The following is a 113,467-nucleotide window of genomic DNA, read 5'->3' on the forward strand; positions in this document are numbered from 1 at the left end:
TGGCCAAATCAGGCCTGGTTCAGAATGGTTCAGGCTGGGTCAGCAGCACGCAGATCACGGGGTTGGATCAGCGATTCGGCACGCAATACCTCGTTGAGGGTTTCAGCGTCCATCAGGCCACGCTTGAGAACCACATCACGAATGTTGGTACCGGTCTGGAAGGCTTCGGCGGCAACCGAGGTAGCCGCTTTGTAACCGATGAACGGATTCAAGGCAGTCACCAGCGAAATGGAACGCTCGATATTGCTCTCCAGGCATTCACGGTTGGCCGTGATCCCCACCACGCAGAACTGAGTCAACGTGTCGCATGCATTGCTCAACAAAGCCATGCTACGCAACAGGGAATGAATAATCACGGGCTCAAACGCGTTCAACTGCAGTTGACCTGCTTCGGCGGCCATGGTCACGGTCATGTCAGCACCGATCACTTCAAAGGCAACCTGGTTGACCACTTCTGGAATCACCGGATTGACCTTGCCAGGCATGATGGACGAGCCAGCTTGCACGGCAGGCAGACAAATTTCACCCATACCGGCACGAGGACCGCTCGAGAGCAGACGCAAGTCATTGGACAGCTTGGACAGTTTGACGGCAGCGCGCTTCAACACGCCCGACAGGTGCAGGAAACCACCGCAATCCTGCGTTGCTTCGATCAGGTCCGCCGATACGCGCAACGGCACACCGGACAGCTCAGACAAGGCAGCCACCGCCAGCTCGGCGTAATCAGGGTGGGCCGTAATACCCGTGCCAATGGCGGTACCGCCCAGATTCACGTCACACATCAGTTTGCGCGATTCCTTCAGGCGCACGATGTCTTCGTTAATCATGGTGGCAAACGCGTTGAACTCCTGACCCAGGGTCATGGGCACTGCATCTTGCAGCTGGGTGCGACCAATCTTCATGTACGAGGAGAATTCCTCGGACTTTTTCAGGAACGCATCACGCAAACGCTCCATGGAGGCAAACAAGGGGTCCAGCGAACGGTAGGCCGCCAGATGCAGCGCCGTCGGGTAAACGTCGTTGGTGCTTTGGGCCATGTTCACATCTTCATTGGGGTGAAGATACTGGTATTCGCCCCGTTTGTGACCCATATGCTCCAAGGCCAGATTACAAATAACCTCGTTGGCATTCATATTGGTCGAGGTACCGGCGCCACCTTGAATCATGTCTACCACGAAATGCTCGTGACATTTACCCGTTTGAACGGCTTGACATGCCGCCACGATGGCATCGTGCTTGTCCTGCTCCAACAAACCCAGTTTGAAATTGGCCTGCGCAGCGGCCTGCTTGACCAGCGCCAGAGCATTAATCAGTTCCGGGTAAGTTGAAATAGGCGTACCGGTAATGTGGAAATTCTCCTTGGCACGCAAGGTATGAACACCATAATAGACTTCATCGGGGACTTGTCGGTCTCCCAGCAAATCATGTTCGATACGGAACTGACTCATAATTCCTTCGTTTCCTTAATAACGATAGCAAGACTTTTCTGACACGCCTCATACTCGATCCCGGACTACAAACGGAACAAAGCCCTGCCATTTCTTGCGAACTTGGCAGGGGCTCGGGGACATGCTGGCAAATACCGCCAATAAGCTTTGGATAATGCTTGCATCCAAATCTGGAAAGCAAAGGCCCGTAAAAAACGGGCCTCTATTGCAATCCGCCACGCGGGGTGAATGATCCAACCGCCTTTTTTGAAGGCATCGTCGAGCTCGGGAAGCGCTGGGAACATTGTAAACGCCGAGCGCACGCGTGTACGCCGTTTTACGGTTTTTCTTGGATTGAGCTGCCTTATCGGACGAACCCACGGTTGAAAACACGCTTAATTTAGCCGTGTATGTCTGGCATAGCTCGCTCATCCTGCCTGCAACCTGCTAAGGGTTCCGACGTGATGAACGTTGCGCGCTTGCATCATTTTGGGGCCTAAATGTCATAAGACTCCCAGGCACAGAAGGCATCAGATCGTCGTGACAGACCGATAGGAAGTTCACACACCTTGCAGTTTGAGAAAAAAAGGAAGGCGAAAGAGTATACCCAGGCTTTAACGCTATTCCATAAAAATATGGCTGCCTATACTGAAAAAAACTGGTCTTATTTTACTAAATGAAAATTCCTGATCAATAAAAGATGTTTAAATCAGACAAAATGGAATTAAAAAATAAGATCAATTTCCACATTAAAAGCAGCGGCTCAGTAATAAAAGAAAGCAAACCCTTTTTTATTGGGTTTTGTTGATTCTTTCTAAATAACTACTGCTCTTTGCCGCGCCCTCCTTAACGGCACAGCACTATGAAATTACTCGATCTGAAATATCAAACCATCCTGAGCGAATCACAGCGCCGGGCTCATCCTAAAACCGAGGATATCGAACTGTGTTTGCGCGTTCTGTCGCTGGCCTCCAGCATTAATCGCGCCTCCAGCACTGTTTTGAACGAGTTCGGCCTATCCGAAGGACGTCTGGTCCTGTTGTTTTTGCTTAGCCGCCAGCCGTCGGGGCTGAGCCCGGCTCTGTTGGCAGAGCAGGCCGGTGTCACCCGGGCCACCATTACCGGGCTGCTTGACGGACTGGAACAGCAGCAGTTGCTGGTGCGACAAAACAATACCTCAGACCGCCGTGTGCTCACTGTTAAACTCACCGAAGCCGGACACGAATTGTGCGAACACCTGTTGCCCTATTACATCGACTGGCTCTCGGATGCCCTCAGTCATGTGCCACAGGATATGCGCCAACGCTTGTCCAGTTTGTTATCCAAAGCCTTGCAAGGCAATGAAACGCCGGAAGTCAAAGTTGAAAAGACTCACTCGCACCCCCTGCCCGGTACCCTGCAACGCAGTTATATGGCTTAAGACACCAGACCGTCTTGCCCTTGGGGCGACTGTGCTGTCGCCCCTCTCCCATCAAGGGTGGCGCCAGTATGGCTGCCACCCTTTGTTTTCCCCCCTGCCAGGCTAACTCTATGGATACCGCCGTTATTGAAGCCATGAAAAAATGGCCCAATGTCCCCGCTGTCAGCGGCTATCTTTCCCTGGATCAATCCGGCCACTGGCGTCATCATCGGGCCGGTGATGCCAACCGGTATCCCGAGCAGCCCGGTGAGCGCATCACTCATCCAGGGCTGCTGGCTTTTTTCAATCGCAACTACCAGAGCGATGAGCAAGGCCGCTGGTTTATTCAGAATGGCCCTCAACGAGTCTACGTTCGGCTGGACGCTGCCCCCCTGATCGTGTCTCTGGCCCAGGACCTGCTTCATTTACAAGACCATACGGGCAGACAAGTCGACACCATCCAGGCCTGGTATCTCAGTGCCCAGGGCACACTCTATCTGCGCACGCCTGCCGGTCCCGCCTTGCTGTCAGGCCGTGATATTGCCGCCTTGCTGGACCAACTGCGCTCAGCCGATCAGGGACTGGACAGCCTGGATCTGGGGCAGCCCTGCCACTACGAAGGCTGGACATTGCCCGCCTATCCCGATGCCTGTCCGTTGACGGTGTGGTCTTCCTGCGTGTCACCGGCCCGGGAATTGGCGTATATTGTTTTGCCAGAGCCCGATCCAACTTGAACCGCCCTCACAGAATCTGCATGACCCAGCCATCCGCCTCTTTTTATTTTCCCGCCCCTCGTACACAAAACTTTTGCACTCAATGTGGCAGCAAGCTGACACGCATGGTGCCGCCAGACGATAACCGCATGCGCGACGTCTGCGAAAACTGTGGGGCCGTTCACTATCAGAACCCTCGCAATGTGGTCGGTATCGTTCCTATGTGGAAAGACGATCAGGTCTTGCTGTGCCGTCGAGCCATCGAGCCACGCTACAACACCTGGACGCTGCCGGCCGGCTTTATGGAGCTGGGCGAGACCCTGGTGCAGGGCGCCTTGCGTGAAATGGGCGAAGAAGCGGGCGCACAGGTCGAACCCGGCCCGCTTTTTACCGTCATCAGCGTGCCCTATGCAGAACAGGTGCATGTGTACTATCTGGCCAAAGTCACTAGCGATGTGCTGGACCCCGGCCCGGAATCCCTGGAAGCGCGCTTTTTTCACCTGGACGAAATTCCGTGGGACCAGCTGGCTTTCCGTACGGTCAGCGCCACGCTGGAACGCTACGTTCAGGACCACAAAGCCGGCCGCTTCCAAATCCACGAGTTTGATATCGCCCCCCGCGACCACGAGTAATCATGGCGCTGACATGGGTCACTGCAGAACAAGCCCTGCCTAACCCGGAACATGCCAGCCCTGACGGGCTGGTGGCTGCGGGCCTGGATTTGAGCGTCCCGCGTTTGCTGCAGGCCTATGGTCAAGGCATGTTCCCCTGGTACAGCCCGGGCGACCCGGTACTGTGGTGGTCTCCGGACCCGCGCATGGTGCTGGAGGTCGACAAGTTCAAGGTTTCCCGGTCCCTGGGCAAGAAATTGCGTCAGACTCATCGACAGCAGGATCTGGCCCAAGCTCGCATCCGCGTCACCTGCGATTTGGCCTTTGAGCAAGTAATTGGCCAATGTGCAGCCCTGCGCAGCATCACCGGAACCTGGATCAGCCCGGACATTCAAAAGGTCTATACCGAGCTGCACCACGAAGGCTATGCACACAGCATAGAAACCTGGGTGGACGGCAAGCTCGCTGGCGGTTTGTACGGTGTCAGTCTGGGGCGCTTCTTTTTTGGCGAATCCATGTTTGCCTTGCAAACCGATGCCAGCAAGATCGCCCTGGCTCATCTGGTGGAGTTTCTGAGGTTTGCCGGCGTGCCGTACATAGACTGCCAGCAAGAAACCTCCCACCTGGCCAGTTTGGGCGCGGCCCCCATTCCCCGCAAGGCCTTCCTGCAAAAGCTGGCTTGGGCCACAAGCCAACCCGGCCCCGCCTGGCCACGCGGGCCCCTGCCACTAGGCCTGCCCCCAACTTGCTAGGTGGGCGCGAGCATCCCATAATGGCTCTATCACGCTTGGCAGAGTCGCATGAATTATCCCAAAGCACCCAGTCCCCAAACGCTGCAATTCTATTCCACGGCCAGTTATCGTTGCAGCTACCTACCTGAGCAACAGGCACGCTCTCTGGTTGCCGCTCCCGCCCATCTGATCAACGATGCGGTGTACTCCAGGCTGGTCCAGCAAGGGTTTCGGCGCAGCGGCACCTTTACCTACCGTCCTTATTGCGACCAATGTCGCGCCTGTCTGCCCTTGCGCTGCGATACCCAGAACTTCAAACCGGACCGCGCCCAGCGCCGCGCTAAAAAACGCCACAGTACGCTGATCGTGCAGGATTTGCCTTTGCATTGGAACGCAGAACACTACGCGCTGTACCGCCGTTACCAGGCCAGTCGTCACCCCGGCGCGGGCATGGATCACGATGACCAGTCACAATATGCCCAGTTTTTGCTGGCCAGCCACGTCACTTCGCGCCTGCTGGAGTTTCGCGAGCCTGACGGCACCTTGAAAATTGTGGCAGTGATTGACGTGCTGCAAGACGGACTATCTGCCGTCTACACCTTTTTCGATCCCGATGACACCGGCAGTCTGGGCACCTATGCCGTACTGTGGCAACTGGACTATTGTCGTCAGCAATCGCTGCCCTGGCTCTATTTAGGCTACTGGATCGAAGAAAGCCGTAAAATGGCTTATAAAACCCGCTTTCGCCCCTACCAGCTCCTGATGAAAGGTCGTTGGGAATGGCTGGCTTAATGTCCTCTTTTATCGATCCCCATGTCTGCCTTATTCAGCCTTTATCCCTTGGCTCGTCGGGTGCTGTTCAGTCTGGATGCTGAACGCGCGCACGAACTGACTCTGAAATCTCTGCATTGCGCCCACCAAACCCCGCTTTTGGGAAATTTGCTCAAAGACCTGCCCAGCAAACCCCTGGAGTTAATGGGTTTGACGTTGCGCAATCCCGTGGGACTGGCCGCTGGCCTGGATAAGAACGGCGCCCATATCGATGCTTTGGGAGCACTGGGTTTCGGTTTTGTGGAAGTGGGTACGGTGACCCCGAAGCCGCAGCCCGGCAACCCCAAACCCCGTCTTTTTCGCTTGCCTGAGGCCCATAGCCTCATCAACCGGTTCGGCTTTAACAACCACGGGCTGGATACGTTTATCGACAATGTGCGTAAAAGTCAGTTTCGCTCCCAAGGAGGCATTCTCGGGCTGAATATTGGCAAGAATGCCACCACCCCTATTGAGCAGGCTGACCAGGACTATCTGACCTGCCTGCGCGCGGTCTATCCGCACGCAGACTATGTCACTGTCAATATTTCCTCGCCCAACACCCAGAACCTGCGCGCGCTACAGGCACAGGACGAATTGGCTCGCCTCTTGGGCGCCCTGCAAGCCTTGCGCGGTGAACTGGCCCAACAGTACCAGCGCTACGTGCCAATTGTGGTGAAAATCGCTCCTGATCTGGATCAGTCGCAAATCGACGCTATTGCCGAGACGGTTCCTTCGCAAGGCCTGGACGGCATCATCGCCACCAATACCACCCTGTCACGCGATGCAGTTAAAGGCTTGCAGCATAGTCAGGAACAAGGTGGCTTGTCCGGCCCTCCAGTCCATGAATTATCCTTGAACGTCATTCGTCGTCTGCGCGAACAGCTAGGCCCCGACTTCCCGATTATTGGTGTGGGCGGGATTGAGTCTGGTCGTCAGGCGCAGGAAAAAATTCAGGCGGGTGCACAAGCCGTGCAGCTTTATACCGGCTTGATTTACAAAGGCCCTGCGCTGATTTCCGAGTGTATTCGCGCGCTGTAACACACCTGTTGCCCGCTTGACGCGGGCAGTAGCATCCTCTTTAGCAACAAGCGCACAGATTGCCCAGCATGCAATAAAAAAGCCAGCTCAATGAGCTGGCTTTTTCTTTGGCACCTGATCAAATCAGGCAAGCAAAGATTTACTTCTTGCTGGTAGCAGCGGTAGCAGCAGCGGCAGCAGCCTCAACCGTTTTGTTGCCAGCTTCCGTCACTTGAGCAGCCGCTTTCAGGCTGGCATTGGTCGCTGCCTGAATGTTGCTTTCAGCAGCATCAGCCGCCTGGCGGGCCGCTTTCACCACGGTTTCAGCAGCATTGGTCGCTGTGGCAAACGAAGACTTCAACAACGCAACAGCGCTTTCGGTGCCAGTAGGAGCATTCTTGGCCAGTTGATCGATCGCATCAGCGGCGTGCTGTTGACCTTGCGCCAACTGGGCTTCCGCAATGCGCGACAGATTCAATTGCAGGTCGGAGAAGATGTCGTAAACGCTTTTGCCGTATTCCAGAGCCTGAGCCGCGCTGGGTTTGGCCACGTTCTGCGACAAAGCCACCACGTCTTGCACATCTTTAGCGTTGATAGCCTGCTGGGATTGACCAGCCGCTTGCTCCAGCGAGCTGCGCAGCAGATTAAGGTTCAAACCAACCAGCTTCTCAAAGCCCTGCAACAACTGACCTTGAGCGGCGAACAGGTTGTTCAACGTCGCTTGTTGAGCTTGCAGTACATTTTGGGGAATAGCACTCATGATGTTTTCCTTGGAGATACGTGGCCTGGGTCAAGCCAGCGTGAAATTAGTGACTGTGTTACTAGACAGGGGTCTGAAGAAGGCCCGGCCCACTCGCAACTACGCAAGGCAAACCTTCTATGTTGCACCGCAACAATTCCACTTTAAGCGCTATCCAAAACAAAGTCAACGGGATTTGCTGCAATGCAACAAATGCCGTTGACTATGTACTCAACGCAGGCAAAACCGCCTGAAAACAAGGGTCTAGCGCTGTTTGTCGTAACCCAGGGTTTCAGAGATTTTGGCAGCAGTATTGAGTAAAACCGGTATCCAGTCGTCATGCAGACGTTCAGCCGGAGCAGACAAGGAAAGGCCCGCCAACAGCTTGCCCGTGTCGTCATACACCCCCGCCGCGATGCAGCGCACACCCATCTCCAGCTCCTCGTTATCACGGGCATAACCCAGACGACGAACCTGGGCCAGCTCACGTTCCAACAGATCAAGTTGGGTAATGCTGTTCCGAGTCGCGCCAGCCAGCCCGGTGCGCATCACGTAAGCCCGCACCTGTCGGGGCTCCCAGGAGGCCAAAAAGAGCTTGCCAGTCGAGGTCAAATGCAAAGGCGCGTGCCCACCAATGGCGCGCACCACCTGCATGCCCGAACTCTCGCTCCAGGATCGCTCCACATACACAATTTCATCCCCTTGCTGCAAGGAGAGATTCACCGTTTGCCCAGTGTACTTGTGCAGTTCACGCATCGGTCCCAAAGAGGCGGCGCGTACGTTCAGACGCCCCTTGACCAGAGAACCCAATTCCAGCAGACGCATGCCCAGACGGTACAAACCGCTGTCCACGCGCTCGACATAACGACCGACGACCAGATCATTGAGAATGCGGTGCGTCGTAGAGGTATGCAGGCCAGTTGCCGCCGCCAGATTCTTCAAGGCCACTGGCTCGGACTGCTTGGCCAGTTCGTCCAGGAGAATCATGGCGCGTTCCAGAACCTGGATCGACATCTGACCCCCGTTACTTGACGACGCGCTAGAAGGCGTAAAGGAATTTGTTGTCATTATTGGCAGAATTATGATGCAACGCAACAAATTCCATAATATGAAATGCGCGCGTGCTTGGCAAGCGCTATTTTAGCGCAGGGCTCAAGCTCCCACCCAAGTCAAGCACCTGTTGCCGCAGGTAGGCCAGGGCCTCGGCGGATGGTTCCGCCTCCCCCTTGACGCCCAGCTCAATGTGCGGCTGTCCGCCTGCCTCCCCCACACTGGGCAGGCTGAAGGCTTTGACTCCTGGCCAATGAAGCTCGACATGTTCCATAGCCGGTGTAATCCGCGACTCTGGCAAATTGAATGCCAGGAAGGAATGCTCCACCCGATGAGCTTGATGATGCAGGTCGCGGTACCGGGTATCCAGCGTCCACTCCATCATGGGCCAGGCCATCACGGGAAAGCCGGGCATGAACGTGTGATTGCGAATAAAAAATCCAGGGATCTTGTTATAGGTGTTGGGAACAATTTCAGCACCTTCAGGAAACACCCCCATTTGCAGGCGCTGCTGGTTTTCCGGCAAAGACATATCAGCACTGCCCAAGCCATTGCGTTCATTTTCAGCACAACGCTCCGCAATCAGGGCCGCAGCCTCTGGGTGCAGCGTCAACTCCACGCCCAACGCCTTGGCAGCAGCCTGTCGAGTCTGGTCATCGGGCGTGGCACCAATCCCGCCACAGCAAAACACGATATCCGGTGTTGCAAAACTACGTTCCAAGGTTGCGGCAATGGTGTCCAGATCATCGGGAATGATCTGTGCGCCCCCCAGTTGCAATCCTCTGGCTCCCAGCAGTTCAATCAGTTTTGAAAAATGTTTATCGTAGCGACGTCCCGACAGGATTTCGTCACCGATGATAATCAAACGAATAATGGCTTGATCGTTAGTTGTCATGGTCAATAAGTGGATGAGTGGTCGCAACTGCTTCTTGCTGACGCAGGCGACGTAGGTTTTCCAAAGAGAAATGCGCAAATACCAGCGCCGAGAACACGGGTAAAACCAGCCAGGCCGGCGGAATCAGGTTCAACAAGGCAAAAATCAGACCAATCAGCCAATATTGACTGCTCAGACGGGACCAAAGATATTTGCGTTCCTGCACATTGGCATGTTCCACCAGCGCGTCCACCCGCAATATCCGTGTGAGTGCAAAAACCCACCACAACACCGGCAAAATCAGCGCAAAAGGAGGAAAAATCCATAAAGGCAAGGTCAGGAGCCACCCCACTACAAACAGGGTCCCCACCCACACCGCGTTCCAAACACTGTAGACCGTGGCATTGTGTCCCTGTTTGATGACATCGGGATAATCTTTCTGCTGCAAATGCCCCAGAACCAGGGGCATGACCAGCACTGCCGCAAGGACCAGCCCCAGCACCCCTGCCAGGGGCAGCAAAATCCCAATCGCCAGCAACGGTACCAGATACACTTTCAGTGAAAACAAGCCGAGGCCCACCAGCCACTGATCGACGGACTCAAAGGCATTCCAGCCGCCGAGCAGCTCCAGCAACCAGGTCTGGATAGGAGTCCATAACAGCCAGCTCAGTAAAATCAGCCCCACGAACATGATCAGAAAGGGCATAAGCAGGGCCATCAGCATGCGTGGCTGAAATTGCGACACCAACGATCGCTTGAAGGCGGTGGAAATGCTGGCCCATCCGCCAGCAGGGCCCGAGCGCGAGGGGGCGGACGATGAAAAGGACATATGGCTCCTGCTAAGCAAATTCAATTACCCGAGTATCATAGACACAGTCACTTCTTTTTGTCTGTATGAAATTATGGCCTTGTTCAACGCCCAACATGATCTGCCCGCCCTGGCGGCCCACCTGCACGCCCAACCCGATGCCCTGTTGATTGCCTGTTTCTGTGCCCAATGGTGTAAGACCTGTCAACAGTATCAGCCCGCCTTTGAAGCCTTGGCTGCGCAGTTTCCCCAGGCCTGTCTGGTCTGGATCGATATCGAAGAGCAACCCGATCTGTTGGGCGATGAAGATATCGAGGACTTCCCCACCATACAGATCCAAAATAAAAATGGGACCGTTTTTTACGGTCCCATGTTGCCTCATATTGAGCATCTGGAGCGTCTGGTGCAAAGCATTTCAGAACGCAGCCCGGTCCTGAATGCCGGGCCTGGAGATTTGCGCGCCTTAGTAGCGGCCGCCGCCTAGCAAAACCCCCACCGAACGCTTGCGCGTGGTGTTGGAGGGCGTTGTCACCGCAGGCTTGGGGGCCGCCGCGCTGGAAGGCTCGTAGGGTTTCAGGAAAAAATCGTCTATGGGTGGCGTGTTCGACTGGTACGAACGACGTTCGCCACGCTCGTGACGGCTGGAACCCGAACGAGACGAGGACGGCGCCGAGGGCAAATCCAGCTTCAGGCGGGGAACCGGGTTCCCGATGAGTTTTTCAATTTCTTGCAGCAAATGCTCTTCGTCCGGCGCCATCAAGGCAATGGCCTCCCCGGACGCCCCCGCACGACCGGTACGGCCAATACGGTGCACATAATCTTCGGCGTTGTATGGCAGATCCACGTTGATCACGCAAGGCATGCCAGCCACATCCAGACCTCGTGCCGCCACATCGGTGGCTACCAGCACGTCCACAGTCCCGCTCTTGAACGCATCGAGTACTTTCATGCGTTCCAGCTGACTCTTGTTGCCGTGAATGGACTCGGCCTTGATACCTTCACGCTCCAGATAGCGGGCCAATTGCCCAGCGCCAATCTTGGTATTGGAGAAAACAATCGTCTGAGTCAGCTTCTTGGTCTTGACCAGATGCACCACGGCACGACGCTTGTCCTCAGCCGACATGGGGTACACCACCTGCGTGACCGTAGAGGCGGTTGCATTGCGTGCGGCCACTTCAATTTCGACAGGATCGTTCAGGAAAGTGCGTGCCAGCTTGCGGATTTCCTTGCTGAAAGTGGCCGAAAACAGCAGGCCCTGACGATTTTTGGGCAGCAAGGAAACAATACGGTCCAGATCAGGCAAAAAGCCCATATCCAGCATGCGGTCTGCCTCGTCCAGCACCAGAATGCTGACCTGGCTTAAATTGATGGTGCGCTGATCAATGTGATCGAGTAAACGGCCCGGGGTGGCAATAACAATTTCCACACCCCGCCGCAGCGCTTCTTTTTGCGGTCCGATATCCACGCCGCCAAACACCACCGTCGAGCGCAGCGGAACCGACTTGCTGTAGAGCGCAATGCTCTCAGCCACCTGATCGGCCAGCTCGCGAGTGGGCGTCAATACCAAGGCCCGCACCGGGTGACGGGCAGGCGACGCGCTGGTCGTGGCATGTGCCATCAGACGATTCAGGATAGGCAAGGAAAAAGCGGCCGTCTTACCTGTACCCGTCTGGGCTGCCCCCATGACATCACGGCCGGCCAGCACCACGGGAATGGCCTCAGCCTGAATAGGCGTAGGCTTGGAATACCCCGCTCCGGTAACGGCGCTTAATATTCCTGGGTGCAGACCGAAATCAGCAAACGTAAGGTCATTGGAGGTCGAAGGAGTTTTATCTGTCATGTACGCAAAAAGTCGGCTTGCCACGAGTGGCAAGCATTTGTAACAATCCTATTTTAACTTATGCCCGCCTGCCTCAACAGCAGTGACGAACAGGTAAGTACTCGCGTCAGGATTTTAGGGCATCAAGGCACGTATCAGCCAGAACGCCACCATCCCGGCCACGATTACCCAAACAGCGTTACGGGTACGGATAAATACCAGCACAGCTACCAGGCTGGCCAGAGCTTTAATATCCAATCGGGGGGTGTCGCCGTAAGCCCAAGGCAAAAGTTCCGGGATGATGATTGCTGCCAGAGCAGCCACCGGAGCAAAGCGCAAGGCGCGCCGCATACGTTCGGTCAGGGGCAGCAGATCACCAAACATAAAATAGCCTGAGCGGGTGAGCAAGCTGCACAACACCAACAGGGCGATTGCACCCAAAACGTACCAATCATACTGCCAATCGCTCATCACCGTGCATCCCTATGCCGTTGCAGTTGTTCTGCCGCCACGCCCGCCAGCACGCCACCCAGCACCGCAGCGACCAGTCCTAAACGCAAGGGCAGCACCTGTCCGACCCACGCAATCACGCTGGCGGTTATCAGACAGGCCCACATGGCGCGGTTGTTGACCAGCGGAATCAACAGCGCCAGCAAAGCCAGAATGGCCGCAAACTCCAGCGACCAGGAAGGCGGCACATAGGCACTGAGCACAATGCCAGACAAGGAGGCAATCTGCCAACTTAGCCAGCCAGGCAAAATAATGCCCAGGTAATACCAGAGATGCTCACGCGAGCCGCGCTCTTTGGCATCTCCATACTTGGACATGAACAACACAAACACCATATCGCTGGTGATATAGCCCAGGCCCAGGCGTTTTTTCCAGCTCAGATGACGAAAAAAGGGCTGCAGGGCCGCGCCAAAAATAATGAAGCGAATATTGACGATGAAACCGGCGGTAAAAATCAGCCACAAGGGCGCGTGAGACTCAATCAGGGGCAAGGCAGTGAGCTGGGCCGAGCCGGCATACACAAACAGCGTCATCAAGGTGGCTTCAACACCACTTAACCCCGACTTGACCATGGCCACGCCCGTTACAAACCCCCACACCACCGTGGCAATCAGGGCAGGAATAAAGTCGATAAAACCGGCGCGCATATGCACACGATCCTGTGCACGGGGCAACAAGGCCGATAATCTTGTGATGGCTGACACGCCGTCTCCTGAGATGTGCTGCCCGCAAGCGCTGAACAGCGGTGACAGCTTTACTTATGATTGGCCTTATTCTAGAAGCAAAACTCGGGCACGAACATCTTGCGCAGTCGATAAGGTCAAGAAAAAACAGGCCGTGTCTTGCTACAATCGCAACTCTAGGCACGTAATGTTCGGCACCGCCGCTACGTGTACGGTATGTTTACCCTTGTCATTGTTTATCAGGAACCCTATGAGCGCCGCTATCGAACCTAAAAAAGCAGATCACGAACTGATTATGGTCGGAGCCGACGATCTGCCCGTGCACTGCCCCCGTCCTGGCAGCCCACTGTGGAACATGCACCCTCGCGTGTATATCGATATCAGCAAAACCGGTGAGGCCGCCTGCCCTTACTGTGGTGCCCGCTACCGCCTGAAAGAAGGCGAGAAAGTTCACGGTCATTAATTTCTGAAACTGGCTTCGTTGGACCCTACTGCTTCCCCCTCTGGCAATGCGATGGAACCGGGCTTGGCGCCCGGAGTAGACGCGCAACCCTGGCGTCACGCCGATCCGGTCGCCCGCCTGGATTCCAGCGCCTGTCCCCTGCCGGCCTGGCTGCCTGGCGGACACCTGCAAACCATCCATGGGGCTTTTTTCGCCCGCCATCACCACATCGCCTTTGTTCGTCAAAGAATCGACACACCGGATGGTGACTTCCTGGATCTGGACTGGACCGGGCCCGGTCTGTTTGCCGACAAATTGGCTAGCGGCGCCACAGCTCAACCTGACGCCCACTTGTCGCGCACTGCCGCCCGACGCTGGATGCAAGACCAGGACTGGAACAGCTTGCCGGCGACGGCCGACACGCATGCCCTGGTCCTGTTTCACGGACTGGAAGGCAGCAGTCGCAGCCATTACATTCAGGCGATTGCGCAATATTTCCGCGCTCGCGGCTGGATTGTCGTGGTGGCCCATTTCCGGGGTTGCTCCGGCTTTCCCAATCGCATGGCACGCGCCTACTATTCGGGTGACTCAGAAGAGGTCAGCTTTATTCTGAATACGGTGCGCACGCATCTACCCCATGTGCGCTGGCATGCGGCCGGCACCTCACTGGGTGGCAATGCCATGCTCAAATACCTGGGCGAAGCGGGCGACGAGGTTTCCTGGCTGCAGGCCTGTGCGTCCATTTCGGTTCCGCTGGATCTGGTCGCCTGCGGTCGCTATCTGTCCGAGTCCCGCATGGGGCGCTGGTTCTACTCGCCCTATTTCCTCAAAAGCATGCGCAGCAAACTGCAGGACAAAGCCCATCGATTCCCCGGCATGGTCGATACCGCACGTCTGAATCAAGCGCGTACCTTGCGGGACTTTGACGATATTTATACGGCGCCGATGCATGGTTTCAGCCACGCCCTGGATTATTGGACACGCGCCTCCAGCAAACCCTTGCTGCGCCACATCAAAGTGCCCACACTGGTCCTGAATGCCCTGAACGACCCATTCGTGCCACAAGTCAGCCTGCCCACCATTCAGGATTGCTCGGACGCCATCTTGCTGCACCAGCCCGCACAAGGCGGGCATGTGGGTTTCATCACAGGGAGTATTCCCGGCAATATGGGGTGGTTGCCCGCACGCCTGGCCCGCTTCTTTGAAACCAATAGCTGATACCGACTGAGCTCACCGGCAAGCGGCGCATTGCTCAAGAGCGGAACCGCTCCAGCAAGACGCGCTCGCTTTCCACCCGTTCGCGTAATTGACGAATCTGGGTATCCAGCTCGGACTGCTGATAAAAATCCTGCGTCAAATTACGCGCCTGCTGCAGTTGTTCCACCGCGGTAGGCAAGGCCCCGACCAGTTGATAATACTCAGCCATGGCGCGCCGGGCTTTTACGCCATCCCCGAGGCGATCGTAAGTCTGGGCCAGCAACTGGTGCAGTTGCGGCTCATCGGGCCATTGCTTGATGCGCTCCAGCAAAAATGCCTGGGCCTGATCATTTTGACCCAACTGCTGCAGAACCTGTACATAGGCCAACGCCACTCCTTGGCTCTTGGGCCAACGCTGCCATGCCTGCTTGGCCAGATTCAGCGCGCCTTGTATGTCCCGATCGGCAATCGCAATGCGAATATCCAGGGTATCCAACTCGGGAGCCTGATACTTGCCCTGCGCTCGGGCCTGTGCCAAATGCGCACGCGCCTGCTCATAATCCTGACGTCCTTGCGCAATATAGGCCAGACCGTACTGGGCTGCCGAACGCTCCACCTCGCTTTGTGACTGATTCGTACTTTGCAGCGCCTGCTCCAATGCTCTCAGGGACTGCCCTCCTCCAGCCTGCAGCACCATCAGCTTGGCCCGGATATACCAGAATGAGGGCGTGTCCTGATACTGTTTGGCCGGCAAGCCCCGCACGCGGTTGCTGATATCCGACTCGCGTTGCTGAGACATGGGGTGCGTACTGGCGTATTCATTGGCAGTGGCCCGCTCGTTCAGGCGCGAGGCGGCAGCCAGGCGCTGAAACATCTGCACCATGCCTTGGGGCTCGTAGCCGGCCTTGAGCAGCATTTCAAAACCCAGCCGGTCGGCCTCCTGCTCAGCCTGACGCGAAAAACCCAGCTGACGATCCACCGCCGCCGCCTGACCAAACGCGGCTGCCCCCATCGCCAGATCGCCACTACCGGCCAAGGCGCCCAGCAAGGCGCCGGCCAGAGCGGCAATCAGCAAATGGTTGCTCTGTGCGCTTTGCGTAATGCCACGCGCCACGTGTCGCTGCGCTACGTGGGCGATTTCGTGAGCCAGCACCGAGGCCAGCTCGGACTCGGACTTCGACGCCGTAAACAACCCGCTATGAATGCCAATGTATCCCCCCGGCAATGCGAAAGCATTAATACTGCTATCGCGCAGGGCAAACACCGTGACGGGTTGTGCCATGGCGGGGCCATACTGGGCCAGCTTGCGACCCATGTCAGTCAGATACTGGTTGATGTCCGGGTCCGACACGTATTCAGGCGAACGCCTGCCCTGCTCCATGATGGCATTGCCCAAGGTACGCTCCAAAGCCGGCGACAGCTCGGCCCCCGAAGCCGCTCCCATGGAGGGAATCCCCACAGGCTGAGCCTGTACCGGCAGCACCGGACCGAAAGCCAGCGACAGGGCCAGACACAAAGACAAGGTGGAACGAGCAGGTCTAAACGACATGGATACTCCCGACAAAATCAATTGGCCCTGACCATCATAGCGCTGCCCCGCTTGCGCGATTCTGGCAAACGGTGACGCGTCGACAAACGCATCAACGTGCCTAAGGCATACAACAGGCCAAATACTTCCACCAAACCAGCCAGCACCCACATAATCAGGCCACCCATAACCTGATCCGCCAGGGCGTCCATACCTGGAATGGCACGACCACAGAGATCAAAAATCGGATAAAGGTCGTATTCGGTGAACGTGATGACGGCGCCCACAATCATTTGCGGCACCATCGTAATGACCGGCGAAAGTATACGCCCGCCCACCGACAAGCGGGCTGGAGGCGAAGGGCGACGATCCAGAATGAGGTTCCAGTACAGGATCCCGCTGATAACCACAGACCAGTTCATCAGACGGTACAGACGCCAGTCCAACATGGAGTAAAACTGCACCGTGGGCAGCATCCAGATCAGAACCAGAAAAACGAACAGGAAGGCAACCAGAATCGGGTTGGTCAAGATAGCCTGAACGCCTCGCCCAACAGGACGGCGCAGCCATTGCGCCAAGGCTCGACGCCCGCTCAGGGGCAGACCGGCACGCAAGGTTTGGCCGGGATAAGCCCCCATCAGGAACAAGGGACCCAGATGATGAAGAATCAAATGTTGGGCCCGATGGATGAAGAACATGCGCTCAGCGTAATAATCCAGGCGCGTGTGCAAAGAAAGGTAGAGAAGAATCAGGCCAATCCAAAAGAAGGACTGGCGCAAAAGATTGGGGCGGTGCACTTGCCGCCCCCGGACGTACAGAATAATGACCAGCAGAAAGGTCAATAGCAGAACAGGAGAGAACTCCCAGGGTGTCAGCCAGTCGAGCAAGGACATAGCAGCGCCATCCGCAAATCCAGTTGCGGTTTAGTTTATAGCAATACGCTCGCGCCCTGCCCACTTCACATTCAACACACCGGGATAATCCCGAATCAGCCGTGCGCGCTGCATCAGCTCGGCACGCAACTCGGGTGGGCAGGTCAACGTCACGCAGGCCGTATCATGCGTGTCGGAATGGTCAACCTGCACATTGGCCACACGGATACCCGCCGTATTCAGGTCTGAATAGATACGACGCCGAATCTGAGCCAGATCGCCACGTGGGCAGACAACCGTCAGGCGAGAGACGGACAAAGGAGCACGGGCACGCAGGGCAGAAGCCTGGATGCCGGCACGGCGCAAAAAGAGATCAAAAATACGCATACATTCCCCCTATTGCACATGAGCGTTGCAACACATCAGGATTCGAAAAAGCCAAGGGCTTTCCAGAGAATGAAATGGCGGGGAATTGAGGGCAGCAGAACAGCTGCCTGAGATACCACGCCCTGAAATTACCAGGACGCGGCAAGCTGTGAAGGAATCAGCGGGCCTGAACGCGCCTGGACATGGTTAGGTCGAACATAGATCGACTAGCACTGTCGCCGGGGTCGGGATTCACCACACAGCTCCTATAAAACGAAAGAACTTGCATTGTAACGTGCCCCTGCTTCCTTCACAAGGGAAGACCTGTGAAAAACCTTTACTTTACAAGGCACTTGATGTGTTTAATACACAGACAGATCCAGCCAGCCCAGGTGGCGGTACACCGCCATGATGATGTGTACCAGCCAGTACAGGCTAATGTTCACAAACGCGACGCTTGCGATAACGGCGGTCAAGACAGAAGGCCAGCCATGTTGATTATGCCGCTCGCTTTGCGGGTTGTAGAGAGCATCAAATTTTTTCGGATTGCGCAGGGCCAAGACCACCGCTTCGATTATCCCGGCGCTGACCGGCAAAATCAGCATGTTCGGGAACACATCGTCCAGCCCCTGCTTCCATGCCACCGTGCCCCCTATGGCCAATGCCGTCACCATCAAAGGGATATACCAGTAGCGACGACCCAGATACCAGCCATGCGCGCCGATCGCCCCCAACAGCAAGGACAGGCAGGCGGCGGTAAGCTGATGACGAAATGGTTTGGTCTGTTCCAATGACAAAGTCGGGTGGGGCATGCGGGGCATCCAGTCCGGGCTTGTGTTGTCAGCCATTGCTCACAGCTGTCACGGGCCTGACGGCAAATTGACAGCCACCTTCCCGTACAATACCCGAATTACTTCCTTGCCGTCATGAGGTTCCCATGAATGCCACTGACTACGACATCGCCATTTGTGGCGCCGGTCCCGTAGGCGCAGCTTTGGCGCTAATGCTGGCTGCCCAGCACCCAAATCCGTCACGTATCGCCGTTCTGGGGAAAAACTTCGACCTGGCCAGCACCGAACATGCACAGGGCGACCCGCGCACCCTGGCTCTCAATCACGGCAGCCGCCGCCTGATTGTGAACCAGCTCCAGGCCTGGCCGGAGCGCGCGGCCCTGATGCGCACCGTGCATGTTTCCCAGAAAGGACGACTGGGCCGCTGCCTGATTCAGGCTGACGAGCTGGGGGTGCCTGATCTGGGCGCCGTCGTCCATTACGACGATTTGCTCTGGGCCTTGCACGCTCGACTGCGAGACAGCGGCGTGACCCTGTTGCCCGCGCAGCAGGCGCAGACCCACAGCGCCCCCGGACAGATTCTGGTCGATCACGATAGCGGGCAGGCCACTGCCTTACTGGCCGTGCAATGCGATGGCGTCCGCCCCAAAGGGGTGCGCCGCGACTATGGTCAGCACGCCTTGCTGACCACCGTGCGCGCCAGTCAGCCTCAAAGCGGCTGGGCTTATGAACGCTTTACGGAAAATGGTCCCTTTGCAGCCCTGCCCCATCCTGATGCGCCGGATCTGTACGCAATCGTCTGGTGCAACAGCCCTGAGCGCAGCCAGTCCCTGGCCGAACTACCTGTTGAGCAGTTCCAGACCGCCATGCTGCACGCCTTTGGCGAGCGTTTGGGACAGCTGGAGCTGGTATCGAAACGCCACATTTTCCCCCTCGCCTTTCATGCCGGCCCCAGCCGCCTGTCCGAACGTCTGCTGGCCGTAGGCAATGCGGCCCAGACCCTTCATCCGGTGGCCGGCCAAGGCCTGAACCTGGGCTTGCGCGATGTCGCGCAATTGTCACAGTGCCTGGCGGCCTGGCAAGCAGATTGTCGGCAAAACCCAGACCCATTTCTGGCTCGTTACGCGCGCCTGCGTCGCCCTGATCGCTGGCTGACGGCGGCCATCACGGACACGCTGCCACGCTTGTTTGCGACCAGAAACCCATTGATCCAGCATGCCTGTGGTCTGGGGCTATTGGCCATGGACACCCTGCCTTTTGCCCGTCAGCCATTTGCCCGGCAACTTCTGCAAGGGATGCGCGCGTAAGCACACTGGCTGCCAAGGCCCCGAATCGGGGCTAACCCTTTTTTCTTCTTGCAAGTCCTTGCGCACGAACCGGTGTCGCAGGGTTAAAATCTTTCCCATGCGTATCGGCCCCTGGACCCTTCCCAACCCTATTTTCATTGCACCCATGGCGGGAGTCACAGATAGACCTTATCGTCGTCTGTGCAAGACCTTGGGCGCAGGCTATGCCGTCTCGGAAATGGCTGCCAGCAACAAGCGTTTGTGGGACAGCGTGAAAACATCACGGCGCCTCAATCACGAGGGCGAGGCCGATCCGGTGGCAGTACAGATTGCCGGTTCCGACCCCGAGATGATGGCCGAGGCAGCGGTGTTCAATATCCGCAAAGGCGCCCGCATCATTGATATCAATATGGGGTGTCCGGCCAAAAAAGTGTGCAATGTCGCCTCCGGTTCCGCCCTGCTGCGCGATGAGCCGCGCATCATCCAGATCCTTGAGCATGTTGTCAAGGCATGTACTCCCTACCAGGTTCCGGTTACACTCAAGACCCGCACCGGCTGGGATGCGCAATCGCGCAATGCTGTTCGTATTGCCCGCTTGGCCGAGGATATCGGCATCGCTGCTTTGACCTTGCATGGCCGCACCCGCTGCGACTTCTACCAGGGCCATGCCGAATACGACACCATACGCGAAGTCAAAAACAGTCTCTCTATTCCGGTCATCGCCAATGGGGATATCGATAGTCCCGAAAAGGCAAAATTCGTACTAGAGTACACCGGAGCGGATGCCGTCATGATAGGCCGAGCCGCGCAAGGACGCCCCTGGATTTTCCGGGAAATCCTGCATTATCTCGAGCATGGCGAACATCGCGCTGCCCCCACCTTTGGCGAGCTGCGCGATTGCATGATCGAACACCTGCAAGACCATTACGCTTTCTACGGGCAGCACACTGGAGTACGTACTGCCCGCAAGCACATAGGCTGGTATCTGTCGGACATGCCTGACGCCCGACACTGGCTGGATCAGATTAATCGTATCGAAAACTGTGCAGATCAATTAGAAGCCATTATTCAATGGTTTCAAGAATGCGACCTGGACCAGCCCTACCTGCAATAAAAGTCAGCCATGTGGCTCTTTTGTATTTAAGTACTTCGTATACCTTCAGAAAAAAATGTCAACGACCAACCCACTAGAACAGTCCGTACGTGAACGCCTCGAGCGCTATTTCGCCGATCTGGGCGAATCCGAGCCACGCGATCTGTTGTCGATGGTCATCTCGTGCGTGGAACGGCCTGTGCTGCAAGTTGCCCTGGAAAAATCCGCAGGCAATCAGTCCAAGGCCGCGGAAATGCTGGGCATCACGCGCAGTACCTTGCGCAAGAAGCTCAGTGCCCACAACCTGCAACCCTGATTCCTAACTCTCACGTCTCACCTTCCATGAAAATCCAGACAGCTCTTCTTTCTGTCTCCGACAAAACCGGTATTGTCGAGTTCGCCCAAGCACTTGCCCAACGTGGCGTGCGTCTCCTTTCCACAGGCGGCACGGCCAAGTTGCTGGCCCAGGCTGGCTTGACCGTCACCGAAGTGGCCCAGCACACTGGTTCGCCAGAAATTCTGGATGGCCGTGTCAAAACACTGCACCCAAAAATTCACGGTGGTCTGCTGGCTCGTCGCGACAGCGCCGAACACTTGAAGACGCTGGAAGAACACGACATTGACCGTATCGATCTGCTGGTCGTCAATCTTTACCCGTTCCGTGAAACCATCGCCAAGCCCGGCTGCACCTTCGCCGACGCGGTGGAAAACATTGATATTGGCGGCCCTGCCATGCTGCGTGCAGCAGCCAAAAATCACGGCACCCCCGAAGGCGGCGCCTGTGTCGTGATTGACCCTGTTGATTACGAACGCGTGCTGGCGGATATGGACGGCCCTGCCGGTCACCCTTCTTACGGCCTGCGTCTGGAACTGGCGGCCAAAGTGTATGCTCACACGGCCGCTTACGACGGCGCGATTGCCGCTTACCTGAGCAGCCTGGCTCAAGCCGAGCCCGCCCAGGACAGCGCCCCCGAAGTGAACACATGGCCCAATGTGCTGACTATTCAGCTCAAACAGGAACAGACCCTGCGTTACGGCGAAAACCCGCACCAAAGCGCTGCCTTTTACACAGACGGCACCATTGGCGACGGTCTGCTGGGCCGCTACAAGCAATTGCAGGGTAAAGAGCTGTCTTACAACAATATTGCAGACGCCGATGCAGCTTGGGAGTGTGTGCGCAGCTTTGATGCCGGCGCTTGCGTCATCGTCAAGCACGCCAACCCTTGCGGCGTGGCGCTGGGCGAAACTGCCCAAGAGTCTTACCGCAAAGCCTTCCAAACCGACCCAACTTCGGCCTTTGGCGGCATTATTGCCTTTAACCGCGAAGTGGACGAAGCCGCTGCCCAAGCGATCAGCAGCCAGTTTGTAGAAGTGCTGCTGGCACCTTCCTACACACAAGGCGCCTTGAACGTATTTGCTGCCAAAAAGAACGTACGCGTACTCAGCATTCAGCCTGGTCAGGCGCACAACGCCTTTGACGTGAAGCGTGTCGGCGGCGGCTGGTTGGTGCAAACACCTGACACGTTCCGCGACAACACCGAAGGCTTCAAGGTTGTGACGCAAGTTCAACCTACGGCTCAGCAAATGCAAGACATGCTGTTTGCCTGGAACGTGGCCAAGTACGTGAAATCGAACGCTATCGTGTTCTGCGGTCAGGGCATGACGCTGGGCGTGGGCGCAGGCCAGATGAGCCGTGTGGACTCCGCCCGCATCGCGTCCATCAAGGCTGAAAACGCTGGCTTGACCCTGCAGGGTTCAGCCGTCGCATCCGACGCCTTCTTCCCCTTCCGCGATGGTCTGGATGTGGTTGCCGAAGCGGGCGCCACCTGCGTGATTCAACCCGGCGGCAGCGTGCGTGATGACGAAGTCATCGCCGCCGCCAACGAGCGTGGTATTGCCATGGTCCTGACCGGCACACGCCACTTCCGTCACTAATATGCGAATCCTGGGCATAGACCCTGGCTTGCGTCGCACTGGTTTCGGAGTGATCGACGCCCAGGGGCCCAGCTTGCGCTATGTGGCCAGCGGGACCATTGTGGTCCCGCCTGATCTGCCTCTGGCAGAGCGGCTAAAGCTGATTCTGACTCACATCACGGAAGTGATTGAGCAAAGCAAGCCCGATACCTCTGCGATCGAAAAAGTCTTTGTCAACAGCAACCCGGCCTCTACCCTTTTGCTGGGGCAAGCTCGGGGTGCCGCCTTGTGTGCGCTGGCTGTAGGTGGACTGGATGTGCATGAGTACACCGCTTTGCAGATCAAGAAAACCGTCACCGGCAGCGGTCATGCTGCCAAAGAACAAATCCAGCTGATGGTACAGCGGCTCCTGCAGCTGAACGGCCTGCCTGCGCCGGACTCGGCCGATGCCCTGGCCTGCGCCATCAGCCATGCTCATCACAGCAGTGTGGTGGGCGGCCTGCAAAAAAGCGGAGCCATCACCACCGGGCCGCGCCGCCGCATTCGTGCTGGCCGGATCTTGGGTTAACTGTCCATAAGGAATGTCATGATAGGTCGCATCCGGGGTACCTTGATCGAAAAACAACCGCCCACCATCTGTGTGGATGTGGGTGGGGTTGGTTATGAAATCGATGTGCCCATGAGTACGCTCTACCAAATGCCGGAACTGGGCGCACAGGTCAATCTGTTCACCCATCTGGCCATTCGTGAAGATGCTCACGTGCTGTTTGGCTTTTCCAGCCTGAACGAGCGCAGCACGTTCAAGGCACTGATCAAAGTCACCGGCATCGGTGCCCGCACGGCCCTGTCCTTGCTCTCGGGCATGAGTGCTGAAGAGCTGGCCGATGCTATTACACGCCAGGAGACTTCCCGTCTGGTGAAGATCCCCGGTATAGGTAAAAAAACTGCCGAGCGTCTGTTACTGGAGTTGCGCGGCAAGCTGGGTGCGGACCTGGGTTCCAGCGGTACAGTCAGCGCAGTGCCCAACAGCCGGGATGACGTATTGCATGCTCTGGAAGCTTTGGGTTATTCCAGCAAGGAGGCCAGTATTGCTGTCAAAGCCTTGCCGGATGATATTGATGTGTCGGAAGGGATCAAGCAGGCACTGAAGTCGCTGTCACGCGCTTGATACCACACTGCCATGTATAAAAAAACCGGGCTGTTCATAGGAACGGCCCGGTTTCTTTGTCTATACAGGGGGCAACTTATCCATCATGACGCTTATTGATGAGATGAGGTAAGGGCTAACTGCCCTATTGGCTTACTGTGGTCTGCTCGTTTGCTCGTTTGCTCGTTTGCTCGTTTGCTCGTTTGCTCGTTTGCTCGTTTGCTCGTTTGCAACTCCAGTTTGACCCGCTTTTTGAAACATGGGCAAGATCAATGCCTGCGTCTGCAACCCATTTAACGCATCAAGCAAGCAGACGCCCCAGGGCGGACACATCCACATTACCGCCACTGATCAGTACGCCCACCTTGCGGCCTTGCAAATCTCCCTGCCGCATTACCGCCGCGGCCCCCAAACAGCCTGTAGGCTCCACCACCATCTTCATGCGTTCCGCAAAAAAACGCATGGCCTGAACCAGCTCGGTATCAGGCACCGTCAAAATATCCGTCACCATGCTGCGAATCAACTCAAATGTCATCGGTGCCAACGCTTGGGTCAGTGCCCCATCCGCAATCGATGCAGGCGGCGCAATCTTGACGATCTCCCCACTGCGCAGGGACTGCTGGGCATCATCTCCTGCCTGCGGCTCCACCCCAAAGACTTCACAAGCCGGAGCCATGGCCTTGAGCGCCAGCAAGCAGCCCGACAGCAAGCCGCCGCCTCCTAAGGGCGCGTAGAACTGTTGCAAGTCCGGCACGTCCTGCAACAGCTCCAATGCGGCCGTCCCCTGCCCCGCGATGACATCGGGATGTGCAAAGGGGGGAATCAGGGTCAACCCCTCACGATCCACCAACTCTTGTGCAATCTGGGCACGATCCTGGGTCAGGCGGTCATACTCGATCACTTTGGCACCATAGCCGCGCGTCGCAGCCAGTTTGGCAGCCGGAGCATCCGAATTCATGATGATGGTGGCCGGTATGCCCAAAAGCTTGGCCGACAAGGCGACCGCCTGCGCATGATTGCCAGAGGAAAAAGCCACGACACCTGCTTTTTTCTGCTGCTCGTTCAACTGCGCCAGCGCATTGAAGCCACCGCGAAACTTGAAAGCACCAATACGCTGAAAGTTCTCGCACTTGAAGTAGACTTCGCCATTCAGGCGCTCGTTCAAGGTGGCAGAAGTCAAGACTGGTGTACGGTGTGCCACAGGCGCCAAGCGTTCAGCGGCGGCTACAACATCAGCAAAAACAGGTAATTCCAGGGACATGGCTAAAATCTCGTTTGAAAACTCCAGTCCACATTATGGAGGATGCCTCGCAACGTGGCCTAGCCCTGAGTGCTTAAAACCGGGTTCCGGCACAAGGTGTGAAGCATGAGAGGTCTACGGCCGCTCATCCCACGCTGGTGACGGTACTCAAGCGGCTTGCGCTTGGTGTACCATACTGTATATTCAATCAGCGTAGTCATCATGGCCATTCATTCCGATTCGCTCTCCAGCCTGCCTTCTGAACAGCGCATCATCACGCCCAAGCCCCTGTCGCCCAACGAAGAGTCCATCGAACGCGCCTTGCGACCCAAGATGCTGGAGGACTATGTCGGGCAAGCCCGGGCCCGCGAACAGCTGGAAATCTTTATCGCGGCTGCTCGCCAGCGCCAGGAAGCGCTAGACCACGTCTTGCTGTTTGGCCCTCCCGGTTTAGGTAAAACCACCCTGGCTCACATCATTGCCCATGAAATGGGGGTGAACCTGCGCCAGACTTCCGGTCCCGTGCTGGAGCGTCCAGGTGATCTGGCCGCCTTGCTGACAAATCTGGAACCCAACGACGTTCTCTTTATTGACGAGATCCATCGCTTGTCCCCCGTCGTGGAGGAAATTCTGTATCCAGCGCTGGAAGACTTTCAAATTGATATCCTGATTGGCGAAGGCCCGGCCGCCCGCAGCGTCAAACTGGATTTGCAGCCCTTTACCCTGGTCGGCGCGACCACTCGCGCCGGCATGTTGACCAATCCCTTGCGCGACCGCTTTGGCATTGTGTCTCGCCTGGAGTTCTATGACGTCAAAGACCTGACGCATATCGTGGCGCGCAGTGCGGGGCTGCTTAATGTCAGCACAACCGATGAAGGCACTTACGAAATTGCCCGCCGTTCACGCGGCACACCACGTATCGCCAACCGGCTCTTGCGCCGGGTGCGCGACTACGCCGAAGTCAAAACCGGCGGCATCATCCATACCGAGTGTGCACAAGCCGCCCTGTCCATGCTGGAAGTGGACCCGCAAGGTCTGGATTTGATGGACAGAAAACTGCTGGAAGCCATCGTGCATAAATTCGATGGTGGCCCAGTGGGCGTAGACAGTCTGGCCGCTGCCATTGGTGAAGAGCGCGACACCATCGAAGATGTGATCGAACCGTATCTGATCCAGCACGGTTTTTTGCAACGCACCCCCAGGGGCCGTATTGCTACCCTGAACACCTGGCGTCACTTGGGGCTAACGCCTCCACGCAACACACAGGGTCAGGATCTGTTCGACGCAGAATAAGTACTTAATCCCGGCGAGCCCAGGGACGAAACACCAATAGCAAGGTAATCGCAATCGACACGGCGGCAGCCAGCAACAAGGCTGTCAGCCAGTGCAGATGCGTGAAAGTCAGCGCCAGCGTGGTGCAAAACCCCGCCAGGCTACCTGTCCCCCACAACGCTGAACGCAAGGTCGCTACCAGGCTTGCCGCACCCAAGGTTTGATGAATGGTCACCGCCACCACGGTGTAGCCAATGGGGAAGGCCATAATCAGCCCTGACAAGCTCGGTCCCAGCAGGGAGCTGCTGGTGGTCACGATAGCGACCAAAAGTCCAGCCAAAGCCCCTCTGAATATCAGCAAGCCCCAGCCCGCCTTCGCTTTGCTGCTTCCTTTCATGCCGGCCAGACGGCGCGAAACGCGCAAGCTGAACGCAGTCACAACAATAAACAAAGCCAGGCCCAGCAAGGGCTGCACAGGCATAAAGGACAGGAGCAAGGCTGCCACCGCCCAACCTGCCACTGCACACAATAAGGTGCGCCAGGGCGACAGGGTGGGAGCACAAAGAATGATGAGCAGCAAGAACAGCTGAGTCGCGCTTAGCGAATACACGGCATAGGTTGCCGCCTGTTGCACATAATCGGCAGGAAACTGCTGGGACAGAAAATAAAAGCCGGGGCCCAATACCATGGGCAAGCCCGCCAGCGCACCACCAATCAAGGGCCCAAATACCCCGACTGACCACGAAACCAGAACAACAACCAAAGCAGTGGCGGCCATGCGAACAGCCAAGGCAGACCACGCTGTATCAAGAAAAGCAGTTTCCACGGAGCTATCTTGCAGTGAAAGCAGATATCAGGAGCTGCCCGACTCAGCGCTATCAAAGACACTGAAATCGGACGGCTTCTTTCACCCTTAGCTCACCACACTCCAGTCCAGAGCCTGGCCGGCAGCCAGAGGAATCAACGGCTCACCCGCCATTTCCACGGTCTCGGGAATGGTGAACTGGCTACGTTGCAACGTCATGGTTCCTTCATTGACCGGCAAACCGTAAAAAGCAGGGCCATTCAAGCTGGCAAAGGCTTCCAGGCGGTCCAGACGACCGGCCTTATCAAAAGCCGAAGCGTACAGCTCCATAGCGTGCAGAGCGGTATAACAGCCCGCACAGCCACAGCTTTGTTCTTTGCGGCTACGCGAATGCGGCGCACTGTCTGTGCCCAGGAAGAAACGATTGCTATCGCTGGTGGCGGCATCTACCAAAGCCTGACGGTGCTTCTCGCGCTTCAAGACGGGCAGACAATACCAATGCGGCTGCAGGCCACCCTGGAACAGGGCATTACGGTTATAGAGCAAGTGGTGGGCGGTGATGGTTGCGGCAACCGGGCCTTCGGCCTGGCTCACGTAAGCGGCGCCCTCTGCCGTGGTCAAGTGCTCAAACACCACTTTCAGCTCGGGGAAAGCCTTGCGCATGGGAATCATCACACGCTCGATGAACACGGCCTCGCGGTCGAACAAGTCGATGCTGGGGTCCGTGACCTCACCGTGCATCAGCAACGGCATGCCCGATTCCTGCATCTGGGCCAGCACCTTGGAACAGTTCTTCAGCAAATCTGTCACGCCTGCATCGGAGTTTGTGGTGGCGCCGGCTGGATACAGCTTCACGCCATGCACAAACCCACTTTCCTTGGCGCGAACGATTTCCTCAGGCTGAGTATTGTCCGTCAGGTACAAAGTCATCAAAGGTTCAAACTTGCCGACATACTCGGTTTTGGCCAATGCGCTCAGAATACGCTCGCGATAGGCCAGTGCCTGTGCAGTGGCTGTAACGGGCGGGGTCAGGTTGGGCATAACGATGGCCCGGTCAAATTGTGCCGCCGTATGGCCCAAGACCGATTCCAGCACAGCGCCATCACGCAGGTGCAAATGCCAATCATCAGGACGACGAATGACCAGGGTATCCACAGTAGGGCTCATATCTTTACTCAATCTCAAACAAAGAACCCGCGCTTTGACGCGTTATGCAAGCGACGGGCATCACCATTGCCTTCCAGCAGGCCGAATCCATCATTATGCTACAGCTACCCGTGCCGCGCATGACAGACACGGCAATCCTGAGCCTGGCCGCAGCCTGTCCTGCCCTTGCCCGTAAACACGGGAAAATCTGCTTACAGACCTGCAAAGCGCAGGCTCACAAAGGGCTTGGACGTACAGGGAGTATCACGGTATGCTGACAGACAAGTCGTGCCCTAGCGCATAACCCGCCCCTTCAACTCGTTTCTCAGGAGTTCCGTTCATGGCCAGCACTGAAAAAAAGCCTGCTACCCGCAAACCCAATGCAGCCTTCATGAAACCACTCACTCCTAGCCCAACACTGGCTGCGGTGATTGGCTCCGACGCGCTACCGCGTACTGAAGTTACGAAGAAAATCTGGGAATACATCAAGAAGCACGATCTCCAAGACCCCAAGAACCGTCGCAACATCAATGCCGACGCCAAACTGCGTCCCTTGTTCGGCAAGGATCAGGTCTCCATGTTTGAACTGACCAAGCTGGTTAGCGCTCACCTGAAATAAGCAAAGGGTGCCCAGGCACCTCTGGCACTATCGGGCCGCGCCGCTGAGCTTTCAGCCGCGGCCCTTTTTCATCCTGCGGCATCCGGCCTTCTGTTTTACCGTCTTCATGTCGATTTCACTGCCTACCCCAACCATCCAAACGCCCCATGTACTGTGCTGGCTGCGTCGTGATTTGCGCCTGCAGGATCACGCTGCCTTGCACCACGCCTTACAAAGCGGACTGCCCGTTGCCTGTGTCTTTGTCTTTGACAGCACCATCCTGGACTCCTTGCCGGCCGATGACGTGCGCGTCGCGTTCATTCTCGACAGTCTGCAATCCCTCCAGGAGCAACTGCGCCAACATGGCAGCGAGCTGATTACCGTTCACGGCGACCCGGTACAGCAAATTCCCTTGCTGGCAAACCATCTGAATGCACAGACTGTTTATGCCAATGAGGACTACGAGCCGGCCGCCTTGACACGGGATCACGCAGTCAGCCAGTCCCTTGCCGCTCAAGGCCGAGTGCTAAAGCTGTTCAAAGACCAGGTAATCTTTGCACGCGATGAGATTCTGACACAGCAAAAGCAGCCTTATACCGTATTCACTCCCTACAAGCGCAACTGGCTGGCGCGTATTCAGCCAAGCGATATACAGGCGTATGACTGCTCACAGGGGCAATGGGCACCACTTCCCGCTCAGGCACTTCCGTGCTTGAAGGAGCTGGGTTTTCACGAAGAAGCTCGCACCAAACTACTCAGCCCTGCGGGCTGGCAAGGCGCACAGACCCTGCTGCAGCAGTTCGAACCAAGAATTCACGCCTATCACGAACGCCGAGACTTCCCAGCCAAACGGGGTGTCTCTTACCTGGCTCCGCACCTGCGCTTCGGCACACTGTCCATCCGTCAGGCAGTAGCACTGGCTTGGCCCAGCGACTCCGAAGGCGCAGCTACCTGGCTGAGCGAGTTGATCTGGCGCGAGTTCTACCAACAATTCCTGTGGCATCACCCCGAAACCGCACAAGAAAGTTTCAAGCCAGCTTATAAGAACCTTCCTTTTCCTAACCGCGACGACTGGTTCCAGGCTTGGAAGGACGGACAAACCGGCTACCCGATTGTTGATGCCGCCATGCGCCAATTGAATCAGTCAGGCTATATGCATAACCGCCTGCGCATGATCAGTGCGTCCTTTCTGGTGAAAGACCTGTTGATAGACTGGCGCTGGGGAGAACAGTATTTTGCCCAAAAACTGCTTGATTACGATATGGCTTCCAACGTGGGGGGCTGGCAATGGGCCGCTTCTACCGGCTGTGATGCCCAACCGTACTTCCGCATCTTTAATCCCATCACCCAATCGCGTAAATTTGACCCAGAGGGACAGTTCATACGACGCTATGTTCCTGAATTGGCGTCCTTGGATAAACAGGCGATTCACGCACCTTGGCAAGCCAAACAACTTCCCTTGGCATTTCGCCTGGGCCAACATTACCCGGCCCCGATTGTGGATCACGACACACAACGGCAACTTGCTTTGGCGCTATTCAAGCAGGCAGGAGAGCAAGAAGCAGCGGATTAAATACGTTTAAGGATAGGTATGTCAAACAGCTCCAGACCATCACCGCCAGCCAGCACCGCTGTAGTGCTGCAAAATTTGCAAGCCGCCCACCCCCAGGCCCAAGTGGCCGTCCTGGATTTCGCAAGCGACCATGCGGAAATAAGCCTGGCTCATAAAGGCGTGCCTGTTCACACCGAGCATTTTCCAGAACTGAGTGGCACCCAGTTGCTCTCCCACTGTTTTACCAACTCTCACTCCCGTGAGGCTCAGTTGGAACATGGTATTGAGCTTGTGGAAGACGCGATCATGCCAGCCAGTCTGGACCTGCGTCAATTCATGGTGTTTGCGACGGGAGAGTACGCCGAAGATCTGGGCGTCTGGCTTAATGAAGCTCAAGGCAGCGAACAGCACATCTTGAGTCGCGACATGATTGATGATCTGTTCACGCTGTATGCCGCCGCCAGCCAAGGAGCCATCAGCCTGAAGATGGTGAATGCAGGCTCCTTGGAAAATATCCATGAGCTGATCAATAATCAGAATCTTGGAATCTATCTTCTGCTACTGCGCGAGTGCATGCACCATATGCATATCGAGCAGGTTCACCTGTTGGCACCCTGATACCGGCTCAGCAGACAAAAGCCTGTCGGACCTGCCTCTCCACACGGGTCAAGCACGCACCAACACCCGCCTACACGTACAAAAAAAGGTGCTCATCAGAGCACCTTTTTTACTTTTCACCCGATCAGGGGCAAATCCTTGGAAAGGATGGTGTCACTTTAATAGTCGTGACCTAAAGCCTGCCCACCCGCCAAGGCTAACCAGCCTTTGATCAGACGGTGAATAATCCAGACCAGAGCCACCAAGGCGGTAACCCAACCGATAAAGATGGATGTCAGCAAGGCGCTCAAAACCATCCACAACAGGCCCCACCAGAACGTCTTGATAAGCCAGTCCAGATGACTGGCATAGATCGTGCCCGATGCGTCACCACGCTTGACGTAGGCCAGAATTACAGCTGCCACAGCCGCTGCACCGAAGATACCTGCACTAATCATAGCCAGAGAAAACAAGCCATAGCAGATGTGCGTGATCTTGCGCAGCGACAAGCCTGGTTCGAGCTCGGGGCTAATGGGCTGAGTCATTCGGTTCTCCTGAAACAAGCATTATCGATAACTATACCGAACTATTTTACCCATACTTTGGCGATTAACCGTATGACAGTGGCTGAGCTACCACCATGACCTTTGCAGAAGCAAACAATCGGCAGTAAACCTGACCGTACCTATATGCTCAAGCAGCATGCCCAAGCGGTGCATATCAGCTTGTTGATGCCCCAAGCTCCAACTTCCAACTGCATCAGGATGTTACTTGTACGATTGTTGATGTGGGTGGGGTGAGCGCAGGGAGGAGCGTACTCAGGGCGGTGGGCCTAGTTAGGGGCGGTCAGCGCGAGCAAGAGGCAGACCCAGGGGAGACGCCTTCGCCCTTGAGGCTTAAGGACACCCGTCGCCTCTGAGGAGTGCCGCGATCACCCGGCAGATAGACAACGGCTTGATGCGAGAGGGTGAGGTTCAGCAAGCCGCTAAGGCTGAACCCGCCCCTCGTAGGGCTGCCATCGTGCAGGTAGCACCCGCAGAGGACTAAACATCAACCCTCAAGCCCAGGAAGCATACGCAATGACCGACCCCCTCGGCTTAGGCCAAGAGACGTAGTCTGCAACAAGAAGGGATAGGCAGTGCCCAGAACGGGTTTGGGGAGGGGGTGGGGTACGCCTGAAGTCGTAGCTCAGGGGCCAGACGATCAGCATCGTTCAGGTGTGTCCGTCGCCGATGCGGTGGCGACCCATAAAACAAAACCCCCGCAAGGGATACTTGCGGGGGTTTTGAGCAATAAGAGCTTGACGATGACCTACTTTCACAGACGTCCGTCCACTATCATCGGCGCAAAGGCGTTTCACAGTCCTGTTCGGGATGGGAAGGTGTGGGACCACCTTGCTATGGTCGTCAAGCGTAACTGGTTGCCAGGCCGTCTTTAGGGGACGTCCCAGCCAATTGGAAGAAGCACACTGCCAGCGATCAGTACGGATCAGCTAGCAGCGGTTACGAAGGTGTCGAGCGCGGGTTGCGCTGCACTTCAATATTACGTTCTGTGGTCAACAACTTAACTCACTACAACCTCAAGGGTTATAGGATCAAGCCACACGGGCAATTAGTACTGGTTAGCTACATGCATTACTGCACTTCCACACCCAGCCTATCAACGTCCTGGTCTCGGACGACCCTACAGGGGGGTCAAGCCCCCGGGATACCTAATCTTCAGACGAGTTTCCCGCTTAGATGCCTTCAGCGGTTATCTCTTCCGTACGTAGCTACTCGGCAATGCCATTGGCATGACAACCGATACACCAGTGGTACGTCCACTCCGGTCCTCTCGTACTAGGAGCAGGCTCCGTCAAGTATCCAACGCCCACGGCAGATAGGGACCAAACTGTCTCACGACGTTTTAAACCCAGCTCACGTACCTCTTTAAATGGCGAACAGCCATACCCTTGGGACCGGCTACAGCCCCAGGATGAGATGAGCCGACATCGAGGTGCCAAACACCGCCGTCGATATGAACTCTTGGGCGGTATCAGCCTGTTATCCCCAGAGTACCTTTTATCCGTTGAGCGATGGCCCTTCCATACAGAACCACCGGATCACTATGTCCTACTTTCGTACCTGTTCGACTTGTCAGTCTCACAGTCAAGCACGCTTATGCCATTGCACTATCAAGACGATTTCCGACCGTCTCTAGCGTACCTTCGAACTCCTCCGTTACACTTTAGGAGGAGACCGCCCCAGTCAAACTGCCCACCATGCACGGTCCCCGATCCCGATAAGGGACCTAGGTTAGAACCGCAAACAGACCAGGGTGGTATTTCAAGGATGACTCCACGCGATCTGGCGACCACGCTTCAACGTCTCCCACCTATCCTACACAGGCCGGTTCACAATCCAATGCAAAGCTACAGTAAAGGTTCATGGGGTCTTTCCGTCTAGCCGCGGGGAGATTGCATCATCACAACCATGTCAACTTCGCTGAGTCTCAGGAGGAGACAGTGTGGCCATCGTTACGCCATTCGTGCAGGTCGGAACTTACCCGACAAGGAATTTCGCTACCTTAGGACCGTTATAGTTACGGCCGCCGTTTACCGGGGCTTCGATCAAGAGCTTGCACCCCATCACTTAACCTTCCGGCACCGGGCAGGCGTCACACCCTATACGTCCACTTTCGTGTTTGCAGAGTGCTGTGTTTTTAGTAAACAGTCGCAGCCACCGATTCACTGCGGCCTCTTCATGCTTTGTGCGCAGGCACATCACACTAATGAGGCATACCTTCTCCCGAAGTTACGGTATTAATTTGCCGAGTTCCTTCTCCTGAGTTCTCTCAAGCGCCTTGGAATATTCATCCCGTCCACCTGTGTCGGTTTGCGGTACGGTCTCGTAGAGCTGAAGCTTAGAGGCTTTTCTTGGAACTGCTTCCAGTTAGTTTAGAGCCGAAGCTCTATCCAGTCACACCCTTGAATTACGCACCCGGATTTGCCTAAGTGCCTTCTATGATGCGCCAACGGGGACATCCAACACCCCGATAACATTCTGCAATCCGTCCCCCCATCGCACTCTACGACGGTGCGGGAATATTAACCCGCTTCCCATCAGCTACGCATCTCTGCCTCGCCTTAGGGGCCGACTCACCCTGCGCCGATGAACGTTGCGCAGGAAACCTTGGACTTACGGCGAGGGGGCTTTTCACCCCCTTTATCGCTACTCATGTCAGCATTCTCACTTCCGATACCTCCAGCATTCCTCACGGAACACCTTCACAGGCTTACGGAACGCTCTCCTACCATGTGTACTAAAAGTACACATCCGCAGCTTCGGTCTATGGCTTAGCCCCGTTACATCTTCCGCGCAGGACGACTCGATCAGTGAGCTATTACGCTTTCTTTAAAGGATGGCTGCTTCTAAGCCAACCTCCTGACTGTCTATGCCTTCCCACTTCGTTTCCCACTTAGCCATAGTTAGGGACCTTAGCTGGCGGTCTGGGTTGTTTCCCTCTTGAGTCCGGACGTTAGCACCCGGTGCTCTGTCTCCCGTACTGTACTTGCCGGTATTCGGAGTTTGCCATGGGTTGGTAAGTCGCTGTGACCCCCTAGCCATAACAGTGCTCTACCCCCGGCAGTAATATACGAGGCACTACCTAAATAGTTTTCGGAGAGAACCAGCTATCTCCAGGCTTGTTTAGCCTTTCACTCCGATCCACAGCTCATCCCCTAATTTTTCAACATTAGTGGGTTCGGTCCTCCAGCACGTGTTACCGTGCCTTCAACCTGGCCATGGATAGATCGCCTGGTTTCGGGTCTACACCCAGCGACTGAATCGCCCTATTCGGACTCGCTTTCGCTACGCCTCCCCTATTCGGTTAAGCTTGCCACTGAATGTAAGTCGCTGACCCATTATACAAAAGGTACGCAGTCACACCACGAGGGTGCTCCTACTGTTTGTATGCATACGATTTCAGGATCTATTTCACTCCCCTTCCGGGGTTCTTTTCGCCTTTCCCTCACGGTACTGGTTCACTATCGGTCGATCACGAGTATTTAGCCTTGGAGGATGGTCCCCCCATATTCAGACAGGATTTCACGTGTCCCGCCCTACTTGTTCGATGCTTAGTTCCACGTACTGAATTTCGCCTACAGGGCTATCACCTGCTACGGCTGGACTTTCCATTCCATTCGACTATTCACTACGCTAAAACATCCAGGCTGGTCCGGTTTCGCTCGCCACTACTTCCGGAATCTCGGTTGATTTCTTTTCCTCGAGTTACTGAGATGGTTCAGTTCACTCGGTTCGCCTCCACATGCCTATGTATTCAGCATGGGATACCGTATTGCTACGGTGGGTTTCCCCATTCGGACATCTACGGATCAAAGCTTGTTTGCCAGCTCCCCGTAGCTTTTCGCAGGCTACCGCGTCCTTCATCGCCTGTGATCGCCAAGGCATCCATCATATGCACTTATTCGCTTGATCCTATAACGCTTGGTGCTGTTATAGGAATATGAGTATACGTTGTTGCCGTTCATCAATCCTTAGCTGTTATCCAATCCGAAGATCAGACAACGTCTATATTTTTGAGAACTTTCGTTGAACATAATTTGTTCTGTTGCAATCACAACCCGTGTATTGTCATCACAAGTCGACTAATCGTCTTGCGTTTATTAGACAACACACCTTCGTTGTGCTTCTTCCTAATTGTTAAAGAGCAATTCGTGGGTTGCATAACCCAACGAGCAGTATTCTTTAAAAAGAACACTCTTCGTTGAATCTAGCGCCAGGCAAACCGTTGTTTGTCTGTGCCCTATACTCTGTCATGAACCTTGCTGTATCGACAACCACCTACAAAAGCGGTGGTGGAGGATGACGGGATCGAACCGACGACCCCCTGCTTGCAAAGCAGGTGCTCTCCCAGCTGAGCTAATCCCCCGAGGTAATCGTTGGTGGGTCAAGTTGGAATCGAACCAACGACCCCCGCCTTATCAAGACGGTGCTCTAACCGACTGAGCTACTGACCCATCTATCACCAGTGGGCGATACCTTCAATGGTCATGACATAAACTAACAGCCAATAAGTGTGGACGCTTTCGCTTTGCGAGCCATTCGCTCTAAAAGGAGGTGATCCAGCCGCACCTTCCGATACGGCTACCTTGTTACGACTTCACCCCAGTCATGAATCCCACCGTGGTAAGCGCCCTCCTTGCGGTTAGGCTACCTACTTCTGGTGAAACCCACTCCCATGGTGTGACGGGCGGTGTGTACAAGACCCGGGAACGTATTCACCGCGACATTCTGATCCGCGATTACTAGCGATTCCGACTTCACGCAGTCGAGTTGCAGACTGCGATCCGGACTACGATCGGGTTTCTGAGATTGGCTCCCCCTCGCGGGTTGGCGACCCTCTGTCCCGACCATTGTATGACGTGTGAAGCCCTACCCATAAGGGCCATGAGGACTTGACGTCATCCCCACCTTCCTCCGGTTTGTCACCGGCAGTCTCATTAGAGTGCTCTTGCGTAGCAACTAATGACAAGGGTTGCGCTCGTTGCGGGACTTAACCCAACATCTCACGACACGAGCTGACGACAGCCATGCAGCACCTGTGTTCCGGTTCTCTTGCGAGCACTGCCAAATCTCTTCGGCATTCCAGACATGTCAAGGGTAGGTAAGGTTTTTCGCGTTGCATCGAATTAATCCACATCATCCACCGCTTGTGCGGGTCCCCGTCAATTCCTTTGAGTTTTAATCTTGCGACCGTACTCCCCAGGCGGTCAACTTCACGCGTTAGCTGCGCTACTAAGGCCTAACGGCCCCAACAGCTAGTTGACATCGTTTAGGGCGTGGACTACCAGGGTATCTAATCCTGTTTGCTCCCCACGCTTTCGTGTCTGAGCGTCAGTATTATCCCAGGGGGCTGCCTTCGCCATCGGTATTCCTCCACATATCTACGCATTTCACTGCTACACGTGGAATTCTACCCCCCTCTGACATACTCTAGCTCGGCAGTTAAAAATGCAGTTCCAAGGTTGAGCCCTGGGATTTCACATCTTTCTTTCCGAACCGCCTACACACGCTTTACGCCCAGTAATTCCGATTAACGCTTGCACCCTACGTATTACCGCGGCTGCTGGCACGTAGTTAGCCGGTGCTTATTCTGCAGATACCGTCAGCAGCATCCCGTATTAGGGGATGCCTTTTCTTCTCTGCCAAAAGTACTTTACAACCCGAAGGCCTTCATCATACACGCGGGATGGCTGGATCAGGGTTTCCCCCATTGTCCAAAATTCCCCACTGCTGCCTCCCGTAGGAGTCTGGGCCGTGTCTCAGTCCCAGTGTGGCTGGTCGTCCTCTCAAACCAGCTACGGATCGTTGCCTTGGTGAGCCTTTACCCCACCAACTAGCTAATCCGATATCGGCCGCTCCAATAGTGAGAGGTCTTGCGATCCCCCCCTTTCCCCCGTAGGGCGTATGCGGTATTAGCCACTCTTTCGAGTAGTTATCCCCCGCTACTGGGCACGTTCCGATATATTACTCACCCGTCCGCCACTCGCCACCAAGAGAGCAAGCTCTCTCGTGCTGCCGTTCGACTTGCATGTGTAAAGCATCCCGCTAGCGTTCAATCTGAGCCAGGATCAAACTCTTCAGTTTAATCTCTGTGGTTGTCCCGTCTTGCGACGAGACCGATTGTGTCTCAAAGAAAAATTCAGAGTTACACAAGGTAATTCTTCATCTTTCGTTTGTGAGCACTTGATACAAACTTGTGGCGATCCCCGAAGGGTTCGACTCGCTCATTCCAAGCGCCCACACTTATCGGCTGTTAATTGTTAAAGAGCAGTGACAGTTGCCTGTCGTTCCACTGACTAACCCGGCTGGCTCGTCGCGCTTGGCGCTTCGTGCCTTGCTGTGTTAGCAGCAGAGAAACGAGATTATGAAGCAGATCAGGCAGTGTGTCAAGCGTTTTTTTTGAAGAAGTTAGAAAGTTTTAAAACCGTCTAACTCGTCCCGCTTAAACCAGAACTTTCGTTCCGAACTACCTGACGAACAACCAACCGTAAGGCCAGCTATCCAACTTCACAAACAAGGGTAAATTTTCAGCGCTGTTTACAACCAGCTAAAAACTTAACGTTGCGTTCTCTGGAGCAGAACCTAGAACTTTAACACAGAATTTTCTGATTTGTCAAGCTCCGGGTTTTACACCGTGTCAGTTACCTGACTCAGTCATGCAAGCTTCGTTGCGGGCCTCTTGGCCAAGGCGGTGAATCTTGTCTAACTGCTCTCTGCGGCGCCTTGAGGGAAAACCCTGTGTGTGCTGCAGCGAGAAAAGAACTATAGCACGATGAAATTTGGCTTTGCAAGCTTTCTTTGGCATTTTTCTGGATATTTGAAGAGAGCAAACCCTGCAAAACGAGGTAGCTAATTGATAACTATGAAGAATCACCCTAAAAATAATTTTTAGATTAACTTCCGGTTTTTCCCCTGGTAGCGCGCCAGCCCATCCCTAGACTCAGATCATGGCCTAAGCAGCTATTTCTGTCGTGAAGAATCGCCGGATATTCTTCTGCCTCTCACCACTCTCTCCTCTATATAGAGGGAAAGTACATACCCTCCCCACGATCGTCACCAGTCCTAGTGCTTGCTTGCTTGCTTGCTTGCTTGCTTGCTTGCTTGCTTGCTTGCTTGCTTGCTTGCTTGCTTGCTTGCTTGCTGGCTGGCTGGCTGGCTGGAGGAAATACTGAGAAGGAGAAATATATAGATGGCGGCCCAGCAAAGGAACGGCTGCAAGAGCACGGCAGCAGCCCCTCCACTCCAATTAGTAGTGTCTGTATATAGATAGAAACTTGAGTGACCTCCAAGACCGAGCACTATTTAGGACTGTTAGCCGCTCGGAGCCCCGGAAAAAGGTGTTGGGTCGAGTCAGACGACTTGCCGCAGTCGGAGTTGCGATCGGGGTTACAAGCAGTCTGCTGTTTGAGCCCAAGGTTTGTGATTGGTCCGGGGGACCAATCGCTGTGCGAGTTCAGACTGCGCCCCGATGGTGACTCGGACAAGGGGACCGGCGTGTTGCGCCGGTAAGTAGTCCGCCTCAACACCCTGCCCCAGGGCTCCGAGTGGCGACCTATGCGGAACGGCTGGAACGATGAAAGCCACCCTCTATATAGATAAATCGTTCATCACTGCGACTCTACTTCCTATATGCATATAGGAGACGGGCCTCCCCAAGCGGTAATCCAGTCCTTGCCCCCTCTATCCCTCAATGCCCTTCAAAGTCCCTCTGAGTCTCAACCTCTTTGCCTCTAAGTCTCTAAGTCTCTAAGTCTCTAAGTCTCTAAGTCTCTAAGTCTCTAAGTCTCTAAGTCTCTAAGTCTCCATCCATGAGAACACCAAACACATACCCCCTCTCTTATAAAAACCGCTCTGCCTTCTCTCATCTATAAAGCTGCCTCTCTGTAGACACGCTCTATAAGGAGAGAAAACAAAGGCACACTGACCTGATAGATAGACCCAATCACATAAACACAATCGCCCCCAAGGCGAACTCCAAGCGAAGCCCCCCTTCCTCTCTACTCTATATAGATAGACCGCCCCCCTTACACCTCCAAGCAATAAGCTAATCCCCAATTCATTGTTATTTTCTGTCGCTGCGTTCATTACCATTCCTTATGCCTTTAATCCTCTAAGCAGCACCCTGCTTACTCAAGTGAGTAATAATGATCAGACCTCTCCTCATCTCCCTGGCATTTGCCTTCAGCACGGTTCTGACACCGTCTGTGTCCGCAGAACCAAGCGCAGCCGAAGGGGCTTCCAAACCAGCCCCGCTGATTTCAGCTACCGACCTGGCAAACCAGCTGGATCAGAAAAACCTGCGTATTCTAGATATCCGTACAGATAAGGAATACGAAGCGGGCCATGTACCCGGCGCTGTTCACACCCCTTACGGCGCCTATCGCGGCCCAGCCGAAAACGCAGGCGCGCTGCGCTCCGAGGCTGACCTGTCGGCTCTTTTCAGCAAAGCAGGAATCTCCCCAGACAGCTATGTGGTCGTCACGTACGCAGGGGCCAACCCCACAGACTTTGGCGCAGCGGCGCGTGTGTACTGGACCTTGAAAGCTGGAGGCCTGACACAGTTGTCCATTCTGGACGGCGGCCTGCAAGCCTGGGAAGCCGAAGGTAAACCACTCAGCAAAGACACGCCCACCATCACCCCTACCGACTTCAGCTACCACTACAACAAGGACATGGTTGTCAGCACACAGGAAGTGGCCGACTACATCAAGAACGGCCAAGCCCCAGTCTTGCTGGATGCTCGCCCGAGCGAATTTTTCAACGGTGAGAAGCGTGTTGACGCCGCCGCTCGTTACGGCACTTTGCCGGGCGCACGGGAACTGGATTTCAACAGCTTCTTTCGAAGCGACAAACCTATCCTGAAAGACACCAGCGAAATCGTGGCAATCGTCAAAGAGCAAGGGCTGAATGACAAACCCACTGTCTCGTTCTGCAACACCGGGCACTGGGCGGCCACTAACTGGTTTGTCCTGTCCGAGCTGGCTGGCAACCCGAATGTGAAACTCTATCCTGAATCGGTTGTGGAATGGAGCCGCAGCAACCTGCCCATGGATAACCAGCCCTCACGCTTTGAGGTCCTGAAACTCGATGCCAAGCGCGCCCTTAATTAACGAGTTGGTATTCGATCATGCTTTATCTGACTAGACTGGGCTTTATCCTGGCCAGCCTGGCCCTGGTTGTCGGGGTCGCACTGGTAGGAGGCCTGCGCCAAGGGCTGCTTGCCTTGTTGGGCATCGGCTTTGGAGCCGTGCTGCAAGGAGCCCGTTTCGGTTTCACGACCGGCTGGCGCAACTATATCGAGCGTCGAGATCCTCAAGGCATCTGGGCACAAATGCTCCTGCTGGTCTTGGCTGCCGCCTTCACCCTGCCCTTGATCGCCGATAGTGGTGGCGAACTGGTCGGCGCGATTGCTCCCTTGACCATTAGCCTGGTGCTGGGCGCTTTTCTATTCGGCGCAGCCATGCAACTGGCTGATGGCTGCGGTTCGGGCACCCTGTATAAAGCAGGTGCTGGCGCACCCATTTCTTTCGCCGTCCTGCCCACCTTTGCCATAGGCAGCTTTCTGGGTGCCTCACACCAGCCGGGCTGGATCGCCTTGGGTGGCTTGCCCGCCATTGACCTGAACACTTCCTTGGGGTGGCCCACGGCCTTGCTCATCACCGTGCTGGGCTGCGCCGCCGTATCCTGGCTGGTCGCTCGAGGCGCACGCTGCCATCAGAACGAGCACAAGAGCCAACCGGCAAAATGGGAAATGCGCTGGTGGATGGGGGCCTTGCTGCTGGCCGTCTTGTACGCCATCCACATGATCGTGGCCGGCCAGCCCTGGGGTATCGTCTACGGTATCGGGCTATGGGGCGCCAAAGTGTTTTCGGCATTGGGCTGGTCCCCTGTCGGCGATGCATTCTGGGGCGTAGCTCCTCATGCACAACGCCTGGCTGAACCCGTCTTGGCTGACGTTACTTCGGTCACCAACTTTGGCTTGATCCTGGGCGCCATGGCTGCCTCTCGCTGGAACCACCCTGCCAACTTCAAATCACCCAATTCCCGCACCCTGTGGGTCGGGGCAATTGCAGGTCTGGTCATGGGCTACAGCGCGCGCATGGCTTTTGGCTGCAATGTGGGCGCCTTTCTGGGAGGCATTGCCTCGGCCAGCATCCATGGCTGGGTCTGGTTTGCCTTGGCCTTTGCCGGGTCTATCTTAGGCGTGCGCATTCGTCGCCGCGTTAATCCTTGAGTCGCGCAAGCATGAGCAAAACTACTTTCCGCCTTATTACCAGTAGCTTCTGGCTGCTCGTCGTCGTTTTAGTTGTAATGGACAGCCTGCAAGACTACCCCTACCGTCCCGAACCCGCCCCCATTGCCTGGGGTAGCGGTCAAGCCGCCAGCGGTGGCCACTGCTCGGGCCGTTAAACAATCCAGCCCACTGGCTTGACACGCCCCCTGATGGGATGAAAAGCAGACAGCCGTAATGCAGGCTGCCACAGCTTTCACCCTTGGGGGCTTTTTATTGTCCACATGACGTTGCGCTTTCCCCATGACGGCATGTAAATAAACAGATCTGCTGCCGGGTGCCATAGTTAAGCAGGCGACACAGCGCGACAGGGCCACCCCGTTGACGTGCTAGCATCAGGCTCGTTCCCGCCCTGACGATGTATCTACTCATGCTGAACTTCCTTAGCACTACCCTTAGCCGCAGCTTGCGCATGTTCTATACCGTCGCCCGAATCATGCTGCCCATCATGATTGTCGTGCGCGTCGCGGCGCAATGGGGCTTGATTGAGCAAGCCGGAAAGCTGATCGGCCCGATCATGGGGCTGGCTGGACTGCCTGCCGAGGCCGGTATTGTCTGGGCCACGACGGCATTGGCCGGCATTTACGCTGGAATAGGCTCCATGGCCGCCTTGGGCGACAGCTTGAGTCTGAACGCCGCCCAGATCAGCGTCCTGGGCACCATGATGCTGTTTGCGCACAATATGCCCATGGAACAGGCCATTGTGCGCCGCGCCGGGGCCAGCTTCTGGTTCACCGCCGGGCTGCGCATTGCCTGCGCCTTGCTCTATGGCTGTGTCCTGTCCTGGGGCCTGAGCAACGCCGGACTCTTGCAGGAGCCTGTTTCCCTGGCCTGGCTTTATGGCCAATCCAATGCCACACAGGGTGGCTGGCAAGGCTGGATGGACTGGCTGCAAGGAACGGCCAGCTCTCTATTCATGACTTGGCTGATTATTCTCGGCTTGCTTTTGGTACTGTCGATTCTGGAGAAAATCGGCTTTACCCGCTTGCTGACCCGGCTCCTGCTTCCCTTATTACGCTTTTCCGGACTGGAGGAACGCGTCGCTCCCACGACAACGATCGGGGTCTTGCTGGGCCTGAGTTATGGCGGCGCCTTGATTATCGACGAGTCCCGCCAACAGAACTATAGCCCGCGCACCCGTTTGCTCGCGCTCTCGTGGCTATCACTTAGCCACTCCCTGATTGAAGACACCATTCTCATTCTAGCTTTGGGTGCCAATATCTGGATTGCGCTGGTCGGCCGGCTTGTCCTGACTTTGTTGATCATCGGCCTGATGGCACGCCTGACCTTGCCAGGCAGCGCCCTGTACAGGCGCTACCTGGCTCCGACCAGTTCTTGCCCGGATGCTTAACTTTTGACCAGCAGGTCTTGAAAGCGCTGATAAAACTTTTTGAGCTTGGGCGCAATCACCATCTGGCAATAAGCCTGCTCGGGGTTGCGCGCAAAATAGTCGTGATGATAGGCCTCGGCTTCCCAGAACGTGGAGCTGTCCAGAACATGCGTCACGATGGGTGCATCAAACTGGGACTTGATTTCCTCAATGACCTCAAAGGCCTGGCGACGCTGCTCGTCGTTCTGGCAAAAAATGGCAGAGGCATACTGCGGCCCTTGGTCTGCTCCCTGACGATCGGGGGTGGTTGGGTCGTGAGTCAGGAAAAACACTTCCAGCAAGTCCCGGTAGGAAATGACAGAAGGGTCGAACTCAACTTTAACCACTTCAATATGGCCGGTTTGTTTGCCACACACCTGTTCATAGGTGGGATGCTCTACGTGGCCGCCACAGTACCCCGGCACCACAGAATGCACACCCTGCAAGGCTTTAAAGACTCCTTCCGTGCACCAAAAACATCCACCGCCCAATATGGCTGTTTCCTTCATGAACTCTCCTTTGACGTCGTATTGGCTAGACTCAGCAGCCAGACTGCAATAGCTTGCGCTTGGTCGGCGCTGATGCGATTTTGAGCAGGCATGGGAATCGCTCCCCAGTTACCCCGGCTGCCCTGTTGAATCTGTCGCTGCAAATAAGCCAGGGTTTCTTGCCCTGGCCCTGGCGCATAACGTTGGGCAATCTCCCGAAAAGGAGGGCCAACCCGTTTACGATCCATCTGATGACAGGACAAGCACTGCGCCTGCACGAGATCCATCAGCGCTACCGTATCAGCCTTTGCGGGCGGATTAAAGATCAGCAATCCACAAAAAACTACTAATGGTAAACGGCTGGTCCAAGAGGCTGAATGCAGCATGATCCTTCCCTTACAATTTACCCAGCTCATGCCTGAGCTCGCAGTCACGCTATTATCTGATATTCATCTCTGTAATGGGCACGCATGTTAATTCACCCGCAGTTCGATCCCGTCGCCATACAACTTGGCCCCCTTGCCATTCATTGGTATGGCTTGATGTATCTAGTCGGCTTTGGCCTGGTGTGGCTGGCCGGTACGGCGCGCATTCGTGCGGGCTACGCTTTGCTCACCCGAAAAGATCTGGAAGACCTGATTTTTTACTGCGTTCTAGGGGTGGTGCTGGGCGGTCGGCTGGGCTATACGCTGTTTTATCAACCAGCCTATTACCTGTCACACCCTCTTGAAATTTTGTATGTCTGGCAAGGCGGCATGTCCTTTCATGGCGGTCTGATCGGGGTGCTGGTCACGATCGCGCTATTTGCCCGCAATCGTCACCGACGTTTTCTGGAAGTCAGCGACTTTCTGGCCCCTTTGATTCCGCTGGGACTGGCGGTTGGACGTTTGGGCAACTTTATCAACGGGGAGTTGTGGGGTCGCCCCAGCGACGCGCCCTGGGCCATGATCTTTCCCCAAGTGGACACCATCCCGCGCCATCCTTCACAGCTCTATGAAATGGCCCTGGAAGGCATCGCCCTGTTTATCCTGCTGTGGTGGTTCACACGCCGCCCACGTGCGGTAGGCCAGACCAGCGCTCTATTTCTGATCGGCTACGGTTTCTTTCGCTTCATGGTGGAATACACCCGCGAGCCTGATGGCTATCTGGGTCTGCTCAGTGCGGGTCTGTCGATGGGGCAATGGTTATCCCTGCCGATGATTGTGGCCGGACTAGCCTTGTACGCCTACGCCAGCAAACGGGGTGCCCAGCAGGGGTAAACCGTAACTAGCGAGGCAGATCCGAGACAAGAAAAAGCCCGTCCAGAATCTGGACGGGCTTTTTTGTAGGTGCCCCACCATTGCCGTCAAGACCGGCATCCTGGAACCGAGGGTCCAAGATCGGCTGTCATCAAGCCAGCTTCGGGTTCGTCGACGAGGACGATCGCTCCTACTGGCTAATCCAACAACCTGTATGCCAAAAGCATTGGTTCAAGGAATGTATGGTCGTGTCACGAACACGGCAGGGACTTACTGGGATGAAACGGCCCGCAAGGGACAACAAGGGACCGTATTCAAATCTGGTTCAACGCGATGTGCCCGAAGGCTCGATAACATCATCAATCATCGCGTGCATATCTTCAATTTTACGCTTGAAATCGCCAAAAGCAACATTAGCCAGCGGACCATCAGGTGCTTTAGCCGATAAAAATTCGCTGGCGATCTGAATAGCGGCCATAACAGCAATACGCTCGCTACCTGAAACACGCCCCGATGCCTTGATGGCCTGCATGCGCTGATCTACCAGTTTAACCGCATCGAGCAAACGGGCTTTTTCAGAGGGTGGGCAGGCCAAAGAGTAATCGCGGCCCAACAGGGAAATATCGACTCGTTCCATGACTTACTCCTGTACGGCCCCGGGTAAACGCATCAGGATCGAACCAATCTGGTCACGGGCCTGTCCTGCCACATCACGCAGCACTCCCATTCCCGCCCGAGCACTGTCCAGCTCGCGACGCAGGGCGAGCACCTGAGCCTGTTCCTGCTCCAGCAATCTTTTCAATTCTGCCTGTTCGGCTTGCGCCTGTTGCTGCACCACATCCAATTGACGTTGATGCGAGGCAACACCGGTGGACAGGGACTCAAACTCGTCTTGCTGACGCCGATTTTGCTGGCGCAGGGCGTCCAGCTCGGCATCCTGAGTTTTCAGACGAGCCAATAATTGAGCGCGTTCAGCGTGTAGCTGACGAGATTGCTCTACCAGTTGACCAATACGGTCAGCGAGAAAGTCGAGATCTTGCAACATGGGCCTTATCGTAAACCATTGCTAGCGTTACTGGGTAGAGGAATTTCATACTAATGATAACCTTTCACCCATCTTTCCATTACCTTTCAAATTTCTTTCAAAGCATGCCAACCCTCTCCCAACACGGTCCCAAAAAACCCTAATTTTCCGGAATTACCGGGAAAACCCTTAAAAACTAGGGTCAAGTCAGGGTTTTCAGTCTGCAAGTGCTCCATTACCATGCGTCACCCCTGTTCAATGCAGTCGGCACCGGCAGGGTTGTGGAGCAGAACTCCATCATAAAGAAGCTGACACAGGAAAAAGGAAAACTTATGCGCAAGGCAGACAAGGAGAATCCACCTTATGCAAATCAAAAATAAACAGGACTTCTGGTCCGGGGTCATGTTCGTGGTCGTGGGCGCCGCTTTCGCGCTGGGGGCCACCAGCTACTCGATGGGAACAGCCGCCCGTATGGGACCCGGCTACTTCCCCTTCTGGCTTGGTGTGTGCCTGAGCTTGTTAGGGGCGGTTGTCACCTTGAACTCCATGTCTCCCAAAGCGGAAAACACGGAGGTAGAGAAGTTTAACTGGAAAGTGGTCGTCGTTATCATCGGCGCCGTTGTCCTGTGCGGACTGACTCTGAACACCTTGGGGGTCTACGCCTCGATTTTCCTGCTTGTTCTGATCAGCAGCTTTGCCAGCCATGAGTTCAGCTGGCCTGTGGCGCTGGGCGCAGCCGTGTTTCTGGTGCTATTTGTCTGGCTGGCATTCATCAAGGGCCTGGGATTGGTATTTCCCTTGTGGCCGAGTTTTCTGGCCTGATTGGGGGTGAACGGAAATGGAATTATTTGACAACCTGATGCTCGGTTTTTCGGTCGCGGTGACGCCCGAAAACCTGGCCTACGCCTTGCTCGGCTGCGTGCTGGGCACTCTGATTGGTGTCTTGCCTGGCATCGGCCCTGTGCCAACGATTGCCATGCTGCTGCCCATCACCTATGTCCTGCCGCCCGTGGCTGGCCTGATCATGTTGGCCGGTATTTATTACGGGGCACAATATGGCGGGTCCACCACGGCCATTCTGGTTGCGCTGCCAGGAGAGACATCCGCCGTGGTCACCGTACTGGATGGCCACCAGATGGCACGTAATGGCCGGGCCGGCGCGGCCTTGGCGATTGCGGCCCTGGGCTCGTTCTTTGCCGGTTGCGTGGCGACGGTGCTGCTGGCCGCTTTTGCTCCTCCCCTGGCCGAAGTGGCTTTCAAGTTCGGACCGGCAGAGTATTTCTCATTAATGGTCCTCGGCCTGGTAGGAGCGGTCGTGCTGGCCTCCGGCTCCCTGCCCAAAGCCATCTGCATGATCCTGCTGGGCCTGCTGCTGGGCATGGTTGGTACCGATGTGAACTCCGGTGTGGCTCGTTACGACTTTGGTATTCCTGAGTTGCAAGACGGTATCGACTTTGCCGTGGTGGCCATGGGTGTGTTTGGTTTCTCAGAAATCATGAACAACCTGGAGCTGGGCGACCAACGTGTCGAAATCACGGGCAAGGTAGGCAGCCTGTACCCCAATAAACAAGAGTTCAAAGAGTGCTGGCCTGCCGTCATTCGCGGGACTGCGATGGGCTCGTGTCTGGGCATCTTGCCCGGTGGCGGTGCGGTTCTGTCCTCCTTTGCGTCCTACACGCTGGAGAAGAAAATTTCCAAAAACCCGGAGCGCTTTGGCAAGGGTCACCCTGCCGGTCTGGCCGGTCCCGAGTCGGCCAACAACGCCGCTGCTCAAACCTCCTTCATCCCGCTGCTCACACTGGGTATACCCGGTAACGCCGTGACGGCTCTGATGATTGGTGCAATGACCATTCACAACATTCAGCCTGGTCCGCAAGTGATGACCAGCCACCCTGAGCTGTTCTGGGGCCTGATCGCTTCCATGTGGATTGGCAACCTGATGCTGGTCATTCTGAACCTGCCTCTGGTTGGTCTGTGGGTGAAACTGCTCAAAGTGCCCTACCGTCTGTTGTTCCCTGCCATCCTGGTATTTTGTACGGTGGGGGTGTATTCGCTGAACTACAACGTGTTCGACATCCTGGTCACCGCCGCCTTCGGCTTTGTGGGCTATGTCTGGTCCAAGCTGCGCTGCGAGGGAGCCCCGTTGCTGCTGGGTCTGGTGCTGGGACCGATGATGGAGGAGAATTTCCGTCGCGCCCTGCTGCTGTCGCGCGGTGATTACACCACCTTCGTGACGCGTCCCCTGTCCCTGTCCCTGCTGGTTCTGGCGATCTTCCTGGTTATTGTGGTTGCCCTGCCATCCGTGAAGAAAAAACGCGAAGAAACCTTCGTGGAAGAAGACTAAACAACAGGCAGTACCCGCTCTGCGTGAACACGTTTCCGTGCTCACACAGGGCAAGAAAAAAACCAAGGCCCGATTCCCTCTCTCCACGGAATCAGGCCTTTTTTCTTGCCCGCCAGCTTTTCTCCAAGGCGCCCAACAAGAGGGAAAAGCATCTGGACCAGAGTGAGCCCGCCCTCTCGCCAAGGAGCAAGGCAGGCGAGCTATCATGCCGCCGTCTGTCTTGCCGCAGCTCGTCGTCCCAGCCTGGGGCAGGAGAAGCAGCAAGGCTCGCGCCGAGCGCTCTGCCCGGCACTTGAGCAATCCAGCCCCCTTCAATTCGCTGCCAGACGAGCAACACCGCCTGCACGCGTGCACCGCCTAAGCGCCCCCCCTACGCGCACCGCGCAACAACATACCGAGGGCAGACCGGAATCATCCAGAGACGCCAGACAACACCCCTCTCACAACAAGCATAGCGCCACAGAAAGACAAAAAAAGACTGCCTGGCTCCAAACAACAATGGCCTGAATCCCTCTCGAAACCCAGGCCATTAGATAAACCACCCGCGTAAGGCTTACATGGTGCCTTGACGGCGCTTGTAGAAATTACCGATGTACATGGCCAACAGCACCAGCACGGTGGAGATCAAAATCATGATGATCCCCAACGCCGAGAGCTTGCCCCACAAACCGTCCTCGGCATAGCTCAGCACTTGCACAGCCAGTACTTCCGTGCCCGGGCGGGACAGCACCACCGATACCGTCAACTCACGGATAAACATGGTTGCCATCAAGATCCAGGCAGAGACCACACCGGGAATCAGCAAAGGAATGATGATGCGACGCATGGTGGTCCAGGAGCTGGCTCCGGCCACGGCTGAAGACTCTTCCAGGTGCGCATGCACCTGTACAAAGGCGGCTGATAAAGGCCGGATACCGTAAGGCAGATAAGCGGCGATATATGCCAGCAGCAAGGCGGTCAGCGTGGCGTACAAGGGCGTCTGCACAAAGAACCACATAAAGCCAATACCGATCACAATCCCCGGAAAAGAAAACGACAGGAAGCTCAGGGTATCCAGCAGTGCTGCGGCTCGGGTTCGCAACTTGACCACCACGTAGGCCACAAAAAGCGACAGCAGCACACCCAGACTGGCGCCGACCACCGCCAGGAACAGACTGTTTTTCATCGCCACCTTGGAGATCGGGTCCTGAATGACATCAATCCAGTTCGCCCAGCTCATCAGGGAGAAGGCTCGCGCACTAGGCACCATGGAGTAAGGAATCATGGAGGTATAGAGCAGAACCGTCACTGGCAAAACCACCATCAGCAGGCTGATAATGCCCACAATGATGAACAGGGGGATTTTGGCGCGACGCAGCTCCAGTTGAGTCGGCTTGAAACCGCGACTGGAAATGGTCACATACTTGCTGCTTTCTGCCGTCATGTAGCGGTACAGCGCGATCAGGGCAATCGAGGCTGACAGCACGCTCATGCCCAAGGCAGCCGCCTTGCCGTAATCCGGCGCGAAGCCCGTCGAGATCATCTCGAACAGATAGGTCGCCAGCACATCTACCCGACCTGGCGTACCCAGCACTCGGGGCACCGCATAAGAAGCCAGAGCGCGCACAATCGCCAAAATGAAGGCAGCCATGATGGCTGGACGCAGAATCGGCAAGGTAATGCGCACCAGAGTACGCCACAGACCGCCCCCGAAGACGCGTGAGGATTCCTCCATGGACACGTCAAAAGAGGCCATGGCAGGGGCAATAATCAGATAGGCCACCGGCATGTTCAACAGGCCTTCGACCAGAATCATTCCCCACAACGAATAGATGTTCAGTGGCGCCTCCTGCAAGCCCAGTGTGTCTTGCAGGAACATATTGATCAAACCGTTGGACGGATTGAGCAACAGTGCCCAGCTTACCGAGAACAAGAGGTGCGGAATCATCATGGGCACGATGGACAGCACGGTGAACACCCCTTTCATGGGCATGTTGGTACGGGTGTTCAGATAAGCCAGAAAAACCGCCAACGCGGTAGAAAACAGCGAGGACCCCAGGACAAAGACCACCGTATTGAAGGTGACTTCCAGCAAGAAGGGATCGGTATAAGCGGCCACATACTTGGCCATGGTGAAAGAACCAAAGGCGGTCAGCCCCTGAGAGAAACTGCCCAGCAGCAACATCAGAACCGGGCACAGCGTCAAAAAGCCGACAATGAGAATAAGCGACCAACTCAATGGTCTGCGCGTGTTATTCATGATGACCCGCCCTTATGCCGACAACAGCATGCAGTGTTCAGGGCGCAGGTTAAAGCGCACGGTGTCGCCCTCCTTCACCTTGACATCCGGGTCGATGCATACCAGCAACTGTTCCTTGCCCACCCGAACCTCGGCCTCGTAGGACTCGCCTACAAACTCCAGCGCCTGAACCTGGCCATGGAACAAGTTTTGTCCCATCTCGCTGGACTGGCTGCTGACACGAATGAATTCAGGACGAATACACAGGGTGACGTCAGTGCCCACTGGCAAATCACGTTTCTTGCAATGCAGTTGCCCCAGCTCGCATCCCACGATAGTGGCATCAACGCGCTGCTCCAGCACCTTGGCACTGATCTGATTGGCTCGACCAATAAAGTCCGCCACAAACCGGTGGTCGGCATCGAAGTAGATTTTTTCTGGCGTACCGATTTCCAGAATCTTGCCGCCACGCATCACCGCAATGGAGTTGGACAAGGCCAGGGCCTCTACACGGTCGTGCGTCACATACACAGCCGTAATGTCCAGACGGCTCAGGAACTCGCGCAGTTCCTTGCGCGTTTCTTCGCGCAGCTTGGCATCCAGGTTACTGAGCGGCTCGTCAAACAGAATGACTTTAGGCTCGGCCACCAGGGCTCGCGCCAGGGCCACGCGCTGTTGCTGCCCGCCCGACAGCCGCGTGGCGGAACGCTGGTCCACCCCTTCCAGCTGCACAAACTTCAGGATATTCGCCACTTTTTCCCGAATCACCTCTTTGCGTTCGCCACGCACTTGCAGCGGATAAGCAATATTGTCGAACACCGTCATGTGGGGCCAGATGGCATAAGTCTGGAACACCATGCCCAGACCGCGCTTTTCCACCGGTACAGCAATATTTTTGGCGCTGGACCAGACGATCTCGTCGCCAATGCGGATTTCACCCTCGTCGGGTGTTTCCAGGCCGACAATGCACCGTAGCAGCGTGGTTTTACCGCAGCCGCTCGGTCCTAACAGTGTGAAAAACTCATTAGCGGGAATCGTCAGGTTGATATTGTCCAAAGCTTTGAAGGTTTTGCCCTCTGAGACATAGGTCTTGCTCAGGCCGGTAATTTCAATTTGCATAATGAGTCAATGTTTTCTATAAAAATGAGGCGAGGCGCCGAGGCGCCCCGTTTTTTCTGATGAATCAGTCGTTCTCGTGCTGTCGATTAGCGAACGGCAAAGATGCGGCTGAATTCGCGGCCCCAACGGACCAGTTCTTCGTCACTCAGGTCGCGAATCGGCTCGACCTTGGCTTTATCAATACCCGCTACCGGCGGATGCACCCCAGGAGCCAGCACGTACTCACCGACCTTGTTGGCCAAAATACCCATGGCTTCATTGCCCAGCCAGAAATCCAGGAAAACGCGGGCGGCATCAGGATGCGGTGCGTTCTTGGTCAAGGCGATAGCACGGGGCGAACCCAACAGAGGTTGACCCGACATGGGGCCCCAGGCCAAGGGCGCTGGTGATTTGGTCACGATGTACTTGGGCATGGAAATGGCGACCAACTTCTCACCACTTTCAATCGGCGCAGGCGTAGGCCCAAATGAGGCCACGAACATGGGCTTGTTGGCCGCCAGGCCTTTGAGAAAGTCCAGCCATTGCTCTTCGCTGCTAAACACCTTTTCTTTCAAGCCAATCAGCCAGCCAATCGTGGAGGGGTGATTGGAGGGGTTAGCCATCACAATCTTGTCTTTCCATTTGGGATCGGCCAGATCTTCGTAGCGCTGCGGAGCGTCCTCGGCTTTGAGGTGGTCCGTATTATAGATATAAGACACATATTCGATGCCAAACTGGATAATCGAATCGTCTTGTATTGCCCATTCGGGATAGCCTTGTACGGCTTCGGACTGATGCGGGATCAGCACGCCCTGCTCTTTGAGCAGTTGCAGCATGGGCAGGGGAGCCTGGACCACGTCGGCCATCAGCTTGCCAGCGTTGAACTCGGTCAGGATCGTGGGAATGAATTTGGAACTGGCAATACGGGTGTACTTGCCTTCAATGCCCTGCGACTGCTGCAGCGCCTTCATGATGGGCTCTACCGCCGTGATATTGGCGTAAAAAACAGCTTCGCCCTGGGCCTTCGCTTTTTCCAGTACGGCGGCGTCTGCCGCCCACGCCGCCCATGGCAAAGAGGTACCCATAGACGCCAGTCCAGTAGCACCAGCCAGCTTCAAGAAACGACGACGATCGAAAGTGGTCATAAGGTTCACATTCCGGTTAATTAGCTAGGAAATAATGTGGGCCCATCATAATTCAGAAAGGCCAATCCCATTTATTACAGATCTATGACTGGTTTAGAACATGAGGGGGCTGACGGCGTCAAGCGCCAAACGCGTTGCCGGGTATTTGCCGGTACAACGATCTGGTCCGAAAAGCTGCGTTAAGCTCTCCGTCTGACAGAATGATTCTTAAGGAGATCGACACGGTGAGTTACGCCATTGAAGCTAAACACTATGACAGCGTCACCCCGCAAAAAGTGGCTTTCATCGGTCTGGGTGTCATGGGTTACCCGATGGCGGGACATCTGGCCCAAGCGGGACATCAGGTGACGGTGTACAACCGCAATCAGGCCAGGGCGCAACAGTGGAGCACGCAGTTCCAGCAAGAATGGGCCTGTACCCCTGCACAGGCAGCAGCTCAAGCGCAGGTGGTGATGGCCTGCGTGGGCAACGATGATGACTTGCGCGCTGTCTTTCTGGGCCCCGATGGTGCGCTGGCCGGCATGAAAGCAGGCAGTCTGTTCATAGACCACACGACGGCCTCCGCCCAGGTGGCCCGGGAACTCAGCGCGATAGCCGCCGACCAGCATGTCTCGTTTATCGATGCCCCCATTTCGGGCGGGCAGGCGGGCGCTCAAAAAGGCATGCTCAGTATCATGTGTGGTGGGCAGGAAAAGGATATGGAGCGAGCCCGCCCCTTGATGATGAGCTACGCCCAGGCCTGCACCCTGATGGGGCCTACAGGCTCGGGACAGTTGTGCAAGATGGTGAACCAGATTGCGGTGGTCGGCCTGCTGCAAGGACTGGCCGAAGCCATGGCGTTTGGTGAACAGGCCGGGCTGGATATGGAACGGGCGCTGTCCGTCCTGAGCAAGGGCGCCGCCCGGAGCTGGCAAATGGACACCAAGGGACCAACCATGCTGGCCCGAGACTTTCAACCCGGCTTTACCGTGAACTGGATGTTGAAGGACCTGGACCTGGTTGCGCAGGAGGCGCTGCGCAATGGTGCCCAGTTGCCTGCTACCCAATTGATTCAGGAGCAGTTTGCCAAGATTGCAGCACAAGGCCATCAGAATCTGGACATTTCGGCCCTGTTCACCTTGCTGGCCCACTCTCGTGATGCGGGGTAATCCTGCGCTTTGGGGAAATCAGGTGCTTGATCCTGGCACAGGGGAGTTCGGTGGCAGCAAAGGCAGGCGAAGTGTTGCCTTCAACCCATAGCCGCCCATATCGTTGGGCTCGCCATCGGTCAGCACGATCGTACCGCCATTGCGCTCGGCATAGGCAAGCGCAATGGCCAGCCCCAGGCCGGAACCTGAGCCGCGCCCACCCTTGCGTGCCGGGCCGCCCCGATCAAAGCGAACAAACACGCTTTCACGCAGGCTGGCGGCCAAGCCCATGCCATTGTCAGTCACACTGATCCACGCCAGTTTGTCGTCATGTCCGGCTGATACGGTAATGGCGCTGCCACTGCCGGCATGATTGATGGCGTTATGAATCAGATTGGAGACGGATTCATGAATCTCGGCATCGCTGGCATAGACCCACAACGGCGCCTGTTCGCCTTCCTCACCCGGCCCGATCCACCCCAGATCCTGACGGTGCTCGCGCGCCAGAGGCAGATATTGCAGCACCACTTCACGCCCCAGGCTGGCCAGATCAACCGGCCCCTGGCTCATGCTAGTCGTGTGGCTGGCATGAGCCAGAGCCAATAATTGCTCGGTAAGACGAGTGGCCTGCCCCAGCTGTTTGATAATCGCCCCCAAGGACTCACGCACTCGTTCGATGTCCGGTTCACGGCGGGCATACTGCGCCTGGGTATGAATAATCGCCAGGGGAGTGCGTAACTGGTGTGAGGCGTCCGCCAGAAACTGGGCCTGCCTATCCAACACGGAACGGTACAACTCGATATGGTGATTGACCGAGCGGACCAAAGGAACAACCTCTCGCGGCACGTCTCGCTCATCCAGAGGCTGCAAATCGTCCACACTGCGATTGCGCACCTCCTGACGCAGAGCCTGTAAGGGGCGCAGGGCCCAGGCTACCGCGAACCACACCAGCAACACGGCAAACAGCAACATGCGCAGATTGCGGAAAATGCCCTCTCGCCAGGCCTCCTGCTGGGTACGCAAACGCAAATCCATGCTCTCGCCCACCATCACCAGCACTTGCCGGTGTTGGCCCTTATAGTGCAAGTCGCGCCACAAGGCCACCATACGCACGGTGTCATTACGAAAGTAGGAATCGTAGAAAACAGGCACACCTTCGTGATCGGCCAGATACGATGGCCGGGGCAAGCCCTCCATCCCCAGCAAGGTACGCCCTTTTAACTGCGTGGCATCCGCGCCACCCAGATTACGCACCAGGGGAATCACTTCCTCTACCCGAAAGTATTTGCGATTGCCCGGCCGGGACTCCAGCATGACCTGGGCATAAAAAGGCGGGTCAATGCGCAAACTGCCATCTGCATTAAATTCCACGCTGGTCTCAAGGACCTTGGCCGGCTCCAGCAAGGCGCTGTCGTAGACATTTTCCGTGACGGCGTTCATGGCCCGATAATCTTCCCAGCTGTCGTACAACAACAGGGCCACCACCCCTGGTATCAGCAATACCAGCAGCCAAAAGCGCAAACTGCCTTGCCAGACAGTGGCGGGGGGCGAGGAAGGGGCCGTCATGAAACGCCGGATTCCGCCTCGAGTACTTCCAGCATATAGCCCAGGCCGCGCACGGTGACAATATGCACATCGCTATTGGCCAGCTTCTTGCGCAAGCGGTGCAGCACAACTTCGATGGCGTCCGGACTGGCGTCGCTGTCATGCTCGAACACCCGGGCGAACAGCTGAGATTTCTCAACCGGCATGCCCGAGCGGCTGATCAGCACCAGCAAGGCCGCGTGTTCACGCGGCGTCAAATGCACAATGGCGTTGTCCAGCAGGAAGGCCCGACTTTCCGGGTTGTATTCCAGCGAACCGCAACTGAGCACCGGAGCCACGCGCCCCCGGCTGCGTCGCACCAAAGCGGCCAGCCGGGCTTCAAGCTCTTCCAGGGCAAAGGGCTTGGTAAGAAAATCGTCTGCGCCCAGATTCAGGCCGCGGACACGGTCCTGCAAGGCGCCCTGAGCGGTCAGGATCAACACAGGCGTGTGATCGCCGCGCTCGCGCATCTCGCGCAAGAGCACCAAGCCATGTTTATCAGGCAGGCGCAAGTCCATGACCACGGCATCGTAGTCATGGGCGGCCAACAGTACTTCTGCCGAGCGGGCATCGTGAGCGGGATCGGGCAAAAAACCACTTTGCGCCAAGGCCCGCTCCAGCCATGCGGCCATTTCCCGCTCATCTTCAACCAATAATATGCGCATGATCCCTGCTATCTACGGTATCGGCATCCACTGCGCTTTGTGGGCGCTGACGTAAATAACGATTCTCCTGACGCCGACGGAACAAAATATCCGACAGCTCGTTCAGCGCTTGCTGATAGACTTCCCGCTTGAACTCAATGACTGAATCAAGTGGCACCCAATACTGACTCCAACGCCATGCATCAAACTCCGGCGTCGAGGAGGAACGCAGGCAGACATCACTGTCTCGCCCGACCAGCCGCAACAAGAACCAGATTTGTTTCTGGCCCTTGTAGTGGCCACGCGCCTCCCGACGTACAAAATGATTGGGCACGTTGTAGCGAAGCCAATCTCGCGTCCGGCCTAATATACGGATATGCTCAGGCAGCAAGCCCACTTCTTCGTGCAGTTCGCGGTACATCGCCTGTACGGGTGTTTCACCGTATTTGATACCGCCTTGCGGGAACTGCCAGGCATGTTCCCGAATACGCTTGCCCCAAAAAACCTCGTTCTTGCGATTAACGAGGATAATTCCGACATTAGGACGGTAGCCTTCACGATCTAACATAGGCCACCTCTAACGAATTCAATACAATTAGATCTGATTATACGTACCTGACGAGTTCCCTACCATGCATGCTAGCCAGTATCACATTAATACCCTGAAAGAAGCGCCTACCGAGGCCGAAGTTGCCAGCCACCAGCTCATGACGCGCGCCGGCATGATCCGCAAAGCGGCCGGCGGCATCTACACCTATATGCCCATGGGCCTGCGCGTCTTGCGCAAGATTGAAAACATCATCCGTCAGGAAATGGACCGCTCCGGCGCCATTGAGCTGCTGATGCCTGTGGTCCAGCCTGCCGAGCTCTGGGTAGAGTCGGGCCGATGGGAGAAATATGGTGACGAACTGCTGCGCATCAAGGATCGTCATCAGCGCGATTTCGTGCTGCAGCCCACCTCCGAAGAAGTCATCACCGACATTGCGCGCAACGAGATTCACAGCTGGCGCCAGTTGCCCGTCAATTTCTACCACATTCAAACCAAGTTCCGTGACGAGCGTCGTCCCCGCTTTGGCTTGATGCGCGGCCGCGAATTCACCATGAAGGACGCCTACTCCTTTGACCGTAACGCCGAGGACGCGCAGGCCAGCTACGACAATATGTACGCAACCTACATGCGCATTTTCGGTCGTCTGGGCCTGAATTTCCGTGCTGTGGCCGCTGACACGGGCTCCATTGGCGGCTCGCGCAGCCATGAATTCCAGGTTATTGCTGACACGGGCGAGGACTTGCTGGTCTACAACCCCGACACGGACTACGCTGCCAATATCGAACTGGCCCCTGCTCCTTGCCTGCTGGCCGAACGCGCCGCACCTGGACAGGCGCTGGTCAAGACAGCCACCCCCGACGCACCCAAATGCGAGCTGGTTGCCCAGCAACTGGGGCTGGATCTGACCGCCACCGTCAAGTCCGTGGTGCTGGCCACAGAGGTCGAAGAAGACGGACAGACCAAAACAACAGTCCACCTGCTGCTGGTTCGCGGCGACCATGAAGTCAACGATATCAAGGTCTCCAAGCTGGCTGGCTTTGAAAAAGGCCACCGTCTGGCAACGGAAGAGGAAATTGTGTCCACTTTTGGCTGCAAGCCTGGCTATCTGGGCCCCATCGGCACGCGCCAGCCTGTGCAAGTGATCGCCGACCTGACCGTCGCCAACATGAGCGACTTTGTGTGTGGCGCTAACGAAGAAGGCTTTCACTACACGGGTGTGAACTGGGGACGCGATCTGCCCGAACCCATCACGGCGGACCTGCGCAACGTGGTGCACGGCGACCCTGCCCCCGAAGGCGGCAAGCTGGCCATCCAGCGCGGTATTGAAGTGGGCCACGTTTTCTTCCTGGGTGATGTGTACTCCAAGAAGCTGAACGCCACCTTTTTGGAAACGGATGGTAAACCGGCTGTCATGCAAATGGGCTGTTATGGCATTGGCGTCAGCCGCATTGCCGCCGCTGCCATCGAGCAAAACCATGATGAACGCGGCATGATCTGGCCTCGCGCCCTGGCCCCCTTTGAAGTGGTGATCTGCCCGATTGGCTTTACCAAGAGCGATGCCGTGCGCCAGACCGCTACCGACCTGTACAAGCAGCTCAGGGAACAGGGCGTGGATGTCATTCTGGACGACCGCGATGCCCGCCCCGGCATCATGTTTGCCGACTGGGAGCTGATTGGCGTGCCCTTGCGCATTACCATCGGCGAGCGAGGCCTGAAAGAAGGCGTGGTTGAAATGCAGGCACGCCGTGACGCCAGCAGCACCCACGTCCCGGTCGAGCAGATTGCTCAGGTCAGCGTGGAGCGTCTGGCAACACTGTAAGGACTTCCAGCAGGGCAGGCACGCAGCCTGCCCTGCCCGTCAACATAAATTCTTTTACGAACGACATGCTTAATGACAAGTGGGACACCCAGGCTCGGCTTGATATTCGCGTATATTACGAGGACACCGATGCCGGCGGGATTATGTATTACGCCAATTACCTGAAGTTCTTCGAGCGTGCGCGCACGGAGTGGCTCAGAAACCTGGGAGTAAACCAATCGGATGTGGCCGAGCAGAATCAACGCCTGTTCGTAGTCAAGAAGGTTGAAATACAATATCTCAAACCTGCCCGGCTCGATGATTTGATCTCGGTGCGCAGCCGCATTACCCAGCTGGGTTCGGCTACCATCCATTTCGAACAAGGTGCCCTGCGAGGTGGGGAACTGTTATGCCAAAGCACCATCCAAATTGTTTGCGTTGACGCCAACACGCTTCGTCCAAGCAAGCTGGACTCTGATTTACGTACCCTCTTGGAAAAGGTTCAGGACTGACCATGCAAGCTACTAGCGACCTGTCGCTGATTTCGCTACTTCTCGATGCCAGTATTCCCGTTCAGCTTGTCATGCTGATCCTGCTGGGAATTTCGATTCTCTCGTGGGCCTATATTTTCAGCAAAAGGGCTGCACTTAAACGCACGCTGGAACAGACCCGCCGTTTCGAGGACGACTTCTGGGCCGGTGGCGATCTGGCCGTGCTTCAGCAATCCATTTCCTCGCGACGTGCCGAACATGGCGCCCTGGCTCGTATTTTTGAAGCCGGCATGACCGAATTCATCAAGGCGCGTCGCAGCCACAGCTCAGGCCCGGCGCTGCTGGACGGACCACGTCGTGCCATGCGCGCCAGCTACCAGCGCGAAATGGATACGCTGGAGACACACCTTAACTTTCTGGCCTCTGCCGGCTCGGTCAGCCCCTACATTGGCTTGCTGGGCACCGTCTGGGGGATCATGCACGCTTTTATCGGCCTGTCGGGGATGCAGCAGGCCACGCTGGCCTCGGTGGCACCCGGTATTGCCGAAGCGCTGATCGCCACAGCGATTGGCCTGTTTGCTGCCATCCCTGCCGTGGTGGCCTACAACCGCTTTACCAATGAGCTCGATCGTATCTCGATCCGCTTTGACAGCTTTATCGACGAATTCCTGAACATCTTGCAGCGGCAGGTGAACTGATGCCATCGATGCGTGGAAGCACCGGCCGTCATGGCCGGCGCATGAAAAACGAAATCAACGTCGTCCCTTATATCGACGTGATGCTGGTGCTGCTGGTGATCTTCATGGTTACCGCTCCCATGATTACCCCCGGCCTGGTAGAGCTACCCTCGGTTGGCCAAGCCTCCGAAGTGCCTGCCAAACCCGTGGAGATTCAGGTTGATAAGGACGGCAAGCTGGCCATACGCTTGCGCGATGCGGGCTCCGAGTTCATGAACATCGAAAAGTCCACATTGCTCAGTGAAGTGCGCTCGCGCATGCAAGCCGACAGCCCGGTTGTCATTGCCGCCGACGGCAAGGTTCCCTACGAGACCGTCATGGGCTTGATGGATGAATTGCGCTCCAATGGCATCAACCGCCTGGGTCTGATCGTCGATCGCAACAGCGATCCTGACGCTCGCAAATAATCTCTGGCCGGATAGCGTGTTCGCCATCCGGCGCGAAAAACCTGAACTGAATGAAGCACAGAACACGCAATACCCGCAATCAGGCGCTGCGCTCGCCTGAGCAAAAGGAAGATCGGCGCGGCCTGCTCATCGCCCTGGGTCTGCACGGGCTGTTGCTGCTCGCCATTTTTGCCGGCGCCTTTTTTTCTGCGCCCAAAACACCCAATGCGGTCCAGGTCGAATTGTGGATGGACGGTGTTGCGCCTGATGCAGCCGTCAATGCCGACCCGCAAGCTCCTGAGGCCGAAGCCGAGCCGCAGCCCGAACCCGAGCCTGAGCCAGCGCCTGAACCCAAGCCCGAGCCAATACCCGAGCCGCCTCCGGCGCCCAAACTACCTCCCGAGCCTGCCAAGGTCACTCCTCCAGCCGAACCCGAAGTAGATCCTGAGATCGCTTTGGAACAGGCTCGCAAGGAGCGCGAGAAAAAAGAGCGTGAGGAAAAACTGGAGCAGGAGCGACAGGAAAAGCAACGCCAGGAAAAGCTGGCAGCGGAACGTCGTGAGCGCGAGCAGAAGGAAAAGCAGGAGCAGGAACGCAAGGAAAAAGCGGAAGCTGAGGCCAAAGCCAAGGCTGAGGCCGAGCGCAAGGCCAAAGCAGAAGCCGAGACTAAAGCCAAGGCCGAAGCCGAGCGTAAAGCCAAAGCAGAAGCCGAGGCCAAGGCCAAGGCAGACGCTGAAGCCAAAGCCAAAGCCGAGGCTGAACGCAAGGCCCGTGCGCAGGCTGCTGCCAAAGCCAAGGCAGATGCTGAACGCAAGGCCAAGGAAGAAGCCTTCCGTCGCGCCATGCGCGAAGGCGCTCCTGGCCGCCCCGGTGGTACCGCAGACCGCAATCAGGCCGGTGGCGGCGGTGGTGATGGTGGCTACGCTGCCAAGGTGCGCGCCTGCGTGCAGCCCGGCGTGGTCTACAGCACCCCGCCCCGCTCTGAAGTACGCGGCAACCCCGCACTGCTGTATCGCGTGGACCTGAACGCCGATGGCACGCCCAATCGCGTTCAAATCAAACGATCGTCCGGCATCGCGCAGTTCGATGATGCCGTATCCAAGGGTCTTGCCCGTTGCAGCCCTTTCCCCAAACCGCCTAGCGGGCAGTATCCATCGTATATTGATGGCGAATACCGCATGTTCGATTAATCAGGAGATTGCATAATGACCGCCGCTACCCCTGCCCTGGCGACCTTAGGTCGTCATTGGCGCGCCACGGCCACCGGAGCGTTTGCCCTGGCTGCTGGCATGTTCGCCAGCCAACCGGCCCAGGCCCAACTGCGGGTTGATATATCGGGTGTGGGTGCTACCCAGTACCCCATCGCGATCGCCGATTTTGCTGACAACCCTGCCAGTCAATCCCTGGCCGAAGTGATCCGCGCCGACCTGACTCGTTCGGGTCAATTCCAATTGATCAATGCCACCGGTGCTGCCTTGAATGCGGAAAGCACCATTGCTTACGACGAGTGGCGCAATCGTGGTGCCGACTATCTGGCCTATGGCTCGGTCACTCAAGCCGGCGGCCAATATTCCGTCAGCTATCGCCTGGTGGATTCGGTCCGCCAGACCCAGCTCGATGGTGTGGCGTTTGCGGGCAGCGAGAAAGAACTGCGCCGCATTTCCCATCAAATTGCAGACCGGATCTATGAAAAAATTACGGGCGTACGGGGCGTTTTTTCGACCCGCCTCGCCTATGTGTTGCAAACAGGCAACAATTACGAGTTACAAATTGCTGACGCTGACGGCCAAAATCCGCAGGTAATGTTGCGTTCTCGACACTCAATCATCTCTCCCGCCTGGTCTCCAGACGGGAAAAAACTGGCTTATGTGAGCTTCGAAAACGACAAACCTGTTGTATATGTGCAAACCTTGGCCACCGGTCATCGTGAGCCACTGGCTAATTTCAAGGGGAATAACAGTAGCCCTGCCTGGTCGCCAAACGGCAATCAGCTTGCTGTTGTGCTCTCCAGAGACGGTATTTCGCAGATTTACACGATAAATGCAGACGGTTCGGGCCTGCGTCGCGTGATGCGTTCACCTCTGATCGATACTGAACCAAGTTTTATGCCCGATGGCAACTCCCTTGTATTTGTGAGCGATCGTGGTGGCGCTCCGAACATTTACAAAGTGAGTCTGGGTGGTGACGATGCGCAACGCATAACCTTCAACGGGAGTTACAATATTTCACCGGAGGTCTCTGCAGACGGTACTAGGCTTGTATACGTCACACGCAGAAACGGTGCTTTCCGAATTGCCATTCAAGATATGGCATCAGGAGCAGAGCAACTGCTGACGACAGGTCCCGACGATCAGTCTCCGAGTTTCGCCCCTAATGGGATGCAGATCTTATATAGTTCTGTTCAGGGGGGCCGCAGTGTCCTAGCTGTGACATCCGTGGACGGTCGCGTTCGTCAGACCCTCTCGTCTTTGAATGGCAAAGTACGCGAACCCACCTGGGGACCATTTACCAACTGACATCCTGTGTGACTCTTTTTCAAAAGGAATTCAAATGAGCTCGCGCATTCTTAAAAGTCTTTCCCTCGCCGTTATGGCTGCTGCCCTTGCTGCTTGCAGCTCGGTTCCTCTGGATCAATCTGGCTCCGGTTCAACCGGCGGTACTGGATCGGACTCTGCCAGCGCAGGCCAGATCATGGACCCATTCAACCCTCAAAGCCCACTGGCACAACAGCGCTCGGTGTACTTTGATTACGACAGCTACGTCGTTAACGAGCAATACCGTAGCCTGGTGGAAATGCACGCTTCGTACCTGAGCAGCCATCCTCAGCAAACCGTGCGCATCGAAGGTAATACCGACGCGCGTGGCGGTGCCGAGTACAACTTGGCTCTGGGACAGCGTCGTTCCGACGCCGTTGCACGCATGCTGGGTCTGCTGGGCGTGAGCAACAGCCAGATCGAAGCAGTGAGCTTTGGTAAAGAGCGTCCAAAAGCCTTGGGTAACACCGAAGCTGATTACGCTGAAAACCGTCGCGCAGACATCGTTTACCAACGATAATTTCTGCATCGACCAAGTGGTTCCGACGCCGTGGCGGTAGTTAACGCCGCGGCGTTTTTTATCGGCAGCATGCCCGAGCCACTGAAAATTCGTTATGCTGGACACCGGACTCGCCAGGCCGGCGCAAAGCCCCAGGATGACAGCCCCCACAGTGGGGAGCCCTGCAGGCAGGGAGCCTGCGCACTGCGGATGCACATTTTTTAACGGACTTCACTATGCACGCTTATAAAAAGCCCTTTCGTCTCGCTACCGTCGCTCTGCTGGCGACGGCCGCCCTGTTTGCCAGCCTGCCGGCCAAGGCCTTTGCCGATGACGAGGCCCGACGCGCCATTTTGGAGCTGCGGCAGCAAATTCGTCAGATGAACGAGCAAAACACCCAGGCTCGTCTGCAATTGGCCGATCAAATTGATATGCTGCGCTCCGAGGTAGTGACTCTGCGCGGTCAGGTCGAGAAACTGAGCTGGCAAGCCAGCACCCAGGGTCAGAACACTACTGCCGCTCCGGGCCCCCAAAACCCGCAAGCCGCTGACCCACAAGAACAAGCCGTATTCGATAGCGCCATGGATGCCTACCGGGCAGGTCAATACAAACCTGCCGCGGATGCCTTTGCCAGCTTTCTCGCCGCCTACCCCACCAGCGTTCTGGCAGACGAGGTTCGCTTTTACGAAGGCAGCAGCCTGTACGCCATCAAGAGCTTTAAAACCTCCATCCAGAAGCTGCAGGCTTTTGTGAAGGCTTCGCCCCAAAGCCCCCGCGCTGCCGATGCTCTGATGGTCACGGCCTCCAGTCAGATTGAGCTGAACGACCTGAGCGGCGCCAAGACCACGTTACAGCGCATTGTGAAAGACTATCCACAATCGGAAGCAGCCGAGACGGCCCGCAGCCGCCTGAAGCTGCTGGAATAGTCCTCCCAGCGGGTAAAGCCATACGGACCGGGTTCAGACCCGGTCTGTTTTTTTCAGGCATTAGCCCTGCCTGCTAACGATTGCTTGCCATGACAGACCCTTTTGCCGATTTCTCCACGCTTGAACTGACCGTCCAAGGCTATCGCCACACTTTCGTCGATCAGGGCCAGGGTGCGCCCGTTTTGCTCATTCACGGTTCCCTGTGCGATTGGCGCTACTGGCGCTGGCAGATTCCCGCTTTTGCCGCTCAGCGCCGGGTTCTGGCTCCCAGTCTGCGCTCTTATTGGCCGGGTGTGCCCAGCCCCGGCAACTTCAGCACGGCGCGACACGCCCAGGACCTGCAGGCCCTGCTGGATCAGCATATTCCTGATGAGAAAGTGCATATCGTGGGGCACTCTCGCGGGGGGCATGTAGCCCTGCTGCTGGCTCAAAGGATGCCCGAGCAAGTGGCCAGCCTGACCTTGGCCGACCCCGGCTTTCCGACTCCTGGTGCGTATTCGTACGCTCCCTTGTTCCAGCAAGTGGCCAAACGCCTGGAACAGGGCGACCGTGATGGCGCCATGGCTCTGTTTGTGGATACGGTTAATGGCTCAGGGACCTGGAAGCAAATGACGCGCTGGTTCCGCGAGATGATTCAGGACAACGCCCACACCATGCTGGATCAGCAGCAAGAGCCCCATCAAGGTCCGGATCTGGAATGGCTCAAGCAGCTGGATGCGCCCCTGAGCTTCATCACGGGCGAAAATAGCCCCACGCGCTACCACCATTGCATGGACATCATTCGTCAGCACCGACGCGAAGACCAGATGCACCGCATCCCGCTGGCCGCACACGGCATGAATCTGGCTAATCCCAAAGCCTTCAACCAAGCGGTGCTGGATGCGCTGCAGGCCTGAAGCCCAATGGAAAACTGGCCGCATGCCGCGACCAGCTCCCTGTCTCCAGCCAAACGTTCAATGCGCTCAATACTCCTGTGTCTTGGCAGGACGCAACTCGCACTCGGCCTGAACCTGAGTATCGTCCGACAAATGCAAACTCAAGATGATGTGCTCGCCCAAGGCCAAATCCTCTTTGGCCTGACCCAGCATCACATGGAAAGCCCCCGGCTTCAGGCTCACTGTGCCGCCCGCCGGGATCTGCACCTCGGAGACATGAGACATGCGCGCCATGCCCTGGTTCTCGCTAGTTTGATGCAGCATCACATGCCCAAAGGACAATGAGCTGGCTCCTGTCACGGCGACGGACTGCTCACCCTTGTTCTCCAACTCCAGATAAGCGGCCGAAGGGGTGGGCTTGGGCAGCAGGCGCACCCAACATTGGCTGGCATGTACCTGAGTGCTTAAAGCGCGTACCGGCTCAGGCTTGCCATGACCGTGCCCGTCGTGCCCTTGCGCCATCACCGTGCCGGTCGATGCCAGCAAACCCAAGGCCAGAACAACAATGCTGCGTTTCATGATGCTCCTCGATTCTTTGTGATTGTTTGGAATTGGCCCTGCTCTATTGGCACAGGTGTCGAACTACCCCCATACGCAGGACGATCTGATACAGTACCAGCCAGTATGCCTTTCTTACAACGGCCCTCTTTTCAGTGACAACGTCATGACCCGCACACATTCTGCACCCGAGCCTAAAATCGATATTGTCCAGTTTCGTGATCTTCTAGAGCGTCTCCATCCTTTTGCCGCCGTTCTGGGAATTGATGTGGTGCATATTGGTCATGACAATGCCTGTTTGCGTTTGCCTGAGCGCAACGCCCACCAACGCATGGGAGGCATGGTGGCAGGCCCCATGCTGATGGGGCTGGCGGACCTGGCTTTGTATGCCGCTGTGGTGGGCGCGACCGGCAATCCAGATGCCGTTACCTCCAGCCTGACCATCAACTTCCTGCGCAAGGCCCCACCGGGCGACATTCTGGCTCATGCCCGAATTCATAAGACAGGCCGCACCTGTGCGGGCGATGTGCTGCTGGAGCCGGCCAACGGTGGCCCGGCAGTAGCCCAAGTGATCAGCACCTGGTCTTTGCCGCGCATCCAATAAACCATGCTTGCACCAACCCACACCCCCGGCCCGAGCCAGCTCTGGCTGGCGGAGTTGCAATCGTCCCTGCGTCTGGGCGGGCCATTGATTCTGACCAATCTGGCTCAGGTCAGTCTGTTGGCCACCAACCTGATCTACATGGGCCGACTGGGCCCCGATGAGCTGGCTGCCGGCTCCTTGTCGGCCAGTCTGTATCAAGCCTTCATGATTTTCAGCATGGGACTGGTATCCGCCGTGGTTCCCATGCTGGCAACCACGCTGGGGCGGCGGCTGCGTGATGTCCGAGAGTCGCAACAGATCATTCGTCACGGCTTTTTGACGGCCCTGCTCATCACCCTGCCCGCCTGGATGGTGCTGTGGAACGCCGAGCACATCCTGGTGATGATGGGCCAGGACCCTGTCGTGGCGGCACGCGCCGTATCCTATATGCACACCTTGCAATGGGCCCTGCTGCCTTATCTGGGATACATCGTGCTGCGCTCTTTTTTGGCGGCCATGGAAAAACCAGGATGGACCCTGGCGGTAGCGATTATCGCGATTGGCATCAATGCCCTGCTGGGCTGGCTGCTGGTATTTGGCAATCTGGGCCTGCCGGCCATGGGGCTGGCCGGGGCCGGACTGGCCACGACCGCATCGAGCATCTTCATGTTCGCGGCATTGAGCTGGATCGTGTTGCGTGACCCGCGCTTTCGACGCTACTACCTATTCAATGAGGCCTGGCAATGGAGCGCGAAACGGCTGTGGAAAATGTGGTCACTGGGCATCCCTATCGCCATTACCTTCACGCTGGAAACCCTGGTCTTTTACGCGGCCGTCATGATGATGGGGGTGCTGGGTCAATCCGATCTGGCCGCCCATGCGATTGCCATGCAGATCTGCTCCGTGTCCTACATGATTCCTTTGGGCTTTAGCCAGGTGGCCACCATACGTGTAGGACTGGCCGCCGGCCGGGTCGACCCCTTGGGCGCCCGTCGTGCTGGCTGGATTTCCTACATCCTGGGGGTGGGTTTTATGGGTCTGGCGGCCTTGGTGTTCTGGTTCGCCCCCCTGACCCTGATTGGCCTGTTCCTGGATCTGGATGTGGCCGAGAACCAGGCTGTTATTCAGCTAGCTATCACTTTTCTGGCACTGGCAGCGCTGTTCCAGATCAGTGATGGAGCCCAAGCCGTTGCGGCGGGGATGCTACGCGGTCTGCATGATACGCGCATACCCATGGTGCTGGCCTTGCTGGGCTATTGGGTTCTGGGTGTTCCTACAGGCTCTTTGCTGGCCTTTCAATTCAATATGGGCGGCGTGGGCATCTGGATCGGACTGGTCACCGGCCTGTCTGTTGTGGCAATACTGATGACACTGCGCTGGATGCGGGCTTCACGACGTCTGGGACGCAAGCGCCCTGCACAATCAGCCTAGCCTTGAGATCGTCACACCCTATCTAGCTCATTGGAAACAAGGCCCATAGCCACGCCACAACCCCAGCATGCCTGGCCACAACGTGAGCAAATGCCGACACGGCCGCCCCTAGCGGTATCCATAAACAAAGCCCCTTGGCGGAAAATCCGCCAAGGGGCTGTCGTGACGTTACAGTCGGCGATGCGAATTACTGCTTGGGCAGTTTGCTGGCCACGCCTTCCACGTAGTAATCCATGCGGTTCAACGCATCGTCATCCAGGAAACCGGATTCCAGACGCACTTTGCCGTCGTTGTCCTTGATAGGAGCAGCAAAAGGCTGCAGCGTGCCTGCCTCGATCTCGGCCTGCTTGGCCAGAACGAACTCTTTCACGTCAGCGGGCACTTCGGGACCAAAGCCTTCCAAAGCGGCCATGCCGGACTTCAGGCCACCCCAGGTGCTGTCATTCTGCCATTTACCATCCAGCACTTCCGTGGCTTTGCGCGTAAAGTAGTCGCCCCAGTGGTGAGTGACCGCAGCCAGTTGGGCTTTAGGACCGAACTTGCTCATATCAGAGTGGTAGGCAATCGCATACTTGCCGGCTTCCTCGGCCGCTTGTACGGTTGCCGTGGAGTCGGTGTGGTGCGTCACCACGTCCGCGCCCTGCCCCAGCAAAGTGACTGCTGCGTCGCGTTCTTTACCTGGGTCGTACCAGCTATTGGCCCATACCACGCGCACCTGTGCTTCCGGATTCACGCTCTTCAAGCCGATGGCGAAAGCATTAATACCCTGCAGCACTTCGGGAATGGGGTGAGCACCCACGTAACCGACCACATTGGATTTGGTCATCTTGCCAGCCAGCACGCCAGCCAGGTAACGGGACTCGTAAAAACGGGCATTGGTGGTTGCCACGTTAGGAGCTGTCTTGTAGCCAGTGGAGTGAACGAATTTCACATCCGGAAACTGCTTGGCCACTTTCTGCGTCTGGTTCATGTAGCCAAACGAGGTTGTGAAGATCAGCTTGTTGCCTTGCTGGGCCAGATCGCGAATCACACGCTCAGCGTCGGCGCCTTCCGGCACGTTTTCCACATACTGAGTGACCACGCGGCCTTTCAGGGCCTCTTCCATTTGGCGACGGCCAATATCCTGCTGCCAGGTCCAACCGGCTTCACCGATAGGGCTGACATATACAAAACCGATTTTCAGGGGTTCTTGATCGTTTGCCTGAGCGGACACAGGCAAGGCGGCCAGGGGGGAAGCGATGGCAGCGGCCAAAAGAGCCTTGCGCATAAAGTTTCCAGTCATGTCAGTCCTCTAGTTGTTGGGATTGAAGTTTTTGCCAAGCGATGCAGGCATATTCAACCTGATCCAGTTAGCGTTTCGAGAAATTAATACCAGCACAATAATCGTGGCCAGATACGGCATCATCGCCAGCAATTGCGAGGCTACCGGAACACCCAGAGCCTGCGCATGATAGGTCAGGATCGTGACCCCACCAAACAAGTAAGCGCCCAGCATCACGCGCCAGGGACGCCAGGTGGCAAACGTGGTCAGCGCCAACGCGATCCAGCCACGCCCAGCGACCATATTCTCGACCCACATGGGTGTATAGACCAGACAGATGAAGGCACCGGCCAGACCGCAGCAGGCACCGCCAAACATCAAGGCGCCCAGACGAATGTAGCGCACGTTGTAGCCCAGCGAGTGCGCCGAGGCGGGCGATTCACCCACCGCACGCAGTACCAGACCGGAACGGGTACGAGTCAGGAACCAGGCCACGGCAATGCACAGCACCCAGGACACATAGACCATGTAATGCTGCTGGAAGAAGGCGGGGCCGATCAGGGGAATATCTTTCAGCACGGGAATGGACAACTTGGTCACAACCAGGGAGTTACCGGTAAAAGGCAGGCCGATATAAGCCGAGGCCCCGACCCCGAACAAGGACAGGGCCAGGCCACACGCGACCTGGTTCGCACCCAGCCACACCGTCAGCCAGGCAAAGGCCGCCGCCATCACCATGCCAACAAGTGCGCCCAGCACAAAGCCCAGAGCAGGGCTGCCGGTTTGCACGGCCACGGCAAAGCCTACAATGGCCGCCATCAGCATCATGCCTTCCGAACCTAGATTAATCACGCCCGATTTTTCATTGATCAGCAAACCCAGGGCTGCCAACAGCAAAGGGGTTCCGGCGTTGATGGTTGCGGCCAGCAAAGGGGCAATCGCGTCCATTACTTTCTCCAGACCAAACGCTTGGTGATGAACACGTCACAAGCCAACAAGGAAAACAAGAGGATGCCCTGAAAAATGCCGGTGATCGCATTGGGCAAGCCCAACCGGCTTTGGGCCAATTCCCCACCGATATACAGCAAGGACATCACAAAGGAAGAGAAGATCAGCCCCAGCGGGTGCAGTCGTCCCACAAAGGCCACGATAATGGCTGCAAAACCATAGCCGGGAGAAATAGAGGGCGTAAGCTGCCCGACCGGGCCCATCACCTCTGCTGCGCCGGCCAGTCCGGCCAGTGCGCCCGAAATGAGCAGAGAGCTCCACAGCGCCCTGCGGGATGAAAAACCGGCATAACGAGCTGCCAGCGGGGCCATGCCCCCCACCCGCAAACGAAAACCAGCCATGCTGCGCGTCAGGAACAGCCAGGCTGCCACCGAGGCGATCAAGGCCAGAACAATACCGGTATGCAAGCGAGTCGCCGGCAAGACAGCGGGCAAGAGAAACCCGTCAGAAAACAGACTGGACTGCGGAAAACCGAAACCCTCAGGATCGCGCAAGGCACCGTGCACCAGATAGCTGAGCAGGTGCTGAGCCACATAAACCAACATCAGGGAAACCAGAATCTCGTTGGCATTGAAACGGTCTTTCAGAAAGGCCACGATCGCAGCCCAGGCCATGCCGCCCATCATGCCGCAGGCCAGCGCCACGCCAATCAGGAAAAAACCACCGTTGTCGCCATCGTCCACATGCAGTATGAACGCCCCGGCGGCCAAGGCTCCCATCACCAACTGCCCTTCCGCCCCAATATTGAAGATGTTGGCCCGGAAACAAATAGCCAGACCGACCGAGATCAGCAGCAGGGGAATCAGCTTGACGCCCACCTCGGCCCAGCCATTCAGGTCACGCAAGGGTTCCAGAAAAAAGACATTCAAGCCCGCCAGGGGATTTTTACCCAGGGACCAGAACAAGGTTCCGGCGACCACCATGGTCAGCAACACGGCCAGCAAGGGGGAACACCAGGCCATCAAGGTTGAGGGCGTGGCGCGAGTCTCAAGCCTGAACATGCTTGTCCTCCGTCCACAAACCGCTCATCCATTGCCCGATCTGATCAACACTGGCTTGCGCCACGGGAATAGAGGGAGACATACGACCTTTGGAGATAACAATCAGACGATCGGCGATCGCAAACAATTCATCCAGTTCTTCAGAGATCACCAGCAAGGCACAGCCGGCATCGCGCAGGGCCAGCAGTTCAGCATGAATCTGGGCAGCCGCCCCAACGTCCACGCCCCAGGTCGGCTGGGCAATCACCAGAATCCGGGGCTGACGGGTCACTTCACGGCCGATAATGTACTTTTGCAGATTCCCCCCAGACAGACTGTTGGCTGCGGCCTGCTCATTAGAGGTTTTGACTCGGAAGCGCTTGATAATCCCACCCGCCAGACGACGAATGCTGGAAAAGCGCAAAAAACCGCGTTTGACCGTCTCTTGATTCTGATGGGACAGCAGCAGGTTTTGTGCCAGCGACAATTCCGGCACCGCGCCCCGCCCCAGGCGCTCCTCAGGCACAAAGCCCATGCCCTGGTCACGGCGCCAGGCCGCGTCACGCTGGGCAATAGGCTGACCATCCAGCAAGATCATGTCAGCCTGTGCCCGGGTATCCTCACCCGACAAGGCGGCCAGCAACTCCTGCTGTCCATTGCCCGAAATCCCGGCCACACCCAGGATTTCGCCCTGGTGCAGATCAAAGCTGACATCCTGCAACTCGCAGGCAAAGGGGTGCGATTTGCTCAGCTGCAAGTGACGGACCTGCAAAAGCGTGCCCCCCTGCCGTGCACGGCGCTCGCCCAAGGACTGGGGTTCGGCGCCAATCATCAGGCGCGACAAACTGGCCGTGGTCTCCTGGCGCGGATCGCAGTAGCCCGTGACCTTGCCCATGCGCATGACCGTACAGGCATTGCACAGCTCACGGATCTCATCGAGCTTATGACTGATATAAACAATGCTGCAGCCTTCGGCAGCCAGCTGACGCAACGTGCCAAACAGGCGGCGCACCGCTTGGGGCGTGAGCACCGAGGTGGGCTCATCCAGAATCAGCAGCTTGGGCTTGCCCAGCAAAGCACGCACGATCTCTACCCGCTGACATTCGCCTACCGACAAGGTATGAATGTGACGCTGCGGGTCCAGGTCCAGCCCGTATTGACTGGCGGTCTCGCGGATGCGCCCCGCCAGCTCCTTCATATTGGTGGAAGCGGGCAGACCCAGGGCAATGTTTTCCGTAACGGTCAGGGTGTCAAACAGCGAAAAATGCTGAAACACCATCCCAATACCCAGTTGCCGTGCCGCTGCCGGGCTGCTGATCTGAACCGCTTGGCCGTCCCACAGAATCTCGCCCTGATCGGGCTTGACCACCCCATAAATGATTTTCATCAGGGTGGACTTGCCGGCGCCATTTTCCCCCAACACAGCGTGAATCTGCCCCGGCAGGATAGACAGGGAGACATGGTCATTGGCGACCACGGCCGGGTAGGCCTTGGTGATCTGGCGAAGCTCCAGGCGTGGTACCGCCTGGGGGTCTACGGACACCATTTGCTCACCGGACTCAGGAGAATGGCCCACGGGAGACGAGAGGGTCATGGCTGTATCAGCAAAAAAAGATAAAACGTCTGAGCAAGCACGTCAGGGCCCGCTCAGACGTAGAGAAAGAGAAGAAAAAGCCGGGGTTTAACGCTTGCCCAGGGCTTGTTCGATTTTCTTGTCGGTCTTGTATTGGCTAAGTGCATATACCGCCCAAATCGCGGCGGGAATCCATCCAATCAGGGTCAACTGCAAGATCAGGCAAATAATGCCCGCCACAGGCCGGCCAATCGTGAAAAAACCCAACCAGGGCAACAGGAGTGCGATCAGTAAGCGCATGGAAACACCCAACATTAGTAAGAAGTGGGCGCTATTTTACCCTTTATTGGCGCACCGAATCATTCAGGCGGAATCAAACCGGAATCGGGGTCCGGTTCTGCCTGGCAGAACCGGGTTGCGACGATGTCACTGAATTTACAGCAGCTCTTTGCGCAACTGCGCGGGTGACTTGGGCGAGAGCAGCCCAGGCGGCACATCCAGCACAGTCTGAGCACCGATCTGACCATTCTTGTTCATGCGGTAGGCGGCACGAGCGTAGGCCACCAGAACGCTGGACGTGAATTCCGGGTTGCTGCCCAGCTTCAATCCGTATTCCACCACTTGCTGCGAGCCCGCCGCAGACTGACCACTGCGAATGACAAAGCCACCGTGAGGCATGGCGGCATGATCTCGCGCCAGGGTCTGGGCGTCGATGAAATTCACTTCGGTGTCATAGTCAGCGAAATAGTCGGGCATGGTCACAATGGCTTCTCGCACAGCATCGGCATCCGCACCCTGCTCCAGCACGACAAAACACTGGCGCTTGTGCTTTTCACGGGTGCTCAGCTCCGGCTGTTCGCCATTACGCACGCGCTGGACCGCTGCTTCGACGGGCAAGGTATATTGCACGCCCCCGGCGACCCCGGCCACCCGACGGATGGCATCCGAGTGTCCCTGGCTCAGACCCTTGCCCCAGAAGGTGTAGGTCTGCCCCACTGGAAGCACACATTCCCCATACAGGCGGTTCAGGGAAAACAGGCCGGGGTCCCAACCCACGGCAATCAAGGCCGTCGTGCCAGCGCCTTGCGCTGCTGCATCCACCGCCGCGTAATACTCAGGAACACGGGCATGGGTATCAAAGCTGTCCACCGTCGTGAACCAGCGCGCCAGAGCCGGGCCTTGCTCGGGCAGATCATTTTTAGAGCCACCACAGAGAATCAGCACGTCAATATCATTACGGTAGTGCTCAATCTGGTCCAGGGCGCGTACGGGCACACCGGCACTTTGCAGTTGCAGGGAAGCGGGATCGCGACGGGTAAAAACGCCGACCAGCTCCATGTCCGGGTTTTGTGCCAGGGACAGCTCTACGCCTCGCCCCAAATTGCCGTAACCTGCAATACCGACACGGATTTTGCTACTCATGGTGTTTTCCTTAAATCTGATAAATAAGTGCTGTCAGAACGGCTGCGCTCTGAGACGTCCGGTTCAGTCGCCGATCATGCGGGCGGCAAAGCCCATGAACAGGAGCCCCACCGAGCCATTGCCCATGCGGGACAAACGCTGATGACGTCGAAACATTCCTGCCAGGCGGTCACCGCCAAAAATCAGCAAAGACAAATAGCAAATGCTGATGATCTCCACCACCAGGCCCAGCACCATAAAGGCCAAGCCCGTGTGACCTTTGGAGGGGTCCACAAACTGCACAAAAAAGGACAGGAAAAACAGGATGGCCTTGGGGTTTAACAAGCTCAGCAGCAAGGCTTTGCGGAAACGGGTTTCGTGACGCAGGCGCGTGTCCACGGACTGCACTGCCCCCCCTTGCCGAAAGGCCGACTGCAAGAGCCGCAAACCCAGATACAGCAAATAAGCGGCACCGAGCCACCGTATGCCCGTATACAACATCGGCAGTGTCTTGAGCAGCGAGGCAGCGCCCAAGGCGGTCAGCGTCATTAAAATACCATCGCCCACCACCACGCCCAAGGCCGCTTTATAGCCTTCGCGCACACCGTGACCGGCGCCACTGGCCAACACGTACAAAGAATTGGGGCCAGGCAAAAGCACGATGACCACCGTGCCCACAACAAACGCCCAGAAATTGACTACACCGATTTGCTCAAGCACGCCAGCCTCGCTAAACGCAGCACAATCTGCAATTTTAGCGCTAAAAAAATGCCCCTGGCACGGGTGGAATGCCAGGGGCGATCAGGTCAGCTTGTAAGGTCTGCGTCGCCGGACTGACTCGGCCACGCATTACCCGACCTGATGGACTACACGGCAAGGAGCTCCTGCGTGTGGAACTGCTCCTGTTTCATGGTGCCCTCTTGCTGAAAACGAACATGCCAGGACAACGCTTCTTCCAGGATATGGGGCGTATGGCCGCCACGCTGACTGGCGCGTTCAAGATAATCCAGCAAAGCAGGACGATAGTCTGGGTGAGCACATTTTTCGATGATGACGCGGGCCCGCTCCCGAGGCGCCAAACCGCGCAAATCCGCCAGGCCCCATTCAGACACCAATACCGCCACGTCATGCTCGCAATGGTCTACATGCGAGACCATGGGCACGACACTGGAGATGGCGCCGTCTTTGGCCACGGACTTGCTGACAAAAATGGACAAATGCGCATTACGGGCAAAGTCACCGGAGCCGCCAATGCCATTCATCATGTGCGTGCCGCAAACGTGGGTGGAGTTCACATTGCCGTAGATATCAAACTCCAGGGCCGTGTTGATCGCGATAATACCCAGGCGGCGAACCAGCTCTGGGTGATTGCTGATTTCCTGTGGACGCAAGACCAGCTTGTCGCGATAGTTTTCCAACCCCTCCAGAAACTGGGCCATCTTGGGAGCCGACAAGGTCAAGGAAGAGGCAGAGGCAAAGCTCAACTGGCCCGAATCCAGCATGGCAATTGCGCTGTCTTGCAGCACCTCCGAGTACATCTGCATGTCCGTGAAAGGCGAATCCAGCAAACCATAGGTCACGGCGTTGGCAATCGTCCCGATACCGACCTGCAAAGGCAGCAGGGAATGACTCATACGACCCGCATCGACCTCTGCTTTCAGAAATTCGATAATGTGGCCGGCGATGGCCTGGGTTTCCTGGTCAGGGGGCAGCACGCTGGAGGGACTGTCCAAAGCGTCGGTCACTACGATACCCACGATACGGGCAGGATCAACCTCAATCGCGGTGGTGCCAATGCGTTGGTCAACATCGGTCAATTCAATAGGCTGACGATGGGGGCGGGCCTGGGGTACATAAATATCGTGCAGACCTTCCATTTCCACCGGCATGCTCAGGTTCAGCTCGACAATGATCTGACTGGCCTGCTGAGCGAAACTGGCCGAGTTGCCAACCGAAGTGGTGGGCACAATCGCGCCAGTCTCGGTAATGGCGACGGCCTCAATCACCGCGATATCAATCGCAGGCAGATTGCCCGAACGCATGTGCTCGACGGTCAAGGACAAGTGCTGATCCGTAAACAGGACCTTGCCTTCATTGATATGACGGCGCAACACTGAATCTACTTGAAACGGCGAACGACGGGCGAGCACACCTGCTTGCGCCATCAAACCGTCGCTATCATTCCCCAGCGAGGCGCCGGTTACCACATTCAGTTTTAATGGCTCGGTGCGGGCGCGCTCGGCCAAAGCTCGAGGCATGACCTTACAGTCCCCGGCACGGGTAAAGCCGCTCATCCCGACATTCATCCCGTCCTTGAAGAAGGCGACGGCCTCCTGAGCGGTCATGACTTTGCCTTCCAACCCGGGGAAACGAATGCGATCCTTGAACATCGTGTGCTCCTGTCTCTGTGTCATTGATCTACCTGCTGTTGCTTTCGGAAGGGGCCGGGGCCGAAAGCGCCAGGCGAGATCTTCACGCAACAGAACGACATCACGCTTTAAAAGTGGTGGCGGTAAGAGCCGGAAATAAAAAGCCGAAATCGCCCTGACAACAGGCGTTTATGTTTTTTGAACAAAGCCAGCATAGCATCGCCATAATGAATAAAATAACTGCACAAAAGTCGTAAAATTCATAGAAAAAAGGACATTGAACATGGACATCCGGTCCTTAAGATACTTCATTGAAACCGTTAAACATCAAAGCTTTACACAGGCAGCGCAGAGCCTGAACGTGACGCAGTCAACCATCAGCAAGATGGTGAGACAACTGGAAGATGAGCTGGGGGAACCCTTGCTGATCCGCGATCACCGGCACCTGCAGCTGACCGATTGCGGCAAAGTGGTGCTGGAGCGCGGGCAGGAGGTATTGCAGAGCATGCAGGGACTGCTGCGAGAGGTGCACGAAGTGCAGGCTTTGCAGCGTGGCCGTCTGGATCTGGGCATTCCGCCCATGATTAATGTGCTGTTTACAGAAGTGCTCAAGACGTTCAAGAATCGGCACCCACGCATCGAGCTTATTTTGCACGAAGAGACCGGCATGGGAATTGAGCGCATGGTTGCCGCGGGCACGGTCGAAATGGGGTTGAGCATTTTGCCCCTGGGGCCCGAGTTAAATGTGTCGGCCACACCGGTGGCCAAGCATGCGGTCTGGGCGATTGGCCATAAAGACACGCTGCCCGCTGGACAAAAAACCATCAAACTGCGGGAGCTGGAAAAGCATCCTTTGATTTTTCTGGGCGAAGACTACGCCCTGACCCGCATGCTGCGGCGCACCTTTGCCCACGCGGGCTTGCAAATCAATATCGCTGCGCAGAGCAATCAATGGGATTGGGTCGCGTCCATGGCGCAAGCGGGCATGGGAGTGGCCTTGTTACCCCAGCCATTCCTGTCCCGGCTGGAACCGGGCGATTGGCTTGCCAAAGAGGTGGTGGAGCCTGGACTGAACTGGGAAGTGGCTCTGCTCTGGAATGGGCGCTATCTGTCGCAGGCGGCCAGGGCCTGGCTGCAAGTTTGCAGCGATGTGCTGGGTGGAAACTGGCCGGAGCTGGAGTGTGATTAATCATTAGAAAGGGGGATCGCCCCCCTCCTCGATTGCCGAGACAGCGCTTTACCTGTCTGCTCGTCATCGACGGTGTACCCGGGTCGCAACACAGACGACGTTGAGCGTGAATGCTCCGCTCCGTACCAGACAGCCAGTCTCAGCAAGCCACGGGGCGGAGCCGGCGCTTACGCAGGGTTTGGAAAGACTCATGCCCTTAGCAGACCGGGTAAGCGCAGCCTTGCGCAGACGCTTACCGTCAGCGTCAATCGACTCTATTTCACATAGTGCTCAATGGGTGAATGATCGTCCAGTCTCAACACCCGACCATCGATCAATAAGGACGGCAGCCGGGTGACACCAGCAGCAAGTGCATCCGCAACACACTCCTTCTGCTCCGAGAGATTGAACGCCTGATAGTGATGGGCAGGCGTGGAAAAGATCTGGCTCAGCAGCGTATTAATATCCAAGCAAATATTACAGCCATCATGAAAGAGTGTGACCTTGATCATTGAACGTCCTTTATGTGTAAGAGTCTCGATGCATGGGAAAACTCGCCGTCGTACCGGCCTGACCCGCTAAGCCTTAAGCCGGAACACCACGTCCCAGGGATCAGGGCTCAGGCCCACTCCCCGAGTCAAGGCCTCAGAAGGGAACCAAGCAAACCTCGATTATGTCCTGTGACAGAAAAGCATCATAGCAAAAATAAACCAATGGCAAGCTGCCCGTTCGTCTCAAATCGCTATCCGAGACTCCACATCATTCGGGCCGACCCGTGCTCCCGCAGCAAACCATCTGACGAGCGTTCCCACACACGTCCCTGGGCTTGCATGCTGAGAAACCTTACCGCCTCACACAGGGCCAGCCTGGACTTTCAGGCAGGCTTTGCAAGAGGGGCACAATCGCCTCTCATTCGACCCGCTTTGCACATGTCCACGCCAATACAAGCCATAGCGATGCAAAGCGCCTACCCAAGAGCAGGCGTTGCCAAAAGAACTGCATAAAAAAAGGGCCGCCCCAAACAGGGCGACCCTCTTGCACCAGCCAGTCCAATAATCAGAAAGACTTAAGCCGTTGCGTTTTCTACCACTGGCGCTTCAAGCTCGGCCGAACTGCGGATCAGGTAATCAAAAGCGCTCAAAGCCGCTTTGGCACCCTCACCGGCAGCAATCACGATCTGTTTGTACGGCACTGTTGTCACGTCCCCGGCGGCAAATACGCCCGCCAATGACGTGGCACCGCGTACATCGACCTCGATCTCGCCGTGGCGCGACAAGGCCACATCGCTACCTTTGAGCCATTCCGTGTTGGGCACCAGGCCAATCTGAACAAACACGCCATCCAGCTTCAGGCTCTTGGCTTGCTGAGTCGCACGATCCAGGTAGTTCAAACCGACCACCTTGGTGCCATCACCCAGCACTTCCGTAGTCTGAGCCTGCATGATGATGGTTACGTTAGGCAGGCTGCGCAACTTGTTCTGCAAGACCTGGTCAGCGCGCAAGGCATCGCCAAACTCGATCAGGGTGACATGCTTGACCAGACCGGCCAGGTCAATCGCAGCTTCAACGCCGGAATTACCGCCGCCCACCACTGCCACATCCTTGCCCTTGAACAAAGGACCATCACAGTGCGGGCAGTACGCCACGCCACGGTTACGGTAATCCTGTTCACCAGGCACGTTCAGTTCACGCCAGCGCGCACCTGTCGCCAAAATGACAGACTTGGCCTTGAGTTGAGCGCCGCCATCGACATCCACCACAATCTGCTTGCCTTCACGACGAATGCCCTGGGCACGGTGCAGATTCATGATGTCCACGTCGTACGTTTTAACGTGTTGCTCCAGCGCGGTCGCAAATGCAGGGCCATTGGTTTCGACAACCGAGATGTAGTTCTCGATCGACATGGTATCGAGCACCTGACCGCCAAAACGCTCGGCCAGCACACCCGTGCGGATTCCCTTGCGAGCGGCATACACGGCAGCGGCTGCACCGGCGGGTCCACCACCCACAATCAGCACATCAAATTCGTCCTTGGCATTCAAGGCTTCGGCACGAGCCGAGTTATCACCCGTATCCAGCTTGGCCAGCAATTCCTCGGCACTGGCACGACCCTGGTGGAACATTTCACCATTCAGGAACACGGCCGGAACCGACATGATGTTGCGCTGTTGGACTTCGTCCTGGAACAGGGCGCCATCAATTGCCACGTGCTTGATACGTGGGTTGATCACGGACATGGCGTTCAGAGCCTGAACCACGTCAGGACAGTTCTGGCACGACAGCGAGAAATAGGTTTCAAACACAAAGTCGCCGGGCAGATTACGGATCTGCTCAATCACAGCGGCATCCAGTTTGATCTCGTGACCACCGACTTGCAGCAGGGCCAGGATCAAAGAGGTAAATTCGTGTCCCATCGGAATACCCGCAAAGCTAACGCTAATATCGGTACCGGGACGGTTGATCTGGAAGGAAGGCTTGCGCTCTTGCGCATCCGCATCTTCACGATAGCTGGTCTTGTCGGACAGACCATCAATTTCTTGCAACAGTTCGCGCAGCTCGACGGACTTGGCGCCAGTATCCAGCGACGCAACGATCTCGATCGGTTGCGTGATCTTCTCGAGGTATGCCTTCAATTGAGTTTTGATGTTTGCATCTAACATGTGATACGCCCTTTATCCTGTACTGAACGAAACAACATAGGGTGCCTGAACCGGTCAGGCACCGGGGTGGCGGCGCAGCGCGCCGACCACCACTCAAGACTCGTGTTTAAACAGTCTTAGATCTTGCCAACCAGGTCCAGGGAAGGAGTCAGCGTCTTGGCGCCTTCTTCCCACTTGGCTGGGCAAACTTCACCGGGGTGAGCGGCGATGTACTGAGCAGCCTTCACTTTGCGCAGCAGCTCGGAAGCCACACGGCCGATACCGTTGTCGTGGATTTCCAGAACCTTGATTTCGCCTTCTGGGTTCACCACGAACGTGCCACGCAGAGCAATACCTTCTTCCTCAATTAGCACGCCAAAGTTGCGCGACAGTTGATGAGTGGGGTCACCAATCATGGGGTAGTTCACTTTGCCGATGGCTTCGGAGGTGTCGTGCCATGCTTTGTGAGCAAAGTGGGTGTCGGTGGACACGGAGTAGACCTCTACGCCCATTTTTTGGAATTCGGCGTAATGATCGGCCAGATCTTCCAGTTCGGTTGGGCAAACAAAGGTAAAGTCGGCTGGGTAGAAAACAAAAACAGCCCACTTACCGGCAACGGTTTCGTTGCTGACTTCGATAAATTTGCCGTTGTGAAAAGCGGTTGCTTTAAAAGGTTTGATGACGGTGTTGATCAAAGACATATTTGCTCCGGTGAGTGATTAATCATTGACAGTAAAGCCATTATAGGAAGCCCCTGTCAATTAGTAAAATTAATTAATGCAATAACGCTCATTGCTATTAGCTATCGCACGTCGCATAAAAATTTCTTTCTATGCAGCGCACAGACTTATGCTAACAGAGACAGATGACAGTGCAACTATCAGCACTCAAGCTATAAGGCTTCTGCGTTCGGCACGCTCGTCGCGATCCGCCTTGCCGTGGCCAAACAGCTGGCAAAATCGCTCCAAAAAGGGGCATCGTCGCCCAAGGAGACGTTGATGCGCATATAAGTAGATGGTTGCTGCTGCGGAGAAAACAAGGCCCCGGGAACGAGCAAGTGACCGGGGCGCCCCAACGCGCGCACCAGGCTTTCCGTATCCACCCCTGTATTCACCCAGACAAACATGCCCGCCTGCGCGGGAGCATCCGGTGTCAGGCCCAACTGAGCCAATTGTTCAAGCGTGCGCTGCCGGTCAGCGTCGGCATAACGACGCAGCCGGTCCAGATGTTTACGATAGGGCCCGTCTACCAACACCCGGTGGATCACGCGCTCACTCAATTCGGGCGAGGTCAGACCCGCCAGCATCTTCAGATTCACCAGCGACCGCAGCAACTCGGGGGCGGCCGCCATATAGGCCACCCGCAACCCTGCGGCCATGACCTTGGAATACCCTCCTACCAAGGTGACGCGCTTGAGCTGATCGAGCTGAGCCAGACGGCACGCGGGGTGGGCGTGCAACTCGCTATAGGTATCGTCCTCAATGATGTGAAAACCCCAGGTCTGGGCCAAGGTCAAAATACCGTGCGCAACCGCCGGGCTCAGGCTAAAGCCGGTAGGGTTGTGCACGACGGTATTCAAAATAACCAGCCGGGGGCGATGGTCGCGCGCCAATTGTTCCAGTACAGCCAGATCAGGGCCGTCCGCCCGGCGCGGCACACTGAGCACGCGCACATCCACGACTGCCAGACGGGCAAAGAGCAAATACCAGGCAGGGTCCTCGACCACCACGGCATCGCCAGGTCGCAGCCAATGACGCAATAGCAAGTCCAATGCCTGCGTCACACCACTGCACAATAAAAGCTGCGTGTCGGGGTCTGCCGGTATGCCACTGTCTTCGAGCTGCCCCGCGATATGCTGCCGCAAGGGCCGGTAGCCGTGAGAATGGCCATACCCCAGCAAACTGGAACCCGCACTGCGACTGACTTGCCGCAAGGCAGCCAGGATCATGTCGTTATCGAGCCACTGGCGCGGAATGCCCGCGTTGTCGCTATTGCCCATAAAGCTGTTGAGCATCCAGTTGACATCGATTTTGCACGGCTCTTTTTTCTGTACCTGCAAGGACTCCGAGCGCAAGCGCCGTGGACTGCGCACCCGTACAAAAAAGCCAGAACCGGGCCGCGACTCCACCAAACCCAAGGCCATCAACTTCTCGTAGGCCGCCACCACGGTGTGAGGACTGACCCCGGTGGACTGCGCCAGTCGGCGCACCGAGGGTAGACGGCTACCGCCCCGATATCGCAAATGCAAGGCCTGCTGCACCCACGCAACCAGTTGATCGCTGAGCGTGACATCCGAACCGCGTACGGGCTCCCAATCCATCCATTCCATCGTGCCGACCTTTCGAAAGAGTGCTGACTGTAACGCCTGCCTGAACAGTACAGTCTAGTTACCGATCGCCGAACTGTACTGCCACTGTATTGGCTATTTATTTTAAGCTCAATGTTGTGATAAACCTATTTCCTGACCGTGGTGATATTCATGAACCGCAGCACCAGCCTTCCCATGCCCACTGCCGCTCCCGCCTTGCTGACCTACCTCTACGCCTTTATCGGCGTTACCGTCTTTGCCTTTACCTTGCCCATGACGCGGCTGGCAGTGCAAAGCTTTGATCCCTGGCTGATCGGAATGGCACGAGCCAGTATCGCCGGGGTGTTTGCGGCCATCATTTTGCTGGCCACCCGCAGCCGTCGCCCCACTGCGTCGGAATGGCGCGGCATCGCCCTGTCCTGTACCGGTGTGATCGTAGGCTGGCCCGTGTTTTCCTCGATTGCCATGCAGACAGTGCCGTCTTCGCACGGAGCCGTGTTAAGCGGGCTGATTCCTTTGGCGACCGCCATTGTTGCCTCTGCCCGCAGCGGAGACCCCTTGAGCCGCCGCTTCTGGATGTTGAGCCTGCTGGGTGCCGTACTGGTTCTACTCTATGCTTTCTATATTGGTGAAGGCGCCCTGCAAACCGGCGATATCTGGCTGGCCCTGGCCGTCTTCATGTCTGGCGTGGGCTATGCCGAAGGTGGCCGTGTGGCTCGAACCCTGGGTGGCTGGCGCACTATTTGCTGGTGCCTGGCGGCCAGCCTGCCGCTCACCATTCCTGCCACCCTGTGGCTGGCCTTTCCCATGGCAGAGATGCCTTCTTCCCACTCTGTCCTGGCCCTGCTCTATCTGGCCCTGTTTTCATCCTTGCTGGGGTTTTTCCCCTGGTACAAGGCCATGGCCCTGGGTGGGGTCGCTCGTATTGGACAGGTGCAACTGGCCCAGCCTTTTCTGACTGTGCTCATCTCGGCCGTATGGTTGAGCGAACGTGTGGATCTGCTGACCTGGCTCTCGTGCATCGTCATCATCGCCATTATTGCCGCCAGCCGCCGCGCCTGAAAATACCATGACAAGGCGGCTAAATACAGCAGGGGCATATTCACCTAACTAATACTTCGTTCCCAGCGTGGGCTCGCGCAAGCACACTGGCTCATCATCCCATGAACCATGTAAGGCAATAGCGCGGCCCACGTGACTCCGTTTTGAGCCGGGCCGGCACTGGTATTGCCACAAGGACAGTCGATCATGCCCGCCCAAGCCCCTGCCGCGCTTGCCCTGAGCGCCCGGCCCCTGATGCTGTGGAAACAACTGCGCGACGATCTGCAAGTCATCGCGCACGAACATGCTGATGCCGTTCTGGCCAGTTCCCTGGCCGCGGAAGACATGGTGTTGTTTCATGCCATGTCCATCTACACCCCCAAGCTAGAAACCGTCACCCTGGATACCGGTCGTCTGCACGCAGAGACCTTGCAGTTGGGGCGCGACATCCAGCAACACTACGAACGCCCTATCCTGTTTTTTCACCCTGACCCGGACCGGGTGCAGGAACACGTCACCACGCATGGCACACACGCTTTTTACGAAAGCGTGGAACTGCGCAAAGAATGCTGCGCGATCCGCAAAGTGGAACCGCTGCGCCGTGCCTTGCAAGGCCGATCGGCCTGGATCACCGGCCAGCGTCGCGAACAGACCGCCAGCCGCATCGAGCTGTCCAGCAAGGAATACGACAGCGTCTTCGGGCTGCAGAAATTCAACCCCTTGATCGAATGGACGCAGGACGATGTCTGGGCCGTGATCCGCGGACTGAGCATCCCTTACAACCCACTGCACGACCAGGGCTACCCCTCCATAGGCTGCGAGCCCTGTACGCGCGCCATTCGTCCCGGTGAAGACGTGCGCGCCGGGCGCTGGTGGTGGGAACAGCGCGACAGCCTGGAATGCGGCCTGCACGCCAGCAATCTGAATACCCGTGTCAACACCTGAAGGAACCCCATGGGCGAACCACTCTCTACCCGTACTCACCTGGACTGGCTGGAAGCCGAAGCCATTTTCATTCTGCGCGAAATCGCAGCTGAAGCTGAAAAACCCGTGCTGCTGTTCTCCGGCGGCAAGGACTCGGCCGTTCTGCTGCAACTGGCCCAGAAAGCCTTTGCGCCCGGCCCACTGCCGTTTCCCTTGTTGCACGTGGACACCGGCCACAACTATCCGGAAGTCATCGAATTTCGAGATCGCCGCGCCGCTGAACTGAACGCCGAACTGATTGTGCGCAGCGTGGAAGAGTCCATCGCGCGTGGCACCGTGGTGCTGCGCAACGAAACCGCCAGCCGCAACGGTGCCCAAGCCGTCACCTTGCTGGAAGCCATTGCCGAATTTGGCTTTGATGCCTGTTTCGGTGGTGCCCGCCGTGACGAAGAAAAAGCGCGCGCCAAAGAGCGCATCGTGTCCTTTCGCGACGAATTCGGCCAATGGGACCCCAAAGCGCAACGCCCCGAGCTGTGGCACCTGTTCAACACCCGCATCCACAAAGGCGAGAACCTGCGCGTTTTCCCGATTTCCAACTGGACCGAGCTGGATGTGTGGCAATACATCCAGCGTGAGGCGATTGATCTGCCATCCATCTACTACACCCACTCCCGTGAGGTGGTGGAGCGCCAGGGCCTGATCGTTCCCATCACCCCGCTGACTCCCTTGCTGGAGGGTGAGACCTCCGCATGGCGCGACGTGCGTTTTCGCACCGTAGGCGATATTTCCTGCACCTGCCCCGTACTCTCTACCGCCGCGTCCGTGCAGGACATTATTGCTGAAACCGCCTTGGCCACCATTACCGAGCGCGGTGCCACCCGCATGGATGACCAGACTTACGAAGCCTCCATGGAACACCGCAAGAAACAAGGATATTTCTAATGAACACCGTCAATGACGCCTGGCTGCAGGCTGCCGATCAGGGCGTGCTGCGCCTGATTACCGCTGGCTCCGTGGACGACGGCAAATCCACCCTGATTGGCCGTCTGCTGGTTGACAGCCAGGGCGTATTTGCCGACCAGATTGCGGCTATTCAGCGCTCCAAGTACAAGCGCGGCGACGATGCCGAACCCGATCTGGCCTTGCTGACTGACGGCCTGGAGGCCGAGCGCGAACAAGGTATTACCATTGATGTGGCCTATCGCTACTTTGCCACGCCCAAACGCAAGTTCATCGTGGCCGACACGCCGGGACACGAGCAATACACCCGTAACATGATTACGGGTGCCTCCACCGCCCAGGCGGCCATCATCCTGATTGATGCGCACCGCGCCAAAGACGGAGAGTTACTGACCCAGACCAAGCGCCACAGCACCGTTGCTAAACTGCTGGGCCTGCGTCATATCGTGGTGGCGGTGAACAAGATGGACCTGGTCGATTGGGACCAAGCCGTGTTCGAGCGCATCCATCAAGCCTACCGCCAGTTGGCCACGCAGCTGGGTATCGAACACTTCCATATCATTCCGCTCTCGGCCCTGAAAGGCGAGAACATCACCCAGGCATCGCCGCACACACCTTGGTATCAAGGCTTGCCCCTGCTGCCTTTGCTCGAATCGCTGGATCTGCGCGAGAACATTCAGCGCCCTGCCCGTTTGTTTGTGCAATGGGTGGCGCGTCATGGTGGCAGCAGCGCCGATGGCTTTCGGGGCTATGCTGGTCAGCTCAGCGGTGGCCGCCTGCAGGTGGGTGATAGCGTTCAGGTATGGCCCAGCGCCAAAACCGCACTTATCACCCAGCTCTTTCGCGCGGGCCAGGAGCAGATCCGGGTCAGCGACGGAGACGCCGTCACTGTGGTGCTGGATCGAGAACTGGATATTTCGCGCGGCGATTTATTCACATTGGCCCACGATCCCGTTAGCACCAGCAAACGATTTGATGCACAGCTATGTTGGCTGGACGAGCAGGCTCTCAACACCTCCCGTTCCTACTGGCTCAAACAGGGAACACGGCTGACGCAGGCCAAGGTGCAGGCGGTACATGCCTTGCGCGACGTACACAGCCTGCAAGAGCAGCAGGCAGCCGACACCCTGTCCTTGAATGATATTGGCCGCGTCAGTCTGGTCAGTCGGGACCCGCTGGTGCTGGACGACTATCAGGATCATTCCAGCACGGGCTCTTTCATCTTGATCGACCCCAGCACCAACCAGACCGTCGCTGCCGGACTCGTTCAAAAGGCTGCATGACATCCGCTGTGCGGCAGGACCTGTGCCTGCCGCATTGCGTGCCTGAGGTTACAAGGACCATCCCTGCCGCATCTGCCCAGCCTGGCGGGCACCACGTCGAAGCCTGATAAACGCCGCCAGCACAATGCAGGCGCTGACCCCTAAAGTCATGGCCAACTGGTAACGGTAGGCCTCCACCATCGCCATATACACCAGCACCGCCAGGATCAAGATGATGGACAAATAGGTCAGCCAGGGAAAAAGCCACATCTTGAAGGGCAGGTCTATGCCTTTTTTTTCCGCTTCGCGCCGCGACAATAGCTGGGACACTGCAATCACCAGATAGACCAGCAAGGCGATGGCCCCGGTGGTCGAGAGCAAGAAGGAAAATACCTGGCCGGGCAAGAGGTAGTTCACCAAACACCCTGCAAAGCCGGCCAAGGTCGAGACAAGCACCGCGTTATAAGGGACACCTTTGGGCGAAACCCGGGCAATACAAGCCGGAGCGTCGCCACGGACGGACAGGGAATAGATCATTCGAGAGGCCGTATACAGGCCGGAATTCATGCAGGAGGTCACGGCGATCAAGACCACCACATCCACCAGCAATTTGGCCTGGGGCAGTTGCAACACTTCCAAGGTACGCTGAAATGAACCCACCTGCGTGAGCCTGGGATCGTCATACCCCACAATCAAGACAATCAAGGAAATCGACAGCACATAAAACAAGGAGATTCGGTAGACCACCAGGTTAGTCGCCTTACGTATTTTTTCCTGAGGCTTATCCGTTTCGGCTGCGGCAATCGTCACAATTTCCGCCCCAAAAAATGAAAACATCGTAATCAAAATACCTGCCAGCACCGCCCCCATGCCCTGCGGCGCGAAGTTGCTGAACACGGGAACCATGGGTACCTTGCCCCCCTCGACCCACGGCCAAAAACCGGTCAGGGCGCACAGGCAAGCCACAATAAACACAATGATTGCCAACACCTTGATCAAGGCGAACCAGAATTCAAACTCGCCAAAATTCTTGACGCTAAACAGATTGGTCGCCGACAAGGCAACCATAATGACAACCGAAAACACCCACGAGGGTATATCCGGCATCCATTGATGCAGGATGTCGGCACCGGCAATGGCCTCGACCGGAATAATCAACCCCCAGAACCACCAGTACAACCAGCCAATGGAAAAGCCCGCCCACGGCCCGATCGCCCGCGCGGCATAGGTGGAGAATGAACCGCTGTCCGGGTTGGCCACGGCCATCTCGCCCAGCATGCGCATCACTAGCAGCACCAGGGCTCCCGTCAATATGTAAGACAATACCGCCGCGGGTCCGGTTTTCGCGATGGCATTGGCGGAGCCAATAAAAAGTCCAGCGCCGATAATCCCCGCAATCGAAATCATGGACATCTGTCTTGAGTTCAGGCCGTGCGCGAGCGCGCCCCGACCTGCCTGATCAGGCATAGTCATTCTTGTCTCCTCGCTTTTTTATTTCATGGCGGCACCAGCCGAGCCCGCCTGAGATGCCCTTGCGATAGGCTTGGCCGATCAGGGGCACCTCTTATCCATGAGCACCACCCTGTGCGGGTCGCAGGCCCTGCCGATCAGCGGTCAGGGCCGTCTTTCTGAGCACTCGAACAGGGTCAGAGGTCGAACTTCACGCCTTGCGCCAAAGGCAGTTCCCGTGAATAGTTGATCGTGTTGGTCGCCCGGCGCATGTAGGCGCGCCAGGCATCGGAGCCGGACTCACGGCCCCCGCCGGTTTCCTTGTCACCGCCAAAGGCACCACCAATCTCGGCTCCCGAAGTCCCGATATTGACGTTGGCAATACCACAGTCAGAACCACTGGCCGAGAGAAACGCCTCGGTTTCACGCAAGTCCTTACTGAAAATCGCGGACGACAAACCTTGTGGCACATCGTTTTGCAGGGCCAGCGCCTCGGACAGCTCCTCATAGCGCAGCACATACAAAATGGGCGCAAAGGTTTCCTGCCGGACCGTGTCGGTCTGCCTATCCATTTCCACGATGGCAGGCCTGACGTAATACGCTGAGGGAAACTCGTCCTGCAACACTCGCTCCCCACCCGTAACCCGCCCGCCCTGTGCGCGGGCTGCCTCCAAGGCCGCCTGCATCGCCTCAAAAGCAGCCTGATCGACCAGCGGTCCCAGCAGCGTTCCCTCCTGCAAGGGATTACCGATCCGGAGCCTGCCATAGACCTGTTTGAGGCGTTCCACCAGTTGATCACTGATACTGCGATGCACAATCAAACGTCGTGTACTGGTACAGCGCTGCCCTGCCGTACCCACAGCCGCAAAAACAATGCCTCGCACCGCCAGATCCAGATCCGCATTAGGCGTGACGATAACCGCGTTATTGCCACCCAGCTCCAGCAGAACGCGACCGAAACGACGCGCCACACGAGGGCCCACCTCCCGTCCCATGCGTGTGCTACCGGTGGCCGACACCAGCGCCACCCGAGCATCATCCACCAGGATCTCACCCGGCTCGCGCCCACCGATCAGTACCTGGCTCAGATGCGCGGGCCCGTCTTGGAAACGCGCCATGGCTCGCTCAAAGACTGCCTGGCAAGCCAAAGCGGACAACGGTGTTTTCTCCGAGGGTTTCCAAACGACGGCATCCCCGCACACCAGCGCCAAAGCGGTATTCCAGGCCCACACCGCCATCGGAAAATTGAAGGCCGTAATCACACCGACCACGCCCAGGGGATGCCAGGTTTCCATCATGCGGTGACCGGGCCGTTCAGAAGCAATGGTCAAACCATAGAGCTGTCGGGACAGTCCCACGGCAAAATCGCAGATATCAATCATTTCCTGGACTTCACCCAGACCCTCACTCGTGATTTTTCCGGCCTCCAGAGAAATCAACTGTCCCAAAGCCTGTTTTTCGGCCCGCAGCTCCTGACCCAGCAGGCGGACCAGTTCCCCTCGTACTGGAGCCGGGACAGTACGCCAGGTCTGCCAGGCCTGATGGGCACGGGCAATGGCCTCTTTGACCTCCTCGCTGCCGTGAGGTCGCAGTTGGGCCAATTGGCTGCCATCAATAGGCGAGCGTACCGACATGCCCTGCTGGAAATCGAGAGCGGTCGTCACGCCCAGTCGGGCCAAAATGGAATGCGCGAGTTCGCTGGTATGCGCCGTGGCTGTGTAAGTCATGCTTGTACCCCCTAAAAAAGTGCGGAAGATCGGCCTGCAAAAGCCCTCCCCTTCCTGAACATAAAGCGTCAGCCTTCGGGACAGGCAGGTCTGCCGCTATCGCCAGCAGGCCACTGCGTAACCCAAGGTTTGTCATCGGCTGAACGATCGACAATCTCAAGATCGGCGCTGTCCCGACAGGCTGCGGGCACCGACAAAATGCGCCAACTGCGCCCCGTATTCATAGCCCGCCTCCTTCAAGGGTTTACATGAAACCGGTTTGAGCGCAGACACAGGCAGGGGCAAGTCCTGCACCTTGCTCCGCCCCACGATCAAATTCGCCAGTTCGCGCCCAAAGACCGTGCCGGGGGCAATGCCTCGCCCGTTATAGCCGCTAAAGGACCAGACCTGCCGCCCCAACTGGTGCAGACGCGGCACGGCATCCGACGTCATGCCTATCCACCCATACCACTCATAATCAAACTGCACCTGCTTCAGGGCCGGAAACAGCTGCCGCAAGGCACGTTGTGCCCAGGCCTTGTGCACTGAGCGCCCACGGTCGCGCAATGCCCCCACACTGCCAAAAACCAGGCGTCCGGCCTGATCGAAACGGTAGGAAGACAGAACCGAACGCGTATCCCAGACCCCCTGCTTTCCCGGCAGAATCTGGGCGCGCAGCGCGGCATCCAGGGGTTGCGTGGCCACATTGAAATACGGCAGACGCACCAATTCTGCAGGCAAGGCGGGCCAGACATCACTGGTGTAAGCATTGGTCGCCACAATCACCCACGGCGCCAGCACCTGGCCATCCTCGGTCTGCAGCACCCAGTGCGTGCGGCCGTCCTCAACCCGTCTGACCGCAGTTTGCTCATAGATGCGGGCCCCTGCTTGCATCGCGGCCCGCGCCAGACCCCGAACATAGGCCAAAGGTTGAATCGTGCCAGCACGCCGATCCAGCAAGGCCCCCGCATAGGCGGTGGTTCCCGTTGCCTCAGCCACCTGTATTTGATCGAGCAACTCGACTGGCGCCCCAAGCTGCTGCCATTGGCGCCAACGCTCACGGATATTGCGTAGACCACCCGCCCCTACCGCACAATGCAAGGTACCGGCCTGCACGGCCTGACAATCCATCCGGTGCTGGGCCACCAGCTCATACACCGCCGCCGGTGCCCCACTTAACAAATGCAGCAGGCGATCTCCGTAAGGCGAGCCCACTGTCTTGAGCAGCGTTTCCGGTTCAAGCCACAGGCCCGCATTGACCAGACCCACGTTTCGTCCCGATCCCCCAAAACCGATCTGCGCCCCTTCCAGCACGACGACCCGAACCCCGGCCTGCGCCAGATGCAAAGCAGCAGACAAACCGGTAAAGCCCGCACCCATAATGGCGACATCGGCCTTAACGGAGCCTTGTAAGCGCTCACACGCCGGCGCGGGCGGCGCGGAAGCCTGCCACAGGCCGTGACTGCGCTCGTGCGCATTCATGCTTTTGACTTCGCAAGAAAACGTTGCTGCAACGCCTGCTCGGAGCGCGTCTGAGCAGCCTGGTACAGATCAATCTCATCAAGCACAGGACTGCCCAGGTTGCGTTCAAATTCCGCGCGAGCCGCCTGCGAGACATAGTTTTTTTGCTCCGCATCACCCAGGTTGGACTGAAAAATCCCCGCTGCGCTGACCGGCAGAAAATCTTCGTACGTAATCGGGCTTAGTGCGACCACCCCGCGCTTGACCAGATCAGGCAGGTCCCAGGGCCGGCCAGCGGCCACTTCTTGCTGCCAGACAACCGGGTCCCGTGGCTCAAACCGGAAAAAAGCCAGTCCACGTTCATACAGCTCATGCTCGTCATCCGGGAACTGAGTAAAGACATGCTGGAGACGCTCGGTGTACGTCTGCGTAGACCTTGCTTGCGACCCGAGTTCTCTGGCCTGCATCAGCAAAGAGTCGTAAAGTGCGCGGCCTGCCCGCGTCAAGGCCACACCACGTTGCTCGATCTCGCCAAAGCGCGCGGTATGGGAACCGGCCCGCGTCTGGCCGACAAACTCAATCTCCTCTTCCAAGGCCTTGAAGCTGGTCTGACGCAGCAGGATGGGGTTGCGCCGTCGCGGCGGGCCTTCGATCAACTCTTTGGCGGGAATGCCCCGTTGAGGCATCGCCTCTTGTACGGCGTCAATGTCCAGAGTTCTGGGCGTAAGGTGATTGATGTGCGGCCCCTTGAAGCACACAATATCGGCCAGCAGACGATGCGCTGCATAGAACTTGCGATAGGTGTCCTGATCAACAGTGGCTTGGCGATGCCAGCGAAAAACCTCCGTGGCCGCCGTTACAAACTCCTTGGCCTGCGGCTCGGTCAGTCCCCCTGCCGCCTGGGCTTGCGCGGCCAGCTCCAACAGCCCGGGTGGAAAAATCGATCGCTGCGACAAGATGGCGGCCGCCTGTTGGCGCAGGCTCACATCTTCGATCAGTTCCAGCCTGAGTAAAGAGGTAAATACCCGAAAAGGGTTGATCTGCAGTGCGTGCTCATCCACAGGGCGAAACGCGGTGGAATGAACCGGCACCCCCGCCACGGACAGATCGTAATAAGCCACGGGATACATGCCCATGACCGCAAAAATCTGGGCAATCCCTTTGAGCTCCGCTGCTGTTCCGACCCGAATCGCACCATGACGCTCCACCTCCAGGCGGGTCAGCTCCGAGTGCTGCCGCAAGTCGCGCTCCAGCGTCGGCTCCCGCTCGAGCACGGCGGCGTTGATCTCACGCACCAAGCTCAACAAGGCACCGTACTGCGGCACCTCTTGCTGATACATGGCCGACATGGCACGCGAGAACCGGGAACGGATTTCGTCCTTGGATATAAAAACAGAGGTGTCCATAAAACCACCAGCAAGTTGCCTGACCTGACGACACAGCAAGGTCAGTCCATGAGTGAATCACTCCCGCTTACCGGCATGCGCTATTTCACATCGCAGTCCGCGGCAGCCCATAATCCTATAAGCCTGAAATAGTCGGCTATCTTGCACATCATTCTGTGAGCGGGGACAAGAGGGGTCAAACGATAATTCCAACTCAAGTCATTCCTGAATAGAATGACTCAACGTTTTCCCTTAGCTAGCCGGTATGTCCATTCCCAAGCGCTTTCTTCCCCCCATGCACGTCCTGGTGGCCTTTGAGGCTGCTGCACGCCTGGGCAGTTTCACAGCCGCGGCAGGCGAGCTGAGTCTGACCCAAAGCGCGGTCAGCCGGCAGATCCGGCTACTGGAGGAAATACTGGGCGCGGACCTTTTCATCAGAGAACGCCAAACCGTTCGTCTGACCCAGGCTGGCAGTACCTACGCCCAGGAACTAAGCGATGCACTGCGGCGTATTGCCAATGCCACCTTGGGATTCAAAGCCAATCCCCACGGCGGAACACTGAATCTGGCGATCTTGCCAACGTTCGGTACACGCTGGCTTGCCCCCCGATTGCCAGCGTTTCTTGCCACGCACCCGGGCATCACCATCAATCTGCTCACGCGCCTGCAGCCCTTTGACTTTCAAATGGAACATGTGGATGCCGCCATCCATTACGGCCTGCCCGACTGGCCGGGAGCCCATCTGGATTTTCTGATGTCAGAAACGGTGGTGCCGGCCTGTAGCGTCGGCATGCGCGAGCACTATCGGTTTGAGACGGCCGCGGATTTGCTCAAGGCCCCCTTGCTGCATCTGGTTTCGCGGCCAGATGCGTGGGAGCGCTGGTTCGGCGCCAACGGCGTGGAAAACGTGCGTATTCACGGCATGTTGCTTGACCAGTTTGCACTGATTACGCAAGCCGCCATTTCCGGCCTTGGGATTGCGCTGCTGCCCACCTTCCTGTTCAAGCAGGAGCTGGAGCGGGGTGATCTGGTTCTGGCGCTGGACTCGCCCTGCACGAATACGGAAGCCTATTACCTGGCATGTCCAGCGGGACGCGGTGATTATCCCCCCCTGCTCGCGTTTCGGCAGTGGCTGCAGGAAGAAATCGGTCGTGAACGCGCCCCGGCCTGACGCCGGGGCCTCAGGCAGCCCCTGCGATGTTAGGGGCTTGCCCGCACCAGAGCGAGAGACTGCTCGGCAATCACCCGTTCCTCATTGGTAGGAATGACCAGAACCCTGACCGGGCTGTCGTCTGTGGAAATGACGGTTTGCCCCTTCTGGTTACGTATCGGATCAATTTCCACTCCCAGCCATTCCAGGTGCTGCGCAATGCCTGCACGTATGGACGGGCTGTGCTCGCCAATACCTGCTGTAAACACCAAGGTATCGAGCCCCTTCAGGGCCACGCATAAGCCAGCCAAGTTCTCGGCCGTGTGGTAACAAAAGTATTGCACGGCCAGTTTGGCTCGCGGATCATCGGACGCCTCCAGTGCCCGCATATCAGCCTGTTCGCCCGACAGGCCTTTCAGACCGGATTGGGTGTAGAGCACGGACTGAATCTCGTCGTGATCCATGCCCTGCTCCAGCATCCACAAGACCACGCCGGCGTCCAGACGTCCCGGCCGTGTGCCCATCGGCAAACCATCGAGTGCGGTAAACCCCATGGTGGTATGCACGCTGCGCCCTTCTTTCAGGGCACAGGCCGAAGCGCCCGAGCCCAGATGAGCCACGACCACCCGCCCATCGGCCAGCTCGGGAAACTCCTGTCGCAGGTGCTGTGAAATATAGTGGTAGGACAGGCCGTGAAACCCGTAGCGGCGCACACCCTGCTCAAAGAAACGTTCCGGCAAGGCGAAATGCTGCAAATAAGGTACATGCCCCTGATGGAACGCCGTGTCCAGACAGGCCACCTGAAAAATTTCCGGATAGTGCTCGAAAATCACTCGCACTGGAGCCAGATTGTTCTGCTGATGCAAGGGAGCCAAGGGTGAAAGACTGTCCAGATAGGCCAGAACCTGCGGCGTCAGGGGCACGCTTTTGTCGTAACGCGCACCGCCATGCACGATACGATGACCCACCGCAATGGGCCGACCCTCCACATGCTCCAGTAACCAGCGTGCCACCAGAGCTTGGGCTGTGTGCAAATCTCTGGCCTGCTCAGCGGCCAGATCCTGCTTGATCAGGGACTGCCCTTGCGCATTCTTGACCTTGAAAGCGGGCTGGGTACTGCCAATGCCCGAGACCTGGCCGCCAAACTCAAAGTCAAGCTGGTCGCCCGGCTGAACCTGGTACATATGAAACTTCAGGCTGGAGCTGCCCGCATTAACAACCAGAATCTGCTCGCTCATGAATGCTTGGCCTCCAAGGCAACTTTACGCTCCAGATAGCCGGCATAAATACTGGCCACCGCGCAAGAGGCCAAACGGGTCTGTGCACTGTCGGCGCGACTGGTCAGAATAATGGGCACACGCGCGCCCATCACAATACCGGCTGCCTGCGCACCGGATAGAAAAGTCAGATTCTTGGCCAGCATATTGCCCGCTTCCAGATCGGGGGCCACCAGAATCTGCGCCTTGCCCGCCACTGGCGACACAATACATTTGATGCGTGCCGCCTCGGGGCTGATGGCATTGTCCAGCGCCAAGGGGCCATCCAACACCGCCCCGGTAATCTGGCCGCGGTCGGCCATCTTGCACAAGGCGGCGGCTTCCAGCGTGGTCGGGATTTTTTCCGTCACCTGCTCGACGGCAGACAGGATGGCCACCAGCGGTGTACCCAGCCCCAGTCCATGGTGCAGATCAATGGCGTTTTGCACAATGTCCGCCTTGGTGCTCAAGTCCGGAAAAATATTGATGGCGCCATCGGTCACGAACAAAGGCTCGGGGTAACGGGGCACGTCCATAATAAAAACATGGCTCAGACGGCGTCCCGTGCGCAAACCCTTGCCCCCGGTACACAGCACGGCCTGAATCAGCTCATCGGTATGCAGGCTGCCCTTCATCAGCAGTTGCGCCCGTCCCGCCAGCACCTCTTGCACCGCCCGCTCGGCCGAGGCATGGCTGTGAGGCGTATCAATCAAGGTGATTCCTTCCAGACTCAAACCATGTTGCGCCGCCACGGCATGCAAACGAGCCTGCGGTCCCACCAATACGATATCGAACAGACCTTGTGCCCGAGCCTGCAAGGCTGCCCCCAAAGACACGTCGTCGCAGGGATGAGCCACCACACAAATCCGCTTGGGCTCTTTGCGAGCTTGCTCGATCAATCGGGAATAGTGACTGGACGGCGCGGGGCAATCCGCCGCCTCTGCGGTCGCACTCAAGCCAGCAGGGTGATTCATGATAGAGGACTCCTTGAAGTTAAAGGAAGGCTAACTCAACACTAAACCATTTATTCGCCCGTCTGTCTTTGACGGCGAACAGGGAAACTTCAATATTTTTACCTCTATTCATTTCAGGCCAGTACGGCTGAGACATCGAGATTACAGATTTAAAAAATCCGGTTTGGCGTTGACCAGACCGGATTTGTATTGCGTGGGGAGGTATCCACGGACCTTGTCCCGTTTCCAAGGACTCAGGACTTGAAATTACAGACCTAATTCACTCAAACCGGGATGATCGTCGGGGCGACGCCCCAAAGGCCAATGGAACTTGCGCTCGGACTGGGCAATAGCCACATCGTTAATACTGGCATGCCGTACCGCCATGTAGCCATGCTCATCAAATTCCCAATTTTCATTTCCATAACTGCGCCACCATTGCCCGTATTCATCCTGCCATTCATACGCAAAGCGCACCGCGATTCTGTTTTCATGCCAGGCCCATATTTCTTTGATCAAACGATATTCACGCTCTTTTTGCCATTTACGTTCTAAAAAAGATTGGACCTGATCGCGTCCCTGCGGAAATTCGCTGCGATTGCGCCAGCGCGTATCCACGGTATAAGCCTGCGAAACCTTGACCGGGTCACGGCTATTCCAGGCATCCTCTGCTGCGCGTACTTTCTGACGGGCGCTGTCCAGATCGAAGGGGGGCAAGGGAGGACGTTTATCCATGGTGATCTCCTAGAAAACAAGGGTGTAGCGGACAGTCTAACGGCAAAACGTAAGCGGTCTTTTACGGACTATCCTCTGCCCAGGGCGCACGCTCAAAACTGGCCACCAGAAAATCGATAAAGGCCTGCACCCGAGCCGGGCGCGAGCGGCCAGGCGGAGTGAGCAAATGCAAAGTCAGGCTGGGCAGATCCCATTGCGGCAAGACCACTTCCAGCAAACCTTGCTCGACCAGGTCACCGAGCAGAAACTGCGGCAGCACGGCCAAGCCCAGCCCCTGCAGCAACGGCGCCATCAAGGCCTGGGCATTATTGACCTGCAAGCGGCAAGGCACCGTTTGCGAGTAGTGCTCGGCCCCTTGCTGAAAGCGCCAGACGCTGCCTCGTCGCTCGTAGGCATAGCGCAGACTGCTGTGCCGGGCCAAATCGCTGGGATGCGCCGGCCTGCCATAGTTGGCCAGATAGGCAGGGGCCGCGACCAAACGCAAACGCAGATTGCACAACCGACGCACTAAAAGACTGGAATCGTCCATCGTGGAGATGCGCAAGGCCATGTCAAAGCCCTGCTCGACAATATTGACCTGGGCATCATTAAAGTGCAGATCCAGCAACACCGCGGGGTGCTGCTTCATAAAGGCTGGCAGCAAAGGCGCCAGATGCTCGAGCCCAAAAGACATGGGCGCCGCAATCTTTATCCGCCCTTGCAGGCTTTCCCACTGATCGCGCGCCAGCGCTTCAGCACCTTGCCCAGCGGCCAACACAGTTTGCGCCTGCTCCAGGCTGGCCAGACCGGTCTCTGTCAGAGATAGACGCCGAGACGTGCGGTGAAACAAAGAAATATTCAGCTGCTTTTCCAGCCGGGCGATGGCCTTGGAGACAGTGGGCTGCGACAGGCCCAACACCTCGGCTGCCTGGGCAAATGAGCCGGTTTCAGCGACAGTGGCAAAAATCGCCCAGGCCTGAAGATCGGGGAGCGTTTTCATGTAATTTTTGGAATAAATACTATGCTATTAATTCTATTTTATTACGCCAACAAGCGGCCTAGAATGTTTTTCAATACGCAAAATCAAGGAGCGCATCATGATTGAACATCGGCCTTTTAATGAACTGGGCGGCGCCAACCACGGCTGGCTGGACGCCAAGCACCATTTTTCCTTTGCCAATTATTACGATCCCGCCCGGATGGGCTGGGGGACGCTGCGTGTCTGGAACGATGACACCATCGCCTCCAATACCGGTTTTCCCCCTCACGATCATGCTGACATGGAAATCATCACGTATGTGCGTGAAGGGGCCATCAGCCACCAGGATAGCCTGGGCAACAAAGGGCGCACCGAAGCAGGCGATGTGCAGGTCATGAGTGCCGGCACCGGTATCCGGCATGCCGAGTACAACCTGGAAAGTGTCACAACCCAGATTTTCCAGATCTGGATTCAGCCAGCGCGCCGTGGCCTGCCTCCCGCATGGGGTGCCAAACCTTTTCCCAAAGCGGAGCGCTCGGGTCAGTTTGTGGCCTTGGCCAGCGGTTTTGACAGTGACACGGAAGCCTTGCCCATTCGTGCCCAAGCCCGGGTACTGGGAGCGACCCTGCAAAAAGGTCAGCGCACCAGCGTATCGCTGCCAGCCGGCCATCTGGCCTATCTGGTGCCTGCCAAAGGACGGGTTTTGGTCAATGGACTCGAATTAAATGCCCGTGACGGGGCCGCGATCCGCCAGGAAACGTCCCTGGATATTCAGGCGCTGGACGATGCAGAGCTGGTATTGGTTGAAACAGCACCATAAAAAAAGTGGTCGCAGCCTGCCAAGGGGGGGCCACGACGGCTCCCCCCTTCTTTATTGACACGAGGGACACCGTTAGCGGCAGGACTGGTTCTGCTTTGGGGTTTAAAGCGGGCTGATACTTCCCCGCAGTCTGTTCCTGCAAGCGCCTAATTACCTGCCCAGTCTCGAAAAAGATGCATAAAGCAGATCAAAACGTCCTCTTTTGCACGATTAAAGTGTTTGTTCTCAAGCATCAAACGTTTGTCACACGGCAATATCGTTACAATTGTTGTAACGCCGGTTTTTAACCTTTTTTATTGCACGTCACTTACCGTGTCCTCACCCAATCAGTATTTCGTTCTGATCGTCCCTGCCTGTGCGGCTTTGCTGGGCATCGCCATGATCTACTGCTGGAGCCGCCTGCGCGATCACCGTTATCTGCTTTGGATTGCCAGCGGTTATATCGCCACCTCCATTCCCATGGGCATTCACAGCCTGATGCCCACCGAGCTGCTGGCCCGCTGGACCCTGCCCTTATCTTCCATGTATCTGCTGGGGGTATGGGCAATGGCCCAAGGGGTGGCCTTACGCTTTGGAGGGCGCAGTCATGCCGGCGGGGCCTGCCTGATCATGGCCACGACCTTGGGCCTGCTCTTTTATTTTTCCCGCGTCGATGATCAACTGTGGCTGCGTTTGCTGATCCTGAATTCGGGCCTGGCCTTGCTGGTTGCCTTGCCGGCCAAAACCATCCTGTATGGACACGCACCCACTCTGCCCCTTCGTACCTTGCTGCGGGCCTCCTACCTGATCGTACTGATCTATGCCTTTATCCGCGTTGCCATTTTGGCGACCGTCATTCCCCATGATGGGCAATTGGAACTGACTCGCTCGGGCTTTTGGCTGCTCATGCTGGCAACCAATATGTTCATCAGCATCTGGCTGGCGCTAGCCATCCTGACCAGCACGGCCATGTCCATTGTTCAGACGCTGGACCATGAACGCAGCCGGGACCCGCTGACGCGTCTGCTCAACCGCCGTGCTTTTTTTGAACAGGTCAAAAAACGCCTGGAACTGTATGGTCACAACGGCTGGGCCGTGCTGACCTGCGATCTGGACCATTTCAAGTCACTCAATGACACCTGGGGACATGCCGCTGGTGACCGGGCCCTGAGGGAATTCGGAGCCTTGCTGGCTCGGACGGTCCGACAAGACGATCTGGCAGCCCGCTTCGGCGGCGAAGAGTTTGTCATGCTGATACGCAGCACCAGCCTGCATACGGCCGTCCTGGTGGCCGAGCGCCTGCGCAGCAGTGTGATGAATCTGCCCATTGCCGCTACCGCCCATACGCTGACAGCCAGCTTCGGAGTCGTGCAGCTCAACAGCAATGGCGACATCAACCAGGCGATTGAACAGGCAGACCGGCTTTTATACGAGGCCAAACATGCTGGCCGCAACAAGGTCATTTGGCGAGCAAGCTAAGCCCAGTCCTGTGCTTGCTGATACCCTTAACGTCTCTTTTTATTCAAGACAGCCCTTATAGAGGCTGATTGATTTCACGATCACAGGCAGGGGCCAGTACCGGCCCCCAGGAGAGACTCCATGGCATTGACCGAACTTAGCGCCAGCGAACTGCTGGCAGGGCTGGAAAAGCAGCAATTTAGCGCCCGCGAAATTGCAGAAGAGCTGCTGCAGCAATCCCAGAAAATGGCCCATCTGGGCGGTCTGGCGCACCTGGACCCGGCGCTGTTTTATCAGCAGGCCGATCAATCCGACGCACGCCGCGCCCGTGGCCAGGCTCTCGCCCTGGACGGCGTACCACTGGTGTTGAAAGACAACCTGAACACCACCGACATGCCCACCACCTCCAGCACGGGCGCGCTACAAGGCCGTTTTCCTCTCCAGGATGCGCAGATTGTCAGCCAATTGCGTCAGGCTGGTGCCGTCCTGCCGGCCAAAGCCGTGATGCATGAGCTGGCCTTTGGCATTACCACCAACAATGCCACCACAGGTCCGAGCCGCAACCCGTATGATCCCAACCGCATTCCCGGTGGTTCGTCTGGCGGTACGGCTACCGCCGTTGCTGCCCGTCAGTTTCCCGCTGGCCTGGGCACCGATACCGGCGCCTCGGTCCGTTTGCCTGCCTCCCTGTGTGGCTTGTACGGCTTTCGTCCCACGGTAGGCCGATACTCGGGCCAGGGCATTGTGCCCCTGTCTCCCACCCGCGATACGGCAGGCCCCATGACGCGCAGCCTGGCGGACATCAGTTTGCTGGACTCCGTTCTGTGCCAGAAAGCCCCCTCCCTCATTGCCACGCCGTCCTTGAAAGAACTGCGTCTGGGCGTGCCGCGTGATAGTTTCTGGAAAAATCTGGATGCGGGCGTGGCTAAGGTCACCCTGGCATTCCTGGATGATCTGCAAAAAGCCGGGGTGACCTTGGTAGAGGTCGACCTGTCGCCACTATTGGCCCGGAATGCCCGTGTAGGCATGCCGATTGTGCTGTACGAGACCTTGCAGACCTTGCCTTTATACCTGGCTGAAAACAAGTACGGCATTGGGCTTGACGAGCTGATTGCGGGCATCAACAGCCCCGACGTGAAGGAAATCTTTGATGCCATAACGGGCGACTACACCATCAGCCAAGAGGCTTATGAAGAAGCTCTGAACCTTGACCGCCCCCTGATGCAGCAAGCTTACACCGACCTTCTGCGCAGCTCCGACATAAGCGGCCTGATCTTCCCGACGACTCCTCTGACAGCCTGCCCGATCGGCGACGATGAAACCACCCTGCTCAACGGCAAGGCGGTGCCTACCTTCAATACCTATATTTCCCGCACGGATCTGGGCTCCAACCTGGGCGCACCGGGCATCTCTTTGCCTGTCGGCCTGTCGGCAGGTTTGCCGGTAGGCATATTGGTCGAGGCCGATATTGGCGCGGACGATCACTTGCTGGCCCTGTGCCGGGCTATCGATCCGTTGTTGCCAGCGACACCCGCGCCAGATTTGAGCGCAGGCGCAAGCACGGTCTGAACCTGTGGGGAGCGACGCCCGTAGCCTGGCAGGACGTTGAAGCAAATTGAAAGAGGCCCCGCCCGATCTGCCCTGACATGAATAAACGCGTATGCTGAAGGGGGACGAACCGCAAAGCAGGATGCTGACGCTTGCCGTCGCCAGGCCTTTGTGTCCCCTGAAGCTCCACGCCCCAGGACAAATATGTAACAACACGACCCGGGTGCTCTTGAAATTAGAAAAGTCGTCCCTATAATTAGCACTCGAAGGGGCAGAGTGCTAAAACGCCTCGCCCCCAAAATCGGACCAACAACTAAAGTCATCTTAAACAGGAGTTTCTCCATGGCACTGCGTCCTTTGAACGATCGCGTGATCGTCAAGCGTCTGGACAACGAACGCACCACCGCTTCCGGTATCGTTATCCCCGAGAGCGCGACTGAAAAGCCCGATCAAGGCGAAATCCTGGCCGTTGGCCCCGGCAAGAAAACCGAGGACGGCAAGGTTCTGGCGCTGGACCTGAAGGTCGGCGACAAAGTTCTGTTTGGCAAGTACTCCGGCCAATCCGTCAAGATCGACGGCGAAGAGCTGCTGGTGATCCGCGAAGAAGAAATCTTCGCCGTGATCGAATAAGTACCGCCAACGAAAATTCAATAGGATTCAAACCATGACTGCAAAACAAGTTTACTTCGGCGACGACGCACGCACCCGCATCGTACGCGGCGTCAATGTTCTGGCTAACGCTGTTAAGACCACCATGGGCCCCAAAGGCCGCAACGTTGTTCTGGACCGCTCCTTTGGCGCTCCTACCGTGACGAAAGACGGTGTGTCCGTTGCCAAGGAAATCGAACTGAAAGACAAGTTCGAGAACATCGGTGCTCAACTGGTTAAAGAAGTTGCTTCCAAAACCTCCGACAATGCCGGTGACGGTACCACGACCGCTACGGTTCTGGCCCAGGCCATCGTTGAAGAAGGCCTGAAGTTTGTTGCCGCCGGCATCAACCCAATGGACCTGAAGCGCGGTATCGACAAGGCTGTCAGCGTAGTGGTTGACGAACTGCGTCAACTGTCCCGTCCTTGCACCACCAGCAAGGAAATCGCTCAGGTCGGTTCCATCTCCGCCAACAGCGACCACTCCATTGGTGAAATCATCGCCAATGCCATGGACAAAGTGGGCAAGGAAGGCGTGATTACCGTTGAAGACGGCAAATCCCTGGAAAACGAGCTGGACGTGGTCGAAGGCATGCAGTTTGACCGCGGCTACCTGTCCCCTTACTTCATCAACAACGCTGACAAGCAAGTTGCTGTTCTGGACGATCCGTTTGTTCTGATTTTCGACAAGAAAATCTCCAACATTCGTGACCTGCTGCCCGTACTGGAGCAAGTTGCCAAGACCAGCCGTCCTTTGCTGATCGTTGCTGAAGACGTGGAAGGCGAAGCTCTGGCAACTCTGGTTGTGAACAACATCCGCGGCATCCTGAAGACAACCGCTGTCAAGGCTCCTGGCTTTGGCGATCGTCGCAAGGCCATGCTGGAAGACATCGCTATCCTGACTGGCGGTACCGTGATCTCTGAAGAAACCGGTATGTCCCTGGAAAAAGCGACGCTGGACGACCTGGGTCAGGCCAAGCGCATTGAAGTGGCCAAAGAAAACACCACGATCATCGACGGCGCTGGCAACGGCACCGACATCGAAGCACGCGTGAAACAGATCCGCGTCCAGATCGAAGAGTCCACCTCCGACTACGACCGTGAAAAACTGCAAGAGCGCGTGGCCAAGCTGGCTGGCGGTGTTGCCGTGATTCGCGTGGGTGCTGCCACCGAAGTCGAAATGAAAGAGAAGAAAGCCCGCGTTGAAGACGCCCTGCACGCAACTCGCGCAGCCGTCGAAGAAGGTATCGTTCCTGGTGGTGGCGTTGCACTGATCCGTGCTCGCGCTGCTGTTGCCGAACTGAAGGGCGACAACACCGATCAGGACGCCGGCATCAAGCTGATCCTGCGTGCTATCGAAGCTCCTTTGCGCACCATTGTGACCAACGCCGGCGAAGAAGCCAGCGTGGTTGTGAACCAAGTGGCCAGCGGCACCGGCACCTACGGCTACAACGCCGCTACCGGCGAGTACGGTGACCTGGTCGAGCAAGGCGTCCTGGACCCCACCAAGGTAACTCGCACTGCCCTGCAAAACGCAGCGTCGATCGCCAGCCTGTTGCTGACTACCGAAGTGGCTGTTACTGAAATCGTGGAAGACAAGCCTGCTGCTGCCATGCCTGACATGGGTGGCATGGGCGGCATGGGTGGCATGGGCGGCTTCTAAGCCATCTATCCGTACCCCGGTCCGGGCAGAAATTGATCACTTCTGCCCTGATCGCTACGCTTTTAGTTCAAAAACCGGATGGATTTTTCCATCCGGTTTTTTTTCGTTCAAGCAAACCCCTATAATCAGGGCACTTCAATCTGCAGCTTCCTTCATGTCAGACTCTCCGTTCAAAAGCAAAGGTGGTTTGGGCCGCCTATTCAATGCCTTGCGCTACTCCGGCCAAGGTCTGGCTGCCGCCCTGCGCCATGAGGCCGCCTTTCGTCAGGAACTGGCGCTGGCCGTCATCCTGACGCCGCTGGCATTCTGGCTGGGAGAAAGTCCCGTGCAGATTCTGGTCCTGCTGGCCACACTGGTCTTTGTGCTGGTGGTCGAACTGTTGAACTCGGCTCTGGAGGCGCTGGCCGACTCCATTACCCTGGAGCATCACCCCTTGATCGGACGGGCCAAGGACCTGGCCAGCGCCGCCGTCCTGCTATCCCTTATTTTTGCTGGCGCCGTCTGGCTCAGCTTTTTATATAGCCGTTTACTTTCCTGATTCCCATGACATTCATAGAAAAACTGAACCGTGCCTGGACGGACAACCAATCCATGTTGATGGTGGGTCTGGACCCGGACCCTGCCCGTCTGCCTTTGGAGCTGGCCGGCAAACCCGGAGCGATTTACGAATTTTGCAAGGCGATTGTGGATGTTACCGCCGACTACACCTGTGGCATCAAACCGCAGATCGCCTACTTTGCCGCCCAGGGCGCCGAGGATCAGCTGCAAGACCTGTGCGACTACATCCGCAACCGCTACCCCCATCTGCCCATCGTGCTCGATGCCAAGCGCGGAGACGTAGGCTCAACGGCAGAGCAGTATGCTCGCGAAGCCTTTGAGCGCTATCGCGCAGACGCCGTCACAGTCAGTCCTTATATGGGTTTTGATTCCGTCGAGCCTTATCTGGAACACCAGGACAAGGGCGTAATCGTGCTGTGCCGTACCTCCAACCCCGGTGGTTCGGACCTGCAATTCATGGAAATGGCTGACGGCACTCCCTTGTATCTGCATGTAGCCAGCCTGGTCGCAGAGAAGTGGAACACGAATGGTCAATGTGCTCTGGTGGTTGGCGCCACCTTCCCTGAAGAAATTGGCAAAGTACGTGCCCGGATTGGTGATATGCCATTGCTGGTACCTGGCATCGGCGCGCAAGGAGGGGATGTAGTCGCCACCGTGGCCGCTGGCATGGACTCACAAGGCAACGGCATGATGATCAATTCCTCGCGTGCCGTCCTTTACGCCAGCCGCAGTGATGACTGGCGGGACGCCGCACAGGCCGCCGCCATTGCCACACGCAATGCCATTAACGATGCCCGCAATAAACAACGCTGAACCCTGTATCTCGCCACTTGTTAAAGCAACAGGCAGCCGGTGCCTCAGCCCAGGCACCGGACCGCAGCGACAATCGCGAAAATAAGGACAGAAATGATGGGGACTGTGGTGGCGACCGAGACAAGGACAGGAATCGCGCCAGCCACCCTCTATCAATAAAAAAAGCCCTGTTCATCGAGATACCATCTCGATGAACAGGGCTTTTCACCAGGCGCTCGATTCAGCCAAGCGAAGGCTGCTGTTTTTCACGCCACTGTTTCAGCTCAGGACTCTGAGCGCCCAGCAGACTCTCCAAAGCCTGATCGGTATGCTCCCCCAGCTGGGGCGGAGCCATGCGATAAGAGACCGGGCTATCCGAAAAACGCATGGGGCTGGCTGTCATGCTGACTTTTCCCGCCTGACTATGGTCCAGCTCAATACGCATCTTGCGGGCCTGCACCTGCGGGTGCGAGAACACCCCATGCAGGTCATTGATCGGCCCGGCTGGCACGCCGATCTTGTCCAGGGCTTCCAGCCAATAAGCACTAGGATGCTTCTGCATTGCAGTGCTCAGGATTTGCTCCAGCTCATCACGATGCTTGACCCGCTGACTGTTAATGTTGAAACGCGAATCCTCAACAATCTCCGGGTGACCAATCGCTTCGCAGTAAGCCGCGAACTGACGGTTATTACCGATAGCCACAATGATGTGACCATCTTCTGTCGGAAACACCTGATACGGCACCAGATTCTGGTGGGCGTTGCCTGCCCGCCTGGGTGCCTGCCCGCTGACTAGATAGTTCATATTCTGGTTTGCCAGCATGGCAACCTGACAATCCAGCAGGGCTATATCAATATGCTGCCCCAGGCCGCTGCGCGTGCGCTCGAACAGGGCAGCCAGAATGCTGCTGGTGGCATACATGCCCGTCATCAGGTCCGCCACGGCAACCCCCGCCTTCTGGGGGCCACCACCGGGCTTGTCATCACGCTCGCCCGTCAGGCTCATCATGCCACCCATGGCCTGGATCATGAAGTCATAACCCGGACGCTCGGCATACGGACCTGTCTGGCCAAACCCGGTAATCGAGCAATAAATCAGGCGAGGGTTGATTGCTTTCAAGCTGGCGTAGTCCAGCCCGTATTTAGCAAGGCCACCCACCTTGAAGTTCTCCACCAAAATGTCGCATTCCCGTGCCATGGCACGCACCACGTCTGCCCCTTCCTGGCTGGCAATGTCCAGACTGATCGACTGCTTGTTACGGTTGGCCGACAAGTAATAGGCCGCCTCAGCCGTATCTTCCCGATCGGGGGTCTGCAAAAAGGGAGGGCCCCAGGCGCGCGTGTCATCACCCGTTTCGGGACGCTCGATCTTATATACATTGGCCCCCAGGTCCGCCAGGTTCTGCGTACACCAGGGACCGGCCAGAATCCGGGTCAGGTCCAGAACCCGGATTCCCTCCAAGGGGGCGGGACGCCTAGCATCACAGGGCTGCTGATCGCTCACGTTACAGTGCTCCATTTAACAACCATTAGTCCAGCGTGATATTGGCTTGCTTGATCAGACTACCCAGCTTCTCGTTCTCCTGTTGCAGAAACGCGGCGTACTCGGCAGGAGTGGACGACTTGATCTCCACGCCTTGGCGGCGAAACGTTTCCACAAACTCGGCATTCTGGCTGACGGCTTTCATGGACTGGCTCAAACGCTCCACAATTTGGGCCGGGGTGCCGCTGCTGACATGAAAACCAAACCAGGCCGTCACGTTATAGCCCTGGTCCAGACCCAGTTCCGCAAACGTGGGGACCTCTGGCAACAACGAGGAACGCTCGGGCCCGGACACGGCCAAGGGACGCACCGTATTGGCGTTGATATGCGTGATCGCCGTTCCCATGCTGTCGAACATGAAAGAGATGTGACCACCGAGCAGATCTGTCATCGCAGGCGCACTGCCTCGGTAGGGAGCGTGAATCACATCAATATCCGCCATCGTGGTGAAAGCCGCTGCCGACAGGTGCGAGGAGGAACCGTTGCCAAAGGAAGCGTAGGTCAATTCTTCAGGATGGGCGCGAGCATACTGAATAAGCTCTTGACCGGACTTGAAGGGGCTTTGCTGAGCGTTCACCACCAACACGTTCTGACCTTCCGCCACCAAGGACACCGCCGTTAAATCCTGCTCAGGCTTGTAAGGCAATTTCTTATAGAGATGGTTATTGACGACGGCCTGACCCACTGCCGCGAGCAGCACGGTGTAGCCGTCGGGCGCGGATTTGGCAACAAAGTCCGTGGCAATAATTCCACTTGCGCCAGGCTTGTTTTCCACGATGATGATCTGACCCAGGTCCTCGGACATTTGCTGTGCGACACCGCGCGCAATCACATCAGTGACCCCACCCGGCGTAAAAGGCACAACCAAACGAATGGGCTTGTCGGGGTACGCCGCCTGAGCACTCAGCGCTGTGAGCAAAACACCTACTCCGGCTAGAAACGGAACCCATTTATGGGTCAGAACATTCTTCATGTATCACTCCAAACTTATTTTGTTCGATAATCGAACTTGATTATTAAGCTGCTAAGTCTTGTTTTTTTTACAATTTATCATCGATAATTCTCGACAATCCCAACAAGTTCGTTAATCGAACAAAACAAATTTGGCCCCTTCATCTCGCCATGACAAAAACCAAAGAGAGCGCCCCCGCCACCATCAACTACAAAGGCGATCCAGACTATATGCAGTCACTGGCCCGTGGCCTGCAGGTTATTACCGCTTTCTCTGACCGCAGGCGACCCTTGCGCGCCGCTGAAATTGCCTTGAAGACCGGCTTGGCACGGGCCGTGGTACAGCGCTGTCTCTATACCTTGCAGGCGCTGGGCTATGCCGAACAGGATGGGCCGTTCTGGAAGCTGCGCCCGGCCATTTTGCAACTGGGCCATGCCTATTTTTCGTCAACCTCAATCGTCAGTCTGGCCCAGCCCATACTGGACGATTTGAGTGACAGGGTCGGGGAAACCTGCGCCTTGGCGTTGCTGGACGGGGACGAAATTCTGTATCTGGCGCGCGCCCAGCGGCAACGCGTGCTGACGGTCTCTCTGGGCCTGGGAAGTCGTCTGCCCGCGCATTGCACCTCGATCGGACGCATGATGCTGTCCCAGCTGCCACAAAGCAGGTTGGAGGCATATCTGGAACTGGCGCCGTTCAAAATCATGACGCAATACACCGCCCATACGCGCGAAGCCTTGCTACGCGAATTAAAGCAGGTTCAGGAGAAAGACTATTCCCTGATCAAGGAGGAGCTTGAACTGGGTTTGACGGCCATAGGCGTTCCCGTACGCAGCGCCAGCGGACGCGTCGTAGCGGGAATGAGCATCAGCATCAAGGACTGGCAGGACTCGGAAGAAAAGCTGATCGAACGCTGCCTGCCAGAACTTCGTTCGAGCGCCCGGCAGCTGGGTTTGATGCTGCCGGCCTGACGCAGAAATCAGGCGGGATTGAGCATGGTCAGCGCACTGGTCAGCGCATATTCCACGGCCTGCTGACGGATTTGCGCCCGGTCGCCGTTAAAGATGCGGGCAGAAGCACGGGTCACAATCCCATCGCCACGGCGCTGGGCAAAGCCAAAGCACACCAGTCCGACCGGTTTGCCGGGGGTCGCGCCATCCGGGCCGGCAATGCCGGTTGTCGAAATCGCCAGTTCTGCATCCGCGCTGGCTTCGAGCGCACCGGCTGCCATTTCCATGGCGGTCTCTTCGCTGACAGCCCCGAAACGATCGAGGGTTTCCTGGTTGACGCCCAGCTCCTGCACCTTGGCCTTGTTGCTGTAGGTCACCAGGCCGCGTTCAAACCAGGCGCTGGAACCGGGCAAGTCTGTCAGGGCTGCGGCCAGCAGGCCGCCCGTGCAGGATTCGGCACAGGCCACCATCCAGCCACGATCGTTAAGGGCTCGCCCCAAGGCCAGGGCGGCGTTGCCGTGCTCGTGTTCGCTCATGAGAAAACTCCAAAACGTACCAGAACCGCCATCCCCAACAAGGTGTACGCTGCGGCCAGCAAATCATCCCACATCACGCCAAAGCCGTTATGCAAACGGCGATCAAAATAGCGGATAGGCGCAGGCTTGAGAATATCAAAGAAACGAAATAACGCGAATGCAATTGCCTGCGCCAGCCAGGTCTGCGGGATCAGCCACAACACCAGCCAGAACGCCACCATCTCATCCCAATTCATGCCACTGTGGTCAGACACGCCCAGATCGTAGCCGGTACGGTGACAGGCCCAGCAGCCCAGAAAAAAGGAAACGGACAGAAAAAGGGCCATATGGGTATCAGTCAGCACGTGCAGACCCAGAACCCACAAAACCCAAGCCAGCACTGTGCCCCAGGTGCCCGGCCCCGGGCGCAATACCCCCGTGCCACCGCCAAAGGCGATCAGACGCCAGGGTTTTTTCACGACCCAATCCAGGGTGGGACGTTGAATAGGATTCAATGAAGGGTCCGGAAAGGTGCTCATGACACAGCCTCAGCCACCAAAATGATCAAAACCGCCCTGGGCAGGAGCAGGATGCAAGCCCTGTTGATCACGCACATACACCCCGCTGCCACGCTGCATGGTGCCCACGCGGCTTAGCGACACACCCTCGCGCTGGGCCAGTGCCATGACGGACTCTCTTTGCTCGGGCGCTGCCGTAAAACAAAGTTGAAACACATCACCCCCCACCAGTGCCGCTTCGCGTTGCAAGGAGGCAGGCAGTCCCAGCAAGGCGCGGTCCAGCGGCAAGGCATCCCAATCCAGATGAGCGGCGCATTGGCTGGCTGTGGCGATATGCCCCAGATCCTGAACCAGACCGTCGGAAACATCAATGGCGGCGTGAGCCACGCCTGCCAGAGCATGCCCCAGACGATAGGGCGGCCAGGGCTGCTCCAAGGCTGCGCGGCTGGCAGCCAGACGCGCAGGGTCTGCCGCCAAACGTCCTTGCAGCAGACGCAAGGCAATGTCTGCTGCCCCCAAGGTACCCGTCAGCCAGATATCGTCACCTGGCCGGGCCGCGCTGCGCCGCAACGCCTGCCCCGCCGGGACTTCGCCCAGTACCGTAATGCTGATCACGACCCCTTGCCGGCTGCGCGTGGTATCGCCACCTATCAAAGGGCATTGCGCCTGATCGGCCAGTTGGAATAAACCGGCGGAAAAGGCCTCTAACCATGGGGGACGGACGTCAGGCATGGACAAGGCCAGCAGGCACGCCCGTGGCTTAGCTCCCATGGCACCCAGATCCGACAGATTCACCGCCAGCGCTTTGTGTCCGAGCAAGAAAGGGTCGACGTCGGCAAAGAAATGCTGACCTTCGATCAGAAGGTCCACGCTGCTGGCCAGTTGCCAGCCCGGCGTCGGTGTAAAGAGGGCGCAGTCATCGCCCACTCCCAAATAGCCTTCGGGAGCGGGACGATTGAAATACTGCTGGATAAGACCGAACTCGTTCAGCACGGCGCGCCCTGCTTTAGCGGCGGGCCTGCTTGGCGACTTCAGGGGCGCGTACGTCGGCAGCCAGTTTGTCCAGCACGCCGTTCACGAATTTGAAGCCATCGGTACCGCCAAAGGATTTGGCCAGTTCAACCGCTTCATTAATGGCAACACGGTAAGGCACTTCAACGTGATGCACCAGTTCGTAGCTGCCAATCAGCAAGATGCCGTGTTCAATGGGAGAGAGCTCTTCCAAAGGACGGTCCACGTACGGCAAAAAGCGCTCGCGCAGCACGGGGGCCTCGCGCATGACGCCAAACAGCAGGGTTTTGAACCAGGCTGCATCGGCTTCGCCAAACTCCTCGTCACCGCGGATATGGGCGTCGATGGAGGTGGCTTCCTGCAGGCCATCAGCGCCTCGCAACAGCCAGGAGTAGATGCCCTGCAGGGCAAATTCGCGCGAACGGCGGCGCGCGGATCGTCCGTTGGCCTTGGCGGCCGGGACTTTATTTGTCGTCGTCAAGATCTTCGTCCTCGTAATCTTCGTCCTCATCGTCGTCCAGCTCAGGCTCGAGGACGGCGATAAGATTGCCCAGTTCGACCGCTGTACGGGCGCACTCGCGACCTTTTTCAGCAGCGCGAACTTCGGCTTGTTCATCTGTGTTGGTGGTCAGTACCCCGTTGGCAACCGGGATGCCGGTGGCCAGGGAGACCTGGGTAATGGCCGACGCACTTTCGTTGCTGACCACTTCAAAGTGGTAGGTGTCGCCACGAATAACCGCGCCCAGCGCGATCAGGGCATCAAACTCGCCGGTTTCAGCCATCTGGCCCAGCGTGATGCCCAGTTCCAGCGCGCCCGGAACGGACAGAACCGTTACATCACGCTCGTCCACGCCCAAGGCTTCCAGCTCTTTCAGGCAGGCTTCCAACTCGGTCAGGCCGATGGATTCGTTGAAACGCGCACGCACAATACCGATGTGCAGACCTTCCCCATTCAGGTCAGGGGTAACAATGTAAGGATTCATGTTGGAAGCTCCGCTTAGGATTGAGAATCTGGTTCGCTATGGTAACCCGTCACGGTCAATGCAAACCCGGCCATGCTTGGCATTTTACGTGGTCGCGACATTAAACGGGCCTTGCCAACATTGAGGTCACGCAAAATCTGTGCACCAATCCCGTAGGTGCGCAGATCGTTGCGGCTGGAGCGGCCTCGTGGCGCCTGGGCCGGACTGTTCTCGCCCCAGGCCTGGATCTGCTCAAAACCATGTTCCTCGGAGCTTTGGCAGTTCATCAACAGCACCACCCCGCTGTCCGATTGGGCAACCGTACGCAGCGCCACGGGCAAGGTCCAGCTATGCCCCACATCCCCTTCGATCAGTACATCCAGAACCGTAGTCGGTTCATGCACGCGCACCAAGGTTTCCACCTCTGGCGTAATCTGGCCGTGTACCAGGGCCAGATGCAGGCCCCCGGAGGACAGGTCGCGATATGCGTGACACTCGAACTCGCCATACGGTGTCTTGACGGGCTTTTTGTGCAGGCGCTCGATCATGGATTCGTGCTCGCTGCGATATTGGATCAAGTCCGCAATCGTCCCCACCTTGATGCCGTGTTCACGAGCAAAGACCAGCAGGTCCGGCAGGCGGGCCATGGTTCCGTCCGGATTGAGCACTTCGCAAATGACAGCAGCCGGGGTCAGACCCGCCATGGCCGTCAGGTCGCAGCCCGCCTCGGTATGCCCGGCGCGCACGAGCACGCCACCCTTGGCCGCCTTCAGGGGAAAGATATGACCGGGCTGCACCAGATCCGCAGGACGCGCATCACGCGCCACGGCGGCCTGGACGGTACGGGCGCGGTCAGCAGCGGAAATACCGGTTTCCACGCCTTCCGCCGCCTCGATGGAGACGGTGAAATTGGTGCCAAAGCGCGTGCCGTTGCGCGTTGCCATCAAAGGCAGGTCCAGTTGGCGGCAACGCTCTTCAGTCAGGGTCAGGCAAACCAGACCACGGCCATGCGTCACCATGAAGTTGATCGCCTCGGCATTGACGAACTCGGCGGCCATCACCAGATCGCCTTCGTTCTCGCGGTCCTCTTCATCAACCAGAATGACCATGCGACCTGCGCGCAGTTCCTCAACAATCTCTGGAACGGGAGCGATTGGACTGGTACCCAGGTGACCAGCGTCGGACTGAATTTCTTGATTCATCGTGCTCTTTGCTCAGACAGATAATAATTAAGGCCATTTTACGACACCCGGGCCCCCGCGGGCAGCTTGATTAGTCGGTACACTTAAAGACCGTGTCAATCCGCTCCAAACCTCTATGACCGAACCCATTTTGCCTGCTCTGGACGAAAAACGTCGTCGCATCCAATCCATTGAAACAGGCTTTGGCCTGTTGAAAGTGCTGGTGGACAGTGGTCAGCCCATGATGTTGCGCGATCTGGCCACTCGGGCAGGCATGAGCTCGGCCAAGGCCCACCCTTATCTGGTCAGCTTTACCAATGTAGGACTGGTACAACAGGCGCCGGCTACCGGACTGTACGAGCTGGGGCCTTTTGCCTTGCAGATGGGGCTGGTCAGCCTGCAAAGTCAGAACCCGCTCAAGATCGCCCTGCCTGTGGTGCAGGCCTGGGCCTCGCGCATCGGCCATACCTTGGGCGTGGCGGTGCTGGGTTCGCATGGCCCCACCATGGTTCACATCAGCGAGGCCAGCTACCCCGTGCATGTGAACATGCGTTGTGGAACCGTGATGTCCATGTTGCACACGGCCACCGGCCATGTCTTTGCCGCCTGGTTGCCCCCGGAAGTGGCCCGCCACTATATCGAGCGCGAGGCGGGCGACAGCGCCGTTGTCACCAGTATCAGCCCTTTGCGCCCCGCCCCCAAAGCACTGACAGCCATGTTGGAAAAAATCCGTGAGCAAGGGGTGGCTCAGGCGTTGGGCAACCCCCTGCCGGGTATTGATGCCTTGTCCGTTCCCGTGTTCGATCACTCCGGTCATATTGTGCTGGCTCTGACCAGCCTGGGCCCGAGCACCTTGTTTGATGCCAGTCTGGACAGCCCTATCCT

Annotated in this window: 108 protein-coding genes, 2 tRNA genes, 3 rRNA genes and 1 other RNA gene (1 of these 114 running past the window's edge); 53 read left to right on the forward strand and 61 right to left on the reverse strand. The window is 57.0% G+C overall.

Features of this window, described 5'->3' with window-relative positions:
- Nucleotides 1-29 precede the first annotated feature (29 nt).
- Nucleotides 30-1,448, reverse strand: coding sequence for an aspartate ammonia-lyase (gene aspA / locus RSQ48_RS13220; RefSeq protein WP_003803135.1), 1,419 nt, complete (start codon nt 1,446-1,448; stop codon nt 30-32).
- An 841-nt stretch (nt 1,449-2,289) separates the two neighbouring features.
- Here aspA and RSQ48_RS13225 point away from each other — a divergent pair.
- From RSQ48_RS13225 to RSQ48_RS13250, 6 genes are all read left to right on the forward strand, one after another.
- A complete protein-coding gene (locus tag RSQ48_RS13225; RefSeq protein ID WP_003803134.1) occupies nt 2,290-2,847 on the forward strand; it encodes a MarR family winged helix-turn-helix transcriptional regulator in 558 nt (185 codons plus the stop codon).
- Between the two features lie 110 nt (nt 2,848-2,957).
- A complete protein-coding gene (locus RSQ48_RS13230) occupies nt 2,958-3,560 on the forward strand; it encodes a DUF2946 family protein (protein WP_003803132.1) in 603 nt (200 codons plus the stop codon).
- 20 nt (nt 3,561-3,580) lie between these two features.
- Entirely contained in the window at nt 3,581-4,171 is a 591-nt protein-coding gene (locus RSQ48_RS13235) for an NUDIX hydrolase (protein WP_003803130.1), read from the forward strand.
- Between the two features lie 2 nt (nt 4,172-4,173).
- Nucleotides 4,174-4,902, forward strand: coding sequence for a leucyl/phenylalanyl-tRNA--protein transferase (gene aat / locus RSQ48_RS13240; protein ID WP_415301877.1), 729 nt, complete (start codon nt 4,174-4,176; stop codon nt 4,900-4,902).
- Nucleotides 4,903-4,950: 48 nt separating this feature from the next.
- Nucleotides 4,951-5,673, forward strand: coding sequence for an arginyltransferase (locus RSQ48_RS13245; protein ID WP_415301878.1), 723 nt, complete (start codon nt 4,951-4,953; stop codon nt 5,671-5,673).
- Between the two features lie 21 nt (nt 5,674-5,694).
- Nucleotides 5,695-6,729, forward strand: coding sequence for a quinone-dependent dihydroorotate dehydrogenase (locus RSQ48_RS13250; protein ID WP_415301879.1), 1,035 nt, complete (start codon nt 5,695-5,697; stop codon nt 6,727-6,729).
- A gap of 139 nt (nt 6,730-6,868) precedes the next feature.
- Here RSQ48_RS13250 and phaP read toward each other — a convergent pair whose 3' ends face one another.
- The 4 genes from phaP to RSQ48_RS13270 all read right to left on the reverse strand — a co-directional run bounded on the left by phaP (nt 6,869) and on the right by RSQ48_RS13270 (nt 10,200).
- The gene (gene phaP, locus RSQ48_RS13255) at nt 6,869-7,468 is read right to left on the reverse strand and encodes a TIGR01841 family phasin (RefSeq protein ID WP_003803121.1); all 600 of its coding nucleotides are present in this window, start codon (nt 7,466-7,468) and stop codon (nt 6,869-6,871) included.
- A gap of 243 nt (nt 7,469-7,711) precedes the next feature.
- Nucleotides 7,712-8,461: an IclR family transcriptional regulator gene (locus RSQ48_RS13260; RefSeq protein ID WP_003803119.1), complete on the reverse strand. Its 750-nt coding sequence runs from the start codon at nt 8,459-8,461 to the stop codon at nt 7,712-7,714.
- A gap of 121 nt (nt 8,462-8,582) precedes the next feature.
- Complete coding sequence (locus RSQ48_RS13265) at nt 8,583-9,392, reverse strand: competence/damage-inducible protein A (protein ID WP_059318578.1); 810 nt, start codon at nt 9,390-9,392, stop codon at nt 8,583-8,585.
- Nucleotides 9,382-10,200: an EI24 domain-containing protein gene (locus tag RSQ48_RS13270; RefSeq protein WP_003803115.1), complete on the reverse strand. Its 819-nt coding sequence runs from the start codon at nt 10,198-10,200 to the stop codon at nt 9,382-9,384. The genes RSQ48_RS13265 and RSQ48_RS13270 overlap by 11 nt, the downstream gene beginning before the upstream one ends.
- A 73-nt stretch (nt 10,201-10,273) precedes the next feature.
- Here RSQ48_RS13270 and RSQ48_RS13275 point away from each other — a divergent pair, with 73 nt between their 5' ends.
- Complete coding sequence (locus RSQ48_RS13275) at nt 10,274-10,663, forward strand: thioredoxin family protein (RefSeq protein WP_003803113.1); 390 nt, start codon at nt 10,274-10,276, stop codon at nt 10,661-10,663.
- On the opposite strand, the gene RSQ48_RS13280 is transcribed toward RSQ48_RS13275, so the two are convergent.
- The 3 genes from RSQ48_RS13280 to RSQ48_RS13290 all read right to left on the reverse strand — a co-directional run bounded on the left by RSQ48_RS13280 (nt 10,643) and on the right by RSQ48_RS13290 (nt 13,155).
- Nucleotides 10,643-12,019, reverse strand: a complete 1,377-nt coding sequence (locus RSQ48_RS13280) for a DEAD/DEAH box helicase (protein WP_080584990.1) — start codon at nt 12,017-12,019, stop codon at nt 10,643-10,645. The two genes, RSQ48_RS13275 and RSQ48_RS13280, sit on opposite strands and share 21 nt — an antisense overlap.
- A gap of 114 nt (nt 12,020-12,133) precedes the next feature.
- Complete coding sequence (locus tag RSQ48_RS13285) at nt 12,134-12,469, reverse strand: AzlD domain-containing protein (protein WP_003803109.1); 336 nt, start codon at nt 12,467-12,469, stop codon at nt 12,134-12,136.
- Nucleotides 12,469-13,155, reverse strand: coding sequence for an AzlC family ABC transporter permease (locus RSQ48_RS13290; RefSeq protein WP_003803107.1), 687 nt, complete (start codon nt 13,153-13,155; stop codon nt 12,469-12,471). The genes RSQ48_RS13285 and RSQ48_RS13290 overlap by 1 nt, the downstream gene beginning before the upstream one ends.
- 286 nt (nt 13,156-13,441) lie before the next feature.
- Here RSQ48_RS13290 and RSQ48_RS13295 point away from each other — a divergent pair, with 286 nt between their 5' ends.
- Nucleotides 13,442-13,654 carry a zinc-finger domain-containing protein gene (locus tag RSQ48_RS13295; RefSeq protein WP_003803104.1) on the forward strand — a complete coding sequence of 71 codons (213 nt, stop codon included), beginning with the start codon at nt 13,442-13,444 and terminating at the stop codon, nt 13,652-13,654.
- A 51-nt stretch (nt 13,655-13,705) separates the two neighbouring features.
- Nucleotides 13,706-14,851: a YheT family hydrolase gene (locus RSQ48_RS13300; protein WP_131071848.1), complete on the forward strand. Its 1,146-nt coding sequence runs from the start codon at nt 13,706-13,708 to the stop codon at nt 14,849-14,851.
- A gap of 34 nt (nt 14,852-14,885) precedes the next feature.
- Here the strand turns inward: RSQ48_RS13300 and RSQ48_RS13305 are convergent, their stop codons facing one another.
- The 4 genes from RSQ48_RS13305 to RSQ48_RS13320 all read right to left on the reverse strand — a co-directional run bounded on the left by RSQ48_RS13305 (nt 14,886) and on the right by RSQ48_RS13320 (nt 18,444).
- Nucleotides 14,886-16,379, reverse strand: a complete 1,494-nt coding sequence (locus RSQ48_RS13305) for a M48 family metalloprotease (RefSeq protein WP_003803101.1) — start codon at nt 16,377-16,379, stop codon at nt 14,886-14,888.
- Between the two features lie 17 nt (nt 16,380-16,396).
- Nucleotides 16,397-17,251, reverse strand: a complete 855-nt coding sequence (locus RSQ48_RS13310) for a cytochrome c oxidase assembly protein (RefSeq protein ID WP_415301880.1) — start codon at nt 17,249-17,251, stop codon at nt 16,397-16,399.
- A 30-nt stretch (nt 17,252-17,281) separates the two neighbouring features.
- On the reverse strand, nt 17,282-17,617 hold the full coding sequence (locus RSQ48_RS13315; protein ID WP_003803097.1) for a hypothetical protein: 336 nt from the start codon (nt 17,615-17,617) through the stop codon (nt 17,282-17,284).
- A gap of 341 nt (nt 17,618-17,958) precedes the next feature.
- A complete protein-coding gene (locus RSQ48_RS13320; RefSeq protein WP_003803095.1) occupies nt 17,959-18,444 on the reverse strand; it encodes a hypothetical protein in 486 nt (161 codons plus the stop codon).
- An 89-nt stretch (nt 18,445-18,533) separates the two neighbouring features.
- Here RSQ48_RS13320 and RSQ48_RS13325 point away from each other — a divergent pair, with 89 nt between their 5' ends.
- From RSQ48_RS13325 to ruvA, 6 genes are all read left to right on the forward strand, one after another.
- Complete coding sequence (locus RSQ48_RS13325) at nt 18,534-19,694, forward strand: FAD-dependent monooxygenase (RefSeq protein WP_003803094.1); 1,161 nt, start codon at nt 18,534-18,536, stop codon at nt 19,692-19,694.
- A 97-nt stretch (nt 19,695-19,791) separates the two neighbouring features.
- Nucleotides 19,792-20,787 carry a tRNA dihydrouridine synthase DusB gene (dusB, locus tag RSQ48_RS13330; RefSeq protein ID WP_240209409.1) on the forward strand — a complete coding sequence of 332 codons (996 nt, stop codon included), beginning with the start codon at nt 19,792-19,794 and terminating at the stop codon, nt 20,785-20,787.
- A 55-nt stretch (nt 20,788-20,842) separates the two neighbouring features.
- A complete protein-coding gene (locus RSQ48_RS13335) occupies nt 20,843-21,082 on the forward strand; it encodes a helix-turn-helix domain-containing protein (RefSeq protein WP_003803089.1) in 240 nt (79 codons plus the stop codon).
- A 26-nt stretch (nt 21,083-21,108) separates the two neighbouring features.
- On the forward strand, nt 21,109-22,701 hold the full coding sequence (purH, locus tag RSQ48_RS13340; RefSeq protein WP_240209410.1) for a bifunctional phosphoribosylaminoimidazolecarboxamide formyltransferase/IMP cyclohydrolase: 1,593 nt from the start codon (nt 21,109-21,111) through the stop codon (nt 22,699-22,701).
- A gap of 1 nt (nt 22,702) precedes the next feature.
- Nucleotides 22,703-23,248, forward strand: a complete 546-nt coding sequence (gene ruvC, locus RSQ48_RS13345; protein WP_003803085.1) for a crossover junction endodeoxyribonuclease RuvC — start codon at nt 22,703-22,705, stop codon at nt 23,246-23,248.
- Between the two features lie 18 nt (nt 23,249-23,266).
- The gene (gene ruvA, locus RSQ48_RS13350; protein WP_003803083.1) at nt 23,267-23,848 is read left to right on the forward strand and encodes a Holliday junction branch migration protein RuvA; all 582 of its coding nucleotides are present in this window, start codon (nt 23,267-23,269) and stop codon (nt 23,846-23,848) included.
- Between the two features lie 280 nt (nt 23,849-24,128).
- Here the strand turns inward: ruvA and RSQ48_RS13355 are convergent, their stop codons facing one another.
- Complete coding sequence (locus tag RSQ48_RS13355) at nt 24,129-25,088, reverse strand: threo-3-hydroxy-L-aspartate ammonia-lyase (protein ID WP_240209411.1); 960 nt, start codon at nt 25,086-25,088, stop codon at nt 24,129-24,131.
- A gap of 201 nt (nt 25,089-25,289) precedes the next feature.
- Here RSQ48_RS13355 and ruvB point away from each other — a divergent pair, with 201 nt between their 5' ends.
- A complete protein-coding gene (gene ruvB / locus RSQ48_RS13360) occupies nt 25,290-26,360 on the forward strand; it encodes a Holliday junction branch migration DNA helicase RuvB (protein WP_003803078.1) in 1,071 nt (356 codons plus the stop codon).
- Nucleotides 26,361-26,364: 4 nt separating this feature from the next.
- Here the strand turns inward: ruvB and RSQ48_RS13365 are convergent, their stop codons facing one another.
- Both RSQ48_RS13365 and pyrC read right to left on the reverse strand, forming a co-directional pair.
- The gene (locus RSQ48_RS13365; RefSeq protein WP_240209412.1) at nt 26,365-27,117 is read right to left on the reverse strand and encodes a hypothetical protein; all 753 of its coding nucleotides are present in this window, start codon (nt 27,115-27,117) and stop codon (nt 26,365-26,367) included.
- A 135-nt stretch (nt 27,118-27,252) separates the two neighbouring features.
- Nucleotides 27,253-28,311: a dihydroorotase gene (gene pyrC, locus RSQ48_RS13370; protein WP_240209413.1), complete on the reverse strand. Its 1,059-nt coding sequence runs from the start codon at nt 28,309-28,311 to the stop codon at nt 27,253-27,255.
- Between the two features lie 319 nt (nt 28,312-28,630).
- On the opposite strand from pyrC, the gene RSQ48_RS13375 reads away from it, so the two are divergent.
- From RSQ48_RS13375 to RSQ48_RS13385, 3 genes are all read left to right on the forward strand, one after another.
- Complete coding sequence (locus RSQ48_RS13375) at nt 28,631-28,909, forward strand: SWIB/MDM2 domain-containing protein (RefSeq protein WP_003803072.1); 279 nt, start codon at nt 28,631-28,633, stop codon at nt 28,907-28,909.
- Between the two features lie 106 nt (nt 28,910-29,015).
- On the forward strand, nt 29,016-30,461 hold the full coding sequence (locus RSQ48_RS13380; protein ID WP_240209414.1) for a cryptochrome/photolyase family protein: 1,446 nt from the start codon (nt 29,016-29,018) through the stop codon (nt 30,459-30,461).
- Nucleotides 30,462-30,479: 18 nt separating this feature from the next.
- Complete coding sequence (locus RSQ48_RS13385) at nt 30,480-31,058, forward strand: hypothetical protein (RefSeq protein ID WP_051010451.1); 579 nt, start codon at nt 30,480-30,482, stop codon at nt 31,056-31,058.
- Between the two features lie 158 nt (nt 31,059-31,216).
- On the opposite strand, the gene RSQ48_RS13390 is transcribed toward RSQ48_RS13385, so the two are convergent.
- From RSQ48_RS13390 to RSQ48_RS13415, 6 genes are all read right to left on the reverse strand, one after another.
- Entirely contained in the window at nt 31,217-31,582 is a 366-nt protein-coding gene (locus RSQ48_RS13390) for a DUF4870 family protein (RefSeq protein WP_003803067.1), read from the reverse strand.
- Nucleotides 31,583-32,335: 753 nt separating this feature from the next.
- Nucleotides 32,336-32,448, reverse strand: a 5S ribosomal RNA gene (gene rrf / locus RSQ48_RS13395).
- A gap of 179 nt (nt 32,449-32,627) precedes the next feature.
- Nucleotides 32,628-35,512, reverse strand: a 23S ribosomal RNA gene (locus RSQ48_RS13400).
- Nucleotides 35,513-35,890: 378 nt separating this feature from the next.
- Nucleotides 35,891-35,966: transfer RNA gene (locus RSQ48_RS13405), tRNA-Ala, on the reverse strand.
- Between the two features lie 11 nt (nt 35,967-35,977).
- Nucleotides 35,978-36,054, reverse strand: a tRNA-Ile gene (locus RSQ48_RS13410).
- Nucleotides 36,055-36,147: 93 nt separating this feature from the next.
- Nucleotides 36,148-37,684: ribosomal RNA gene (locus RSQ48_RS13415) — 16S ribosomal RNA — on the reverse strand.
- Together the 16S, 23S and 5S rRNA genes with 2 tRNA genes alongside form the textbook arrangement of a ribosomal RNA operon.
- Nucleotides 37,685-39,744: 2,060 nt before the next feature.
- Here RSQ48_RS13415 and RSQ48_RS13420 point away from each other — a divergent pair.
- The 4 genes from RSQ48_RS13420 (at nt 39,745) to RSQ48_RS13435 (ending at nt 43,242) form a co-directional block, all read left to right on the forward strand.
- Nucleotides 39,745-40,710 carry a sulfurtransferase gene (locus RSQ48_RS13420; protein ID WP_003805566.1) on the forward strand — a complete coding sequence of 322 codons (966 nt, stop codon included), beginning with the start codon at nt 39,745-39,747 and terminating at the stop codon, nt 40,708-40,710.
- Between the two features lie 17 nt (nt 40,711-40,727).
- Nucleotides 40,728-41,834 carry a YeeE/YedE family protein gene (locus RSQ48_RS13425; protein WP_415301881.1) on the forward strand — a complete coding sequence of 369 codons (1,107 nt, stop codon included), beginning with the start codon at nt 40,728-40,730 and terminating at the stop codon, nt 41,832-41,834.
- A gap of 11 nt (nt 41,835-41,845) precedes the next feature.
- Nucleotides 41,846-42,010 (forward strand): hypothetical protein, encoded by a 165-nt coding sequence (locus tag RSQ48_RS13430; RefSeq protein WP_162829370.1) that lies wholly within the window; start codon nt 41,846-41,848, stop codon nt 42,008-42,010.
- A 251-nt stretch (nt 42,011-42,261) separates the two neighbouring features.
- Nucleotides 42,262-43,242 carry a hypothetical protein gene (locus tag RSQ48_RS13435; protein ID WP_415301882.1) on the forward strand — a complete coding sequence of 327 codons (981 nt, stop codon included), beginning with the start codon at nt 42,262-42,264 and terminating at the stop codon, nt 43,240-43,242.
- Here the strand turns inward: RSQ48_RS13435 and msrA are convergent.
- Complete coding sequence (gene msrA / locus RSQ48_RS13440; RefSeq protein WP_059318322.1) at nt 43,239-43,769, reverse strand: peptide-methionine (S)-S-oxide reductase MsrA; 531 nt, start codon at nt 43,767-43,769, stop codon at nt 43,239-43,241. The two genes, RSQ48_RS13435 and msrA, sit on opposite strands and share 4 nt — an antisense overlap.
- Nucleotides 43,766-44,134 (reverse strand): c-type cytochrome, encoded by a 369-nt coding sequence (locus tag RSQ48_RS13445; protein WP_230406194.1) that lies wholly within the window; start codon nt 44,132-44,134, stop codon nt 43,766-43,768. Before RSQ48_RS13445 ends, msrA begins: the two co-directional genes overlap by 4 nt.
- A gap of 84 nt (nt 44,135-44,218) precedes the next feature.
- Between RSQ48_RS13445 and lgt the strand changes: the two genes are divergently transcribed.
- Nucleotides 44,219-45,007, forward strand: coding sequence for a prolipoprotein diacylglyceryl transferase (gene lgt, locus RSQ48_RS13450; RefSeq protein ID WP_039944118.1), 789 nt, complete (start codon nt 44,219-44,221; stop codon nt 45,005-45,007).
- A gap of 67 nt (nt 45,008-45,074) precedes the next feature.
- On the opposite strand, the gene ssrS is transcribed toward lgt, so the two are convergent.
- The 3 genes from ssrS to RSQ48_RS13465 all read right to left on the reverse strand — a co-directional run bounded on the left by ssrS (nt 45,075) and on the right by RSQ48_RS13465 (nt 46,031).
- Nucleotides 45,075-45,258: non-coding RNA, 6S RNA (gene ssrS / locus RSQ48_RS13455), on the reverse strand.
- Nucleotides 45,259-45,311: 53 nt separating this feature from the next.
- Nucleotides 45,312-45,623, reverse strand: coding sequence for a cell division protein ZapA (locus RSQ48_RS13460; RefSeq protein ID WP_059318320.1), 312 nt, complete (start codon nt 45,621-45,623; stop codon nt 45,312-45,314).
- 3 nt (nt 45,624-45,626) lie between these two features.
- Entirely contained in the window at nt 45,627-46,031 is a 405-nt protein-coding gene (locus RSQ48_RS13465; RefSeq protein ID WP_003805579.1) for a hypothetical protein, read from the reverse strand.
- Between the two features lie 342 nt (nt 46,032-46,373).
- Between RSQ48_RS13465 and RSQ48_RS13470 the strand changes: the two genes are divergently transcribed.
- Complete coding sequence (locus RSQ48_RS13470) at nt 46,374-46,832, forward strand: tripartite tricarboxylate transporter TctB family protein (RefSeq protein WP_003805581.1); 459 nt, start codon at nt 46,374-46,376, stop codon at nt 46,830-46,832.
- Between the two features lie 16 nt (nt 46,833-46,848).
- On the forward strand, nt 46,849-48,354 hold the full coding sequence (locus RSQ48_RS13475; RefSeq protein ID WP_336580150.1) for a tripartite tricarboxylate transporter permease: 1,506 nt from the start codon (nt 46,849-46,851) through the stop codon (nt 48,352-48,354).
- Between the two features lie 553 nt (nt 48,355-48,907).
- Here the strand turns inward: RSQ48_RS13475 and RSQ48_RS13480 are convergent.
- From RSQ48_RS13480 to RSQ48_RS13490, 3 genes are all read right to left on the reverse strand, one after another.
- Nucleotides 48,908-50,593, reverse strand: coding sequence for an ABC transporter permease (locus tag RSQ48_RS13480; protein ID WP_415301883.1), 1,686 nt, complete (start codon nt 50,591-50,593; stop codon nt 48,908-48,910).
- Between the two features lie 12 nt (nt 50,594-50,605).
- Entirely contained in the window at nt 50,606-51,691 is a 1,086-nt protein-coding gene (locus RSQ48_RS13485) for an ABC transporter ATP-binding protein (RefSeq protein WP_003805585.1), read from the reverse strand.
- A gap of 86 nt (nt 51,692-51,777) precedes the next feature.
- Nucleotides 51,778-52,815: an ABC transporter substrate-binding protein gene (locus RSQ48_RS13490; protein ID WP_003805586.1), complete on the reverse strand. Its 1,038-nt coding sequence runs from the start codon at nt 52,813-52,815 to the stop codon at nt 51,778-51,780.
- 200 nt (nt 52,816-53,015) lie between these two features.
- Here RSQ48_RS13490 and RSQ48_RS13495 point away from each other — a divergent pair, with 200 nt between their 5' ends.
- Nucleotides 53,016-53,963, forward strand: a complete 948-nt coding sequence (locus RSQ48_RS13495; RefSeq protein ID WP_415301884.1) for an NAD(P)-dependent oxidoreductase — start codon at nt 53,016-53,018, stop codon at nt 53,961-53,963.
- A gap of 18 nt (nt 53,964-53,981) precedes the next feature.
- Here the strand turns inward: RSQ48_RS13495 and RSQ48_RS13500 are convergent, their stop codons facing one another.
- From RSQ48_RS13500 to RSQ48_RS13510, 3 genes are read right to left on the reverse strand one after another with little or no spacing between them, the layout of a single operon-like run.
- Nucleotides 53,982-55,508: a sensor histidine kinase gene (locus RSQ48_RS13500; RefSeq protein WP_059318318.1), complete on the reverse strand. Its 1,527-nt coding sequence runs from the start codon at nt 55,506-55,508 to the stop codon at nt 53,982-53,984.
- On the reverse strand, nt 55,505-56,191 hold the full coding sequence (locus RSQ48_RS13505) for a response regulator (RefSeq protein ID WP_003805589.1): 687 nt from the start codon (nt 56,189-56,191) through the stop codon (nt 55,505-55,507). Before RSQ48_RS13505 ends, RSQ48_RS13500 begins: the two co-directional genes overlap by 4 nt.
- Nucleotides 56,172-56,738 carry an RNA pyrophosphohydrolase gene (locus RSQ48_RS13510; protein ID WP_003805590.1) on the reverse strand — a complete coding sequence of 189 codons (567 nt, stop codon included), beginning with the start codon at nt 56,736-56,738 and terminating at the stop codon, nt 56,172-56,174. Before RSQ48_RS13510 ends, RSQ48_RS13505 begins: the two co-directional genes overlap by 20 nt.
- Nucleotides 56,739-56,802: 64 nt before the next feature.
- Between RSQ48_RS13510 and RSQ48_RS13515 the strand changes: the two genes are divergently transcribed.
- From RSQ48_RS13515 to RSQ48_RS13555, 9 genes are all read left to right on the forward strand, one after another.
- Nucleotides 56,803-58,539: a proline--tRNA ligase gene (locus tag RSQ48_RS13515; protein WP_059318317.1), complete on the forward strand. Its 1,737-nt coding sequence runs from the start codon at nt 56,803-56,805 to the stop codon at nt 58,537-58,539.
- Nucleotides 58,540-58,604: 65 nt separating this feature from the next.
- Nucleotides 58,605-59,030 carry a tol-pal system-associated acyl-CoA thioesterase gene (ybgC, locus tag RSQ48_RS13520; protein ID WP_415301885.1) on the forward strand — a complete coding sequence of 142 codons (426 nt, stop codon included), beginning with the start codon at nt 58,605-58,607 and terminating at the stop codon, nt 59,028-59,030.
- A gap of 2 nt (nt 59,031-59,032) precedes the next feature.
- A complete protein-coding gene (tolQ, locus tag RSQ48_RS13525) occupies nt 59,033-59,707 on the forward strand; it encodes a protein TolQ (protein ID WP_003805594.1) in 675 nt (224 codons plus the stop codon).
- The gene (gene tolR / locus RSQ48_RS13530) at nt 59,707-60,153 is read left to right on the forward strand and encodes a protein TolR (protein WP_003805597.1); all 447 of its coding nucleotides are present in this window, start codon (nt 59,707-59,709) and stop codon (nt 60,151-60,153) included. The genes tolQ and tolR overlap by 1 nt, the downstream gene beginning before the upstream one ends.
- A gap of 50 nt (nt 60,154-60,203) precedes the next feature.
- Nucleotides 60,204-61,322: a cell envelope integrity protein TolA gene (gene tolA / locus RSQ48_RS13535; RefSeq protein WP_336580149.1), complete on the forward strand. Its 1,119-nt coding sequence runs from the start codon at nt 60,204-60,206 to the stop codon at nt 61,320-61,322.
- A 15-nt stretch (nt 61,323-61,337) separates the two neighbouring features.
- Nucleotides 61,338-62,648, forward strand: a complete 1,311-nt coding sequence (gene tolB, locus RSQ48_RS13540; protein ID WP_415301886.1) for a Tol-Pal system beta propeller repeat protein TolB — start codon at nt 61,338-61,340, stop codon at nt 62,646-62,648.
- Between the two features lie 34 nt (nt 62,649-62,682).
- A complete protein-coding gene (pal, locus tag RSQ48_RS13545) occupies nt 62,683-63,186 on the forward strand; it encodes a peptidoglycan-associated lipoprotein Pal (RefSeq protein ID WP_240209496.1) in 504 nt (167 codons plus the stop codon).
- A 215-nt stretch (nt 63,187-63,401) separates the two neighbouring features.
- Nucleotides 63,402-64,091 (forward strand): tol-pal system protein YbgF, encoded by a 690-nt coding sequence (ybgF, locus tag RSQ48_RS13550; protein WP_336580148.1) that lies wholly within the window; start codon nt 63,402-63,404, stop codon nt 64,089-64,091.
- An 89-nt stretch (nt 64,092-64,180) separates the two neighbouring features.
- Nucleotides 64,181-64,987: an alpha/beta fold hydrolase gene (locus RSQ48_RS13555; protein WP_240209498.1), complete on the forward strand. Its 807-nt coding sequence runs from the start codon at nt 64,181-64,183 to the stop codon at nt 64,985-64,987.
- 66 nt (nt 64,988-65,053) lie between these two features.
- Here the strand turns inward: RSQ48_RS13555 and RSQ48_RS13560 are convergent, their stop codons facing one another.
- Nucleotides 65,054-65,545 (reverse strand): copper chaperone PCu(A)C, encoded by a 492-nt coding sequence (locus RSQ48_RS13560; protein WP_415301887.1) that lies wholly within the window; start codon nt 65,543-65,545, stop codon nt 65,054-65,056.
- A gap of 145 nt (nt 65,546-65,690) precedes the next feature.
- Here RSQ48_RS13560 and RSQ48_RS13565 point away from each other — a divergent pair, with 145 nt between their 5' ends.
- Both RSQ48_RS13565 and RSQ48_RS13570 read left to right on the forward strand, forming a co-directional pair.
- Nucleotides 65,691-66,128: a PaaI family thioesterase gene (locus tag RSQ48_RS13565; RefSeq protein WP_230406195.1), complete on the forward strand. Its 438-nt coding sequence runs from the start codon at nt 65,691-65,693 to the stop codon at nt 66,126-66,128.
- 3 nt (nt 66,129-66,131) lie between these two features.
- On the forward strand, nt 66,132-67,538 hold the full coding sequence (locus RSQ48_RS13570; RefSeq protein WP_415301888.1) for an MATE family efflux transporter: 1,407 nt from the start codon (nt 66,132-66,134) through the stop codon (nt 67,536-67,538).
- Between the two features lie 187 nt (nt 67,539-67,725).
- On the opposite strand, the gene RSQ48_RS13575 is transcribed toward RSQ48_RS13570, so the two are convergent.
- The 8 genes from RSQ48_RS13575 to RSQ48_RS13610 all read right to left on the reverse strand — a co-directional run bounded on the left by RSQ48_RS13575 (nt 67,726) and on the right by RSQ48_RS13610 (nt 76,151).
- Nucleotides 67,726-68,805: a BMP family ABC transporter substrate-binding protein gene (locus RSQ48_RS13575; RefSeq protein WP_003802296.1), complete on the reverse strand. Its 1,080-nt coding sequence runs from the start codon at nt 68,803-68,805 to the stop codon at nt 67,726-67,728.
- Nucleotides 68,806-68,829: 24 nt separating this feature from the next.
- Complete coding sequence (locus RSQ48_RS13580) at nt 68,830-69,747, reverse strand: ABC transporter permease (protein ID WP_003802298.1); 918 nt, start codon at nt 69,745-69,747, stop codon at nt 68,830-68,832.
- Nucleotides 69,747-70,808: an ABC transporter permease gene (locus tag RSQ48_RS13585; RefSeq protein ID WP_059318314.1), complete on the reverse strand. Its 1,062-nt coding sequence runs from the start codon at nt 70,806-70,808 to the stop codon at nt 69,747-69,749. The genes RSQ48_RS13580 and RSQ48_RS13585 overlap by 1 nt, the downstream gene beginning before the upstream one ends.
- Nucleotides 70,795-72,333, reverse strand: a complete 1,539-nt coding sequence (locus RSQ48_RS13590) for an ABC transporter ATP-binding protein (protein ID WP_240209524.1) — start codon at nt 72,331-72,333, stop codon at nt 70,795-70,797. The genes RSQ48_RS13585 and RSQ48_RS13590 overlap by 14 nt, the downstream gene beginning before the upstream one ends.
- A gap of 135 nt (nt 72,334-72,468) precedes the next feature.
- Nucleotides 72,469-72,660, reverse strand: coding sequence for a YqaE/Pmp3 family membrane protein (locus RSQ48_RS13595; protein WP_003802304.1), 192 nt, complete (start codon nt 72,658-72,660; stop codon nt 72,469-72,471).
- 135 nt (nt 72,661-72,795) lie between these two features.
- Nucleotides 72,796-73,782: a diaminopimelate dehydrogenase gene (locus tag RSQ48_RS13600; RefSeq protein WP_003802306.1), complete on the reverse strand. Its 987-nt coding sequence runs from the start codon at nt 73,780-73,782 to the stop codon at nt 72,796-72,798.
- Nucleotides 73,783-73,845: 63 nt separating this feature from the next.
- Nucleotides 73,846-74,481, reverse strand: a complete 636-nt coding sequence (gene leuE / locus RSQ48_RS13605) for a leucine efflux protein LeuE (RefSeq protein WP_240209503.1) — start codon at nt 74,479-74,481, stop codon at nt 73,846-73,848.
- 146 nt (nt 74,482-74,627) lie between these two features.
- Nucleotides 74,628-76,151 (reverse strand): acetyl-CoA hydrolase/transferase family protein, encoded by a 1,524-nt coding sequence (locus RSQ48_RS13610; RefSeq protein WP_003802309.1) that lies wholly within the window; start codon nt 76,149-76,151, stop codon nt 74,628-74,630.
- A 262-nt stretch (nt 76,152-76,413) separates the two neighbouring features.
- Here RSQ48_RS13610 and RSQ48_RS13615 point away from each other — a divergent pair, with 262 nt between their 5' ends.
- Nucleotides 76,414-77,319, forward strand: a complete 906-nt coding sequence (locus RSQ48_RS13615) for a LysR family transcriptional regulator (protein WP_003802311.1) — start codon at nt 76,414-76,416, stop codon at nt 77,317-77,319.
- A 254-nt stretch (nt 77,320-77,573) separates the two neighbouring features.
- On the opposite strand, the gene RSQ48_RS13620 is transcribed toward RSQ48_RS13615, so the two are convergent.
- The 4 genes from RSQ48_RS13620 to RSQ48_RS13635 all read right to left on the reverse strand — a co-directional run bounded on the left by RSQ48_RS13620 (nt 77,574) and on the right by RSQ48_RS13635 (nt 82,265).
- Nucleotides 77,574-77,810 (reverse strand): hypothetical protein, encoded by a 237-nt coding sequence (locus RSQ48_RS13620; RefSeq protein ID WP_003802313.1) that lies wholly within the window; start codon nt 77,808-77,810, stop codon nt 77,574-77,576.
- Between the two features lie 554 nt (nt 77,811-78,364).
- Complete coding sequence (ahpF, locus tag RSQ48_RS13625; RefSeq protein WP_003802315.1) at nt 78,365-79,957, reverse strand: alkyl hydroperoxide reductase subunit F; 1,593 nt, start codon at nt 79,955-79,957, stop codon at nt 78,365-78,367.
- A gap of 116 nt (nt 79,958-80,073) precedes the next feature.
- Nucleotides 80,074-80,637: an alkyl hydroperoxide reductase subunit C gene (gene ahpC, locus RSQ48_RS13630; RefSeq protein WP_003802317.1), complete on the reverse strand. Its 564-nt coding sequence runs from the start codon at nt 80,635-80,637 to the stop codon at nt 80,074-80,076.
- A 191-nt stretch (nt 80,638-80,828) separates the two neighbouring features.
- Nucleotides 80,829-82,265, reverse strand: coding sequence for a PLP-dependent aminotransferase family protein (locus tag RSQ48_RS13635; RefSeq protein WP_415301889.1), 1,437 nt, complete (start codon nt 82,263-82,265; stop codon nt 80,829-80,831).
- A gap of 150 nt (nt 82,266-82,415) precedes the next feature.
- Here RSQ48_RS13635 and RSQ48_RS13640 point away from each other — a divergent pair, with 150 nt between their 5' ends.
- From RSQ48_RS13640 to RSQ48_RS13655, 4 genes are all read left to right on the forward strand, one after another.
- Nucleotides 82,416-83,306, forward strand: coding sequence for a DMT family transporter (locus RSQ48_RS13640; RefSeq protein ID WP_003802320.1), 891 nt, complete (start codon nt 82,416-82,418; stop codon nt 83,304-83,306).
- Between the two features lie 186 nt (nt 83,307-83,492).
- Nucleotides 83,493-84,230: a phosphoadenylyl-sulfate reductase gene (locus RSQ48_RS13645; protein WP_415301890.1), complete on the forward strand. Its 738-nt coding sequence runs from the start codon at nt 83,493-83,495 to the stop codon at nt 84,228-84,230.
- 9 nt (nt 84,231-84,239) lie between these two features.
- Nucleotides 84,240-85,151 (forward strand): sulfate adenylyltransferase subunit CysD, encoded by a 912-nt coding sequence (cysD, locus tag RSQ48_RS13650; RefSeq protein WP_415301891.1) that lies wholly within the window; start codon nt 84,240-84,242, stop codon nt 85,149-85,151.
- Entirely contained in the window at nt 85,151-86,452 is a 1,302-nt protein-coding gene (locus RSQ48_RS13655; protein ID WP_059318308.1) for a GTP-binding protein, read from the forward strand. Before cysD ends, RSQ48_RS13655 begins: the two co-directional genes overlap by 1 nt.
- A 48-nt stretch (nt 86,453-86,500) precedes the next feature.
- Here RSQ48_RS13655 and RSQ48_RS13660 read toward each other — a convergent pair whose 3' ends face one another.
- From RSQ48_RS13660 to RSQ48_RS13675, 4 genes are all read right to left on the reverse strand, one after another.
- Nucleotides 86,501-87,904: an amino acid permease gene (locus RSQ48_RS13660; protein WP_415301892.1), complete on the reverse strand. Its 1,404-nt coding sequence runs from the start codon at nt 87,902-87,904 to the stop codon at nt 86,501-86,503.
- A gap of 173 nt (nt 87,905-88,077) precedes the next feature.
- Entirely contained in the window at nt 88,078-89,607 is a 1,530-nt protein-coding gene (locus RSQ48_RS13665) for an aldehyde dehydrogenase family protein (protein ID WP_415301893.1), read from the reverse strand.
- Nucleotides 89,608-89,763: 156 nt separating this feature from the next.
- Complete coding sequence (locus RSQ48_RS13670) at nt 89,764-91,068, reverse strand: NAD(P)/FAD-dependent oxidoreductase (RefSeq protein WP_003802331.1); 1,305 nt, start codon at nt 91,066-91,068, stop codon at nt 89,764-89,766.
- The gene (locus tag RSQ48_RS13675; RefSeq protein WP_003802333.1) at nt 91,065-92,453 is read right to left on the reverse strand and encodes a VOC family protein; all 1,389 of its coding nucleotides are present in this window, start codon (nt 92,451-92,453) and stop codon (nt 91,065-91,067) included. Before RSQ48_RS13675 ends, RSQ48_RS13670 begins: the two co-directional genes overlap by 4 nt.
- 244 nt (nt 92,454-92,697) lie before the next feature.
- On the opposite strand from RSQ48_RS13675, the gene RSQ48_RS13680 reads away from it, so the two are divergent.
- The gene (locus RSQ48_RS13680; protein ID WP_003802334.1) at nt 92,698-93,603 is read left to right on the forward strand and encodes a LysR substrate-binding domain-containing protein; all 906 of its coding nucleotides are present in this window, start codon (nt 92,698-92,700) and stop codon (nt 93,601-93,603) included.
- A 29-nt stretch (nt 93,604-93,632) separates the two neighbouring features.
- On the opposite strand, the gene RSQ48_RS13685 is transcribed toward RSQ48_RS13680, so the two are convergent.
- From RSQ48_RS13685 to RSQ48_RS13700, 4 genes are all read right to left on the reverse strand, one after another.
- A complete protein-coding gene (locus tag RSQ48_RS13685) occupies nt 93,633-94,820 on the reverse strand; it encodes an acetate/propionate family kinase (protein ID WP_131070855.1) in 1,188 nt (395 codons plus the stop codon).
- On the reverse strand, nt 94,817-95,812 hold the full coding sequence (locus RSQ48_RS13690; protein WP_003802340.1) for a phosphate acetyltransferase: 996 nt from the start codon (nt 95,810-95,812) through the stop codon (nt 94,817-94,819). The genes RSQ48_RS13685 and RSQ48_RS13690 overlap by 4 nt, the downstream gene beginning before the upstream one ends.
- A 246-nt stretch (nt 95,813-96,058) precedes the next feature.
- Nucleotides 96,059-96,526 (reverse strand): DUF1348 family protein, encoded by a 468-nt coding sequence (locus RSQ48_RS13695; RefSeq protein ID WP_003802342.1) that lies wholly within the window; start codon nt 96,524-96,526, stop codon nt 96,059-96,061.
- Nucleotides 96,527-96,587: 61 nt separating this feature from the next.
- Nucleotides 96,588-97,505 (reverse strand): LysR family transcriptional regulator, encoded by a 918-nt coding sequence (locus RSQ48_RS13700; protein ID WP_003802344.1) that lies wholly within the window; start codon nt 97,503-97,505, stop codon nt 96,588-96,590.
- Nucleotides 97,506-97,602: 97 nt separating this feature from the next.
- Here RSQ48_RS13700 and RSQ48_RS13705 point away from each other — a divergent pair, with 97 nt between their 5' ends.
- From RSQ48_RS13705 to pyrF, 7 genes are all read left to right on the forward strand, one after another.
- Complete coding sequence (locus RSQ48_RS13705) at nt 97,603-98,304, forward strand: pirin family protein (protein WP_003802346.1); 702 nt, start codon at nt 97,603-97,605, stop codon at nt 98,302-98,304.
- 312 nt (nt 98,305-98,616) lie between these two features.
- Nucleotides 98,617-99,762, forward strand: a complete 1,146-nt coding sequence (locus tag RSQ48_RS13710) for a sensor domain-containing diguanylate cyclase (protein ID WP_003802348.1) — start codon at nt 98,617-98,619, stop codon at nt 99,760-99,762.
- A 120-nt stretch (nt 99,763-99,882) separates the two neighbouring features.
- Entirely contained in the window at nt 99,883-101,310 is a 1,428-nt protein-coding gene (gene iaaH, locus RSQ48_RS13715) for an indoleacetamide hydrolase (RefSeq protein WP_003802350.1), read from the forward strand.
- Between the two features lie 321 nt (nt 101,311-101,631).
- A complete protein-coding gene (locus tag RSQ48_RS13720; RefSeq protein WP_003802352.1) occupies nt 101,632-101,919 on the forward strand; it encodes a co-chaperone GroES in 288 nt (95 codons plus the stop codon).
- Between the two features lie 34 nt (nt 101,920-101,953).
- Nucleotides 101,954-103,600, forward strand: a complete 1,647-nt coding sequence (gene groL, locus RSQ48_RS13725) for a chaperonin GroEL (protein WP_003802354.1) — start codon at nt 101,954-101,956, stop codon at nt 103,598-103,600.
- A gap of 154 nt (nt 103,601-103,754) precedes the next feature.
- A complete protein-coding gene (locus tag RSQ48_RS13730; protein WP_003802355.1) occupies nt 103,755-104,138 on the forward strand; it encodes a diacylglycerol kinase in 384 nt (127 codons plus the stop codon).
- Between the two features lie 5 nt (nt 104,139-104,143).
- Nucleotides 104,144-104,971: an orotidine-5'-phosphate decarboxylase gene (gene pyrF, locus RSQ48_RS13735; protein WP_003802357.1), complete on the forward strand. Its 828-nt coding sequence runs from the start codon at nt 104,144-104,146 to the stop codon at nt 104,969-104,971.
- Nucleotides 104,972-105,191: 220 nt separating this feature from the next.
- Here the strand turns inward: pyrF and RSQ48_RS13740 are convergent, their stop codons facing one another.
- A complete protein-coding gene (locus RSQ48_RS13740; RefSeq protein ID WP_415301894.1) occupies nt 105,192-106,454 on the reverse strand; it encodes a CaiB/BaiF CoA transferase family protein in 1,263 nt (420 codons plus the stop codon).
- A gap of 25 nt (nt 106,455-106,479) precedes the next feature.
- Entirely contained in the window at nt 106,480-107,466 is a 987-nt protein-coding gene (locus RSQ48_RS13745; RefSeq protein WP_003802360.1) for a Bug family tripartite tricarboxylate transporter substrate binding protein, read from the reverse strand.
- Between the two features lie 149 nt (nt 107,467-107,615).
- Here RSQ48_RS13745 and RSQ48_RS13750 point away from each other — a divergent pair, with 149 nt between their 5' ends.
- Nucleotides 107,616-108,416 (forward strand): IclR family transcriptional regulator domain-containing protein, encoded by an 801-nt coding sequence (locus RSQ48_RS13750; RefSeq protein ID WP_003802362.1) that lies wholly within the window; start codon nt 107,616-107,618, stop codon nt 108,414-108,416.
- An 8-nt stretch (nt 108,417-108,424) separates the two neighbouring features.
- Here the strand turns inward: RSQ48_RS13750 and RSQ48_RS13755 are convergent, their stop codons facing one another.
- From RSQ48_RS13755 to ribBA, 6 genes are read right to left on the reverse strand one after another with little or no spacing between them, the layout of a single operon-like run.
- On the reverse strand, nt 108,425-108,931 hold the full coding sequence (locus RSQ48_RS13755; RefSeq protein ID WP_003802364.1) for a CinA family protein: 507 nt from the start codon (nt 108,929-108,931) through the stop codon (nt 108,425-108,427).
- Nucleotides 108,928-109,449 carry a phosphatidylglycerophosphatase A gene (locus RSQ48_RS13760; protein ID WP_415301895.1) on the reverse strand — a complete coding sequence of 174 codons (522 nt, stop codon included), beginning with the start codon at nt 109,447-109,449 and terminating at the stop codon, nt 108,928-108,930. The genes RSQ48_RS13755 and RSQ48_RS13760 overlap by 4 nt, the downstream gene beginning before the upstream one ends.
- 9 nt (nt 109,450-109,458) lie before the next feature.
- Nucleotides 109,459-110,421: a thiamine-phosphate kinase gene (gene thiL, locus RSQ48_RS13765; protein WP_415301896.1), complete on the reverse strand. Its 963-nt coding sequence runs from the start codon at nt 110,419-110,421 to the stop codon at nt 109,459-109,461.
- A 13-nt stretch (nt 110,422-110,434) separates the two neighbouring features.
- On the reverse strand, nt 110,435-110,950 hold the full coding sequence (gene nusB, locus RSQ48_RS13770) for a transcription antitermination factor NusB (protein WP_051010438.1): 516 nt from the start codon (nt 110,948-110,950) through the stop codon (nt 110,435-110,437).
- A complete protein-coding gene (gene ribH / locus RSQ48_RS13775) occupies nt 110,904-111,422 on the reverse strand; it encodes a 6,7-dimethyl-8-ribityllumazine synthase (RefSeq protein ID WP_003802371.1) in 519 nt (172 codons plus the stop codon). Before ribH ends, nusB begins: the two co-directional genes overlap by 47 nt.
- Before the next feature lie 14 nt (nt 111,423-111,436).
- The gene (ribBA, locus tag RSQ48_RS13780; RefSeq protein ID WP_003802373.1) at nt 111,437-112,603 is read right to left on the reverse strand and encodes a bifunctional 3,4-dihydroxy-2-butanone-4-phosphate synthase/GTP cyclohydrolase II; all 1,167 of its coding nucleotides are present in this window, start codon (nt 112,601-112,603) and stop codon (nt 111,437-111,439) included.
- A gap of 115 nt (nt 112,604-112,718) precedes the next feature.
- Here ribBA and RSQ48_RS13785 point away from each other — a divergent pair, with 115 nt between their 5' ends.
- Nucleotides 112,719-113,467, forward strand: the 5' portion of a protein-coding gene (locus tag RSQ48_RS13785; RefSeq protein WP_003802374.1) for an IclR family transcriptional regulator. It continues 79 nt past the right edge of the window; the window shows 749 of its 828 coding nt (coding positions 1-749); its start codon is at nt 112,719-112,721; the stop codon falls past the right edge of the window.

Origin of the sequence: Alcaligenes sp. SJTW-7, assembly GCF_047716895.1 — a bacterium.
Lineage (GTDB): Bacteria > Pseudomonadota > Gammaproteobacteria > Burkholderiales > Burkholderiaceae_B > Alcaligenes > Alcaligenes ammonioxydans.

Coding starts and splice junctions, on each gene's coding strand:
- RSQ48_RS13265 (WP_059318578.1), bottom strand. CDS start 9,392: ATGACAACTAACGATCAAGCCATTATTCGTTTGATTATCATCGGTGAC.
- RSQ48_RS13475 (WP_336580150.1), top strand. CDS start 46,849: ATGGAATTATTTGACAACCTGATGCTCGGTTTTTCGGTCGCGGTGACG.
- ybgC (WP_415301885.1), top strand. CDS start 58,605: ATGCTTAATGACAAGTGGGACACCCAGGCTCGGCTTGATATTCGCGTA.
- RSQ48_RS13695 (WP_003802342.1), bottom strand. CDS start 96,526: ATGGATAAACGTCCTCCCTTGCCCCCCTTCGATCTGGACAGCGCCCGT.
- ruvC (WP_003803085.1), top strand. CDS start 22,703: ATGCGAATCCTGGGCATAGACCCTGGCTTGCGTCGCACTGGTTTCGGA.
- RSQ48_RS13680 (WP_003802334.1), top strand. CDS start 92,698: ATGTCCATTCCCAAGCGCTTTCTTCCCCCCATGCACGTCCTGGTGGCC.
- ruvA (WP_003803083.1), top strand. CDS start 23,267: ATGATAGGTCGCATCCGGGGTACCTTGATCGAAAAACAACCGCCCACC.
- RSQ48_RS13305 (WP_003803101.1), bottom strand. CDS start 16,379: ATGTCGTTTAGACCTGCTCGTTCCACCTTGTCTTTGTGTCTGGCCCTG.
- RSQ48_RS13320 (WP_003803095.1), bottom strand. CDS start 18,444: ATGGCTGACAACACAAGCCCGGACTGGATGCCCCGCATGCCCCACCCG.
- RSQ48_RS13490 (WP_003805586.1), bottom strand. CDS start 52,815: ATGACCACTTTCGATCGTCGTCGTTTCTTGAAGCTGGCTGGTGCTACT.
- RSQ48_RS13260 (WP_003803119.1), bottom strand. CDS start 8,461: ATGTCGATCCAGGTTCTGGAACGCGCCATGATTCTCCTGGACGAACTG.
- RSQ48_RS13380 (WP_240209414.1), top strand. CDS start 29,016: ATGTCGATTTCACTGCCTACCCCAACCATCCAAACGCCCCATGTACTG.
- aat (WP_415301877.1), top strand. CDS start 4,174: ATGGCGCTGACATGGGTCACTGCAGAACAAGCCCTGCCTAACCCGGAA.
- RSQ48_RS13640 (WP_003802320.1), top strand. CDS start 82,416: ATGAACCGCAGCACCAGCCTTCCCATGCCCACTGCCGCTCCCGCCTTG.
- RSQ48_RS13420 (WP_003805566.1), top strand. CDS start 39,745: ATGATCAGACCTCTCCTCATCTCCCTGGCATTTGCCTTCAGCACGGTT.
- RSQ48_RS13575 (WP_003802296.1), bottom strand. CDS start 68,805: ATGCGCAAGGCTCTTTTGGCCGCTGCCATCGCTTCCCCCCTGGCCGCC.
- nusB (WP_051010438.1), bottom strand. CDS start 110,950: ATGAGGACGAAGATTACGAGGACGAAGATCTTGACGACGACAAATAAA.
- tolB (WP_415301886.1), top strand. CDS start 61,338: ATGACCGCCGCTACCCCTGCCCTGGCGACCTTAGGTCGTCATTGGCGC.
- RSQ48_RS13700 (WP_003802344.1), bottom strand. CDS start 97,505: ATGAAAACGCTCCCCGATCTTCAGGCCTGGGCGATTTTTGCCACTGTC.
- RSQ48_RS13390 (WP_003803067.1), bottom strand. CDS start 31,582: ATGACTCAGCCCATTAGCCCCGAGCTCGAACCAGGCTTGTCGCTGCGC.
- RSQ48_RS13570 (WP_415301888.1), top strand. CDS start 66,132: ATGCTTGCACCAACCCACACCCCCGGCCCGAGCCAGCTCTGGCTGGCG.
- RSQ48_RS13500 (WP_059318318.1), bottom strand. CDS start 55,508: ATGACGGCCCCTTCCTCGCCCCCCGCCACTGTCTGGCAAGGCAGTTTG.
- tolA (WP_336580149.1), top strand. CDS start 60,204: ATGAAGCACAGAACACGCAATACCCGCAATCAGGCGCTGCGCTCGCCT.
- RSQ48_RS13375 (WP_003803072.1), top strand. CDS start 28,631: ATGGCCAGCACTGAAAAAAAGCCTGCTACCCGCAAACCCAATGCAGCC.
- RSQ48_RS13615 (WP_003802311.1), top strand. CDS start 76,414: ATGGACATCCGGTCCTTAAGATACTTCATTGAAACCGTTAAACATCAA.
- ybgF (WP_336580148.1), top strand. CDS start 63,402: ATGCACGCTTATAAAAAGCCCTTTCGTCTCGCTACCGTCGCTCTGCTG.
- RSQ48_RS13610 (WP_003802309.1), bottom strand. CDS start 76,151: ATGTTCAAGGATCGCATTCGTTTCCCCGGGTTGGAAGGCAAAGTCATG.
- RSQ48_RS13690 (WP_003802340.1), bottom strand. CDS start 95,812: ATGAATCACCCTGCTGGCTTGAGTGCGACCGCAGAGGCGGCGGATTGC.
- RSQ48_RS13355 (WP_240209411.1), bottom strand. CDS start 25,088: ATGTCCCTGGAATTACCTGTTTTTGCTGATGTTGTAGCCGCCGCTGAA.
- RSQ48_RS13365 (WP_240209412.1), bottom strand. CDS start 27,117: ATGGCCGCCACTGCTTTGGTTGTTGTTCTGGTTTCGTGGTCAGTCGGG.
- RSQ48_RS13600 (WP_003802306.1), bottom strand. CDS start 73,782: ATGAGTAGCAAAATCCGTGTCGGTATTGCAGGTTACGGCAATTTGGGG.
- RSQ48_RS13280 (WP_080584990.1), bottom strand. CDS start 12,019: ATGACAGATAAAACTCCTTCGACCTCCAATGACCTTACGTTTGCTGAT.
- RSQ48_RS13275 (WP_003803113.1), top strand. CDS start 10,274: ATGGCCTTGTTCAACGCCCAACATGATCTGCCCGCCCTGGCGGCCCAC.
- tolQ (WP_003805594.1), top strand. CDS start 59,033: ATGCAAGCTACTAGCGACCTGTCGCTGATTTCGCTACTTCTCGATGCC.
- RSQ48_RS13495 (WP_415301884.1), top strand. CDS start 53,016: ATGATTCTTAAGGAGATCGACACGGTGAGTTACGCCATTGAAGCTAAA.
- RSQ48_RS13295 (WP_003803104.1), top strand. CDS start 13,442: ATGAGCGCCGCTATCGAACCTAAAAAAGCAGATCACGAACTGATTATG.
- iaaH (WP_003802350.1), top strand. CDS start 99,883: ATGGCATTGACCGAACTTAGCGCCAGCGAACTGCTGGCAGGGCTGGAA.
- RSQ48_RS13430 (WP_162829370.1), top strand. CDS start 41,846: ATGAGCAAAACTACTTTCCGCCTTATTACCAGTAGCTTCTGGCTGCTC.
- pyrF (WP_003802357.1), top strand. CDS start 104,144: ATGACATTCATAGAAAAACTGAACCGTGCCTGGACGGACAACCAATCC.
- RSQ48_RS13470 (WP_003805581.1), top strand. CDS start 46,374: ATGCAAATCAAAAATAAACAGGACTTCTGGTCCGGGGTCATGTTCGTG.
- lgt (WP_039944118.1), top strand. CDS start 44,219: ATGTTAATTCACCCGCAGTTCGATCCCGTCGCCATACAACTTGGCCCC.
- RSQ48_RS13660 (WP_415301892.1), bottom strand. CDS start 87,904: ATGACTATGCCTGATCAGGCAGGTCGGGGCGCGCTCGCGCACGGCCTG.
- ahpC (WP_003802317.1), bottom strand. CDS start 80,637: ATGTCTTTGATCAACACCGTCATCAAACCTTTTAAAGCAACCGCTTTT.
- RSQ48_RS13580 (WP_003802298.1), bottom strand. CDS start 69,747: ATGGACGCGATTGCCCCTTTGCTGGCCGCAACCATCAACGCCGGAACC.
- RSQ48_RS13335 (WP_003803089.1), top strand. CDS start 20,843: ATGTCAACGACCAACCCACTAGAACAGTCCGTACGTGAACGCCTCGAG.
- dusB (WP_240209409.1), top strand. CDS start 19,792: ATGCGTATCGGCCCCTGGACCCTTCCCAACCCTATTTTCATTGCACCC.
- ribH (WP_003802371.1), bottom strand. CDS start 111,422: ATGAATCCTTACATTGTTACCCCTGACCTGAATGGGGAAGGTCTGCAC.
- RSQ48_RS13675 (WP_003802333.1), bottom strand. CDS start 92,453: ATGGACACCTCTGTTTTTATATCCAAGGACGAAATCCGTTCCCGGTTC.
- ahpF (WP_003802315.1), bottom strand. CDS start 79,957: ATGTTAGATGCAAACATCAAAACTCAATTGAAGGCATACCTCGAGAAG.
- RSQ48_RS13555 (WP_240209498.1), top strand. CDS start 64,181: ATGACAGACCCTTTTGCCGATTTCTCCACGCTTGAACTGACCGTCCAA.
- RSQ48_RS13480 (WP_415301883.1), bottom strand. CDS start 50,593: ATGAATAACACGCGCAGACCATTGAGTTGGTCGCTTATTCTCATTGTC.
- RSQ48_RS13235 (WP_003803130.1), top strand. CDS start 3,581: ATGACCCAGCCATCCGCCTCTTTTTATTTTCCCGCCCCTCGTACACAA.
- RSQ48_RS13705 (WP_003802346.1), top strand. CDS start 97,603: ATGATTGAACATCGGCCTTTTAATGAACTGGGCGGCGCCAACCACGGC.
- phaP (WP_003803121.1), bottom strand. CDS start 7,468: ATGAGTGCTATTCCCCAAAATGTACTGCAAGCTCAACAAGCGACGTTG.
- pyrC (WP_240209413.1), bottom strand. CDS start 28,311: ATGAGCCCTACTGTGGATACCCTGGTCATTCGTCGTCCTGATGATTGG.
- RSQ48_RS13565 (WP_230406195.1), top strand. CDS start 65,691: ATGACCCGCACACATTCTGCACCCGAGCCTAAAATCGATATTGTCCAG.
- RSQ48_RS13465 (WP_003805579.1), bottom strand. CDS start 46,031: ATGTTGCAAGATCTCGACTTTCTCGCTGACCGTATTGGTCAACTGGTA.
- RSQ48_RS13585 (WP_059318314.1), bottom strand. CDS start 70,808: ATGTTCAGGCTTGAGACTCGCGCCACGCCCTCAACCTTGATGGCCTGG.
- RSQ48_RS13720 (WP_003802352.1), top strand. CDS start 101,632: ATGGCACTGCGTCCTTTGAACGATCGCGTGATCGTCAAGCGTCTGGAC.
- cysD (WP_415301891.1), top strand. CDS start 84,240: ATGGGCGAACCACTCTCTACCCGTACTCACCTGGACTGGCTGGAAGCC.
- RSQ48_RS13445 (WP_230406194.1), bottom strand. CDS start 44,134: ATGCTGCATTCAGCCTCTTGGACCAGCCGTTTACCATTAGTAGTTTTT.
- purH (WP_240209410.1), top strand. CDS start 21,109: ATGAAAATCCAGACAGCTCTTCTTTCTGTCTCCGACAAAACCGGTATT.
- RSQ48_RS13760 (WP_415301895.1), bottom strand. CDS start 109,449: ATGAGCACCTTTCCGGACCCTTCATTGAATCCTATTCAACGTCCCACC.
- ribBA (WP_003802373.1), bottom strand. CDS start 112,603: ATGAATCAAGAAATTCAGTCCGACGCTGGTCACCTGGGTACCAGTCCA.
- RSQ48_RS13595 (WP_003802304.1), bottom strand. CDS start 72,660: ATGCGCTTACTGATCGCACTCCTGTTGCCCTGGTTGGGTTTTTTCACG.
- RSQ48_RS13620 (WP_003802313.1), bottom strand. CDS start 77,810: ATGATCAAGGTCACACTCTTTCATGATGGCTGTAATATTTGCTTGGAT.
- RSQ48_RS13285 (WP_003803109.1), bottom strand. CDS start 12,469: ATGAGCGATTGGCAGTATGATTGGTACGTTTTGGGTGCAATCGCCCTG.
- RSQ48_RS13590 (WP_240209524.1), bottom strand. CDS start 72,333: ATGGTGTCCGTAGACCCCCAGGCGGTACCACGCCTGGAGCTTCGCCAG.
- RSQ48_RS13750 (WP_003802362.1), top strand. CDS start 107,616: ATGACAAAAACCAAAGAGAGCGCCCCCGCCACCATCAACTACAAAGGC.
- RSQ48_RS13560 (WP_415301887.1), bottom strand. CDS start 65,545: ATGAAACGCAGCATTGTTGTTCTGGCCTTGGGTTTGCTGGCATCGACC.
- RSQ48_RS13300 (WP_131071848.1), top strand. CDS start 13,706: ATGGAACCGGGCTTGGCGCCCGGAGTAGACGCGCAACCCTGGCGTCAC.
- RSQ48_RS13230 (WP_003803132.1), top strand. CDS start 2,958: ATGGATACCGCCGTTATTGAAGCCATGAAAAAATGGCCCAATGTCCCC.
- msrA (WP_059318322.1), bottom strand. CDS start 43,769: ATGAAGGAAACAGCCATATTGGGCGGTGGATGTTTTTGGTGCACGGAA.
- RSQ48_RS13310 (WP_415301880.1), bottom strand. CDS start 17,251: ATGTCCTTGCTCGACTGGCTGACACCCTGGGAGTTCTCTCCTGTTCTG.
- RSQ48_RS13315 (WP_003803097.1), bottom strand. CDS start 17,617: ATGCGTATTTTTGATCTCTTTTTGCGCCGTGCCGGCATCCAGGCTTCT.
- RSQ48_RS13290 (WP_003803107.1), bottom strand. CDS start 13,155: ATGCGCGCCGGTTTTATCGACTTTATTCCTGCCCTGATTGCCACGGTG.
- RSQ48_RS13755 (WP_003802364.1), bottom strand. CDS start 108,931: ATGAGCGAACACGAGCACGGCAACGCCGCCCTGGCCTTGGGGCGAGCC.
- groL (WP_003802354.1), top strand. CDS start 101,954: ATGACTGCAAAACAAGTTTACTTCGGCGACGACGCACGCACCCGCATC.
- RSQ48_RS13270 (WP_003803115.1), bottom strand. CDS start 10,200: ATGTCCTTTTCATCGTCCGCCCCCTCGCGCTCGGGCCCTGCTGGCGGA.
- RSQ48_RS13745 (WP_003802360.1), bottom strand. CDS start 107,466: ATGAAGAATGTTCTGACCCATAAATGGGTTCCGTTTCTAGCCGGAGTA.
- RSQ48_RS13245 (WP_415301878.1), top strand. CDS start 4,951: ATGAATTATCCCAAAGCACCCAGTCCCCAAACGCTGCAATTCTATTCC.
- RSQ48_RS13225 (WP_003803134.1), top strand. CDS start 2,290: ATGAAATTACTCGATCTGAAATATCAAACCATCCTGAGCGAATCACAG.
- aspA (WP_003803135.1), bottom strand. CDS start 1,448: ATGAGTCAGTTCCGTATCGAACATGATTTGCTGGGAGACCGACAAGTC.
- RSQ48_RS13510 (WP_003805590.1), bottom strand. CDS start 56,738: ATGTTAGATCGTGAAGGCTACCGTCCTAATGTCGGAATTATCCTCGTT.
- RSQ48_RS13655 (WP_059318308.1), top strand. CDS start 85,151: ATGAACACCGTCAATGACGCCTGGCTGCAGGCTGCCGATCAGGGCGTG.
- RSQ48_RS13505 (WP_003805589.1), bottom strand. CDS start 56,191: ATGCGCATATTATTGGTTGAAGATGAGCGGGAAATGGCCGCATGGCTG.
- RSQ48_RS13325 (WP_003803094.1), top strand. CDS start 18,534: ATGAATGCCACTGACTACGACATCGCCATTTGTGGCGCCGGTCCCGTA.
- RSQ48_RS13460 (WP_059318320.1), bottom strand. CDS start 45,623: ATGGAACGAGTCGATATTTCCCTGTTGGGCCGCGATTACTCTTTGGCC.
- RSQ48_RS13685 (WP_131070855.1), bottom strand. CDS start 94,820: ATGAGCGAGCAGATTCTGGTTGTTAATGCGGGCAGCTCCAGCCTGAAG.
- RSQ48_RS13670 (WP_003802331.1), bottom strand. CDS start 91,068: ATGAATGCGCACGAGCGCAGTCACGGCCTGTGGCAGGCTTCCGCGCCG.
- tolR (WP_003805597.1), top strand. CDS start 59,707: ATGCCATCGATGCGTGGAAGCACCGGCCGTCATGGCCGGCGCATGAAA.
- RSQ48_RS13385 (WP_051010451.1), top strand. CDS start 30,480: ATGTCAAACAGCTCCAGACCATCACCGCCAGCCAGCACCGCTGTAGTG.
- RSQ48_RS13515 (WP_059318317.1), top strand. CDS start 56,803: ATGCATGCTAGCCAGTATCACATTAATACCCTGAAAGAAGCGCCTACC.
- RSQ48_RS13250 (WP_415301879.1), top strand. CDS start 5,695: ATGTCTGCCTTATTCAGCCTTTATCCCTTGGCTCGTCGGGTGCTGTTC.
- RSQ48_RS13645 (WP_415301890.1), top strand. CDS start 83,493: ATGCCCGCCCAAGCCCCTGCCGCGCTTGCCCTGAGCGCCCGGCCCCTG.
- pal (WP_240209496.1), top strand. CDS start 62,683: ATGAGCTCGCGCATTCTTAAAAGTCTTTCCCTCGCCGTTATGGCTGCT.
- RSQ48_RS13665 (WP_415301893.1), bottom strand. CDS start 89,607: ATGACTTACACAGCCACGGCGCATACCAGCGAACTCGCGCATTCCATT.
- RSQ48_RS13730 (WP_003802355.1), top strand. CDS start 103,755: ATGTCAGACTCTCCGTTCAAAAGCAAAGGTGGTTTGGGCCGCCTATTC.
- RSQ48_RS13635 (WP_415301889.1), bottom strand. CDS start 82,265: ATGGAATGGATGGATTGGGAGCCCGTACGCGGTTCGGATGTCACGCTC.
- RSQ48_RS13435 (WP_415301882.1), top strand. CDS start 42,262: ATGCTGAACTTCCTTAGCACTACCCTTAGCCGCAGCTTGCGCATGTTC.
- RSQ48_RS13425 (WP_415301881.1), top strand. CDS start 40,728: ATGCTTTATCTGACTAGACTGGGCTTTATCCTGGCCAGCCTGGCCCTG.
- ruvB (WP_003803078.1), top strand. CDS start 25,290: ATGGCCATTCATTCCGATTCGCTCTCCAGCCTGCCTTCTGAACAGCGC.
- RSQ48_RS13485 (WP_003805585.1), bottom strand. CDS start 51,691: ATGCAAATTGAAATTACCGGCCTGAGCAAGACCTATGTCTCAGAGGGC.